The sequence below is a fragment of the Staphylococcus sp. FSL H8-0121 genome, assembly GCF_038008425.1.
Taxonomy (GTDB): domain Bacteria; phylum Bacillota; class Bacilli; order Staphylococcales; family Staphylococcaceae; genus Staphylococcus; species Staphylococcus pasteuri.
In genome coordinates, this window is the sequence record NZ_JBBOZB010000002.1 from 402,722 (window position 1) to 518,064 (window position 115,343).

Below are 115,343 nucleotides of genomic sequence, written 5' to 3' on the forward strand. Positions count from 1 at the left end.
TATTTTGATATTTTAATTGATAGTGCTATACTTTTAGTGATTTTCAAATATATTATTCAGTCATAAAAATAACAATTTCAAAACACTAATTAGGGAGAGAGTATTATTCAAAAGCTTATTTCAATTATTGTACCTGTATATAATAAAGAAGCATATTTAGAAACATGTATTCAATCTTTGATAGACTTAAAAATAGATAAAACGCTTATTGAAGCAATATTCATAGATGATGTATCCACAGATAAATCATATGAATTACTAAAACAATATAACGAAAAATATGACTTTATTCAGACGTACCAACTAGATGAAAATTCTGGTGGTCCTGCGGTTCCAAGAAATTTAGGTATTAAAAAAGCACAAGGTGATTATGTTACTTTCTTAGATGCTGATGATTGGTTAGATACTGAAGGTTTCCCTAAATTTGTTGAACAAGTGAACAGTCATCAATCAGATATTGGATTTGGTCAATGTTATAAACATACTAATGAAAACATTAAAAAAATTGCTCGTTTTGCGTCATATAAACAGGATGATAATTTAGTTCCAAGTGATATTTTCAAAATATTTCGTGCTGTAGGACCACCAGGTAAAATTTACAAACGTTCTATTTTGTTAGATCATCATATTACCTTTAAACATATGAAATATGGGGAAGATAAATTATTCTTTTTTGAAACTTTACCTTTATGCCATTCAGCATCAATGACCACTGAACCTGTATATCATGTAAACCGTTACGAACTAAATGACTCTCTAGTTAATGACACTAACATGTTAGAGAAATCACAATTAAATTTAAATATACTTGAGCATGTCTTAAAGATGGATATAGAAAATGGAATTATGATTAAAATTTTAAGTAGAATAGTGGAAATTGATTTTATTTCTAGATTTTTATTAACTAAGACATTTAATAAATCAAAAGATAAATCATTCTTTTATAAGCAGTTTGATAAAGTAGAGTCTTTAATTACTAATGCAGGTTACAATATGAATGATTTAATTATTACTGATAAATTCAAACGTATTTATGACGCTTATCAACAAAATAAAAATATTTTAGAATCATTAATCAACTTTTTATTGAATGATGCAAAAGTTAGTAAGTATATTAAAGAAAATACTATGTACTACATGTATCCTGAAGATTTAAAACATTTACCTGAATTAGCACTCGATTGTGTGCCTATATTTAGAGGTACATATTATATTAAAGATGAATTATACGATGAAATTGAGATTTTTAAATTAGCAGAAACAGAAATAAATTCCGTCGAACTAATTAAAATTCACGACGAACGATACATTAAACCCGTCAAATATGAGTGGACAAATCAATCACTTTATATTAAACATAAAGATATCTTCTTTAAAAATACTGACTTTAATATTTCAATCACTTATAATGATTTTGAGAAGTGTTTAGTAAAAGCTACACCACCTCATTATAGCGATTATAATTATTTAAAACGTCAGAACTTATCATTAGCATTTCACTCATACAAAGATGGAGATGAAGACATAAACATGAAACAATATCTAACTGATACACCAAAGCATGTTGTCGCATTGCAAAAGTTTAAGAAGTATGAAGAAGCAAACTTTATAAACGAAATAAGTGATATTAATAAAGGCCAATGTATTCGTATTATCCATATGGATAAAAGTGATAAAGGCACTCCTAGATTGGTTACAGAGGATGGAAGTTATATAACTGCTAATCAAGATTTTGTTACACCAATCAATCTTGATAGTATTGAAGGCTATATTACAAACACTCCGAAATCTGTTGAAGTAATTAAGAAATGTAAGCTATATGAGGATGTAGGTTTTAAGAAAGATCCAGTTAAGACTTTAGAAAAAGGCACAAAAATAGATATTATTGATATCGAATTTACTAGTAAGTTAACACCTAGATTAAAAACAACAGATGGTTATTATTTAACTGCTAATCAAGGTTTTATCAAAGTTTTAAAATAATATTGAAAAAGCATCAATCACTATACATTGTGATTGATGCCTTTTTGCTTTATAAGTCTAATTGTTTAATGAATGCTTTTAAATCATCTTTCATGTCTTTATCTTTTAATGCATATTCAATCGTTGTTTTAACGAATCCTAATTTTTCACCAACGTCGTATCGATCACCTTCGAAGTCATATGCGTACACTTGGCTTTCTGTGTTCATACGTTCGATTGCGTCAGTTAATTGAATTTCATTTCCTGCGCCTTCTTCTTGTGTTTCAAGATAGTCAAAGATTTCTGGTGTTAATACATAACGTCCCATTATAGCTAAGTTTGATGGTGCTGTACCTTGTTTAGGTTTTTCTACGAATTTTTTAACTTCATAACGTAATCCAGATTGTTCTAATGGATCAATGATACCGTAACGGTGTGTATCTTCTGGTGCTACTTCTTGCACACCAATGACAGATTTACCAGTTTCATCATAGACATCCATTAATTGTTTAATCGCAGGTGTTTCAGATTCAACAATGTCATCGCCTAATAACACTGCAAATGGTTCATCGCCAATAAATTGACGTGCTGTGTGGATGGCATGACCTAAACCTTTTTGTTCTTTTTGTCTAACGTAAAAGATATTAGCTAAATCGGTTGAATATTGAACGCGTTCTAATAAATCATTTTTACCTTTTTCTTCTAATACCATTTCTAGTTCTTTTTGGTTATCAAAGTGGTCTTCAATCGCACGTTTATGTTTACCTGTAACGATAATAATGTCTTCGATACCTGCCCTTGATGCTTCTTCAACGATGTATTGAATAGTTGGTTTATCTAGAATTGGAAGCATTTCTTTCGGCATTGCTTTTGTTGCTGGTAAAAATCTAGTACCCAAACCAGCTGCTGGAATAATTGCTTTTTTTATTTGTTTCAAAGTCTCTACTACCCCTTTTTTAAAAGAATAACTGCTAATGTATAACATCATTTTATCATTAATACCACAATGTGCATAGTTTACATCATTTTAATATTTTACATTAAATTAATGTGAGAATTTTTTATATTTAAAACAATATATTGTTCATTAGGATTTTGGGATTTCTATTACTATATCTCCTACTATTTGAAGTCAACTAGTAGTATTTTACACTCAAACTTATTACCTTAATCTTCATATCATAGTATAATTTAAGTATAATATTACACCTAGCAACTTTTAGAGTGTTTACTAGGTGGAAAAACTAAGCAACATATTTTGAGGGTTAACTCAATTCATATGTTCTACACAAACAGCTTTTAGACTCGTCTTATTGCAGTAAGACGGGTTTATTTTTTTGCTCGAATGTGCTTGATAAACCACATAACAATAAATGTAATAGTTACCACAACCGGTAAATATACAATGATATGTATAGTAATATCTATTGTTATCATTATCATCCCTGCACATTAGACCTTCTTAGTAATTGATTACTTAGAAGGTTTTATGCATGAACTTCAGTTCATGTATACCATTAAGTTTTCAAAGCTTTTATATCAATGCTTCACAGTTATTCAAAAATGGTTTAGACAGACAAGAAATATATCAGTTTTTGTTGCGACCTTTTATAAATCCATACAAAAATACCGACTGTCTCCAGCCGGTATAATTATAAATATTTTATACGAATAAACTAATAAATAAGATGAAGATAATGCCTGATACCGAAATAACTGTCTCTAGTAATGACCAAGTTAAGAAAGTTTCTTTAACTGTTAATCCAAAATACTCTCTGAACATCCAGAAACCAGCGTCATTGACATGAGATAAGATAACACTACCTGCACCAATAGCTAGTACGACTAAAGCAACATTGGTATCTGACGCTTGAAGTAATGGCATGACTATACCTGTAGTAGAGATAGCCGCAACAGTAGCGGACCCTAATGCGATTCTAAGTACTGCAGCAACAATCCATGCGAGTAAAATTGGGGACATATGTGTACCTTCAAACATTTTTGCGATTGTGTCACCAACACCGCCATCTATTAGAACTTGTTTGAATGTACCGCCACCACCAATGATTAACAACATCATACCAATTGGATATATAGCTTGTGTGACTGATTCCATAATATCTTCCATTTTTCTTTTTCGAAGTATTCCCATAGTAAATATTGCAAAGATAACTGCTATAAGCATTGCAGTACCCGCATTACCAATTAGATAAATGATCGACTCAACACTATTTTTAGGTGTATCATGTCCAGTAACCAATTGAACAATTGTTGAAATCAGCATCAATATAACTGGTAATATTGCAGTTAAAATACTAATACCAAATCCTGGCATTTCCTCATTAGTAAATTCTTTTTGTGCACCTAATGCTGAAATATCTCCTTCACGTGAGTATGCTGAAGGAATGATTTTTTGTGCAAATTTATTAAATAATGGGCCTGCTATTAAAGTGACTGGAATTGAAATAATAATTCCGTACATTAATACATGACCAAGATTTGCTTTTAATTCTTTCGCAATAACAACTGGTCCAGGATGTGGAGGTAAGAATCCATGTGTCACAGATAAAGCTGTTACCATTGGTAAACCTAGTTTTAAAATAGAAACGTTTGCACGTTTAGCTACTGTGAATACAAGTGGGATTAATAAGACTAGTCCTACTTCAAAGAACAATGCTATACCAACGATGAATGCTGCAATAAGCATCGCCCACTGTACATGTTTCTGTCCAAACTTTGCGATTAATGTATCAGCGATTCTTGTCGCGCCTCCACCATCAGAAAGTAACTTTCCTAAAATAGCACCTAATCCAAAAATTAAAGCTATATGACCTAATGTGCTACCCATTCCGTTTTCAACAGTTTCCATAATTTTATTGAGTGGCATTCCTAGTAGTAATGCCGTGATTATCGATGTAATAATTAGAGCAATAAAGGTATTCAATTTTAAAAATATAATTAAACTTAATAAAATGATAATTCCTAAAACAACGCTAATTAGTGGCCAAATTTCTCCAAACATGGCAGTCCCTTCTTCCTTTTCTGTGTTATTCTCAATAAAGTTGCTCGAATTCAAAAGTGACATGGCTACATTGCAATTAAATACTGTCTATGTGCTAAGATATTTTATGAAATCAATTAATCCATATGTTGACGTTGAAAATCTGCAATTTCACTATAAGATTCTGTTAATGAACGACTAATCTTAATGAATATTTTGACTAACTGTTGATAAATGTCTACTGTATTCGGATCAGGTTGATGTTCATGAGTTGTTCCAACCATTTGTTCAATTATTGAAAAATCATCTATTTCTCCTAGTGCCTTCATACCTAGAACGCAAGCACCAAGACATGAGCTTTCATAGCTTTCAGGTACACTTAATTGTGTATCAAAAATATCTGCCATCATTTGACGCCATATTTCACTTTTCGCAAATCCACCTGTTGCTTTAATTTCATTTGGTGTTTCTTTCATCACTTCAATCAATGCAAGATATACAGTATATAAGTTATATAAAACGCCTTCTAATGCAGCACGAATCATATGTTCTTTTTTATGTGATAATGTAAGTCCAAAGAAAGACCCTCTTGCATCGGCATTCCACAACGGTGCTCGTTCACCTGCTAAATATGGATGGAAGATTAAACCATCTGCTCCAGGTTTAACTCGACTTGCAATTTGTGTTAGTACATCATATGGATCAACACCAAGTCTTTTAGCCGTTTCAACTTCACTAGCTAATATTTCATCTCGAAGCCATCTTAAAATAACGCCACCATTATTTACTGGCCCACCAATAACATAGTGTTCATCAGTTAACACATAACAAAATATACGTCCTTTTTCGTCTGTTCTCGGTTTATCAATAACAGTTCTTATCGCTCCAGACGTTCCGATAGTGACTGCTACTTCACCTTGCTGATAACTATTAACACCGAGATTTGATAAAACGCCATCACTTGCCCCTATGACGACTGGTGTATTTTCATCAATGCCCATTAAAGTTGCATATCGTTTTTTCATTCCAGTTAAAATATGTGTTGTTGGTACCAACTCTGGTAATTGAAATCGTGAAATACCTAATAAATTGAGTACATCATCATCCCAATCTAATTGTTCAAGGTTAAACATACCTGTTGCTGAAGCCATTGAATGATCAATCACATATTGCTCAAATAATTGATATAAAATATATGTCTTAATATCAGCAAACATGGCAGTATTATCGAAAGTAGATTGTTGTTCGTGTTTCATCCAGAAAATTTTTGATAACGGTGACATTGGATGGATTGGCGTGCCTGTTCTTCTATAAATATCTAATCCATTATATTGATTATTGATTAATGTTGCGTATTTGCTTGCTCTATTATCTGCCCAAGTAATGTTTTCAGTTAATCTATGATGATTTTCATCCATAGCTACAAGACTATGCATTTGTGCACTAAAAGAAATCAATTTAATATCTTCTTTTGCTATGTTTGCTTCCCTTACCACATATTTCACTGTCATTAAGACTGCATCAAATAGTTCGTCTGGATTTTCTTCAGAGACATCAACATTAGGTGTATGTAATTCATATCCAATGTTATGCTTCATTATAAATTGTCCATTTTCGTCATATAGCACTGACTTAGTACTCGTTGTCCCTATATCGACTCCAATCATATATTTCATCATTTCCCCTACTTTCTCAAAAAAATTATCGTAACCAAAATCCTTCTATATCTTTTCCAACATCATCAAAGTTTAAATGAAATGCTTCTCTTAATTTGTCTGAATCTTTATTATCAACCGCTTCCACAAAAACGTTATGATTGCGATGAATACGTTCAAAATCTTCCGGATTTTGTAACATTCTACGTCTCATAGACAATAAAATGAGTGATTCCATGACAGGTTTAAGATGGTACCAAAAGGTTTTTAGATATTGATGATTAGAAGCTAAAATCATTGCCTCATGAAACTCGAAATCATGTTTTGTAAATGATTCAGCATCTTCGAATTGTACGGCTACTTTCATCATTTCTAACTGCTTTTTCATTTCCTTTGCGATAGCTTGTGTATCCTGTGTTCTCAACCTTGAAAAGGCAAACGATTCTAACATCAAACGTAAGTCATATAGCTCTCTCTTTTCTTGCTCTCCAAAAGGTAGAACCTGTGCACCCATTCGTTCTAAATGTATCAATTGGTCTGTTTGTAATAGTTTAAAAGCATCTCTAACAGGTGATCGGCTTACATTAAATTGTTTAGCAACTTGATTTTCTGTTAACCAAGTCTCAGATTCAATGTCACCATTAATAATGCCTAATCTTATTTCAGCCGCGATTGATTCACCTGTAGTTAAATGTCTTTTCCAACTTTCTGGATAGCCATATGTCATATCTTACACCTCAATTTCCAGTTGCCTTTATACTTGTATACAAGTATATTAATATATGTATCCTCGTTTTGCAAACGCTTACTAATTATTATAAGTCTCTCAATTTAATCGAAACTTTTAAGTTACCTATGTTATTTTCACTAACCAGTTATTTTGATGTAGTGGTTATTATTTTCGATAATCTTATACAAAAAAGTAGTATATTTTAGTCATTAACTTTGAATAAAATATACTACACTTCATTACTCTGTTTAATTTTCCGAGATTTCTGAGTGAATTTGCTGCATTTTTCTTTCAACATCTGTTATTTCTGTTGCACATTGTTCTAACAGTCCTTTATATTTTTCAGTATCTGTATTATTTTTGTATCGGATTTTATGTTCTAAACTTGCCCACATATCCATACCAATTGTTCTTATCTGGATTTCTACTGGTGTTACTTCTACAGAATCAGCTAAAAATACAGGAATCGTTACAACAATATGTAAACTTCGATAGCCATTTTCTTTAGGATGTTCAATGTAATCTTTACGTTTGATTAATTTGACATCTTCTTGTTTTAATAACATTTTTTCAATTACATAAATATCATCTAAGTAATTACATATAACTCTTATACCAGCAATATCCATAATATTTTCTTTGGCACTTTCAGCACTTACTTCCAAATCTTTGCGTTTTAGCTTTCCAACTAAACTACCCATTTCTTTCACACGACGTTCCATATGATGAATAGGGTTATGTTTATACATATGATTAAAGTTATCATCTAATATACTTAGTTTAGTACTAATTTCTTTAAGTGCTGATGAATAAATATGATCTAACTCAACAAAGCCTACTAAAATATCAAAAGCTTCATCGCTATTTTTAAATGTATTCAAACTATTTTTAAATTCTGTTCTTAAGTCTTCTAGATATAATGAGGGTTTTCTCTCTACATACATATTATTTCCTCCAACTTCTTTATCAATTTTATTATAACTAAGTTCATAAAGAAGAAGAAATAATTGCACTCCCTACTTTAGTCGCATCCAATATAAAAAGACTACCCTCATTTTGAGGATAGCCTTTCTAGACTTTTTCTCTATTCATCTTTTTGATGTTCTATTACTTTCGTATTTTTATTTTCTGCAATTTCTTGTGCTCGCTTAACTGCATCTTTTTTATATTGAAAAGTATCAGAAGCTTGTTTAGCCTTTTCTGTTTTTACTTTCCACTCATTGTCTTCAAAGTAAACGTGTATAGGTTCTTCATTTAATTCTGGGTTTGCAGACTGATCTGTTTGATGTTGTGTAATGTGTTTATTTTTCAATTCATTTAAATCATCTTTAGAAGCATCTTTGTACCATTTTTCAGCCTGTTTCGTAGCAATTGGGATAATATCTGATTCTTTATAACCATCTTTCAACATGGCATTAGCTATATCAATTGCTTTTTTACGTTCTAATTCATCAAGATTTTTTAAACTCTGTGGGTAATCATCCATTGTCCAAGGCATAGTATTCATCTCCAGTTTAATTTGCTTATATATTAGTATTACCACTAATACTAACTATTTAACCACTATGACGTCATACTACGGTTAGACAACCCTCAGACTACTCTACTTTCCTAATATGCCTGCTTCAATGGCATCTTCACGTGCTTTTTGACTGTTTTTCTGTATTTTCATTAAACCAGACTTAATATAATTATACTGTGGTAAATCAGTTAATTCTTTTACTTCGAGATGTGATTGTAATTCGAAATGTTTAGCAATATTTTCAAACGTAGCTAAATATTCCCCCATTAATTGATCATCTATTCTTGAACGATGATTATCACTAAGCGCCCTACTAAGCATAAAACTAATTTCTTCAAGCGCAAATATACTTGGATAATAGTATTGGATTACTTTTTTATTACTGAACAACTCACCATTCGCTGCATTATACATTTGAGTCATATTATTTAATCTAACTGATAATCCTAGATTAAGATTTTTTTCTTCTTCTTTATTATGATACTTGTTTTCTGAGAATAAGTAATGGAAGAACGATGCTTCTTTTCTCACAACTTCTGCAATTGTATTTGGTAACAATATTGATGATGTTCTTTGACCTAATATAAATAGGCCGATAGTAGAAATAGCTACACCAATAATTACGTCTACAATTCTTGGATATGCAATACTAATAGATAGGTTTTGTGAAGCAAGACCATTTAATAAGATAACTTGAATTGTAATAAATATGACCGCAAACGTGTAATTTGCACCAACAAACATTTCTGTAATTCCAGCGCCTAATCCCATTAATATAATTGCTAATGGTGTTGGAATAGAAAATGCTAATATTCCTGTAAGCACTATAACACCTAATATAGTACCAAAACTTCTTGCAGTACCTCTTTCTAATGAATGAATTGTTGATGTTCCTACCAATAAGGTATGAGCAGATAATGGAATCCAGTATACTTTATCAAATCCAAAGAATAAAGCTATGAATATTGCTGCTGACATGATGACTGTATATCTCAATGTGTTTCTAAATACAATAGAATCTAATGTTAGATTTTGTAAAATACGCTTACTATATAAAGGTGTTCTAATTTTCGCTTCATGTTCGATATGATTAGAATCAGCATGTGCAATTTCATCTATTTTTAGTATATGATTTAATAAATTTTCAAATTCAGAACTTACATTGATTTCTTTTTTCCATGTTTGATGATTAGTTTTTGGATGTTTTACTTTATTGATAATGAAATTCAACATTTCAATTAAATCATTAGGTAATGGTCGTATATTTTTTTCATTAAGCTCTAATAATTCTGAATAAATACCTTGAACTGAAGTATGAATTAATAATAATTTTTGAAATCGTGAACTCATTTTATCGTTATTCGCAGATGACGTTATGAGTAGTTTATCTGACGCTTTAAATGCAGATACTGCTGAATTTGCAACTTTTTTAAATGCTTCTGGATCATTGTAATTTTCCATCATATCTTGAATTACTTTGAAATCTGCATTAATTGCACTATCTTCAGCTTTTTCTTTTTTAATATAAATAGTTAATAGCACCATTAATGTCGCTAATATTCCACCTATTAATATAGCCAACCCTCTAATTAGTGCTTGGTCAGGTGCAATAGGTAAGTTCATCGGTAAACAGAACGTTACGATGAAGAACGTAGATGAAGGGCCTGCTATTTTGAGAGAAGTGAATATATAAAATGGTACTACTGTAACAATTAATAGCAAGATACCAAATATAATTGGTTGTGCTGTTGTCAATGTTCCAAGCATCATACATACTACAAACGCTAAAGAACAAAGTATTACAATTCTAATTTGTGATTTTGGTGCTCCTTTAAAGACATATATATGCGCTAATGTACCTGTGGCAATTAATATACCAAAAGAGAAAAAGCCAAAATAATATCCTAAAAGAGCCGGGATAATCATTAATAATCCTTGTCTTAACCCTTATATGGATCAACTTTTGATTTATTAAATGTCATGACTAGCTGTATAAAACTCTTCAATATGTCCTCTCCTTTCCTTTTTATTGATTTTAAACAAAATAAAAGAACGGAATGTTTCTCATTTCATTGATTTGAAATCAGCGTTATTCCGCTCTCAATAGCGTTAACTTATTAGATGTATTGTTCACAATCCATCAATGATACATACTATTATATCACTTTCATTAATATTTGATTACTATTTCCCATTATATTTTATCTACCAAATTTATTTAATTTGTTGGGCAATTTCTATAACTGGTTCTTCTGCAACATACTCTTTAACTTTATTATTAAAGTTTTGGAAATGTGGAGACTCCATATGTGAGTTGATTGCTGCTTCATCAATATAATTTTCAACTACCACAAATGTATTACGTTCTTGTACATCTTCAAAATGGCTATAGTATAAGACTCCATCTTCTTTTCTTGTTTCTTCAACTAAACTTTCCATCAATTTTAAATATTCGTCTCGTTTTTCTTCTAATATTTTAATTTTTGCATTAATGATCATCATTTAAAACACACCTTTCTTATTAAGATATTATGTACTTAACAAAATATAAAAAGCAATAAATGAGATTTGATATAGTACATTACTATATTTATACGATCTCACTTATTGCTCTTTTTAATATCTACTATTCTATTGTTTTATGTTCATCAATAACTAATGGTTTATCAGGTTTAACAAAGAACCACATTATAATTGCTACTACTGCAGGAATTGCTAACAATTCAAATGTTAAAGTCCATCCTAGACTTTCAACAAATATTCCTGCTAACAATGGGCTTGTTAATGCCCCAATATTACCCCATAAGTTCATCCATCCTGATACTGTACCTGAGAAGTTACGGCCTAAGTCAGTAGCTGCCGCCCAGCTCATACCCATAGACATACCAACTCCACCAAGTCCTAATGATAACCAGAAAATAGTAACATAAAGGCTATCTGTATGTACTGCAAGGAACATTGACGCTGAAAATACAATAAATCCTATAATAGCAATAACACCACGAGCGACAAAGCGTGATTTGCCAGTGTTTAAAATTCTATCTGAAATTGCTCCCCCGCTAAGTATTAAGAAGAACATTAATAACCATGGAAGAGAACTAATTGACATATCTTTAAAATCAACATGATATACTTCTGTTAAATATGTAGGTAACCAAATTAAAAACAGAGTGATAACGAATTGAACAACAAAGTATTGAATTGCAATTGCATAGAAACTAAAGTGAGTTAAGAATCGTTTCCAAGGTGGTAACGATTTGTCTGTGTCTACAATATCTCTATGTTGCATAATAAATTGTTTTTCAGCCTCGTTGACCATTTTATGTTGTTCAGGTAAATCTTTTGCAATAATTGCCCAAAGTATTGCCATTACAATTCCTATTGCACCAAAAATATAAAATACCGCTTCCCAGTTAAATGCATTTACGATAGCTATAGTTACAATTGGCGCTAATACAGGGCCAAAGTACGAACCTGCTAATAAAGCACTTGAAGCTCGTCCTTTTTCATTTTTTGCGAACCAAAATGAATTGAATACTGCATTAGAAGGATACATTGGCGCTTCACCTACACCAAATAAAAATCTAACAAAATATAATAAACCATGATGCTTAATCATACCTGTAAATATAGTAAAAGCACTCCACCATACCAATGCAATTGTAATCATTTTACGTGGTCCAAATTTTTCAGCTAACATCCCAGAAGGTACTTGCATTAATGCATAACCTAGTGAAAAAAATGAAGCCAATAAACCAAATTGAGCTTTTGACAAATGCAAATCTTGCATCATTGGAACAGCAATATAAGAAATATTAGACCTGTCCATGTATGCAATAACTCCGATCAAGAAGAATGCAATTGCGAAGCCCCAACGAACGTTACTTCTTTTCTTATTCATTTCTTTTCCTACTTCCCTTATTAAATATGTTGTCTCTAAGTGTTGTCGTTCAGTTTCAGAAATCCTTCAAGATGACTATGATTAAACTACTAAGAAACAACTTAAAAATTTCTTGTAGCGCTACAATTTTTAATAATAATAGCACGAAATGGAAACGGTTACAATATAAATTTAATAAAATAATCACTTTTTATTCAATAAATATTAACAATACATTCAATATACTGTCACAAGTGTAATACTCAATTTAGAGTTAAAACTATAACTACAATAAATAAACAATTTTAGTGTTTTAAAAAACTAAAAATACTAATAAAATTTTAAATTGACTCCCCTTTCACAAGCATTTATGACTATTTTTTATTATAATGACGTTACCGTACTTTTAATTAAGTAGATTGTTTAGATGAATAAAGGAGTCTATTTATATAAATGGAACAAATTATAACGAATTTTATTAGCCAATGGGGCTATACAGCTATTTTTATTTTAATTTTATTAGAAAATGTCTTACCTGTTGTCCCTTCAGAAATTATTTTAACTTTTGCAGGATTATTATCAGTTAAATCTCATTTATCAGTTTGGACATTGTTAATTATTGCAACGATTGCATCATTTATTGGATTATTAATTTTATACTATATTTGTCGTCTTATTTTAGAAGAAAAACTTTACCGTTTTGTCGATCGACATGGTAAATGGATGAAATTGAAAAGTAGTGATTTAAAACGTGCCAATGATTGGTTTAAAAGATATGGCGCATGGGCAGTATTTCTATGTCGATTCATACCAGTATTACGTGTATTAATTACCATCCCTGCAGGTATTAATCGTATGAATATTATTGTTTTCACATCTTTATCATTATTGGGTACAACTATATGGAACTTTGCGCTTATTATACTAGGTCGTTTGCTTAGCGATAGTTTTGGCGCATTAATGAATGGTATTCATACATATTCTAGAATTATGTATGTTATTATCATCATTGCCATTATTTACTTTGTTATTAGATATTTCGTAAAACGTAAACGTGTCAAATAATATATTATTACTTAACGCTAACATAGTGACTACTTTGTTGGCGTTTTTTAGTATGACCCCCTATTTGTTCCATGCCATAATCAATTAGCTCCCTCTAAAAAATTGTCATTTTCAAACTTGAAGCACTCTGAATATAAAAATATATTTTCAAATAAAGCTTTGCTATTGAAAATTAATCACTTTTTCTTGATAATCAAATGTAAGCGCATTAATTATTACAAAGACTGACTATATTGGAACTTATAAACAGGAGTGACAAATCATGACACATATTACTGAAAGTGAATTGAAACAAAAATATTTAGACTTACTATCACAACGTTTTGATAGTGCTGAAAAATTAGCTACAGAAATTATCAATTTAGAATCAATATTAGAACTTCCAAAAGGCACTGAACATTTCGTAAGTGATTTACATGGTGAATATGAATCTTTCCAACATGTTTTAAGAAATGGTTCAGGTAATGTCAGAGCAAAAATAAATGATATATTCGGAAATACGCTTAACGAAAAAGAAATTAATGATTTAGCAGCACTTGTATATTATCCTGAAGACAAATTAAAGTTAGTTAAAAATCAATTCAATGCGAAAGGTCAGCTCAATGTTTGGTATATTACAACTATCGAACGTTTAATAGAATTAACAAAATACTGTTCTTCAAAATATACTCGTTCTAAATTACGCAAAGCGTTACCAAAACAATTTGTATACATTATTGAAGAGTTGCTTTATAAAAATAATGAATATCAAAACAAAAAAACATATTACGAAACATTGATTAACCAAGTTATTGAATTAGAACAATCTGATGATTTAATTATCGGTCTTTCATATACTGTACAACGATTAGTCGTTGACCATTTACATGTAGTTGGAGACATTTATGACCGTGGACCTAAACCAGATAAAATTATGGATACGCTTATTAATTATCATTCTGTAGATATTCAATGGGGAAATCATGACGTATTATGGATTGGTGCTTATGCCGGTTCCAAAGTGTGTCTAGCTAATTTACTTAGAATCTGTGCACGTTATGATAATTTAGATATTATTGAAGATGCATATGGCATTAACTTAAGACCTTTACTTACTTTAGCTGAAAAATATTATAGTGGAGATAATCCAGCTTTCAAACCGAAAAAACGTCCTGACAAGGAAGTAAGTCTTACTCAACGTGAAGAACATCAGATTACGAAGATTCATCAAGCAATTGCAATGATACAGTTTAAGCTTGAAATGCCAATTATCAAACGTCGCCCATCATTTGAAATGGAAGAACGCTTAGTTTTAGAAAAAATTGATTACGACAAGAATGAAATTACTGTTTACGGTAAAACATACCCATTAAAAGATACATGTTTCCAAACTGTTGATCCAGAACATCCTGAAACATTATTGAAAGAAGAGGAAGATGTTATTGAGAAGTTACTCCTTTCTTTCCAACAATCTGAAAAACTTCGTCGCCACATGTCCTTCTTAATGAGAGAAGGAAAATTATATCTGCCTTATAACGGAAATTTACTTATTCATGGATGCATTCCAGTAGATGAAAATGGCGAAATGGAATCATTTGAAATCGATGGTGAATCACATAGTGGACGTGAACTATTAGATGTTTTTGAATATCATGTAAGAAAAGCATTTGACGACAAAGAAATCACAGATGATCTTTCTACTGATTTAGTTTGGTATTTATGGACTGGTAAATACTCTTCATTATTTGGTAAACGTGCCATGACAACATTTGAACGTTATTTTATTGAAGATAAAGCCTCACATAAAGAAGAAAAGAATCCTTATTATTACTTACGAGAAGATGTTGATATGATTCGTAAGATGTTAAAAGACTTTGATTTAAATCCTGATGAAGGCCGTATCATTAACGGGCATACACCAGTAAAAGAAATTGACGGTGAAGATCCAATTAAAGCAGATGGTAAAATGTTAGTTATTGATGGCGGTTTCTCAAAAGCTTATCAATCTACTACAGGAATAGCTGGTTATACGTTACTTTATAATTCATTTGGTATGCAATTGGTTGCTCACCAAGAATTTAATACTAAGGAAAAAGTATTATCAGATGGTGCGGATGAGTTATCAGTTAAACGTGTTGTTGATGAAGAACTAACACGTAAAAAAATTAAAGACACTAATGTAGGACATGAACTACAATCTCAAATAGATATTCTTAAAATTTTAATGCATGATAGATACTTAAAATAATATAAAAACAGAGCGATAATTGAGTAGAATTCCAATTATCGCCCTGTTTTTATATTTTATAATATTTTTTTCTTTTAAATTAATTATCCCTTGCTATAATAATACTATCGTCTATGCTTTAGACGTCCTAATGACGTGTAAAGGAGGTGTTATGATGCGGGATATTCTGATAAATATTCTGGCAACCATAACAAGCGGTTGCATCATTGCTTGGTATACTAATTGGTTACGCTGCCGCAATGATAAAAACAATAGACGTAAGTAACCACACCTATAAGAATCCCCTCACTATCACCAGTAGTGAGGGGATTGGTGTTATATGCGAGATATTTCTGATGTTATATTAACATTATTTTTTTATAAAAGCAATATTTTATACGTTATAAACATTTTTTAATATACCATATGTCCCATGTTCTTCTTTAGGTAGTGAATGATTATTCCTTTTAAAAGTGACATTTTTATTTTCATTAATATAATAAATTAACATATCTTTATCAGTAATTTCATGATATCTTTCGGCAGGCACTTCTATAATATTATGTTGTGTTATATAGTTATCAAACCATCTTGGTGTATGATTTTCATCAAATAAAATATGATTTCGAATAGGACCATTTAAATTATTACGTGCTTGTTCATCATTAAATGATACCGGCATCATATGGACATTATTCAAACCAAATTCAGGTACTAGTTCATTAAATGCTAAACTATTAAAAATAAATGATTTCGTCATCAATATACACTTATTATATCTTAGTAAATCTGAATATATACGGTCATTGCTAGATAATAAATTCCCTTTAAATACTTCAAATCCTTGCTGATGTGCTTTATCTGAAGTGTTTTCAAATAAATTGAACATCATAATGGGTATACCATGATCTTTAAGCATACTTCCTAAATGAAATGAGAATTCACTTTCCCCAACAATAATAACGCCAGGTGGTTCATTACTTGCTACGCCTAACAACTTACTTAACGGCGTAAAGCTAAATCCATAAATAACAACGGTAATAAATACAAGACCAAATGTGACTGGTGTTATGTATTGAGCCATCTTAACGCCGTCATCCATAAACAAACTTGAAAAGAATTGTGCAACGGTAAGTACAACAATACCTCTAGGCGCCATTAAGGCTACACTAACACGTTCTCTTTTAGTTATTTCTGTTCTAAATGTGGAAATAATTACCGATAAAGGTCTTACAAGTAAAATCATTACAATACTAAATACAAGTAATTGCCATGATAGTACGTTTAGTAATACATCTTTAGTAAGTGATGATGTAATTAAAATAAATACTGTTGAAACCATTATTGTTGATGCATTTTCTATAAAATGATCAGACTCCTTAAACATTAAGTCATGACGTTTATTTCGTGCCATTATAAGTCCAAATATGGTTACAGATAATAATCCAGATTCTGCTAAAATTTCGTCACAGATACTAAATATTAAAAGTATAAATACCAGTTGTATTGGCGGCATTAAACTTTGTGGTATCATGTCACGTTTAATTAACCAATTAAATAAGAATGATGCACCAAAACCTATTAAAACAACGCTTAAAATTTTTAAGATAAATAGTAAGATTACTAAAAAACTTATACCTTCATCAACAATTTGGTATACATAGAATGCTGATAGTGCCAACATAGGACCAATAGGATCTAATATGATACTTTCCCAACGTAATATTGAATCGACATTTTTCTTTACCTTTGCTTGTTTTAACAATGGTTGGATTACTGTAGGGCCAGTGATTAAAAATAATCCACCCATAACTAATGATACTGAAATTGGAAAATCTAATACAAAATGTAATGCAATTGCACCTAAAATCCATGCAATCGTTGCACCTACAGTAATAATTCTGATGACCGCTTTCGATATCCCTTTTAACTCTCTGAAATCTAAATTACTACTACCTTCAAATAATATAACGGCTACTGCTAATGAAACTATAGGACTAAATACTTCCGATCCCATTGCTTCTTTAGGATTCGCTATGCCTAATATTGGTCCAATTAACAGACCTACAATGGCCATTACTACTATGGATGGCCATTTTATTTTATTTGCTAACCATTGACTGAATATACCTAATGCTAAAAATACAACAATCATTAGCATTAAAGGTAAATCAAATATCATAACAACACCTTCTTCAACTTTTACACTTTTTCCAATCAATATTTGCTAATACTATCAAAGTATCATCATTAATGCATTAATATTTATTAAAAATTTTTGTCATTACTATTCTACACTAATCATTTTGTATTGCATTACTATTTTTAATTCTTAGAAACCGTACGTCTTATTTACACAATAGTCCATATAGCATGTACTCAAGTATTTATTTTTAGTATTATTTCGTCTAAAATAGAAAGATATGAATTTTTAAGATAATTATAATTAAAATTGAAATCTCATTAATTTTGACATGAAGGGATAAGAACATAAATGAATATAGCTAAAGAGTCCATTATAGTGGCTTTCGCATTTGTAGGCGTTGTCGTAGGTGCAGGATTTGCGACTGGTCAAGAAATATTCCAATTTTTCACTAGCCATGGTGTTTATAGTTTAGCTGGCATTATTGTAACAGGAACTATTATTACTCTAGGCGGAATCTTTGTTTTAAAGACAGGTTATCGACTAAAATCAGGTAACCATTCAGAATCAGTACATTATTATTTACATCCAATGATTGCTAAAGTCTTTGATTTAATATTAACTGTTTTTTTATTTTCATTAGCTATTATAATGACAGCTGGCGGAGCCTCTACTATTCATGAGAGCTTCAACGTTCCATACTGGCTGAGTTCATTATTACTAGTCATTCTTATATTATCAACATTATTTTTAAAATTTGATCGTCTCATTGCAGTACTAGGAGGAGTGACACCGTTTCTAGTAGCAGTTGTAACAATGATAGCTATTTATTATTTTGCATCAGGTCATCTTAACTTTAATGCAGCTAACCAATACTCAAATCATCATAAATCTATTTCACCTGGATGGTGGTTTGATGGTATCAATTATGCTAGTTTACAAATTGCGGCTGCGTTCAGTTTCTTCTCAGTTATGGGTGGCAAATTAAAATATCGTCAGTCAGCAACGTATGGCGGACTAATAGGCGGTGTCATCATCACATTTTTAATATTAATGATTAATTTAGGTCTTGTAACTCAATTTAATCAAATTAAAGATGTTGCGTTACCTTCCCTATTATTAGCTAAAAATATTTCACCATCCATTGGACTAATTATGTCAGTCATTATGATTTTAGTAATTTATAATACAGTAGTAGGACTTATGTATGCTTTTGCTGCTAGATTTAGTAAACCCTTCTCGAAACGTTATTATATATTGATTATCACAATGGCATTCATTACGTTTATATGCACTTTCGTTGGATTTATATCACTTATTGGAAAAGTATTCCCTATTATGGGGGTATTTGGATTTATACTCCTCATACCTATATTCTATAAAGGGTTCACAAAAAGTTAGAGCATTGTTGCTCTAACTTTTTTATGTCTAAATTTAATTTTAATATTTAATCACTGACTTTTAGGGAATATTTCAAGTGGAGGTATGTTATATGACTAATCAATTATTTATAAACAATGAATTTATAGAAAGTAATTCAAACGAAACAATGGATGTAATTAATCCAGCAACTGGTGAAAAAATAGATACGATTACATTTGCGACTACTGAGGAAGTTAATGAAGCCATCGAGAAATCTAAACATGCACAATTAGAGTGGGAAAAAGTTCCGCAACCAACTCGTGCCGAACATGTTAAATTATTAATCCCATTACTTGAACAAAATAAAGAAGAACTTGCACAACTTTACGTCAAAGAACAAGGTAAAACATTAGCCGAAGCTCAAGGCGAAATTGATAAATCTGTTCAATTTATTGATTATATGACTAGTTTAAGCATGAGTAATAAAGGCGAAGTTTTACAAAATAGTGTAGAAAATGAAACTATTCAACTCACTAAAAAACCTATCGGCGTAACAGCTGGTATTGTACCTTGGAATGCTCCTATTTTAGTATTATTACGTAAAGTCATTCCTGCTATTGTAACAGGTTGTTCTGTTGTCATTAAACCTAGTGAAGAAACAACATTACTTACCCTACGTTTAGCTGAAATTTTTAAAGCTTCAACGATTCCTGCAGGTTTAATCCAAATCGTCCCAGGTACTGGTGAAACTGTTGGTACACAATTAGCACAACATAAAGATATCAAATTAATATCTTTAACTGGTAGCATGCGTGCCGGTAAAGCCGTATTTGAAAATGCAGCAAACACAGTTAAAAAGGTAAACTTAGAATTAGGTGGAAACGCCCCTGTCCTCGTAACGCCAAATGCAAATATTGATAAAGCTGTGGATTATATTGTAACTGCTCGTATTAAAAATGCAGGCCAAGTATGTACATGTCCTGAGAGAATATTTGTACATGAAGACGTTCATGATAAATTTGTTGAAAAAGTAAAATCTAAAATGGAAGCTTTAACTGTAGGAAATCCTCTTGATGAAAAAACAGATTTCGGTGCTATTATTAATGAAACTCAATTAAATAGCATAGACGAAAAAGTACAAGATGCTGTTAATAATGGAGCTAAACTTGTATTAGGTGGTCACAAATTAGACCGCCCTGGTTATTTCTATGCTCCTACTGTTTTAGATAACGTTAAACAAACAGATAGTGCATTTAAAGAAGAAATATTTGGTCCTGTATTAGCAATCACAACATATAATGACTTTAATCAAGTTATTGAAGACGCTAATGATACAAACGCTGGCCTCTCTTCTTATATATTCTCAAATGATTTATCAGAAGTCATGACGGCAACTGAACGTTTAAAATTTGGTGAAGTATATGCCAATTGTGAAGCTGAAGAAGTTGTTAACGGCTACCATGCTGGTTGGAGAGAATCTGGTCTAGGTGGCGCAGATGGTATTCATGGTTTCGAGGAATACTATAATACTACCGTTTCTTATATTAGATATAGTTAAATTGTTTAAATGCTCTGCTGTAATTTTATCTAGCACTTCAATTTAATCTCTATTCTTATATAGCAAATGTTTTAAATTTTTATTTAGTGATAAATATACTATATACACAATAAAGGAGCGATGAATTATGGCTGAAGAAATTAAACAAGGTACAAATAAATTTTATGTTGGCGAAGATGAAAACGATCCTAAAGCAGTAATCACATTTAAAACTGCAGATAATAATGAAATTGATATTGATCATACTGGTGTTTCTGATGAACTTGGTGGACAAGGACTTGGAAAAAAATTAGTATATCAAGTTGTAGACTATGCTCGTAAAAACAATTTAAAAATTATTGCTTCTTGTCCATTCGCAAAAGATGTTCTTGAAAAAGATGATAGCGTACAAGACGTATATTTAGGTTAAATTGATAAAGTAGAAGTAATAAGGGGGATAAATGTTTATTTCAATTTATCCCTCTTTTTTAAATTTTTATCTTGAATATACTTTTTATATCAGTTATAATAAGTATATTCAAAAGAGAGAAAAGCGGGGAATTAACTATGACATTTCATGATAAAACTGCAACACAAATTACAAATATTAATTTAAACGTCAAAGATTTAAACACAATGATTGATTACTATACAAACATTTTAGGATTTAATGTATTATCACAAAGCGACGAACAAGCTATTCTGGCAATTGGTAAAAGTGGACACACTTTAACTTTAAATGTACTTAAAGATGGCAGACAACCTAGTGCATCAGAAGCCGGACTATTCCATATTGCTTACTTACTTCCTACTGATACTGACTTAGCTAACTTCTTATATTACGTAGCTAATAAAGGTATGAGAATTGGTGCTGGAGATCATCTTGTAAGCCAAGCACTTTATTTCGCTGATCCAGAAGGAAATGGCATTGAAATTTATAGTGACCGTCCAAAAGATGGTTGGATTTGGAATGACGGATTCGTCAAAATGGATACTTTAGAAGTTGATGGACCTACATTATTATTAGAAAGAACTGAAGATGGCTGGGATGGTATGCCTGATGGTGCTAAAATCGGACATTTACATTTAAAAACTAATAGTTTAGAAGATGCTAAATCATTCTATATAGATCAAATTGGTTTTGAACATATTTCTAAATTCCCACAAGCACTATTTATGTCTACTAATAAATATCATCATCATTTAGCTGCTAACACTTGGCAATCAAGTAAAAAACGTGAAGATAATGATAATAGCTATGGATTATCTGGATTTGATATTTATAAACCTAATCAATCAAGCGAAATTTTAACTTCACCTGAAGGACTTACTGTACAATTACATTCAGATGAATCAAAAGTACCACAACAATAACTTCAATATAAACATAAAGCCAGTCCAAGACATTGTTTAAGTCTTGGACTGGCTCTTATTATATATTCACAAACCTCAGAAAGTATTAATATATATTAATATAATCCATTAGTTTCATTTGAAGTATCGATATAAATATTTTTTACTTGTTGATAGTTTTTAATTGCGTCTTTGTAAACTTCACGACCGATACCTGATTTTTTATATCCGCCGAATGGTGCGCCAGCTGGAATTTGGTTATACGTATTGATCCAGATACGACCTGTACGCATTGCTTTAGCTACATTTAATGCACGGTTTAAATTAGTTGTAAAGATACCACCAGCTAGTCCATATTCTGAATCATTAGCAATATCAATTGCTTCTTGTTCATCGTCAAATTTTTCTACTACTAGTACAGGACCAAAAATTTCTTCTTGTGCTAATCGATGACTATTATCTTTTAGTTCTATAATTGTTGGTTCAAAGAAGAAACCTTTATCTCGTCCATTATCAGTAAGGCGATGACCACCTGTTACAATGTTAGCACTTGAATCTTCTTCAGCTAGTTTGACATAGTTTTGGATTTTTTCTAGTTGTTCTTCACCAGTTTGACTTCCCATTTTAACATCATCTGCAAATGGGTCACCTACTTTAATATTTTCAAATGCTTCTTTTAATTTTGGTAATAATTTATCATAAACTGATGATTGGACAAGTAATCTAGATCCAGCACTACATACCTCACCTTGGTTGAATAGAATACCTAATTGAACACCTTCAATAACTTGATCAATATTAGCGTCATCAAAGATGATATTAGCACTTTTACCACCAAGTTCTAATGTAGTTGGTACAATACGTTCAGCACCTGCTTTAGCTACGCCATAACCAACGTCTGTAGAACCAGTGAATGATAATTTATCAACACCTTCATGATTGAATATAGCATCACCAGATTCAGAACCTTTACCAGTTAATACGTTAACAACACCTTTAGGTAATACTTCTTGGAATATTTTAGCTAATTCAATTAATGTTAAAGGTGTAGATGATGAAGGTTGAATAACAACAGTATTACCTGCAGCAAGTGCTGGTCCTAGTTTCCATGATGCAAGTAAAATTGGGAAGTTCCATGCCACAACTGCACCTACAACACCAACTGGTTCATTTACTACTAAACTCATAGTATTATGATCAATTTCATTAACTGAACCTTCATCAGTAGTTAAAACACTTGCGAAATATTTAAATTGGTTAGCCGCCATTGGTACATCTATAGTAGATGTTTCACGATAAGGTTTACCATTTTGTAATGATTCGATAGTTGCTAATCGTTCAGCATTGTCATGAATTTTACGGCTAATTTCTAATAAATAATCAGCACGTTCTTCTTTAGAAATTTTACTCCAAGCATCAAAAGCTTCAGTAGCCGCTGTTACTGCTTTATCAACGTCACCTTTACCTGCTTTAGCTACTTGAGCTAATTCTTCTCCATTTGCTGGATTAGAAACTGTTAATGTTTCTCCACTTTCACTTTTATGAAACTCGTTATTTATAAATAAGCCATAGCTTTCATCTATATAATCTCTTACGTTAATATTTGCCATCGTATCCCGTCCTTTTATAATTTTTGAAATACTGTAGGAAATGTATTAAACAATATATAAAGTTATATCGAAAATGTAAACGTTTACTTTTCCTTAGTTATCATTCTACATCCATACGCTATGATTAAAAAATAATGTGCTCACAAGGATGTACACTTTAAGTTTACCCTGCAACATATGATTCTATTCATCAACCCAAAATAAGAGCGATGATTGAAATAATAATTAAATCGAATTATTTCTCACCGCTCTTTCTTCACTTAAAAATATTTATTTACTCAAACCACTCAATGACATCGTTATAATTTTGACGAACTTTACCGTGTGGTGGTTCATCAGCACGATAACCAAATGCTGCCATTACAGAAATACCAAAATGATCTGTATCTAAAATACCTTCATCTTTTAAAAGGGATGTCACTTCATCTAAATCAAAGCCTTCCATTGGACAAGAATCAATGCCTAAAAGCGCTGCACTTGTCATCATATTTGCTAAAGCAATGTATGTTTGTTTACTTGCCCAATCAAACAATGTTCTTTCGCTATCATTAATATGGAAATTAGTTTGGAAATTATCAAATTTTTCATAAACTGCTGGTAATGTACTTTCCTTATAACCTTTAACACCTTTTACTAAATCTTGAACGAATTGAGATTGAGACGTTACATTTTTACGCGCAAGTACGATTACAAAATGGCTTGCTGAATCAAGTTGTTTTTGAGCGCCCCAACTGTAAGGTTTCAATTTGTCTCTCAATACTTTATTTTGCACAACTACAAACTTCCATGGTTCTAAACCTAATGAACTTGGTGACAATCTTCCCGCTTCCAAAATTGTTTCAAAATCTTCTTTTGGAATGATTTTTTCAGGATCAAATTGTTTTGTTGCATGTCTAAAATTAAACGCATCTATAATTGTTTGATTCATATTACTCATAAAGGTACCTCCATATTATTATTATGGATATTATATCTTAAAAGATGCTCTCTCTAAAATAATTGAACTAATTCATATTTTAATGCTTGTTAACATACATTTGTAATTAAACATATAAAACTATTTCTATTCAGATTTCAAAAAAACTAATTTTTAACTTGATTTGTGAAAAGATTCACAATATAATGTGGATGTAGGTTATAGTTTTACTTATTTTTTATATCATACTATTTGTTAAACAACTTTTTATAATTTTTGAAATGGGGTAATTTCATTATGACAAGAATAATGTTTTTCGGTACTAGAGAATATGAGAAAGAAATGGCGTTAAACTGGGGTAAAAAGAATAATATAGAAGTCACTACTTCACCTGAATTACTTAGCAAAGACACTGTTGATCAACTTAAAGATTATGATGGTGTTACGACAATGCAATTCGGTAAACTTGAAGACGAAGTTTATCCTAAATTAGAATCTTATGGCATTAAACAAATTGCACAGCGAACTGCTGGATTCGATATGTACGATTTAGAATTAGCTAAAAAGCACGGTATCATTATTTCAAATGTACCTAGTTATTCACCTGAAACTATTGCTGAATACTCTGTATCAATAGCATTACAATTAGTACGTAAATTCCCTGCTATTGAAAAACGTGTACAAAATCACGATTTCACTTGGGCAGCACCTATTATGTCACGTCCTGTTAAAAACATGACTGTAGCTATTATCGGTACTGGACGTATTGGTGCAGCAACTGCGAAAATCTATGCTGGTTTCGGTGCAACAATCATTGGTTATGATGCTTATCCAAATGAGTCACTCGATTTCTTAGAGTACAAAGATTCAGTAGAAGAAGCTATTAAAGATGCTGATATTATTTCATTACATGTACCAGCAAATAAAGATAGCTATCACTTATTTGATAAAGATATGTTTGCCAAAGTAAAAGAAGGTGCCGTGCTAGTTAATGCTGCTCGTGGTGCCGTATTAGATACAAAAGCTTTAATTGACGCTGTTAATAATGGTCCTTTATATGGAGCAGCTGTTGATACTTATGAATTTGAATCACCTTACTTCACATTTGATTGGACTAATAAAAAAGTTGAAGATGAAACGTTATTAGAACTCATTGAAAATGAAAATATTTTATTAACACCTCACATCGCTTTCTTCTCTGATGAAGCCGTTCAAAATCTTGTAGAAGGTGGATTAAATGCTTCATTATCAGTTATCAATACAGGTACTTGTGATACACGTTTAAATTAAGTATATAAATAAAATGCGACGAAGTGATTCATTTAGAGTCACTTCGTCGCATTTTTATTATTTATGATTATCAAGTACCATTGTTTCAATTGTTGTTAACACGCCTTGCTCATCATTACTTGGTGCAACGTCATACGCTATATCAAACAATGAGGCGTCTTGACTATTTTTCATTACATAACTATATTGCGCTAGTTCTAGCATGTCCTTATCATTATTTGCATCACCAAAAGCCATCAATTCAGAAGGTTCTAATCCCCATAATTCAAGCAATCTATGTAAAGCTTGTCCCTTTGTCATATTTGGCATAATAATATCAATACTATCATGACCACTTGATACTAATTTGATAGTTTCTGGGAAACGTTCTTGTAAATCTTTATCTAATTGTGGATGTGTTTCTCTATTAATGTTTAAAGCTATTTTGACATATTCATCTTCAGGTAAATTTTGTAATTGGGATATTTCGCTTAATTGATGGTAATAAAATTTTGTATCCTCTTTAAAATCTTCTGGTGTGTCTTCTAAAATATAGGCACTTTCTAAACCACATACAACTAATTGATTAATTTGTCTTTCTAAATTTAAATAATCAATGACGTCTTGATAATCTTGATGATTAAAACTTCGATATTGATATAATTCGTTACCTTTATATATCACTGCCCCATTTTCTGCAATAAAAAACATGTCTCTCTCACCAAAAATAGACTTTAACTTTGCATATTGATTTCCACTAGCAACTATAAATTCTATGCCTTTACTTTTTAATTCTTTAAAAATTCGTTCGAAACGTTCTTTATCGAATTGTTTTTTTGAATCTAAAAATGTCCCATCCATATCAACGGCAATTGCTTTAATCACATGTAGTCCCCCTATCTCATCTTTATCCTAATTATAGACAACATTTCAAAGACAATGAAGATGACCTATTCAGACTGAAACTATATTCACAATTTGAAATTACTTTCATTATTGAAAAATAAAAATGATGAACACCTTCACCATTGATTCATAAGAAGTTGTTCATCATCTAAATATCTTTTCTATTTAATTTCTTTCGCGACAAATATTTTACGTTTTTCCCAAACTCCAGTTTCTTTATTATAATTATCACAAGTAATCAATGTTAATTGATTTTTTTCACCTTTGTGTTCATCTAATACTTTCACATCAGATGGATCAACATCTCTTATACTTGTCATTTTATATTTTCGTGTCTCATTACCAACTTTAAAGTAAACTTTACTTCCCTTTTTGGCAGCTTTCAAATTAGTAAATTGATAATGTGGTCTGTCAGTAAATGTATGACCTGCAATAGAAATATTTTGATCGCTTAGAGATTCGTTACCTTCCGCAAAGCTAACACCACGATTTAATTGTTCTGGTGTAGCTGGGCCAGGGTAAACTGGCTCTTCAATTTCAGCATCTGGTACTTTAATATATCCAGCCATTTTAGATTTATCCTTAGGAATTTCTGGTGTTTTATCTTTGGAATGTTCACTTTGTTTACTTTCTGTTTTATCATATTTTTCGATTTTATCGCTATTATCTTTTTCATGGAAATAATTATCAATATGAGGTTTAGCAAATAAATATATTGCTACTAATATTAAAATGACACCGACTATAGTCATTAATCGATTTGTCCATTTTTTCATAAATGTTTCTCCTTTAACTAAAAACGATATCATTGAGACCAAATTTAGCTATACTTTTATTTTGCTTTTAGTATATCATTAAACATTGTTCACTACATCATCTTTGAATAAAATTTTGTTTTCATTTAATGATACAAAATTCAAAATATATAAATCTTGCAATCTTTATTTAAATAGTTTCTAATTGATTGAGAGGTGATTAAGATGATTAGAGAAGCGCAAAAATCAGATTTAGAGGCTATATTAACTATATATAATGATGCGATTATTAATACTACTGCAGTATATACGTATGAACCCACAACTATAGAAGAACGTATTCAATGGCTTGAAAATAAAAAACAGAAAAATGAACCTGTTTTTGTTTTTGAAGAAGATAATATCGTTCAAGGATTTGCAACTTATGGTTCTTTCAGAGATTGGCCTGCATACCTATATAGTATTGAACATTCAATTTATGTTCACCCTGACTATAGAAATAGTGGTATTGCGTCACAATTATTATCAAAATTAATTGAGGAAGCACAACAAAGTGGCTATCGTACAATTGTTGCAGGTATAGATGCTTCAAATATAGGTAGCATAAAATTACATGAGAAATTTAATTTCAATCATGCTGGCACTATTAAGCAAGTAGGTTATAAATTTGAACAATGGCTTGACCTTGCTTTTTATCAACTTGATTTATATAACATAAAATGAGATTAAGTCAGATTGAATATCCATTACTTAACCTCACTAGCTTTCCCTATTTTCAATAACAAAACAAATGTAATAAAACATGAACACAATGATCATACTTAGCGATAATGATTTGAATAATAAATTCACCCAAGTTCCCTCTGATGTCCACAAATACGTTATCGTTGTGTTAATGATGAATGCTATAAAAATTAACGTTAAACGTAGCATTGCACCAGCCCCTTTAAAATTATTTTATTTATTGGGATGTGCAATTGCAATAAGTTTTTTTAATCTTCAGAAAAATAAATGATTATATTTCCATATATTAATAAAAACATATGAAAAAAGCACTTAAGTACCAGAGTTATCCGGCACTTAAGTGCTAAATTATGATTAATGAATTAGTTGTTTTTTACCATATCTTCAGCTTCACCAAAGATTTTACGTTTAATTTCTTCACCAGTTGGTGTTCCTGCTAAACCACCTAAACCAGTTTCACGTAATGATGCTGGTAAATTTCTACCAATTTTATCCATAGCGCTAATCACTTCGTCAACAGGTATTCTACTTTCAACACCTGCTAATGCAAGGTCAGCTGAAATTAACCCATTACCTGAACCAATTGCATTTCTCATAACACAAGGAATTTCTACTAGTCCAGCAACTGGGTCACAAACTAGACCTAACAAGTTACTGATAGCTAATGCCATTGCATGACCTGATGCTTCTGGAGAACCACCAAAAATTGCTACTGCTGCTGCAGCTGCCATTGCTGATGCAGAACCTACTTCTGCTTGGCAACCACCTGTTGCACCTGCAACACTAGCATTATTAGCAACTACTCTTCCGAATAATGCTGCTGTAAATAAGAAATCTACCATTTGATCTTCAGTAATATTATGCGTTTTTTCTAATTTAAATAGTACGCCTGGGATTGTACCCGACGATCCAGCTGTAGGTGTTGCACAAATGATACCCATTGCTGCATTGACTTCATTAGTTGCTACCGCACCTTTAACTGCTTCAATCATTTCATGACCTGATAGCGCATGATTATTTTCGTTATAATCACGTAGTTTTGCTGCGTCATGTCCAGTATAGCCTGTAACACTTTCTACACCTTCGCCCGTAGTACCTTTAACTACAGCATCTCTCATTACTTCTAAGTTTTGTCTCATGTTTTCACGTACTTCATCACGTGAAAGTCCTTTAAGTTCCATTTCTTCTTGGATCATGATTTCTGCAAAGGACATATCTTTTTCAACTGCATAATCTATAGTTTCTCTAATTGAATCAAACATTTTGAATCCCCCTTAATTAATATAGGAAACGGTAAAATCACTGTATTTGTCTCTTAATGTGTCTAATGCTGATTCTTTGATTGCTTTATTTAATGGTAACACTACTAAGCTTTTATCATCATTAATTTGAGTTAATTCATCTTTGTATTCAATTGACATATCGTTTAAATCGTTAATTAAATGATTGATTTGCGCTTTATCTGCCGGTCCATCTACAGTTAAAATCGGTAAACCATGATTCATTTTCGTTTCTAAACCATTAACATGGATACCTTTTATCTTGATAGTTCCGCCACCAATTGAAATACCGATAACTTCTATATAGCGTCCGTTTGCATCTTTAGCTTTGATGAAAGCACAGTTTGGATGTTCTCCAATACTTTCTCCTTCATCTTCAATAATTTCTACTTCAATGCCTTCTTCTTCTGCGATGTCTAATGCTTTTTTAATTCTATTATCAAATGTACTATAACCCATTGCACCACCGACAACTGCAACATCTGTGCCATGCCCTTGATGTGTTTTGGCAAATGATTCATAATAACGAATTTCTAAACTTTTAGGTACATCGCCTAAAACTGCTCTTGCTGAGTTTCCGATTTTTACTGCTCCGGCTGTGTGAGAGCTTGATGGACCCATCATAACTGGTCCAATAATGTCAAACGCACTTTGATAATCATAGCTTTTAGCCATCACTAAACACTCTCCTTAAGTTTGTTCTTTTTGCTCGGTACATTTAAACTTAAATTCATTAAATTGAATTTTTTAATAATCATACTCATGATAAACGCTAGTATTATACTTACAATAGCTACAATTACAATTGTAATAATCGCTCTAACTGGTTGGTTGAAACCGAATAATACGATCGCACCAGCAATTGGTGTTGCCATACCTTTAACGCCGATGACTACGCCCATAAATGTCACGATACAAGCGTTAACCATACCTATTATTGCATTTGAACCGTAAAGCTGTACTGGATATTGTGCGATTAAATCAATTTGAGTTAATGGTTCAATACCAACTGCAAATGCTTTAGATTTACCACCAATTTGTAATCTACTGAATAATACGTAGTTTACAAATGAACTTCCCATACATGTCATTGCACCAATTGCCATCGGTACTCCTGTTAGTCCTAATAAGCTTGTTAATACCATTGAACTTAATGGTGTCATACCTGTTACTGGTATTACGAGTCCTAAGATAATTGCTAGTGCATATGGGTTATTGTCGCCAACTGAAGTTACCGCACTACCAATTTGTTTAAGTGTAGCCATTACTCCTGGTGTAATAACGCTTGCTAAACCAAATGTAATTGCTGGAGCCAATAAAATAACAACAATTAAATCTAGTCCTTCTGGAACTTTTTTCTCTATTAATTTAATTCCAAAAGCCACAATATACGCTGCAATAAATGCTGGTAATAATTTGAAATCATGTAATACTAAACCAACAATAACTGCAAACACTGGAGATACGCCTAAATTTAAACAAGTTAGTATACCTACTGCTATACCACTTAAGCTTCCTGCTAAATCACCAATTTCTTGCAAAAATTTAATGTGGAATACGCCACCAATTGCATAACTTAAAAACGCTTGAGGTAAAAACGTTGCACAAGCAGCTCCTGATAAAGCTTGCAACCCCTGTTTACCATATGGCGCGAATTTTAAGAATAGCGTCATAATTACAAGTACTAATACTAAAGTACCCACTCCTAAGATAATATTCATTTCCCCAAAACCTCACTTTTATATTTTTAAGCCATAGTTATCGTACACCCTTAAGAAAGCGATTTCAACAACTAAAAAGGTTTAATTAAGACTAAAATGTGAAATCATTCACGAATTAATTGTAAAATGCACATTATATAAACTTAATACGTTTATATAGTAATTCTATTAGTGGTTTGTATTTTACATGAAAATAACTCTAATTGTAAAATCACTCTATTTCGTGTAACATTTTTACAACCATAATGGCGACTTAACTATTCTAACGCTTATACACTAAATTTGTAACAAATTGCTCGCAATTTTTTAGAGATTTTTATCACAAATTTGTGTAATAAATATTTATAAAGTGAATTCTTACATTATACTGAGGTTTTACACTTAATCAAAACGTTTCATACCTTCTCATTCCATTAATAATTACCATAATTAAATAAAACGGCGTGGTTACAAATTTCATTTTGCACCACACCACTTCATAATTTATATTATCGAATTAACTTTGCTGTTATGTCTTTAGTTTGTTTATAGATATCTTTATATATATTGAAATAATATTGATATTGATGATGTCTGTCTTTATTAGGTTCGAACGTTGTATCTGTTTGAATAAATTGCTCAACACATTCTTCAATAGAGTTATACCAACCTAATCCATATGCTGCAAGTATAGCAGCTCCCATGCTTGGTCCTTCTTCGTGTTTTAATTTTTTAACTGATGCATTGAAAACATCAGCTTGTAATTGTAACCAAAAATCACTTTTTGATCCGCCACCGATAGAAACTACGGCATTTATGTCTTTACCTTCTTGTCGAATCAATTGTATAGATTCATACAGTGAATACGTAATGCCTTCAATCGTTGCTCTAACAAAATCTGAATGTTGATGTTGATCACTGATACCAATAAAACTTCCTCTAATTAGTGCATCACCATGTGGTGTACGTTCTCCAGCTATATATGGGGTAAATAGCAATCCATTGGCACCTATCCTAGATTGTGATGCTAGTTTTATAAGGTTGTCGAAGCTTTCATTTTCAAAGAACGTATCTTTTAACCAATTTAAACTATGACCTGCTGCTAAAGTTACGCCCATCGCATAATAAGTGTTAGGAATCGCATGATTAAAGAAATGAAGATTATTTCCATATTCTGTTACACTTTGATGTTCTACATTTAATATTACACCTGACGTACCAATACTACACAACGTTTCTCTATCATGAATAATACCTGCCCCTAAGGCACCACATGCATTGTCTGCACCACCAGCAAAAACAGCTACGTCTTCATTTAAACCTAACTCACTAGCAATTGAAGGTAATAAATAGCCTACACTCTCATGTGAATTAATAAGTGGCGGATATATATCACCAATTTCAAACTTATCGCCAATATCTTTATTCCATTGATTAGTCTTAGGATCTAATAACAATGTTCCAGCAGCGTCACTATATTCCATATGTATTTGACCAGTAAGTCGATAACGCAAATAATCCTTAGGTAACATAAAACGATCAACCTGTTTCCAAATATCTGGCTCATGTTGTTGCACCCATAACATCTTTGGTAATGTGAACCCTTCTAAAACAGGGTTACCATTTACTCTATTACCTAATTTGTTGATACTTTGCTTACATTGCTCTGAATTTCTTGTATCATTCCATAATATTGCGTTTCGTAATACGTTACTTTGTTGGTCAATCATGACTAAACCATGCATTTGTCCTGAAAATGACATACCTTTGACTACGGTATCTTTCATTTTAGAAGATGCTAGTAAACTAGAGATGGCATCTTTTGTTGATTGAAACCATTCTTCAGGATCTTGTTCGCTGTAACCATTATGTTCTTGTATTAATGATAACGATGAATTGGTCACATCAAGAACATTACCTTGTCGATTTACTGCTATCACTTTAACAGAACTTGTGCCTAAATCTACTCCGAGAACTATTTCATCCATTTATCTCACACCTTTTATTTTATAACATTAAACAATCTAGTTACTGGTGTTGCCTTAGATAATCAATACAACTCTATCTAATTAATATTTCATACTGTTTCATCTTAATATACACACTAAAAACTGTCTATTTAATGTTAATGAGACTTGTTATTCATTAATAAGAATCTTTCAAAATAAAAAGGGTAAATATAATAAATCAAATTAAATCTACTCACAAAGGATGAATGTATATGAATCATAATCAATTTGAACATTTAAAATATATTGATGTGGGACTTTATGCAACACCAACAACTGAATTACCTTTCGACTCTAGATTTGAATTTAAATCATTAGTTTTACAACGAGATTCTGAAAATGTCATCATTTATCACTCTTCTCATTTGAAAGAATCAGAAAAGGATATTAACGCTTTAGGCGGTGCAGATAAAGTGTTAATGAATCACGATCATGAATCTTTAGGTGGTAGCAAAAGCATTGATGTACCTTATTTTATAAATGAAAATGATGCTTCAGCTTTAAAACCTAGTATTCCTGTCGAAGGTTATCTAAATCAACGCGAAATGTTATATGATGATTTAGAAGTGATTCCAGCCCCTGGCCATACACCTGGAACAACATTATATTTATGGGATAATGGTAAACATCGCTATTTATTCACTGGTGATTTCCTATGCTTTGAAGGTGATCAATGGCGTACAGTTATTCTAGGTTCAAGTGACAGAGAACAATCAATACAGAGCCTTGAAATGATTAAAGAATTAGACTTCGATGTACTTGTTCCTTGGGTCACAATCAAAGAAGGACCACTTGCCTACTATGTAAAAAATGATGAAGAAAAGCGCCAACAAGTCCAAAATATTATTGATCGAGTACGTAATGGTGAAAATGTTTAATAAAGTATAAAAGAAAAATAGGGTGATATGACGTAGCATCACGATAATGTTTGAATTCATCGAATTCATTAAGTTGAATTGTTTCAACGATTTCATTAACATGTCGCGACATATCATTTGTGGGAATATGGACTGAAGTTTCCATAGGTAGCGTATGTTGAATCATGTTATAATCTTTATACATAAGTCACTTCGTTTATTTAGTTTAGTGATGTTTATTAAATTATACGAAAGTGCCTTATTTTCCCAAAGTGTTTTAATGTAAAATTACATATAAATACGTAGTATTTATGGCAAGACTCCTGAGGGAACAGTACTAGTTGAAGACCTTAGAAATTCTCACAGATTTATCTGTGTAGTATTTCTGGCTGAAACTGTACCCTCGGAAAGTGTAGACATACAATACGAAGTATTGGGTATAAAGTAAGCACTAAGATGATTAAAATAAATCATCTTAGTGCTATTATTTTAGTATTTATTTCACAGCCTGTTGTAGATATATCTTATCTGTTACCAACGTCTGAACCGACGTCTACTTTCTTACTTTTCTTGTCGTATACTGCTCCTTGTACACTACCAAAGTTTGGATCATTTCGTTTTTCCTTCACACCATATCCAAGATTTTTGAAAATCTCTAAGTCTTCGTCACTCGTAGCATTTTCATAATAAATGGTACCACCATCATTGTAGAATCTTGGTTTGTCGACCGCTTCTTGTAAGGTACCGTCACCTCTTAAATAATCGACAATGACTTCATTTAACATTGTTGGAATTTTGTTACCACCAGGAGTACCAATACCCATATAGAAGTCTGTACCTACTATAATTGATGGCGAAATAAATGAACGTGGTGCTTTATGTTTTTCACCATAGTTAGGACTTGCTTGAGATTTAGAGAAGTCTCCTAATGAGTTGTTCATATAGAAACCTTCCTTCATAAAGTCACCTGAACCAAAGTAACTTGATAATGTATTGGTAGTACTCGCAACTTTACCTTGCTTATCAATAACAACAAAGTGTGTTGTACTAGTATTATCTGTTTGAATTGGATTAAAATCACTTCCACCTTCAGCTGTTGTACCTACATTTACTTTGTTCAATTCACCTAGTAAATAATCATCTGATAAATGTTCTTCGCTACTAGGTTCCGCACCATTTACAATGTCACGATTGCTATACATAACATCACGAGATTCTAATATACCTTTAATGTAGCTATTACGATCAGCAGTACCTTGATTTTCTTGTTCATCTATTTTTAATCCTTGTAGTGTCAATGTTCCTCCTAGAGGATTTGAAGCTGAATAAACTTTGTTTCCTAAGTACTCTGTACTTACTGGTTCTTTCTTTTCAGTTTTAAATGTATTGAAATCTTTCTCTGTTAATTGATTATCCAATTGTTTAGAGATACTTTTACCTACATCTTTATAGAAATAATCTGGACCTTTATCACGAATTTTCTTCAATGTATCCGCTAGTTTATCTTGTTTAACAACATCGCCTTCACGGACCGTTTTCTTACCTTTAAAGAATGGTGAATTACGATCAATTTTAGAACCATATATTTTCAAACTACGTTCTAATTCTGAATCTACTTCAAATCCATCTTCAGCAAGTGGAATAATATAACCAAAGAGTTTCTTCTCATCCATCTTACCTTCTTTTTCATGCATATCATGCATACCTCTTACGAAACCAGGCGTACCAATTTTATCTCCTTGTTTATAGTTATAAGAAGAATATGTTTTATATTCATATAAATTTGGTACTTGGCCTTCTGTACCATCATAAGTTAATGTGGCGCCACCACCACCTAGACCAGATGAATGAGGTTCAGTAACCGCTAATGCATATGATACTGCGAAAGCAGCGTCTGTTGCATTTCCACCATCTTCAATAACCTTGTTACCTATTTTAGTAGCAATCGCATTGTTAGTTGCCACACCATAGTTTTTATTTCCAGCCTTTTTATGATTTGTTATTTTGTTCTCGTATAGTTTATCTTTATCAATCTTTTCATCTTTCGTAAAATAGTAAAATACAAACGAAATAATGATGGTCAAGATTAATATGACAGTCAAGGTTGCTTTATTATATATGTTCATTCCTAACTTGCCCCTTTTGAAAGATATTGCTGTTCTCCATTTTTCAATTCTTGCTGTTCATAACTATCTAAACCTTCATTTGCTCTTGCGAATATGACGAGTAGGAAAATAATTACTGCAATAACGATTACAGTGATCGGCAGCCAATGTTTTTTAATATTCAAATGTATAACCTCCATCGTCAGCTTTTTTTAAATCAATTGATTGGTCTTTAATATTATTGTAAAAGCGTCTTTGGTCCATTTTGTTCATATCATCTTCAGAAATTTTACCGTCTTTCGATTGAATTGGTGTGAGATGGAACTTATGTTTTTTATCTTTCCAATCATCTTGTACAACCATACCTTTTTGATTTTTCGATAAGAAATCATCTGATGTTGTATTTCCCAGGCTATAAAAAATAGGAGTGTTCTTGTATTTTTCGACTTTTTGAATAACTGAATTATGTCCAATAATCACATCTGCTCCTGCTTTGGATAAAGCATGCGCATATTCTTTTTGACGATCTGTAACATTTCTTTCGTTTGGAATTCCCCAGTCAACATTAACTACTACATAATCATTATTTTGTTTTAATTTTTTAATTAATGGATAAAAAATGTCTGGATCCAAACTGATAGATGTCGTATTTTTAAGTGGTTCTGCATAATTTGATTCTACATCTGTAAATGATACATTAGCTATTTTCTTACCTTTAACATCTTGTTGCACGGTTTTACTATTAATAGGGTTAGAACCATTCCCCGTTAGGAAATTATACCCAGCTTGCGATTCTACCTTTTCCATCAAGTCTCTTGCAGTAACATTATCCGCAGTCTGATTAATTAAATTTACACTTTTAATGTTCTGCTTTTTCAAGAACATGATGTTTTCTAAATTTTTCTCAATCTCTTTCTTAGAATCTTTAGCAAAGTCATTCACTAACAATGAGGCCGTTGAAAAGTCACTATTCTTCAGTGGCTCTTGTAACCCTGAAAATACACTATTGAGATTATTTTGACGTATATGTTTATTTAATGTGATATTACCCAAATAGGTCATGCGAACGCTGTTTGGATCTTTTGCATCACTTTTCACAGGTACCACTTTAACTGCGCGAATAGCGAAGACTATTAATACTAAAGCGATAAGAAGAACTATGGCTGTGTATAAAGTGTTTCTACGTTTATGACGTTTAGATTGTTTGAGCAACCATTCGCTTGGTGTTAATCGTTTTTTCTTTTTCATTGTAATTACGCGCTCCTTGTTCTTGATTAATTAATAAAACTGTATAAGAACAAGATGACATATGTAATACATGTTAATAACATAGTAGATGATAATGTTATTACAACACCTTGTTTTTGAATTGTGTTCGCGATAATACCAGGAATAACTACCCCAATACCAGACACTTCGACCATTTCAAATGGGGTTAATGGATATATCAAATCAAATATAAATTTTAATACCATACCTGTTAAAATCATGGCAGCGAATTTTCTTCTACCATATAAAATAACCCATTTACTAATACCGTTGTTTACAATAAAGAATGTTAAACAACTGATAATTAATACTGATAAAAGCATGATGGGTTGATCAAAAATTAATGCTAAATAACCAGGTACTACCAGTCCTGCTGGATTAATACCAAATTTCTCAGCGAATATAAGACTGAGAACAACACCTACAAATAAGGAGAAATATAATTCTGAACCTATCATTTTATTCTATCCCTTCTATGAATTCCGCTATTCTTCCACCTGGTCCGTGTATGTTACCTACACAAAAGACAAGTGCATTGTCCGCTTCTTTCATAATAGCTTTTTCTATTTCTGTAAAATCTTGTCCTTCAAAATTTAAATATTTCTTATCAGGTAATCGATGCATCAAATCTGATACCATTTGTGTACTTTTTCCGGTACAGATAAGCGTATCGTATTCCACATCTTCTAAGAAATCTTCAACAAACAATTTAGTTCTATCAATTCTATCTGAACGACAATTTAATATGACGATTTTCTTACTATAAGGATAATTGTATGATTCTACTTTATTTAATATCGCTTTCGTAGATTTTGGCTCATTAGCAGCAAATGCATTAACAAAAACATTTTTCGTGTTATTTGCATGGAAATATTTAATTCTAACTGCACCTGGATCTGCAGGCGCATTTAACATTCCTTCTAACGCTGTTTCACTATCAACGCCTACTGCTTGGGCAATGCCTAATACAATAGCCACATTATCTGGAAAGACTAAATAATCAAATTTTCTTAAGTATGATTCAGGTATTTTATCTTTATCAACAACAATTAATTCTGTTTTACGTTTTTTAGCTTCTTTAGCAAAAAAGTCTGTAAACTCATCTTTCATAACAACCAATTTCCCTTTATAAGGAATGGTTGCGGTAAACGCTTGTGCTACATCTTTTAGTGTCGGTCCTAATACATCCATATGGTCTTCCATTACATTAACGATAACGCCCACGTTAGCTTTTACTAAGTCCTTCTGGAATGTAATTTGATAGTCAGGATTGACAGCCATACATTCATTTACAAGTGCATTGGCTTTTTGTTTAACAACTTTACGAATGATATCTCTTTGTTCACCTATATTGGCACCTTGAGGTTTTCTTATTACTGGATACTCTTTTTGAGTAAACCAATACATCATTCGTGCGTCTGTTCCTGTTGTTTTCCCTATGACTCTATAGTGATCTTCTCTCAATACACTATATGCCATTCGAGTAATAGTTGATTTACCTCGAATACCATTAATATTAATTCGTATAGGGATTTTCTTAAGTCGATTCGCATGGCGCCTTTTTTCTTTAATACCTAGCCATAGAATCAACACAACACATATTGTTATGAGAATCACGCTACAATCCCTCTCTTTTCTATGTATATTGAATTGTTAATGGAATGGAAATTTATTTTTCTCTATAAAGTATGAAAAAAATCTATCCAATTATTAAAACGCTTCCATTAATATAAATCTTATAAAAACAATTAATCAAAAGTCAATATATATTAAATATTCACTTAAAACTTAAAATAAAAAATTACTTATCTATAACTTATAGTAGTAGACTATCATTTGGTTATTGATTCAGTTTTAACTCTTTTAATTAACCATTAAAATAATGTAAATAAATGTAAAGGCTTACTTGAAGAATAGGACATATTGTTAATCATTTAGACTGTATTTGGTTACTAGCCTTGACATACCTTGTATTGAGAAAGACATATATTTTTTACTAGGAATTTACATTAAATTAAAAAACAAATGTTAAATTAAGAGTGTAGTTACTCAGACCTTAGGAGGAGAAGAATGGAAAAGTCAGTTAAATTTGCTATTGGAATTTATTTAGCAGCTATTTTAATAGTGACAACACTTTACTTATCATTCATTCTAGTTGGAAGTTTACAAGGAAAAGACATGAGCAATTCTGTATTAGATACAGATCACACTAAAATAAATAATAAAACACGTAATAGCGATGAAGCCGTAGACTCTAGTTTAAAAAATGAAGATGCTTCATCAAAAGAACATTCATATACATCTACAAATTATAAAAATGTTGATTCTAAAGACTCAAATCAGCATCAATCAAAACAAATAGATAACAAAACAGCGAATTCAAATTATCAAACATATTGATAAATGAATTCGCTGTTATACTCAATGTAAACCCACTCATTTTATAAGGAGTAGGGTTATTTTTTTATAATAATTTGTTTAAGTTGATTCAAGACGTCTTCTCTTTCCGGAAGAGGAAATATAGGATAAATATGAAACAAATTGTCACCTTGTATAAATTCATGTTCAATCCCTTTTTGATCAAGCATTTGGGATAATTTAAGCGCGTCAGGATATAATGTTTCTTTAGTACCTATGACAATAGTCAAGTGACCGAGATGGTTTATATCACCATTAATAGGTGAAATTCTATAGTCATCTAAAGGCGTATCCCCTGCCCATAAACCTGCTAAGTATTTACTTCCATCAATACCTAACATTGGGTCTATTTGTTCATATTTTTTCGTTTCTGGATTACTAAATGTAGCATCTAACACAGGTGATAATAATACAATATGTCCTGGTTGTGGTAATGATCTATCATTTAATGATTGTGCAAATGATAAGGCAATTTGACCACCTGCTGAATCACCCATAACAATAAGTTGATCCGGATTATCTACTTTATTAAGTAAATTTTGATAAATTTTATGGAGGAGTACCTCTGTCGTTATATAATCTCTATGTGGCACTTTAGGATATATAGGCATTACTATTTTAGCGTCTAACGTTTCTGCAAGTAAGTCTATAAATTCAAAGTGATAATCTAAAGGATCTTGAAACCAAGCGCCACCATGAATATATAATACTGTCCTTTGTTGTCGGTCACCTTGATTGTTAACAACATAAACTAATGAACCAAAGTAATCTTGGATACTAACGTTATGGTTAAATTCATATTCAGTACCTGCATACTTACCCGCAGTTTCATCTTTGGTCTTTTCAAGTGCTTTTTTAGCGCCTTCAACACTATCGAACGTGCTTTTCATTCCATTTAATCGCATCATTTTTTCTTGAACGAAACTACGATAACTTCTCTGTTCTTTGACTTTAGCGAATAATATACTACCTACTAAAGTAGAACTTATCACAGCTAGAACTTTCTTGAACATTGAAATCCACCTCCTTTATCCTTTACTTCTATAATATAATAATTTCGAATTTTTCGCGTTATAAAAGTCTTTTTAAGTTTATTTAATATTCATAAATCCGTTACCTAAAACGTCTCTTACATCATGAATAACAAGAAATGCATTGTCATCATAACGGTTAACAATTTTCTTTACTGTAGCAATCTGACTTTGAGATACTACTGCATATAATATATCTGTATTATCTAATTGATAAGCACCTTTACCATCTAACAATGTTGATCCTCTTCCAGTAGCTTGGTATATTTCAGAACTAATATCTTTATTATGATCTGAAATAACTGTTACTGCTTTTTTAGGATTAAATCCTTCTACTACAAATGCCATCGTTTTTTCGACAATAAATAGCATAACGATTGTATATAGTACATTAGTGATAGGCAACACTAGTAAAAATGATAGTACTACCAATGCGTCTAATATAAATAACGCTTGGGATGTTTTAACTTCTGAATATTTACTTATAATACGTGCAATGACCGATGTACCACCTAATGTACTTCGTGATGCAATAACTAGGCCTGAACCTATACCGATTAATACACCAGCAAAGACTGCATTAATAAAGTTTTCATTAATTCCTAAACTAAAACTTTTAGTTAAATCTAAGAAAATGGAGCTGGCTGTAATCGTAATCACTGTATAAATTGCCGTCGTTTTACTCAAATATTTCCAACCAATGATAATTAAAATAGCATTAATGAGGAAAGATGTAAGCGCCGGTGATAAACCTAGGGTATATTTTAATACAAGGGACATACCAATAGCGCCGCCCTCACCAAGGTTACCAGGTATCACAAAACTATTTACACCGAGCGCAATTAATAGTGTTCCTACAAGACAGAAAACTGTATTTTTAATATGATAAGTACGAGAATGTTTTGCCATTTTAGCCTCCTTCTGTAACACTGCTTAAATCGTTACTATCGTATTTTTATATAAAAATTTCACACGTTTTCTATCATAACACTTAATTATTACACGTCCCACCAACTCGGGTTAAATCGTATAATGAGAATTTAGTATATAAAAAAACACTCGAACATTAATTTCATTCGAGTGTCTGTAAACCTATTTATTATTTTGAACTTTCGTATATTTGTTCATACATCGGTGTTAACTGGCGTTCAAATTTTTGTAAATCAATAAACCTACCTTGTCTATGCATTTCTTTACCATTCATAAATATTAAATCTACAGGTACGGTAAAAATAGATAATTCTCCTGCAATATCTGTTACTTCATTTTGATTAATAATAGCTAATTTCACTTGAGGAAACGTTTCTTGTAATAAATCTTTCACTTGAGGTAACACGGCATGACAAACACTACAGTGATCTTTCATCACATGAACTACAACTAATGGATGTTGATTAATGAAAGTTTTAAATTGTGCTACATCTCGAATTGTCTCAGTCATACCATACACCCTCTCGAGTTAAAATTAGTACAGATCATCTTTAATATAAGTACGAATTTTCACTTTATTTCATTATATCTTGAAAAACTTGAGGTAACTTCGTTATTTTTTGCTTTTCTAAATCATAAAAACCACCTGTTTGGTAACCTATACAATGTACTTTATCTTCAGATGAGATTTCAAATTTGAATATCCATTTCATTTTACTTGCTTTAATCATCCAACAACGTGCTCTCGGTCTATCGTGTATCGTTACTGGTACTTTATAATCCGCTTCCGTTTTCATTAAAATTGGTGAAATGCCTTTAGATATCATTTCTGAATAATTCATATATTGATTAATAAAAATGGTACGTAAATCTTCAAACCATCTTATAAACACGATATTACTTACAATCCCCATTGCATCAATATCATATCCATTTACTTCTATCTCTGTATCAACAATTAATTTGCCTTCTTCAGTATCCATTATTAATTTCTCCCTTATATCTATATTCATGTCTATTTTAAGCTATTTAAACATTATTTTCATCTTTGTGGACTTTACCATGTTTACCGGGTCTCTTTTTTATAACTATATTATTCTATTATTTATAATCATTATTTTAATAGAAAACAATTCAAAAATTTTTAATTATGGTATAATATATGTGAAATCATTCACATTAAAATGGAGGGATTCCTATGAAAGCCTATAATTACTCAAAACCTGGTGTAGCAAAGTTAATTGATAAGGAAAAGCCAGTCATTACAGAAAGTACTGACGCTATTATTAGAATGGTCAAAACGACTATTTGTGGTACAGATTTACACATTATCAAAGGTGATACTCCAGAAGTACCTGAAAATACAACACTTGGTCACGAAGGTATCGGTATTGTTGAATCAGTTGGATCTAATGTGAACAACTTTAAAGTTGGAGATAAAGTCATTGTCTCTGCAGTATCTTCTTGTGGTAAATGCTATTACTGTAAAAAAGGCATTTATGCACACTGTGAAAATGACGGTGGATGGATTTTAGGACATTTAATTAATGGTACACAGGCAGAATATGTTAAAGTTCCTTTTGCAGATAACTCGTTATATCATGCACCTGACTCATTACCAGATGAAGCTTTAGTTATGCTTTCAGATATTTTACCAACTGGTTATGAGATTGGTGTATTAAAAGGAAAGGTTAAACCCGGTAGTACTGTAGCTATTGTTGGTGCTGGACCAGTCGGTTTAGCTACATTATTAACTGCACAATTCTATTCTCCGTCAAAAATTATTATGATTGATTTAGATGATAACCGTTTGGAAACTGCTAAATCACTTGGCGCGACACATACTATCAATTCTAGTAATGTTGAACAAGCTATTAAAGAAGTCTATGAGCTCAATCATCGAGGCGTCGATGTCGCTATTGAAGCTGTAGGTATTCCTCAAACGTTTGATTTATGTCAAAAATTAATTGGTGTCGACGGTACAATTGCTAATGTCGGTGTTCACGGTTTACCAGTTCAATTTGATATCGACAAATTATGGATCAAAAATATCAATGTCTCTACTGGTTTAGTTTCAGGTAATACTACAGAAGAACTATTAGAAGCATTAAAAAGTAAAATCATTCAACCTGAACAACTAGTTACTCACTATAGTAAGTTAAGCGAGATTGAAAACGCATATGATTTATTTAGAAATGCTACTGACCATAAAGCGATTAAATTATTAATTGAAAATGATATTACAGAAGCATAATCCTTTAGATATAAAATAGACTGTGACATGAATCCTAAAATAATAGCACTAAGATGATTGTACTGAACCCCAAAAGTTGTACTCTGGTTTAGTATACTATTTTAAAGGTTTGTTTCCTATATTGCTTAGGAGACAAGCCTTTTAATTTTGCTTTAATTCTTGTATTGTTATAAAAATTGATATATTTATGAATAGATTGTTCTAATTCTTGGAATGTTTCAAATGATTGTCCATAATACATTTCTTGTTTTAATAACCCAAAGAAGTTTTCCATTGAGGCATTATCTAGGCAATTTCCTTTTCTAGACATACTTTGAAATACATCATGTTCTTTTAATGACTCAATATAGTTTCTATTTTGATAATGCCATCCTTGATCTGAATGAATTGTCATTCGATAAAAAAGTTGAGGTCTCATAGTTAGTAATTCATTTAAAGGTTCAATCACAATATCTATAGTAGGACGCTTTGATATACGATAACTTAAGATTTCCAAGCTATATAAATCCATAAAAGGTGACAAATATGCCTTTGTTCCATCAAGTAATTTAAATTCTGTAATGTCTGTAACCACTTTTTGATAAGGTCGATCTGTATTAAAACGACGTTTTAATATATTTCTAGCTACTTTACCTATTGTGCCTCTATAAGAATTGTATTTTCTTGTTTTATGATTAAATTTCTTACATGTTAATTGATGTTCTTTCATAATTCGTCTTACTTTCTTATGATTGACTGTCATTCCTTTATTAACTAATGCTTGAGTAACTCGACGATAACCATAAGTATAATCGCTTTCTTTACATATTTGCTTAATAGATTTAACTATATCTATATCTTTTTTGGGTTTTTTGAAACGTTTAATCCAGTAGTAATACACGGATTTAGCTATTTCCGTAACTTTAAACAGAAGACTTAACCCAAATTGATTCATTTCATGTAATTCTTTAATGACCTTTACTTTTTCGGATGTTTGGTTCCGTAATGTTGGGTCAATCTTTGTAACTTTTTTTGATAAGCAATACCTGCTTTCAACATTTCATTTTCATTCCTAAGTCTTTCTAATTCTTCGCGTTCATCTTCTTTTAAAGGCAACTGATTTTCATGTTCAACTTTTGTATGTTTTCTTTTCATTTTAGAAGGATGTCCTTTCTGTTTATTGTCTAAACCGAGAATACCTTCTTCATCAAATTTACGCTGCCATTGAGCTAATGTAGCAGGATTGGTAATTTTAAAATGATTCGCTGTTTCTCGATAAGACAATTGATTTTCTTGTCTAAATCTTAAAACAGATACTTTAAAATCTCTAGTATATGAGCTATTTTTCATTTTTTTATCTAATCCTTCTGGGCCCGATTCCAAATACTGGTTAACCCATCTTTGAAGTAAAGAATGATGAGAAAGATTATATTTTTTAGTTAATCTCTTATATCCTAAACTACTATTTAAATATTCGTGAACTATTTTTAATTTGATTTCAAATTTATAATGTTTACCCATAAAAAATGCACCCCCTAAAGTTAGATTTTCAGTCCAACTTTTGGGGTGCACATCAGATTTATTTTAATCATCTTAGTGCTTTCTTTATACCCAATACTTCGTATTGTATGGCTTCGCTTTCCAAGGGTACAGTTTCAGCCAGAAATACTACACAGATAAATCTGTGAGAATTTCTAAGGTCTTCAACTAGTACTGTTCCCTCAGGAGTCTTGCCATAAATACTATGTATTTATATGCAATTTCATACTAAATTACTTAAAAAAATAATAAAATAGACAATTTCTATATTATTCCAATAGAAATTGTCTATTTTCACTTGTCCAAGAACTTTATATCCCTGATACTTTATCTCTATTAATTATTTAACTTTCATAATACGTTTACTTGGCTCAACATCTTTAATATCGTCCACTGTTAACGTTTTGTTATCCAAGTTTGTGATAACTAATGGTGTCACAATGCTTGGTGCATTTTCTTTAAGATATGCTAAGTTTACTTTCATTAAAGGTTGACCTTGAGTCACTGGTTCATCCGCATTGACTAAACTTTCAAAACCTTCTCCATTTAACTTAACTGTATCTATACCAATATGAATTAATAATTCAATTCCTGTATCAGATTCTAATCCAATTGCATGTTTTGTTGGGAATATTGTCTTCACTGTACCGTCAAATGGCGCAACGATTTCACCTTTTTCAGGGATAAATCCAATACCGTCTCCCATCATTTTTTCAGAGAATACTTTATCAGGTACTTCAGATAATGGAATAATTTGTCCAACACCTGGCGCATAGATTTCAGTTTCAGCAATATTTTCTACGTGTACTGGTTCTTCTGAATCTTCTTCAGTGACAGTTGTTTCACTTGGTTTAGTAATTTCACCACTCATGATTTTTGCCATATCATGTTTAATTTGATCTGATTTTGGACCAAAAATAGCTTGCATGTTATTACCAACTTCAAGTACACCAGAAGCACCTAATGCTTTTAGTCCTGGTACGTCTACTTTTGCTTTATCATTAACTTCAACACGTAAACGAGTGATACAAGCATCTAAATGTTTAATATTCTCTTTACCACCCATTGCATCTAATACATCAAATGGTAATTTAGCCACACTTGAATTTCTGACTTCTTGTTCTTTATCTTCTCTACCAGGCGTTTTTAAATTGAACTTTCTGATAGCAAAATCGAATAAGAAATAATAAACCAGTGCATATACGATACCTACTGGAATAACTAATAACGCATTTGTTCTATGCCAGTTTAATAATCCGAATAATACATAGTCTATGAATCCACCAGAGAATGTCATACCAATTTTTACACCTAATAAATGCATAATTAAGAATGAAGAACCTGCTAATACAACGTGGATTGCATATAACAATGGCGCTACAAATAAGAATGAGAACTCAAGTGGTTCTGTAATACCTGTTAAGAATGATGTTAATCCTGCTGATAGCATCAAACCACCAACAATTTTTTTACGTTCTGGACGAGCATTTTTATAAATAGCAAATGCTGCAGCTGGTAAACCAAACATCATAAATGGATATTTACCAGTAGTAAATGTACCAGCAGTAAATGGTACACCGTCTTTTAATTGAGCCATCCAAATACGTTGGTCACCACGAACCAATTCACCAGCGTGGTTTGTATAATGTCCGAACTCGAACCAGAATGGTGCATAGAAAATATGATGCAAACCAAATGGAATTAGTGAACGTTCAATAACACCAAAAATAAATGTTGTTAATACTAAGTTTTTCGTTAATAAGAAGTTTGATAAATCATTTAAACCTGTTTGAATAGGTGGCCATACCCAACTTAATACAATACCAACAATAATTGCGGCCACAGATGTTGCTATAGGGACGAAACGTTTACCTGCAAAGAATCCTAAAAATGCTGGTAACGTAATATTATAGTATTTGTTATAACACCATGCGGCTACGGCTCCCATGATAATACCGCCAAATACACCAGTTTGTAGTGTAGGGATACCTAACACTAACGCAAATTCAGGTTGTTTAGCAGCTTGACTTAATTCTTTAGCACCTTTTGCATAAGAGAAGATATCATCAATTGTAATATTTAAATATTTACCCATAGTGGCATTCATAATTAAATAACCAACGAGTGCTGCTAATGCTGCTACACCATCTCCTCCTGCTAATCCAAGTGCTGTACCGACTGCGAATAATAGTGGTAAGTTGTCAAAAATGACTTGTCCTGCTGCTTCCATAATAGAAGAAATCATAACAAAGACATTATTTGTTAACCAAGGCGCAATTTTGACTAACTGTTCATTGTGCATTGCATTCCCAAATGCAAGTAAAATCCCAGCTGCTGGTAAAATTGCCACAGGTAACATTAACGCTTTACCTATACGTTGCAATTGCCCAAAGAGCTTTTTAAACATATAAAAACATTCCTCTCATATTGTAGTCATTTACATGTACATAAAAAAAGACATGAGCAAACAAGACCATAATAAATGGCCAAATGTTTGCTCATGCCTGCATCACCAGTAACACGCAAATGTTATTTTTAATTTAAATATAGTATACACATTAGCTGAAGCGTTTACAATAGTTTATTTTAAAAAAATCTCAACCAAAACGAGTTGGTTGAGATTTATAGAATCTATATTATAAGAAACGTTTTGTTGCTACTGAGATTGGTGGGATTTGATCAAAGTCTAAATGTTTATCTTCAGTAATTGATCTGTATGCCCATTTACCATAACCAAGTGCTTCTGAGTTAACAATTTTACCTGGTAATGGTGCAGCATTAGGGTCAACATGTACATCAACGATAGTTGGAACGTTTTGTGACATTGCTTCTTCAACAATATCATCTAAACGACTAGCGTCTTTAACTGTATAACCTTTACCGCCAGCAGCTTCAGCGAATTTAGCATGATCCATATCAGAGAAATCAATGGCATATTCTAATTCACCAGCAGCTTGTTGTTCATATTTAATGAACGCTAATTGTTTGTTGTTTAATACGAAAATTGTTAATGGTAAGTCGTATTGAACTGCAGTTGCAAAGTCTTGCATTACCATTTGGAATGCGCCATCCCCTGCAATTGCTACTGATTGACGGTCTGGGTAAGCAACTTTAGCTGCCATAGCACCTGGAAGTGCACAACCCATAGTACCTAACCAACTTGAGATCATAAATTTGTTATTTACACCTAAGTTTAAATAACGAGTTGACCATACTGTTGAAGTACCAACGTCTGCTGAAACAATAGCATCGTCTTTTAAGTTGTCATTGATAGCTTTCATTAAACGTTCTGGACGTAATGGTGAATTATTATTATTTAAATCTTGTTCCATCCATTTATCCCATACTGCTTTACGTTCTAAAGTTTTGTCTAAGAATGGACGTTTAGCAACGTGTTTAATGTTTTCGCTTAATTGTTCTAATGCAATTTTAGCGTCTCCTAAGATACCAACGTTGATATCGAAACGGTGACTAATATGTGCTTCATTAGTATCAATTTGGATTGCTTTAATATTTTTCTTAGGTAAATATTTAACGAATGGGAAGTTAGTACCAATCATAATTAAAAGATCTGCATCTTGGATTGTTTGATATGATACTTTAGTACCGATTTGTCCTAAGTTACCTAAGTTGTATGGATGATCATCAGCAAGGATTGCTTTTGCTGGTAATGAATGAATAGCTGGGATTTTAGCCATTTCTATAAATTCACGTAATTCATCTTTAGCATGTTGTGCACCAACACCGAAAAGAACAACTGGTTTTTTACTTTTATTGATTAATTTAGCAGCTTTTTTGATGTTTTTGAATTTAGGTGCAATTGCTTTAGGTTTAGTTGTATTTACTGGTTTGTTAGTAGTGTCTTTAATTTGTTGAGTTAATAAGTCATTTGGACAGATGATTACTGCTACACCTTTTTGCTCATAAGCTGTACGAATCGCTTCATTAACGATTTCAAATACGTTGTCGCCTTTTTGAATTTGGTGGTTATAAACAGCTACATCTTCACATAATTTAGATAAATTAGTTTCTTGGAAAGCACCAGTACCTAATTTATCACTATTTGTTTGACCAGAAATAACTAATTGAGGAACGCTATCCATTTTAGCGTCATACATACCATTTAATAAGTGGATTAAACCAGGTCCACCAATACTTAATGCTACTCCGATTTTACCTGTAATTCTTGTATAACTACCAGCAGCTAAACTTGCTACTTCTTCGTGACGTACGTGGTAGAATTTAAATGAGTCTCTTACTGTACGTAATGAGTCAACTACTGCGTCGATTGAGTCTCCTGGTATACCATATAAGTGATCGATGTCCCATGCTTCTAATGCTTTAACTAATGCTTCATTTGCTTTGATTTTTGCCATTTTTCCAAATAGCCTCCCTTTCTATTTATATGAGTTTCTTCCCTTTAATAGAACAATAAAATAAGTATTGGTATTAAAATCGAACTGATTACTGCAGTTAATATCATACCAATCGAACTAAATGCGCCTGATTCTATATCTAATTCTAGTGCTTTTGCTGTACCGAAAGCGTGAGAAGCGTTACCATATGTTAAGCCTCTCGCGATTGAAGATTTAAAGCCTCCCATACGCAATAGCATTGAACCTAGAATACTGCCTATTAACCCTGTAGCTATTATAAAAAGTACAGTCATTGTATCTGTGCCACCAAGTTCGTTAGAAACTTCTATCCCAACAGCTGCTGTGATAGACCTTGGCAGCATAGTAACAATCGTTTCTTTTGAATAGCCGAAGATTTTCAACGTTACGTATACTAACATAAAATTAAGTATTACACCAGTTAACACGCTCGTGAAAATCACAAAAAGGTATTTCTTTATCTTATGTCTGTTTTGATAGAGTGGATAAGCCAAACAAACGACCGTTGCGTTTAATATATGATTTATCCATTCTCCACCTTTCATGTATCCTTTATAACTAATATCAAACATAAGAAGTATCGCTATAATGATAATTGATGCAATTAATGCTGGATTAAGAAATGGATTTTTATATTTGTCTTGCAGTTTTTTAGAAATAACATATACCACAATCGTTATAATTATCATAACTGCTGCTTGTAATATGTTATTCATAACTCATCCATCCCTTTTCCTATATCTTTTCTGTTCACCAATTTTTCAGCGATATAGCCTGAGGATAATGCTACTAAACATGTTCCTAAAATAATAATTAAAAAGAACAATAGATAGTTAAGCGTAATGTCTGATACTACATCCATAACGCCGACAACAGATGGAATAAAGAAAAACACCATCGTTTTTAATAGGAAGTCTGCACCTTCATTCACCCACGATACAGGAATTATTTTGAACTGTAATAATAGGTAAAAAATGATGAGACCTACAATACTACCTGCTAAAGGGATGTGTAATAAGCGCTGCACTTCGGTACCGATGAATGAAATAATTAAAATAAGTACGAGTTGTACAATAAGATGTATGAAATCTCTCACCTTATGCATGCTATCTTTCCCTTCTAAAAAAATTGTCTAAATTGTTACAACAATTTTTTAGTGATATTTATAATTATAGTCTTTCTTTTTCTATTATTAAAATACATTTTTCGAATACTAAACATTCCTTAAATTTATGAAAGCGGTTTCTTTCGTTAAGATTAATTCTATTATTATAAATGTGAAAATTTAAGTCATATGAATATTTTAAGGAAATTTATGTTAGGTTAATCTATCTCTTAAATATTCTATCCATTTATTAGTCGCATAACTAAGACGTTTATCCTTTTTCCATACTAGTCCTAGTTCCCACTCTACATTTGCATCTTCAATATTAATGGCACATACATTTTTGTTCATCAATTGAGTAATAGAAAGTGGCAAAATACTTATCCCTAATCTATTACTGATAAGATTTTCAATCACATTCCATTGAGATATTTGAGAAACCATATTGGGTATAAAACCGGCATTTTTAGTTATTTCTATAATTTTATCATTTAAGTAAAAGTCATCATTAAATAAGATAAAGTCTTCGTTAGCTAAATCTTTAATTTTAATAGTTTGATACTTGGCTAATGGATGATTTTGATTTAATACGACACATAACGATTCCTTATTAAATGACAAAGCTTCAAAATATTGATGATCGACAGGAAGTGTCGTTATTCCTAAATCTAATTCATCATTTAAAATTTGTTGTTCAATTGATTTTCCACCGTGTTCAACAAAGTTAAATGTCACATTAGGGAATTGATGATGAAAGTCTCCTATCATACCTATTATAGTCTCCATATTCATCACTGCTGATAGACCAATGTTAATATGACCGGTTTCTAAACCATATAAACTACTGATTTCTGATGGTAAATTTTCATATAAGGCGATAATCTCTTTGCATTTATTGAAAAAGATTTTGCCAGCATCCGTTAAAACAAGTTGCCTCTTTCCTCTATCGAACAATGGTACTGCCATTTCGTCTTCAATATCTTTAATAGCTTTACTAATCGTAGGTTGAGCAATATATAAAAACTTAGAAGCATTTGTCATACCACCTTGTTTCACAACCTCTACAAAATATTTCATATGTTTAATATCCACTAATGTCACCTACTCAAAAAATTTGTTCCTATTATTATACATTAACGCTTTTGTTTTAACGTGGTTTAAGTATTTCAGCTCTTATATTGGCTTTATATTGGCTTTTATATTGGTTTTTATATTGGTTTTTATATTGGTTTTTATATTGGTTTTTATATTGGTTTTTTCACATTAATATTAATAGATAATTGTGTTATAATATGCTTTGGCTCAAAATGATTATTCGAGGTGAGGAATTGAGCTTTTACGAATTTATGCAAAATTTTCTTGGTGATGACACACCATTAGGCGAATTGGTTGATTGGATTAATCAAGATAACAATTTTCCTAGACAAGTGAAGAGCCAAAGTGAAATATTGTCATATTTTCGAACTAATCCGTGTCCTGAAGACTTATCAATGACTATTGTTAAAAGAGCATTGTCAGTCTTCAACCAATTCACTAATGTATGATCTATGTTAATTGTTATTTAGCATTTATCTAACATAAGAATACATGGAAGTCTATCATCTCGAGGGGAGCGGGACAGAAATTTTTTCGTAGTTCCACCCCAGCAAAGATGACTAGAATTGAAAAAACTTTAAATAAGTACATTTCAATTCAGTCATCTACTGCCAATATATGCTTTTATTTAGAAATGTTAAATTTATTTATATACTTTTAATGCTGTCGACAAAGTTTCGTGCTTTGTTGATGGCTTTTTTATTTGTACTTATATACTTTCTATTCATAAGAGTAAAACATGAAACTTACATTAAAGTATAAAATATTATTACAAATACCCTATTTATATTTCAGTAACATTACAGTTCCTTGTATAATTCATTTCTAATATTGTATTCTACCTTTTTTACATCTATTATGAATACGGTTACTAAATAAAAAACGATTTTTGGGAGAAAAAATGAAACTTAAAAAATTATTATCTCGTATCATAATCGCTACTGGAATCTTGTTAACAGGGACTATAACTTATCAAACAGCTGAACAGACACATGTGTCAGAAGCAGCTTCATATAAAAATTATTATAATAAAGGTCAATGCACTTGGTGGGCTTATCAAAGACGCGCACAATTAGGTAAACCTATATCTAATCGTTGGGGCAATGCGAAGAACTGGTATTCAAATGCAAGACGTTCAGGCTATGCTACTGGTCATACTCCTAGACGTTATGCGGTAATGCAATCTACTGCAGGTTACTACGGTCATGTTGCTGTTGTTGAGAAAATTTATAGCAATGGAAATATAAAAATATCAGAATATAACTATAATCGCCCATATAAATATGGAACTAGGATTATAGGAAAATCATCTGCACGTCATTTTAATTACATCTATTAAATAAAAAAACGACATGGCATATGCAACTTTAAATGCATAGCATGTCGTTTTTTTAGTTTAAGAATTTTGACGTAATTGTTCTAAAATCTCTTTTGCTTTTGCTGAATTGGCTTGTTCTTCTTGTTTAAGTGCATCAGCAACTTGTGCAATTTCATCGCCTTTAGCACCTACGATAATTGCTAATGATTTATATTGTAAGCTCATATGACCTTGTTGAATTCCTTCAGACACTAATGCGCGACACGCAGAAAAGTTTTGTGCTAATCCAACCGCTGCAACAACATGACCTAGCTCTTGTGCAGTTTTGACATTTAGTAAATCAAGTGAAGCTTTAGCAATTGGTAATACTTTTGTACCACCACCAACAATAGCTAAGGTCATTGGCACTTCTATCGTTCCTATTAATCGTTGGCGATCTGAATCATACTCCCACGTTGCTATACCACGATATTGACCATCACGGCTAGCGTATGCATGCGCACTCGCTTCTGCACCACGCGTATCGTTACCAGTTGCTAAAACAACTGCATGAATACCATTCATAACACCTTTATTGTGTGTAGCAGCTCTGTGTATATCTACTTGTGCTAATACAGACGCACGTTCCATTCTTTGTGCTACTTCTGCACCTTCTCTACCACCTTTAGTTAAATCGTTAACGTCTATTTCTCCTTGTACTTTGACAACAGATGCAGTGGCATGATTAGATAATATGCTCATTAGTACGTCTTTATCTGGAAATTCATTTTTTAAATGTGCTGTAATGGCCTCTAATATTGTATTTAACATGTTAGCACCCATTGCATCTTTTGTATCTACAAATACTTTCAATGATAACAGTTGCTGTTCTGGAAACGTATCTATGTCAATCTTTTGATAACCTCCACCTCTTGCTTTAATAGATGGATAGGCTTCATCTGCAATTTGGTGTATTTGTTCTTCGTTATTTTGAATCACCTGTGCCAAAGCTTCAGTATCTTCAACACCATCAAATACAATTTGTCCGATCATTAAACGTTGGCTTGACACTGTTTTAAATCCACCAGTTTGATTTACTAACTTTGCACCATAACTTGCAGCAGCAACTACTGATGGTTCTTCCACCATCATTGGCACAACGTAAGGTTGTTCATCAACGATAATTTCAGGTAATAATCCAACGGGCAATGTACCTTGGCCAATCACATTTTCAATTAAACTATTAGCAATATCTTCATCTATTAGTGGATGATTTAACAAAATGTCATGATTTTCGCTAGATAACCAACCATATTCTTCTAATTGTTTTAATTTATCTTCTCTCGATAAATGACGAAATCCTTTGTCCAAATTTTGCATATTTTTTCTCCTTTTTTCACTATGAATTATCTCTTTTAATTCTATATATTCAAATAAAACAAAACTTATTACCATTATAAAACAATTAAAGTTTTCTTTGTAAAAGTTACTTGTTTTATATTCTAAAAATCTCTGTATTTATAACAATATCATTTGCTATTTTTTAAATTTATATATTAATAACAGGCGATTTAACGCAATTATTAAAACGCTTACATAACTGTTATACATTCATATCAAAATCTGTTATATTCATTGTATATCATTAAATTATTTTGGTATGATACTAATGCTACTTTTAAAACTGAAAGGATGTAACCCTTATGAACATAGGTATAGATAAAATAAACTTTTATGTACCAAAATTTTATGTAGACATGGCTAAGCTTGCTGAAGCACGCCAAGTTGACCCAAATAAATTTTTAATTGGAATTGGCCAAACTAAAATGGCCGTAAGTCCTGTAAACCAAGATATCGTATCTATGGCCGCTAATGCCGCTAAAGATATTATAACAGACGAAGATAAAAAGAAAATCGGTATGGTTATTGTAGCGACTGAATCTGCAATTGACTCTGCAAAGGCTGCAGCTGTTCATGTCCACAATTTACTAGGCATTCAACCTTTTGCACGTTGTTTTGAAATGAAAGAAGCGTGTTATGCTGCTACACCTGCAATTCAATTAGCTAAAGATTATCTAGCAAATCGTCCAGAAGAAAAAGTATTAGTTATCGCAAGTGATACTGCACGTTACGGTTTACAATCTGGTGGTGAGCCTACTCAAGGTGCCGGTGCCGTAGCAATGATGATTTCTCATAATCCTAGCCTCTTACAATTAAATGATGATGCTGTAGCATATACTGAAGATGTCTATGATTTTTGGAGACCGTCTGGCCATGCATATCCACTTGTTGATGGTGCATTATCAAAAGATGCATATATCCGTTCATTCCAACATAGCTGGGATGAATATTCAAAACGTGAAAATAAATCGTTAGCTGATTTCGAATCACTATGTTTCCATGTTCCATTTACCAAAATGGGTAAAAAAGCTTTAGAATCAATTATCGATGAAGCAGATGAAACAACACAAGAACGTTTAAGAACAGGTTATGAAGATGCCGTTTATTATAACCGTTATGTAGGTAATATTTACACAGGTTCTTTATATTTAAGTCTTATATCATTATTAGAAAATCATGACCTTTCTAGCGGACAAACAATCGGATTATTTAGTTATGGTTCAGGTTCTGTTGGTGAGTTCTTTAGTGCTACTGTCGTTGATGGTTTCCAAAATCAATTAGATACTAAAGGTCATCAATCTGCTCTAGAAAAACGACAAGAAGTTTCAGTAGAAGAATATGAAAACTTCTTCAATCGCTTTGATAATTTAGAATTTGACGCACAACAAGATGCAGTAGACAATGATCAATCTATCTTCTATTTAGAAGCTATTAATGACAATATTCGTGAATACCACGTTCCAAAATAATAAACTATAAACCATACTGGAATACAAATTCCAAAATAATAGCACTAAGATGATTAGGAAGAAAATCATCTTAGTGCTATCTTTATATTCAATGCTCAAAAATTACGTATTTTTATGGTTTAGTACTATGTTTTGGTACAAATAAAGGACTCATGTCTACTTTTTCAGTTTCTAATAATTTTACTTTGTTTTTGATTGTTCCACCATATCCTGTAAGACTTCCATTTTTAGCGACAACTCTATGACATGGAATAATAATAGATATTGGATTACTCCCAACTGCGCCACCAACTGCCTGAGCTGACATTTTGTCTTTATTCATTCGTGTTGCTACTTTTTGAGCTATATCTCCGTAAGTTGTTAATTCCCCGTATTCAATTTTTTCGAGTTCTTGCCATACAAATTGTTGAAACTCAGTACCCTGAGGTTTAGTAGGAATATTTAAGTTTGGAACATCCCCTTTAAAATAAGCATCAAGCCATTCTTTAGTTAATTGAAATACTTTTATATCATCTTTTTCAACTCGACCATCTTCTAATTGTTGGTTTTGATAGAGTACATGTGTAAGATATTCGCCATCGCTAACAAGTTCTAATAACCCGACTGGTGAATCATAATAAGTTTTATATTCCATTAGACTCATTCCTTTCTTTATAGTAACTCATGCGTTTTATTAATTATTATAAGGGTATTTGATGTTATGAATTTAAAGGAGGTTTACCTATGTTTACCCACCACAACAATAAAAACAGCGTCGACTTACATTTAAACACTAATAATCAAAAATATGATCTAGCTACACAAGATCATGCTAATCAAATCACCAATTTTTATAAAGCAATATATCAAATTAATGATATTATTTTGGGATTAGTATTTTTGGTAGGAAGCTTTTTCTTTTTTAGTGATGCAACTATGACTTTGGGTACGATATTATTTGTAATTGGTAGTATTCAAATGACAGCAAGACCTGTTATTTCATTTATACATGATATAAAATTATCTAGATATTATCATAAACGATATATTGAAGAAAAAAATAATTCACATACTTAAAGTAATTTAAAAGTAAAATGACAGCGCCTAAATTCATAAGACGCTGTCATTGTTTAATTAAGCAAAGTTATAAAGTTTAATTTCCTTTTCTTTAGCATATTCTAAAGCAAGAATTTCTAAAATATTAATAAAAGCGGGTTCCCCTTTAACTTTAATATATTGGAATGTTAAACCATAATTTTCAGCAGTCATTTCTTTTAGTTCAGAAGTATCTGCATTTTTATTTTTAGCAAGTTCTTTTCTGAATTTAGTTGTACCACTATCAGATTTAGAATTATATTGAGCTAATTTTGTATTTAAATCTTTTTGAATTGGTTTATAACCTGTCGCATAACCACCTGTTTGACCAACAAATATAGGTTTCTTACCATCGAAAATGACATAAACTCCATATTGATCTTCAACTTTTTCTCTATCTTCTTTTGTAAATGACAAAGATTCTTTCTTATCGTATTTAAAAAGCTTTTTTAATTTCTTTTCATTATCTTCTAATAATTGATTTAGTTTCTTACTACCCTTCATGATTAAATCCTCCCAATAGCCTTATATTTAAAAGTTCTTATTGAGTATATATCACTATTTAAATGTTTTAATCATTTTTCTGTAAAATTAATATTTCATCAATCTTTTCTTAATATTTATAAAATTAATTTTGCACTTGAATTCATAAAAAAACGTTGCATAAATCTGAGATAGACTTACACAACGTCTTTGACTATTACTTTATTTTGTATTAGAACATTTCAGATACAACTTTTTGTTCTAAGAAGTTTAATAAGTAGTCTGGGCTACCTGTTTTAGCGTCAGTACCTGACATTTTGAATCCACCAAATGGATGATATCCAACAACTGCTGCTGTACATCCACGATTTAAGTATAAGTTACCTACATCGTATTCATTTACAGCTTTAATCCAGTGTTCACGATTATTAGTAATTACTGCACCAGTTAAACCATAATCAGTATCATTAGCAACATCAATCGCTTCATCAAAATCTTTTACTTTAACAAATCCAACAACTGGGCCGAAGATTTCTTCTTGCATAATTCGGTCTGAAGATTTCAAGCCAGAGAAAATAGTTGGCTCAATGAAATATCCAGTAGAATCATCAGTGCCTCCACCTTGTTCTAATTTACCTTCTTCTTTACCAATTTCGATATAATTTTTGATTTTATCAAATTGTTTTTGATTAATTACTGGTCCTACAAATGTATTGCCTGTTGTGTCTCCTAAAGATAATTCTTTAGTTAATTTAACAGCTTTTTCTAATACCTCATCATAAACATTTTGATGCACAATTGCTCTTGAACATGCAGAACATTTTTGACCTGCAAATCCAAATGCTGATGTTACAATTGATTCTGCTGCTAAATCTGTATCAACATTTTCATCGACAACGATAGCGTCTTTACCGCCCATCTCAGCGATAACGCGTTTTAAGAATGTTTGTCCTTCTTGAACGACTGCACTTCTTTCATAAATACGTGTACCTGTTGCTCTTGAACCAGTAAATGTTACAAAGTGAGTATCTTTGTGGTCTACTAAGTAGTCACCAATTTCTTTAGGATCTCCTGGTACAAAGTTAACTACACCTTTTGGTAAACCTGCTTCTTCTAAAATTTCTATTAATTTATAAGCAGTTAACGGCGTATCTTCTGCTGGTTTTAATAAAACTGTATTACCTGCTACAACTGGTGCTAATGTTGTTCCAGCCATAATCGCAAATGGGAAGTTCCAAGGTGGAATTGTAACACCTATTCCTATAGATTTATAGAAATATTTGTTATGTTCTCCTTCTCTATCTAAAACAGGTTTACCATCAGCTAAATCCATCATTGAACGTGCATAGTATTCAATAAAATCAATACCCTCAGCCGCATCGCCTACTGCTTCATCCCATGGTTTACCCGCTTCATAAACCATAACAGCAGAAATTTCTTCTTTGCGACGACGAATAATTGCAGCAACACGTAACATTAATTCAGCACGATCTTTATGAGACCATTTTTTCCATGTCTGGTATGCTTCGTTAGCAGATTGAAATGCTTTTTCAACATCTTCTTTTGTTGCTTTTGAAACTTTAGCAATAGTTTGAGAAGTATTAGCTGGATTTATAGATTCAAATTGATCTTTTTTATCTATCTTTTCTCCATTAATGACTAATGGAATACTTTGACCTAATTGACCTTCTACTGCTTTTAAAGTCTCTTTAAATTTATCTACATTCGCTTGAACAGAAAAATCAATTCCTGGTTCATTTTTAAAATCTACTACCATTATTGCGTACCCCCTATGAAATATTAAAATGAGTTGTTGAACCCTTTGTTTAATTACATATAGGTCTAGATAAGTGCGCTATTTTAATCATGTTACTGTTACGCTAATGCAACTTTATCTCAACCTTTCTTACATTCTACTATGTATCATTGTAATTTTGCAATCGCTTTCATTTAAAAATCTTAATATTTCAAAAATTAACTAAAATATTAGAGAAACGAAAATTAGTCTCAACTTATAAAGACTTATATTTTACTTTTTATAAAAAAACAAGCCCATAAGAAATCATATTCAGGAATAACCTAAATTGATCTTATGGACTATATCTCATTTATTTATTCATTGTCTATTTGACGTATCACTTTACAAGGGTTACCTACTGCTAAACTATTTGGCGGTATATCTTTAGACACTAAACTACCCGCACCTATAACACTGCCTTCACCTATAGTAACCCCGGGTAAAACTGCTACATTACCCCCAAACCATGTATTACTTCCTACTATAATTTCTTCAGCTAATTCTAAACCTTTATTTCTGTCTTTAAACTTTAATGGATGTGTTGCTGTATAGAAGCCACAATTGGGACCAACAAATACATTATCTCCAAAAGTGATACCTCCGCCATCCATTAGATAGCAATTGGTATTTAAAAATACATTTTTTCCAAAGGTAATATTCCAACCATAATCTGTATCAAAAGGAATCGCTATACTTATATTTTCAAGTTTTGCATTAAATAAAGTCGATAATATCTCATGTCTTTTTGTTTCATTACTAGGTCTCGTATGATTATATTCAAAACATAAGTCTTTAGCTTTCTTTCTATCTTCAATTAATTCATTATCAAAATTAGCATCATACCACTGATGAGCTAACATTTTTTCCTTTTCAGTCATTAATCTTTTCACCCTAACAATTACTCTTTTCTATATTAACTCCTATGTTGTCATGTAGTCTCCACCGTTAACATGAATTACTTGTCCAGTAATATAAGAACTATCAGCAGATGTAGCTAAAAATACATAGGAAGGTGCTAGCTCTGCTGGTTGACCTCTACGTCCCATAGGAGTGCCACCGCCTTGATTTTCAACTTTATCTTCATCAAATGTAGAAGGAATTAAAGGTGTATAAATCGGTCCAGGTGCAACTGCATTTACACGAATATTTTTCTCCATAAGTGTTGTAGCTAATGAACGCGTAAATGATACAATGGCGCCTTTTGTTGCTGAATAATCAATCAAGTGTCCTGAACCTCTATAAGCTGTCACACTTGTTGTATTAATAATCGTATCTCCATCATTTAAATATGGTACGGCAGCTTGTGATAAAAACATCATGCCGAAAATATTAGTTTGGAATGTTTCTTTAACTTGTTCTGGCGTAATTTCTTCAAAATGGTCTCTTGGAAATTGTACGCCACCATTATTAACTAATATATTAAGTCCTCCGAAATCCTCTACAACATCTTTGATAAGTTGTTGTGATTGCTTTTCGTCTTTTAAATCATGCGCATATGCTTTAGCCTCGACACCTAGTTCTTTTAATCGATTAACGGTATCTTCTGCATCTTGATGTTCATTATAATATCCGATAGCTACATTAGCACCTTCTTTAGCAAATAGAATTGCTACAGAGCGTCCAATACCAGAATCTCCGCCAGTAATAAGTGCTACTTTTCCTTTTAATTTTCCAGCTGCTTTATATTCGTCTAATTCAGCAATTGGTTTAGGATTCATGTCAGCTTCAATACCTGGTTGTTGTGGTTGCGTATATCCTTTAATTTGTTGATGAAATTCTAATAAGTTCATAGTTTTGCCCCTTTCCTAATCTTTATTCACCTTCCCTATAAACTTACATATAAAACTACCTATACACCTTTATAGGGCTATTCTTTAAGAATCATACTGAAGTACGAGTTCACATCAATACTATAGCCTCATGTTTTTTATCAACATATTTTTTATAATAGACTCTACCAATACATTAAAGGAGCCAATATCATGAAACGTATTTTAAAATCAGCAATCGCAGTTCTTATACTTTTAGGCGTGGTCAAAACTTTCCAAACTCATGACGTTATTAATGAAGCCGATCGTTATTATCAACAAGCAAAAGATGGTCAAATCTTAGAAAATATTTCTAATTATGACATCAATCAAGTTAAAGATATTGATCTTAAACAATTTTCCCCTTCAGACTTTTTCTAACTCGTTAACCAAAAATCCATTCTATTTATAAGAGCTACAATTCCAGCATATTAGCTGTTAATATAGATGATAAAATCCCACACAAATGTTTCTTAAAATATTTGTGTGGGATTTTTTTATTATCTAGTCTTACTTTCTTCTTTTGGCAAACAATGTGTTTGACTTATATACCTATAGGGGGTACATTAATGATGAGAAGAAACGGAGGCTTTCACATGGATAATAACAAAAAAACAACTATAGATATCACAGGAATGACATGTGCTGCGTGTTCAAATAGAATAGAAAAGAAACTCAATAAACTTGATAATGTTACTGCTCAAGTTAACATTACAACTGAGCAAGCAACAATTGATGATCATCAAGGACAATATCATACTGAGGATTACGTTAACGAAATTCAACATTTAGGCTATGATGTCGTTAAAGAAAGTGTAGAATTAACGATTTCTGGCATGACATGTGCAGCATGTTCTAATCGTATTGAAAAAGTACTTAATAAAATTGATGGTGTTATCAATGCCAACGTCAATTTAACTACCGAACAAGCTACTGTTGAATATTATCGTGGAGTAGTTAATAGCGATGATTTCATTTCTAAAATACAAAATTTAGGCTATGATGCAAAAGTAAAAGAAGGACAAAATCAATATTCTAATAAAGATAAACGACTCAAAAAGCAACTTACTAAATTAGTCATAGCTGCTATATTATCAATACCATTACTAGCAACGATGTTAGTTCATTTGTTTCATATGCCATTACCTTCAATATTTATGAATCCATGGTTCCAATTCATATTAGCCACACCGGTACAATTCATTATAGGTTGGCAATTCTATAAAGGCGCCTATAAAAATCTTAAAAATGGTTCCGCAAATATGGATGTATTAGTGGCATTAGGCACGAGTGCTGCCTATTTCTATAGTATCTATGAAATGTTTAAATGGCTCAATCACACAACTCAAATGCCTCATCTTTATTTTGAAACGAGTGCAGTGTTAATTACTTTAATTTTATTTGGTAAATATTTAGAAACGAAAGCTAAAACACAAACTACTAATGCATTAGGTGAACTATTAAGCCTTCAAGCTAAAGAAGCACGTGTTATTAAAGACAATAAAGAAATGATGATACCTGTAAAAGATGTTCAAGTAAATGATAATATTTTAATTAAACCAGGTGAAAAGATTCCAGTTGATGGCATTATTCTAAAAGGTACAACGTCAATAGATGAATCTATGCTTACAGGTGAATCTATACCTGTAGATAAACAAATCAACGATAAAGTTATTGGTGCGACAATTAATCAAAATGGCGCCATTGTTATTCAAGCTACTCAAGTAGGTAATGATACCGTACTAGCTAATATCATTAAAGTCGTTGAACAAGCTCAAGGATCTAAAGCACCTATCCAACGTTTAGCAGATCAAATTTCTGGATATTTTGTACCTACTGTTATAGGTATTGCTTTACTCACATTTATTATTTGGATTACGTTAGTACATTTCGGACAATTTGAACCAGCACTTGTAGCCGCTATTTCAGTGCTAGTGATCGCTTGTCCATGTTCATTAGGATTGGCAACTCCAACATCTATTATGGTAGGTACTGGTCGTGCTGCTGAAAAAGGCATCTTATTTAAAGGTGGTCAATACGTTGAACAAGCACAAAATATTGATACTATCGTATTAGATAAAACAGGTACTATTACAAATGGTAAGCCTGTTGTAACTGATTTTGAGGGTGATAACGAAACGTTACAATTACTTGCAAGTGCAGAATATGCTTCTGAACACCCTCTTGCAAAAGCAATTGTTGATTATGCTCAAACAAATAATATCAACTTAATAAATACAGATACATTTAATGCACTGCCTGGTCATGGAATAGAAGCATCTGTTAGTCAAAAACAAGTTCTAGTAGGTAATCGCCAGTTAATGACATCAAATAATGTTGAACTCTCAAATCATATTGAATCTAAAATGACAGATTGGGAGAGCAATGGTAAAACTGCCATGCTTATCGCTATTAACGGCATTTATCAAGGTCTGATAGCAGTAGCAGATACTATTAAAGACAATGCAATTGAATCAATTCGTCGATTACACGATATGAATATTAATGTTGTTATGCTAACAGGTGACAATGATAATACTGCTCAAGCTATTGCAAAACAAGTGGGTATTGATCGTGTTATAGCAAATGTACTTCCTGACGAAAAATCTGCACATATAACACAATTACAAAAGGAAGGTAAACAAGTTGCCATGATTGGAGATGGCGTTAACGATGCGCCTGCGCTTGTAACAGCAAATATTGGTATAGCGATGGGTACTGGAACTGAAGTTGCTATTGAAGCTGCCGACATTACAATTTTAGGTGGTGATTTATCCTTACTGCCTAAAACATTAAACATTAGCCAATTAACAATGCGTAACATACGACAAAATTTAATTTGGGCATTTGGTTATAATATAGCCGGCATCCCTATTGCAGCATTAGGCCTACTCGCCCCTTGGATTGCAGGGGCTGCTATGGCACTTAGTTCTGTCAGTGTAGTCACAAATGCACTAAGATTAAAACGTATTATAAAATAATTTCAACACTAATTGGTATGCATTTACTTTCAAGTCATGCAACTTAGTTATAAAATGAAATTAAGTCATTAAATTATAGAGGTGAAAAAAAAATGGGACAAAAAGTTATAAATGTAGAAGGTATGAGTTGCGATCATTGCAAAAATGCAGTTGAATCTGCTTTAGCAAGAATCAATGGTGTTTCTGCAGCAGAAGTTAATTTAGACAAAGGTCAAGTACGTGTCGATTATGATGAAGATAAAGTACAATTATCAGACATGAAAGATGCTATTGAAGATCAAGGCTACGACGTTAAATAATTCAAATAAAGCATTGAGTATAGATAAAGCACTAAGATGATTTATTTTTAATCACCTTAGTGCTTTTATTTTGGGGTTTATGTCTCAATCCCCCCATTTTTAATTTACTCGTAAGTGTGTTGTTCCAGTTTGTAGTACTTCTAATGTTGCATCTAATGCATCAACGATTAAATTTTTTACTGCAGCATCTGTATAAAATGCAATATGCGGCGTAATAATGATATCTTCTCTATCAATTAATTGTTGCAATAATTGATCATTAAACTGTTGTTCACGTTGATCACTAGGGAATAATCCACGTTCAAATTCATACGTATCTAAAGCAGCTCCTTTGATTTGTCCACTATCTATACTAGATAATAATGCATTGGTATCTACTAATGAGCCTCTAGCACAGTTTACAAATACAGCTCCTTTTTTAAAATGAGAAAATGTATGTTTATCAAACAAATGATGATTATATTTTGTAGCAGGTACGTGCAATGTCACTATATCTGCACCTTCAATTGCTTCTTGTAATGTAGGTTGATAAGTTACATATTCTTCACTACCTTCATTTGGAAACGGATCATACGCTACAACTTCACAATCATATCCTTGTGCAAAAATCTTGGCAACAATACTTCCAATTCTACCTGTTCCAATTACTGCTACTTTTAATTCACTTATTGATTTTGATAATATCGAAGGTTCCCATCTAAAATCATGAACGTTCATTTTATTTTGGATTGCGTTAAAGTTTCTTACTACATTAATTGCTTGCGTCACTGCAAATTCAGCAATTGAACTAGGTGAATATGACGGTACATCGGAAACAATGATGTCATATTTTGATGCCAATTCTAAATCATACGTATCGAATCCCGCACTTCTTTGAGCGATTTGCTTAATACCAAATGATTTTAACTTCACAAATACTTCTTCAGAGATAGGTATTTGTTGTGAAAGTGATAGTCCATCAAATCCTTCTACTTCATCTATATTATCGTCTGTTAAAGGATGACGTGATAGTTCATATTCAACGTTATTCTTCTTAGCCCAATCTTCAATATAGACAATATCCTCATCACGTACACTCATTATTTTTATTTTAGTCATACTAACATCCCCTACACATTATTTTTCATATAAATTGGTTAATGTTGATAATCGTTTTGCTGCTGTTTCAAGTTGTTCTTCAGATAATGCTAATGAAAGTCTGACATAATACTTTCCATTGTCACCAAATGGTATACCAGGTGCGACTAAAATTGATTGTTCTTTTAATAACATCTGTTCAAACGCTTCACTATCGTATTGAGGTGGGGTCTTCAACCAGCAATAAATGCCTCCTGTTGAATGAACAAATGGTATTCCCGCTTCCTCTAATTTACTCTCAAAGATATCTCGTCTTCGTTTAAATGTGGCATTTTGTTCTTCTAAAAAGTCATCATAATGATTTAATGCATAAGTAGCTGCGTCTTGTAACGCTCCAAACATACCAGCATTTGTATGTGTTTGATATTTTTTCAAAGCTTGAATCATGTCACGATTACCTACTGCGAAACCAACTCTAAATCCTGACATATTGTATCCTTTAGATAATGAAAAGATTTCTACTGCTACATCCTTTCCATTTTCTGAAGATAAAATACTTGGATTTTTAGCATCAAAACCAAATGCGCTGTATGCAAAATCATGAATGATTTTGGTATCAGTATGTTTAAATTTTTGTATTGCTTCATCAAACACTGATTTCGTAGCAGTTGAACCTGTAGGATTATTAGGATAGGTTAAATAAACTAACTTTGCTTTTTCTAATATTTCCGCATCCACTGCATCCCAATTTGGTAAATAATACGGCGGTTCTAAATTTAATGGAACTGGGTTAGCGTCAGCTAGCATCACACCTGCCAAATAATCCGTATATCCTGGATCTGGTAATAAGACGTTGTCACCTGGATTTGCTAGACATGTTGGTAATGCAACTAACCCATTTTTTGTACCATATAGTATACATACTTCTTCATCTTTATCTAATTCGACCCCGTAGTGTCTTAGATAAAAATCTACAATAGCTTGTTTAAAAGTATCTTTACCGTGAAAGGCACCATATTTTTGATTTTCAGGTATTTTTAATGCTTCAGCAAAGTGGTTAATAATACCTTGTGGTGTTTCTCCATCTGGAATACCAACAGCCATGTTGATTAATGGTAATGGTCCATGTTCAATTTTACGTCCCATCGTTTTTCCAAAATAACTCTCAGGGATAGCCGCTAATCGATTCGACATTTTCAACTTAAAACGCCCCCTTTATACATTATTCAACTATTTTTATAATCATCTATTAGTACATTCATTTTATCAACCGTTAAAATATTGTCAATATTCTAAATTTTTAGATGATTTAATCAAAAAAAGCTAACAGAGTTATTACACTCCGCTAACTTTTAATTTAAATCTGATTATCTATATCTTTAAGTATTTCATCAACTGTAATTTTAGCACTAGTTAATACGATAGGTACGCCTGCTCCCGGATGGGTACTTGCACCTGCAAAGTATAAATCTTGATAGTCTTTAGAAACATTAGGTGGTCTAAAGTAATTACTCTGTGATAATGTCGGCATTAAACCGAATGCAGTACCGAATTTAGCATTAAATTTACTTTCAAAATCTTCTGGAGTAAAAATCGTTTCTGATATGACGTGTTCCTTAATACTTTCTAATGTAGGAATCGTTTCCAGTTTACGATAAATAATATCTTTAACTTCATTTATAAAATTTTCGTTATCCCACTCTAATTGTCCTGTTTTAAGTTCTGGCGTTGGCATAAGAACGTATAGCCCTGTTTGACCTTCTGGTGCTAATGATTGATCTCCTATTTTTGGTACATATAAATATAATGAAGGATCTTTTGATATATCACCGCCAAAAATCTCTTCAATATTTTGTCTGAAATGATTTGAAAATATGACATTATGCAATAACACATCTTCTGTAATATCTTTATCTATTCCAATATACATTAGAAAAGCAGAGCAAGAGTAATCTAATTTGTCTATCTTTTGAGGTGGATATTTTTTAACAGGTGCATGTTTAGGCATTAATTCTTGTGCTGCATAAGGAAAGTCAGCTGTACATAATACTTTGTCAAAACGCTGGACCAAACCGTTTACTTTGACACCATCTGCTGTCTTATATTTAGGATCTATAATAATTTCTTCAATATCTGCATTACATTGAATATCGACACCTAAGTCTTCGTTTAACTTTTGTAATCCTTTAACCATACCGTACATTCCACCTTTTATGAAATGAACGCCAAACATCATTTCAATCATCGGTATAATAGAGTATAACGATGGACCTCGTTTAGGATCTATTCCAATATACAGCATTTGAAACGCAAGTAATTTTTGAATTTTTTCATTATCTACATATTGTCCAATTAAATTGTCAGCATGATTTAATGTTTTTAATTTATATCCTTGAATCAATGATGTCATATTATAAAAGTCAGATGGTTTTCTGTATGTACGTTCTAAAAAGTATTTTCTCGCAACCTCATATCGTTTATAAATATCAGTTAAGAATTTCATAAATCCGTGTGTTGTTCCTGGTTCAATCTGTTCTAACGTATCATGTAATTCAGCTAAATCAGTAGGTACACGTACTTTGTCATCTTTATCAAAGTAGACGTCATAAATGTATCGTAATTGTTCCATTTCAACGTAATCTTCAAAACGCTGTCCGCAATCCTCAAACACTGCTTTGTATACTTCAGGCACCATTACAATAGTGGGACCCATATCAAAGGTAAAACCATCTTTCGTAAATTGATTCATTCGTCCACCAATTTTATTATTCTTTTCAAATAGTGTGACTTGATGTCCTTTTGCGGCTAGTCGAGCTGCCGAGGCTAATCCAGTTACACCTGCACCTATTACAGCAATATTCAATTCGCATTCATCCTATTCTTGATATTTATTTTTAATCTGTCTATATATTTTTAATTTTTTAATTCTAGAAACATAAACTCGACGATGTAATGAATAATCGTGCTGTCGTGCCTCATCAATAATCCCTTTATAAATGAGTGCTGCTAATTCTATAATTGGTCTTGCTTCAGGTTTATATACTTCCAAATGATCTAAAGTATATTGATAATCTTTTTCTGCAATTTGAGCGTAATGTTCCCATAATTGAATATAATTTTGTGTAGGTTGATTATGGAAGACATGTTTTATATCTACATCAAATTGATGAATCATTGATTGACTAAAGTAAATTCTACCTTTTTCAAAATCTTCACCAACGTCACGTAAAATATTAGTTAATTGTAAGGCTTCTCCTAATTGTCTCGATACTTCATAAGTTTCTTCAACAGGATGTTCAGTCAAAATGGGTGTCAATATTTCACCTACTGTGCCAGCTACACCATAACAATATCCCATCAAATCTTTATCTTCTTTAAACATTTCAAAATCTTCATCTTCTGATACAGCATGAATAAGATTATATAATGATTGATATTCCATTTTGTATTGCTTTGACGCATCTAAAAAAGCTAACATAATAAGCTCATCACTTTTGAATTGATCAATTGACTGAACTTCTTGTGCCTCAATTAATTGAATATCTTCTTTAATAGCTTGTAACTTTTCAGGGTCTTGTTCTTCATCAATACTATCATCTATAATTCGGCATACTGCATATACTGCCCATATCGCACGCCTCTCACGTTCAGGTAATAAATCAAACGCATAAGAAAAACTTTTAGAATACTTTTTCATAATTTGATGGCAATATTTATAACTTTCATTAATCGTTGTCATTATTTGACCTCCTGTTGCTTTAATACTATTCACTTTAATGAATGTCAAAGTGTCTACCTTTCCATTCAACCTTTTTCAAAATATATGTATGCCACAATGATTTCCCAAAAATACTACAGAAAAATAAAAATAGTAATGGATGTAAACATAACAATATCCTAGAAAAATTACCAACACGTCGATGCAATTGAATAAACTGAATTGTATAGATAAAGTATAGCGTTAACATTTTAAATTTTGAAATAGGTTTATAAATACAACTAAATATTATTCCTAAACTAGTCATTATAGAACCAAATAGCCAAATTATTATAGCAAACATTATGCGTGACTCTGTCTGATTAGCACCTACAGATAAATGCTTGGTCCAACCTTTAACTAATGCATTCAACCCCTCTTCGTACATTCTAAAATGAATGTTGACTTTTCCTTCATAAAGTGTGACAGGTAAATTGAGTTGTTGATAAGCTTGGCCAAGTGCAAAGCCTTCAATAATACTGTGTTCTGCATTCAGATGCCCATTAGTAGCTAAATAGTCATCTATGTTAGTTAACAATATTGGCCCAAATGCTATATTATTGTCCTTCTGTTTCTTTAAAGATGAGAAGTGATTCATACCTACTACAGTCATTAAATTAAAAATTGCTGATAAATTTTCATAGATGTTACGTGTTTTATGATAAGGTTGAACACTTAGTAATCCTTTATCGTCTTGATGATGATAAGTATGAATAAGTTTCTCAATGACTTCGTTATTTTCAAATACTACATCTGCATCCACAAACATTACTAATTTACTATTACAATACTTCATTCCTTCATAACATACACGTGATTTACCACGCCATTTATCTTCAATGGAATATTGAACTTGATGAACCTCAACTTGATATGCTTTTGCAACGTTGACTGTGTCATCTGTAGAACCATCATCCATGACAATCACTTTAAAATTTCCAGTTTGCGTTAATAAGGATTCCAGTAATTGTGGTAATCTATGAGCTTCGTTTCTAGCAGGAATAATAATAGTTATGATTGGATTACTCCCATTTATTTCTTTCAAATCATGGCTATTATTTGTTTTCTGATGGTTCAATCTATATCTATGATTATATATAAAATGACCACACACTATTGATACCGTTGTAAAAACAGTAATAATATATTGAATAATTCTCACTATTTTTCTCCTTTAGTTCCTTCGCGCAGATTAATCATATCTGCTACTTGTTGTCCGCTTAAAGTAACCATAGGCATACCGCCTCCTGGGTTGACGGAACCACCAACAAAGTACAAATTATTAAAATATTGGCTACATTTAGGGAATTTGAAACCTTTATTTTTCTTTTTATCTGCTACAACACCATATATTGCTCCTCTATTAGAACGGTAATGTTGCTCAATATATTCAGGTAACCAATAATCTTCATATATAATATGCTGTCTTAAATCAGTTAGTCCCATACGTTCTAATTTATCTAATACGATGTTTCTAAATATTTGATACTCTTCTTTTTTAAAAGGTTTATCTTGAATATATGGGATATGTGGTAAAACTTTTATATTTTCATAACCATTAGGTGCTTGAGTTGAGTCAGTTTTATTCGTATTTACTAAATAAATCGTTGGGTCTTGAGGTAATATTTTTTGATCAAATACTTCTTCATAATTTCTTTTTGAATTACTGGAAAAGAAAAAATTATGATGTCGTAGCTGAGGATAAGATTTACTGACACCCAAATGCATTACAAATCCAGAACTAGCCGGTTCGTATACGCCTTCTAATTTATCAATACGTTTTTGATTAAAATGTAATAATTCTCTATATGTAGGAATAACTTCCATATTAGAGATAATATAGTCAGCTTCAAAAAATCTACCATCTGCTAATCTAACTCCTACTACGTCGTCATGATAGGTTTTTATATTTTTAACAGATACACTAGTGTGAATTTGAACCCCTTCTTCTATAGCAAGTTGTTCCAATGCTTGAGCGAGTCGATGTATACCGCCCTGAACATACCATAGACCTTGTTCTTGTTGCATATTAAATAGCATTGATAATACTGCTGGTGCATGATAAGAAGATGAACCTACATATTTGATAAAGTAACCTAACATATCTCTTAATTTAGGATTACTAACACGTTGATTTATTGCTTGTTGCATAGTAGAAAAATAATCAAACTCTTTTAAAGAACGTAAAGGCCCATGATATTTTATAATATCTTTTAATTTGTCTAACCCTTTATTAAAATAGCCTTTTTCTGTAATTCGCTGTATACGTCGTGTATACTCTAAATAATTTTGTAACTCTTCTTTATCAGTCAAAGATAGTTGGTCATTATTTGAAAATGTTTGTTCTATTCCTTCATATAAATCTATATATGTACCATCTGTAAAGAAGCTTCGCCATTGTAATGGTAATCTTTCAATTGTTACATAATCTTCCATATGTTTATTACTATATTCGAATAAACGTTCAAAAATTTGAGGCATAGTTAATATAGAAGGTCCTAAATCAAAACCAAACCCTTTCGTTTCAAGGCGATTGACTTTACCTCCTATATGTTCATTTTGTTCGAATAATGATACTTCATAACCACTTTGTGCCATTCTAATTGCAGCAGATATACCACCTAATCCACCACCAATAACAACCACTTTAGTATTTTCAGTCATGTATTTAACCTCTTTTATAAATTAAACGAATTAACTTTTCTAATCTTGGACGATTATATCTTTGTACTAAGATCACAGGAATATGACTAAATAATACATAGATTAAATTGATTATTTGTATGTATCTAGAAGATTTCACAAATATAATAACTGGTATTATAGACAACCAATGAATCAATTCTGCTCTTTTCATTTCAATATCAAGTTGTTTTAATGTTTCAATATTTAAATCTTCTATTGAATTCTTATTATATATATGAGAATTTAATTTACTTCCTTCAGGTATCAAGTACTTCCATTGGTTTACTTTTAAAATTCTATTCCAAAATTTACCATTATTTTCCCAAGAGTATATACGAAATATATGCCCATTTTTTTCAAAAAATGAATTAGGTATTTTAGTTCCAAAGTGTGCTAATGTCATTTGAATCGAAAACCAATACAAACTATGTAAAACAGTTAATTTCAAGGTCTTTTTAATAATTTTCAAACACATAACAACACCTTCACTATTTTATCACCTATTAACATACGTTTTAGAACATGTTCCCTCATTATCATTATTTAAACTCTAAACACCAAATGAATTAAAATTTTTAATTAAACTTTGTAAAAAATTAATAAGCTAAATAAAAAAAGACATAAAAAAAGAGGATGACATAGTCATCCTCTCAATCATTTATAACTCGAAGTTCTTTCCAGTTATAAACTGAATCCTACCACCATCCGTGGCTTTGACGGAAAGCAATTGCACTGCTTAATGAACCGTAACGGCTATTAGCATAGTTAAGCATACCTTTAGTTTGGCTAGCTACTGATCCTGAACCCCAAGATTCTTTAGTTTGACCTAAACCTCTGTATCCAGCTGGGTTAACTGCGTTAGGGTTACCACCTGATTCAGGCATAACGATAGCGTTCCATGCAGCTTCAGTACCACCATTAGCTAAGAATTGAGCTTTAGTTGATCCACCAGTTGAAGCACTTGAAGTTGAAGCACTTGAAGTTGATGGTGCTGAGTATGAAGTTGTTTTAGTACTGTAGTTATGGCTTGAACTACTGTTTGAAGAAGTAGTTGGAGCTGAAACAGCTTCTACGTTAGTGTTGCTTGATTGTTGGTTAGAGCTTACTGATTGAGTACTAGCTTCTTGGTTATAAGAAGTTGTGTAGTCAGCTGATTGAGCTGCAGTATTTGATGTTTGAGCTGATGCTTGAGTTGTTGAAGCGTTTGAACCAACTTCTTGGTAGTTCCAAGAGAAGTTTGTACCGTCTGAAGTGAAGTTATATTCGAATCCACCACTTACAAAGTGAATGTCGTAAGCGCCAGCTTGAACTGGTTGAGCGTTTAATTGTTCTGGGTGGTTATGAGCTAAGTCGATTAAATGTGCTTGATCTACGTTAGTAGTTTCTGAAGCGTGTGCTTCGTGACCTGATACTGCGTAACCTGCTGCTCCTAAAGTTAATGCTAATGTTGATGCGATAAATGTCTTCTTCATAATTGAAAAATCCTCCAAAAAGTTTTTTGTTTTTATATGTTTTCTTGTATTAAATTCGTTGTGCAATATTGAAAATGTTTTTGTTTAACTTTCGACGGTATTCACTATACCATAAAAATCGGCTTTGTATATTACACGTTCCTTACAAAAAATTACAAACTAAACCTCGTTTTGTAACTTTGAAATATAAATGTCGTCCTTGTAATATAAAGACTTAAACTTTTTAGTTTAAAATTTCATCACAAACCCTTATATTACATTAGATTTTTAAGAGTTTTGCTCAACTTTTACATTTATCGTAATATTACAGATTGCATTTTAGTTACATAACTGTAATAGTTCTAAAAATTTAAAATGGTTAGTTTTAACATAAAAATAGATGAAATATCCAAACTTTTTCATTAATTTGAATCATTTCATCTAAACACAAACTATATTTATTTTGTAATCCGAATTAGTTTAATAGTCTTTAACGCCCCATAATACTTTTTCACATTGTCTAATAATATATTTCAACACTTCAACTCTTGCAGTCTTCTTATGATCAGCAGGCACAATGAACCAAGGTGCGTAATTAGTATCAGTATATTTAATCATGTCATGACTTGCTTCTAAATATAAATCCCATTTATCACGATTACGCCAATCTTCATCCGTTATTTTCCATTGTTTATTTGGATCTTGCTCTCTATCCTTAAATCGCTTAAGTTGTTCATCTTTATCTAAACACAAGAAAAATTTTAAAAGAATCGCACCTTCATCTGTCCACATTTTTTCAAATTCATTAATTTCATGATAAGCTCGTTTCCATTCTTCTTTATCGGCAAACCCCTCTACTCTTTCTACCAACACTCTGCCGTACCAACTGCGATCGAACATTTCAAGGTGACCTGTTTTAGGCATTTCTTTAGCAAAGCGCCATAAGTAATGATGAGCTAATTCAACATCGGTTGGTGCACTGATACCATTTACTTCATAACCTGTAGGATCTAACTTTTCTCGAATTCGCTTAATATTACCACCTTTACCAGCTGCATCCATTCCTTCGAAAGTTAAAATAAGTGGAATCTTTCTTTCATATAATGCAAATTGAATTTCTCTCATACGTTTTTGTAAAGGTTCAATCATCTCTTTATATTCTTTTTTAGAAATTTTCTCGAATTTAACATCAAACATATTAGTCGAAAAATCTTTGCTAAATGCACCGTCTTTATTAGCTTGCTGTCTATTTGATTTCTTAATCGCGTTTTCTAATCTTTCTATTATATGTTTGTACATTTTTTCAAATGCGACTTCACGTTGTGTATAATCAATGACTTCCCATTGGTTATCTTTATGTGTGAACTTTCTCATTTCTGCTAAATACGTTTCATTAGGGATGACCTGTTCATATTCTTGAACTTTCCATTTCATTAATGGATTGTCTTTAGTTTGTTGAATATGTTCTTGTCGTTTTTCTTCGCTCACTTCAATATAAAACTTAATTAATTCATAATTGTCATTTTGTAGCATTGTTTCAAAACTTTTGATTTGATTAACTAGTTTCTCACTTTTTTTATAATATGCTTGTTTAATACCGTTTTCTTTATAATCTAAGAAATGAGAATACCAACTTCTAAAATATATGTTAATGTGTCCTTTTTGAGGTAATGTGTTCCAATATTTTTGTAAAAATTGATATCTTAAATCTTCATATTGTGGTGACTTAGTAGAGATGAATTGTGTGTATTTTGCATCAAAAGTCAGTAATAGTTCATTGGATAAGCGTGTCTTCCCTGACGCCGGCATACCTTCAAATAAAATCATAATTGGAATGCCTAATTCATGAGTTTGGCGAGTCAGACTTGCTGCTTTTAACTTTAATTCTTCTATTTTTTTATTCATAATACCCACCCTTTGATTAAAAATGAAATTTTATAAAGTATAGCATAATAAAAACAGGTCCTTTACTATTAAATGAAAGAAACCTGTTTTTACTTATTATGCTAAAAATTTAAATATGTCATTACTATAAATTTTAAATACCTTTCTAAATAGAATATCTAAAATCCATGCTACAAGGAAAGGAACGATAAAGTATGCAATCATTATAAGCAATAAACTCAACCAAGCAGAATCAAGTCCCATAAATTTAAATGCATTAATTGGACCTACCATACCTATAAAACCAAATCCTGCTGATTCTTTTGTACCTGCTATACCTACAATTCCTGAAGTAATCACTGAAACTGCGGCTGTAATTAATATTGGTAGCATAATAATCGGATAACGCACCATGTTAGGCATCATCATTTTCACACCGCCAAAGAAAATAGACATTGGCACACCCGCTCGATTGACTTGGCTAGTTCCAATTAGTAATACCGCTTCTGTAGCTGCTATACCAATAGATGCGGAACCAGCCGCTATACCCGAAATACCAATCGCTATGGCAATCGCTACTGTTGATAGCGGCGATATGATAATGAAACTAAATACCATTGAAATTAACATACTCATTAATACAGGCTGTAATTCTGTAAAACTGTTTACCATATTTCCTATACCAGTTGTAATCATATGTACATAAGGTAGGATTAATACACCGATTGTTGCTGCAATGCCCCCTATAAATGTTGGATATACAATTAAAGCCATACTACCTACACTGTGTTCTATTAACAAAATCAACAATACCGCAATAGATGCAGTAATCATTGTATTAATTAAATCTCCTATTCCAGCAATCACCCATGTACCATTCTTAAATTGGGCAGCACCACTTCCAACATAAGAAGCACTTGCTACTACTGCCATAGCTAATGGTGTCAAATTAAATTTTAAAGCGATTAACGCTCCTACTAGTGCTGGTACAGTAAATTGAATTGCTTGAACAACACCTAGTAATGTTTTAAAAATAGGATGATATTGGGAGAAATATTTAAATATTTCTCCCAATATCGCATTAGGTACTAAACCTGCTACAATACCTACTGCTACCCCAGATAACACTCTGAATATAAAATCTTTTGGTCTTATTTTACTCAATGTTGTCATTTCTAGCGCCTCCAATAATCTATTACAATAAAAAAAGACAAATAGCCTTAATTGAACTAACTATACACATGATGAAATCTAAGGTGTGTTGGTATTCGTTGATGCAATCATTTGTTGTGTAAAGTTGGGCCAATTAAGACTATAGCTAGTATTATACCATATTATTTAGAATTTTCAGATAATTATTTTAAATTTTCATCATTTTTTAACATCTTTATGCCATTATGATTGTTATGCTAAAGTTACAAATAAAAGAGGAGATGTATACGATGACTGTTAAATGTCAACGCATCTATGATAAGCAAATTGCTAAAGGTAAGCGTGTGTTAGTTGATCGTGTTTGGCCAAGAGGTATTTCTAAAGAAGATGCACAATTAGACGAATGGTTAAAAAAAGTGGCCCCTACTACTGAATTAAGAAAATGGTTTAATCATGAACCTAAATTATACGCTGCGTTTTCAGAAAAGTATGCTAAAGAATTACGTGAAAATAGCGAACAACAAGAAGCTTTTGAATATCTTAAAGACTTTGTGTCATCAAGTAAGGAAGATGTTATTTTATTATATGCCGCAAAGGATACTCAATATAATCACGCTAATGTATTAATGAAACTTCTAAAAAATAACTAAATCAATAAAAAGCATTTAATGAGTTTACCTTTCATTAACTCATTAAATGCTTTTGTTTTAATTATTCATCTACAATTTCTGCTTTTCTAGATTCTTTCTTATATCTCAAATACATTAAACCTAATATTCCCATCCAAAATGGCGCAATAATAACTGCTATTCTTGTACTATTGTTAATTAATAAAATAATAAATATAAATGCAAAGAATGTAACAATACCATAAGCCATCCACTTACCGCCTGGTAATTTGTATTGACTTTGTTTATGTAACTCTGGATTTTGTTTTAAATAACCGATATAAGCAATCATAATAATAGACCAAATTACGATATTTAATACTGTAGAAACTGTTGTAATATATACAAATACTTTCGTTGCATCTTTAAAGATGGCATTAAGTACAACAGAAATACTTAACAATCCGCATGTTACTAAAATCGCATAATAAGGCACACCATTTCTATTTGTTTTTCCTAATATAGGAGGTGCTTGTTTACGTTGAGATAATCCAAACATTGTTCTACTATTGGCAAACACGCCACTATTACAAGCTGAAGCTGCTGCAGTTAATACTACAAAGTTGATAAGTCCTGCCGCAAAAGGAATACCAACTAACCCAAATAATTTAACATACGGACTATCTGACGGACTAAGTTGATTCCAAGGTACCGCAGCCATAATAACTGCTAAAGAACCAATATAAAAAATCAAAATTCGATAAGGTACATTATTGATTGCTTGAGGAATTGTTTTATGAGGATTCTTAGTTTCACCTGCTGTGATTCCTATTAATTCAATACCTATAAATGAAAAGATTGCCATTTGAAATGACATGAAAAAGCCAGATGCACCATGAGGGAATATACCACCATGACTCCAAATATTAGATACACTAGCTGTTCCGTATGGCGTCTTCATTGCAAAAATGACCATAACAATTCCTACTATTATTAATGCTAAAATTGTTAAAACTTTAATAATAGCAAACCAAAATTCCAATTCTCCAAATAATTTAGCGCTGAATAAATTTAAAGACATGAGAACTAGTAATGTAAATAACGCCGTTAACCAGTTCGGCATAGCCGGGTACCAGTAATCTACGTATTTAGCTACAGCTGTAATTTCGGCCATACCAGAAATAATCCATGTTAACCAATATGTCCAACCTACAATAAATCCTGCCAATGGACCTATATGTTTATGAGCGATATCCGCAAATGATTTAAAACCAAGATTAGATAATAACATTTCTCCCATTGCACGCATAAACATAAATAATACAAAACCTACTATAATATATGTAAGTAAAATTGAAGGACCAGCCAAATGAATAGATTCACCTGCTCCTAAAAATAAACCTGTTCCAATTGCACCACCAATAGCAATCAATTGAATATGTCTATTACTTAACTCACGTTGCAATTTATCCGCCATTATTGTCTCCCCATTCCGGTCATTGCTTAACTATAATTTTTTGTTTAATATAATCTTTCATTTCTACTATAAAGTTACACATACCCTCATTTTCAAATTACAATCAAATATTAAAAATGATTTAGCTTAATACTTTGACATCACGATAGTTTAGCAAGATAATTTAATAAAGATATACAACACATGTTAGGTAGGTAAAAAGATGAATACGACTAAAATAGATCCACGAGTTTTACGTACTAAAAAACTATTAGTTGAAGCATTTCAAACCGTATCCCGAGAAAAACAATTCTCACAATTAACCGTGAAAAATATTACTGACGAAGCAACAGTGAATAGAGCTACTTTCTATGCCCATTTCACTGATAAATATGATATTTTGGATTATTCACTATCAGTAACCATTCTTAAAGATTTAAACGATACATTGAAGGTTTCAGATTTTATAAATGAACAAGTGCTTTCACAATTATTTATGACTATCTGTGATTATATGGTAGATGTTCAAAATTTTTGCAAGTTAAATCAAGACGTATTTTGTAACCAAGCACATCAACGTATTAATGAAGAATTAGAAGATATATTCACGATTATGTTAGAAAATAGTTACCCTAATCATGAACGAGACATCCTCGTCAACAGTGCTAGTTTCTTATCGGCTGGTCTATGTGGCTTATGTAAACACTGGCTTAATACAAGTCAACAAACTGCTAAAGTATTTATAGAGAAAAATCTTCCATTCCTTATTCACCATGTTGCGCATTTATAATTTTCTTATTCAAAGTTCACCTATATATCTATTCATAAAAATCGTTCTAAAACGTTAATTTATGAATAGATTTTTTACTATAAGGCAACATATTTTAAAATGTGTTAGTTAAACAACAAACTTATAAACATGTTGTTTGCACTTTTTCAAATTAAGGTATATATTATATTTAAACAACAGATGTTGCATAGATAATATGTGTTGTTAAATAAAAAAAGATTGGAGGGAATGATATGACAACAATAGAGGATCACGAGGGATTTAAGCGGACATTCAAAGATAAGCATTTAACTTTAGGTTTATCTATTCCGTTCGATCAGCCAAACCAGAAAAAAATTAATATCGATGAACAAGTTGAATTAGCTCAATTAGCTGAAGAGTTGGATTACTCAAGCCTATTTGTAAGGGACAATCCGTTATATAGCAAATATTTAGGTAACATAACCGAGAATTACGACCCATTTGTATTTTTAACTTACTTAGCTGCCCATACTTCCAAAATATCTCTTGGCACAGCAAGTATTGTTGCTACATTACGTCATCCCCTCCATTTAGCTAAGGCAGCTACATCTCTCGATATTTTATCCCACGAAAGACTATTATTAGGTATGGCTACAGGTGATCGATCGTTTGAATTTCCAGCTTTTAAAGTGAATGAAGATGAATTATCAGAACGATATCGTACAACTATTAAGTCGCTACGACAATTATGGCAGTCAAATGCGCCTGACATTTCAAATGCTATATTTGAATTAAGTGAAGAATCAGGACTACAGGTTTTACCTAAAAATAAAGCCATTCCGATGTTAGGTACTGGATACTCTAAACAATCTATAGAATGGCTCAAACAAAATATGGACGGTTGGATATTTTATGCTCAACATTTTCAAGATCAAAAGCAACTGGTAGAACAATGGCATAAAGATAATGAAATTTTTAAACCTTTCATAAATATATTGTTCGTCGATTTATCTAGTAATCCTAATGAGACAGTCAAACCTATTAAAGGCGGCTATCGAACAGGTAGAAAAATGTTAATTGAAATTTTAAAAGCATACGAAACAATAGGTACAAACCATATAATATTACGATTTATCAATAAAGACAGACAACTAAAAGATATCATCAATGAAGTTGGAACGTATATAGTATCCTACTTTCCAACTCACCAAATTTAGGAGGAATTAATAATGGAAATTTTAAACAGAATAAATGAATTAGCAAATAAAGAAAAAGTACAAACATTGAGTGTAGAAGAAAAACAAGAACAACAAGCGCTTAGACAAGATTATTTAAAAATGATCAGAGGACAAGTGTTAAATACATTTTCAACTATGAAAGTCGTTGATCCACTTGGTCAAGATGTAACACCAGACAAAGTTTATGATTTGCGAAAAGAATATGGCAACATTCAAGAAAATGAATAACTAAATTTAAAAAGGCACTCAGTCTCCAAATGGAAACTAAGTGCCTTTGTTATTTAACAAACTAAAAAATTGAATTTATGGCCATCTGGATCAGCAAACATTGCACCATAATAACCTTGCTTAACACAAGGTTTTTCTAAAATAGTACCTCCTGCTGATTCGACGCTTTCGATAAGTTGGTCTACTTCTTCATTCGTATTAACACCTAACGAAATAATTGTTTCATTCGCATTAGAAGTTACCGTATCTTTAGTAACCGCTTCAAAGTGATTATTTTCAATTAAAATAACAATCGTATTGCCTATTTTAATCCCTACCATTTTATCTAACATCTCTGGGTTATGATTAATTTCAAAACCTAAAGCTCGGTAAAATGCTTCACTTCTATTCAAATCTTTCACATGCAAATTAAACCACATTGATTTAATCATAAATTCGGCTCCTTTAATTGGTTAATTTAAATCGCAACAATATTTCTACTTAAAATTGTACATGTTCAATCCACTGTGCTAGAGATAGTTTATCAGGGTTAATTTGATTCATTAATTCAAAATCAACCACATATCCTTTATCTTCTAACCAACTTCTTTCAGCTGTACCACTCACAAATTCACCTTTAATTTCTGTATGTAGACCAGTGACAGTTGCAAATGTTTTAACCACTTCATTTAAAGTTAATTCATCTGACGCAATTTCGATGGCTTGATGATTATATTGTTCTGTTTTTTTAAATAAATTAGCAGCAACTTTCGCAATATCAATTGAAGAAATCATTGCGAATTTAACTTCAGGATTGATAAACTCAGGTATTGTTATTTGTTGGTCTTCTTTCTTAGCAATTCTAAGGAAGTTATCCATAAAGAATGATGGTTTAATAATTGAGAAGTTTAATGATGATGCTTTCAGTTCATTTTCCATTTCAGCTAACGCTTCAAAATGGGGTCCTGTTCTATCTCTATTTACACCGCCTGCTGTACTATACACAACATACTCAATATGTTGTTTTTCAGCTAATTTAATAATCATTTTTCCTTGTCTTAATTCTTCCTCAATATCATCTTTTATGATTGGTTGAACACTATATAATCCATATTGTCCTTCCATTGCTTCTTCTAAGCTTTGTTGATTACTCAAATCACCTTCAAAAATTTCAAGTTGATCACTTTCAATAGAAGTTAATTTATCATTATGTTTATTACGAGTTAAAGCACGTACATGCCAACCATCAGTTAATAATTGTCTTACAACTGCATTACCTTGTTTACCTGTAGCTCCAATAACTAGAATACTTTTCATTTATTTTCTCTCCTTTATTACTGTTGTAAAAACCAATAATCTTCCTTCTCACCTTTTAAATAAGTGTATTCTTTAGGTGATTTACCCATATGCCATATATTTTCATTCATTAAATCTCTTATATCCCATACTAAATGAATAAATTGATGTAAATGATTTCCAAACAATTTGTTTGGTGCTTTCATCTGTAATACATGAGATACCTCATTAATTGAAATATTCATTTCATCTGCTATATTTTTCAAACTCAAAGTCGTTTCATCAAAATGCTCTTGTAATTCTTTAGCTGTAATTTGTCTTTGTTCTTTATTTAATGACATCTACATCACTCTTCCCTTTTATTAAAACATCTACATCTCTTTTATTTGTCTTTTTATATGATAGGCTTTATAATAAACGGATAGTTGTCCGTTTGTCAACAAACTTATTTTAAGAAGGTGATGTATTTGCGTAAAGACGCCCTAGAAAATCGACAGCGTATTGAGAAAAAAGCAATTGAACTCTTTAACCAACATGGCGTTCAAGAAGTAAGTATGAATCGTATCGCAAAAGACTTAAATATTGGAATGGGAACATTGTATCGTCATTTCAAAGATAAAAGTGCATTATGTGCAACTATCATTGCACATGACTTTACTGACATTATCAACGAAATGTATGAAGTTAAAAACAAGAACAGTGATAAACAACTGATTTTTAGTGATTCACTAGACATCTTTTTAACATTTAAATCTAATAATAGTGAGTTATTACATTGTATTGAAGACACAACAGATAAAAATGACTTTTACAATAGCGACATTTATTTACAATTATTTAAGTTTTATTATGAAGTTCTTGGCAATAATACAAGTACACCATGGACAACATTTAAAGTAGATATGTTACTTAAATCTTTATCTACCAATTCTTTTGAATTACAAAAAGAAAAGCGCGGTCTTTCAAACGAATCAATTAGAGACTATTTAATCAAACTATATATTACAGACGAGGTGTCAACAAATGACTAAAATTACATTAATTACAGGTGGAAATAAAGGACTAGGCTTTGAAACAGCTAAATCACTTATCGACCAAGGTCATAAAGTATATATCGGTTCGCGTGATGAATCCCGTGGACAAGAAGCAGCACAACAAATTGGTGCTCAACTTGTTCAATTAGATGTCACTGATGATACATCAGTTAAAAAAGCATTTGATTATATCAAAGAACAGGAAGGCCGTTTAGATGTATTAGTAAATAATGCAGGTATCTCTGGTCAATTTGCTAAACCTGCTGATATTACAGTTGAAGATATGAACAAAGTTTATCAAACGAATGTTTTTGGCATTGTAAGAATGATGAACACATTTGTTCCATTATTAGAACAATCTGAACAACCAGTTGTCGTTAATGTCACAAGTGGTCTGGGTTCATTTGGTATGGTCACTGACCCAAATACTCAAGAATATCATGTTAATTCATTAGCATATTGTTCATCTAAATCTGCAGTAACTATGTTAACTGTTCAATATGCTAAAGGTTTACCAAATATGCAAATCAATGTTGCAGATCCTGGTTCTACTAATACTGACTTAGTTGGCGATTTTAGTAACAATGCTAAACCAGCAACAGAAGGTATTAAACCAATTGTAGAGTTAGCAACAATTGATGCGGATGGACCAACTGGCACATTTATTAATGCTGATGGCAAAATGCCTTGGTAAACTTTTGAAAGTTAGAACTAAAAACTTTATAACAAATGATGTAAATAACATACATTCTATTGGAGGATTTTATAATGAAAAGTATTACTTTTGAAGAACACTATGTCATCGATGAGATTCAAAAAGAAACAATGAAAGCAGCATCTGCTGATCCTAATGGCGTACCAATGAAAACAATGCTTGAAGGTTTAGAACAAAAGTCTGGTTTCACTGATGCTGATGAAATTAAATACCATGATAAACGTATCAAATTTATGGATGAACAAAATGTTCAAATGCAAGTTTTATCATATGGTAACGGCGCACCTTCTAACTTAGAAGGACAACAAGCAATTGACCTTTGTAAAAAAGCTAATGACACTTTAGCTGAATATGTTAAAGAATATCCAGACCGTTTTGTCGGTTTTGCTACATTACCTATTAACGAACCTGAAGCAGCTGTTGAAGAATTTAAACGTTGTATCAATGAATTAGGTTTCAAAGGTGCGCTTATTATGGGACGCCCTAAAGACGGCTTCTTAGATCAAGACAAATATGATGGCATTTTTGCAACAGCTGAAGCTTTAAATGTACCAATTTACTTACATCCAGCTCCTGTTAATAGCGATGTATATCAAGCATATTATAAAGGTAATTATCCAGAAGTAACTGCTGCAACATTTGCTTGTTTCGGTTATGGTTGGCATGTTGATGTAGGTATCCATGCTATTCATCTTGTACTATCTGGTGTTTTCGATCGTTATCCTAACTTAAATATGATTATTGGACACTGGGGAGAATTCGTTCCATTCTTCTTAGAACGTATGGATGACACATTATTTGCAGATCATTTACAACAACCAGTTAGTCATTATTTCAAAAATAATTTCTATGTAACACCAAGTGGTATGTTAACTAAACCTCAATTTGATTTAGTTAAAAAAGAAATGGGCATCGACCGTATCCTTTATGCTGCTGACTACCCATATATCGAACCTGAACGTTTAGGCGTATTTTTAGATGAATTAGGTTTAACTGACGAAGAAAAAGAGAAAGTAAGTTATACAAATGGTGCTAAATTATTAGGATTAGAATAATATTCCAATAATCATTGTTAATAATAAATGGAGGTATTTTATATGAATACTATAGAACTAAAAGGTGCTAAATTACGCTATCATCAAATCGGACAAGGACCTGTATTAATTTTCATTCCAGGAGCTAATGGTACTGGTGATATCTTTATGCCACTTGCTCAACAACTTAAAGATCATTTTACAGTTGTAGCAGTCGATCGTCGTGACTATGGTGAAAGTGAATTAACAGAGCCACTACCTGAATCAGCTGCTAACCCAGATGATGATTATCGTGTAAAACGTGATGCTAAAGATATTGCAGAACTTGCACAATCATTAAGTGATGAGCCAGTATATGTATTAGGTTCAAGCTCTGGTTCAATCGTTGCTATGCACGTATTAAAAGATTATCCAGAAATCGTTAAACAAATTGCTTTCCATGAACCACCTATCAACACATTCTTACCTGATAGTAAATATTGGAAAGACAAAAATGATGATATCGTAAACAAAGTATTAACTGAAGGTTTAGAAGTTGGTATGAAAGACTTTGCTGAATCATTAAAAATTGCACCTATTGATGCTAAAATGATGACTGCTCAACCTGAATCAGAAGAAGCTAAAAAAGAGCAATATCAACGTTCAATGTTCTGGGTAGAATATGAAATCCGTCAATATACACATTCTGATATTACTTTAGACGATTTCAAAAAACATGAAGATAAAATTACTTTATTAAATGGTACTGACTCTAAAGGTTCATTCCCACAAGATGTGAACTTCTATATCAATGAACAAATTGGTTTACCAATTGTTGATATTCCAGGCGGTCACTTAGGTTACGTTCAAAAACCTGAAGGCTTTGCAGAAGTATTATTAAAAATGTGGAATAACTAAAATTATTCTTAAACTAAAGACAATATCTAGTTATAAAATGTTATGTATTTATACGTAGCGTCGAATATATAGAGAAACACGCGTTGAGATTTACCTTCTCAACGCGTGTTTTTTCTTTATCCTAATATTGTTTCCATGGAGCGATTAACACTACCTTCATACATACCGCCAAATTTTAATAAATGAATCATAAGTAAATATAATCTATAAAACTCTAAACGCTCATATGCGCCTTTAGCTAATGGATAATGCTTTTCATATTCATCATAAAATTCTTGTGTAAACCCACCAAATACTGTCGTAATACCTAAATCAAATTCACGATCGCCATAAAATGGTGCTGGGTCAAATAAAGCTGGTTGACCATCCGTTAAGAACATATAATTGCCACCCCATAAATCACCGTGCAATAATGATGGCTTGCTTTGGTGATTGTCTAAGGCGTTGACCATTACTTCTCTGACCTGTTCATATACTTTATTATCTTCTTTATTCCATAATCCTTTGCGCAATAATTCATCTCTAATGTGATCCATACGTTGTTCTATAAATAATTCTTTCCATGAATTTGTCCATGTATTTTCAAATGAAATATCGCTACCTTCATGAGGTAATCGAAAACCAAATTGACCGTCTTCTTGTTGTTGGCTATGCATTTTAGCAACTAATTGACCTAATTCTCTTTGGCTTCCACTAGTACCTTCTTCTAAATAGCTTAATAATAAATAAGCATCGTCATTAATTTCCCCACTTGCGATAACTTTTGGTGCAGTAATGCCAGCATTTTCAAATTCATTAAGACCTGCAATCTCCGCAGCATAAAAAGATTCATTTCTATTTCGTTGGACTAATAAGAAAAAAGTGTCGTCTTGCTGTGTAGTAACTTTAAATGCTTCGTTAACATCCCCACCACTTACAGGTGTTATATCTTTAATATAATCTAGAGGTAATTGTTCTTTCCAATCTATTGTCATTATCTCACCTTCCATTTATCTGTAATACTTATTATATTTCCTAAATATATCACTTTTAATCTTTAAGTATGTCACCTATGTGAATGAATCATTATTTAGAAGTTCGACTATTTTTTAAATTTTTATAATTTAACTAGGAAATTTAATATGAAAGTGCTAGTCTATTAAAAGGAAAAGTTTCAAATATATTAAATTGAGGATAGTAAGCCTCAAATATAATGAACTAGGAGCGTTAATATGTATAAACTAATCAAACCATTATTATTCAAAATCGAACCTGAAAAAGCACATGGATTAACAATTGATGCACTAAAAATCACACAAAAACAGTCATATGTATTACCTATTATGAAAAAATTATTCGATTATCAAAACCCAATTCTTTCACAAAATATCCATGGTATCACATTTGAAAATCCTATTGGACTTGCCGCTGGTTATGATAAATCTTGTGAAGTACCTAAAGCTTTAGAAAACCTTGGATTTGGTGCATTAGAATTAGGTGGTATCACGCCAAAACCACAACCTGGTAATCCTCAACCTCGTATGTATAGATTATTAGAAGACGATGCTTTAATTAACCGTATGGGCTTTAATAATATTGGAATGAATAAAGCACTTAGTAACTTACGACGTCATGCTTATCATACGCCAATCGGTCTTAACGTTGGTGTAAATAAAATGACTTCTTATGATAACCGTTACCAAGATTACATTAAAGTTATAGATACATTTAAAAATGACGTGGATTTCTTCACTGTGAATATCAGTTCTCCAAATACTGAGAACTTACAAAATTTTCATGACAAAGATGAATTTTCAATGTTATGTAGTGCTTTAGAAACATTCAAAGCACAAAATGAAATTAATGTACCTATATTCTTAAAACTTACTTCTGACATGGATGAAAATGGATTAAAATCACTCTTACCAACTATTAAAGAACATTTTGACGGTGTTATTCTTGCGAATACGACACGTCAACGTGATGGTTTAACATCAGCCAATCGTGTTGAAGATGGTGGGTTAAGTGGTCGTCCATTATTTGAACGTAATTTAAAATTAGTTAAATTAGCATACCAAGAAACTAATGGAGAATTACTAATTATTGGTACTGGTGGCATCTTTAGTTCTGAAGACGCAATTAAAATGATACGTAATGGAGCTTCATTACTACAAATTTATTCATCTCTTGTAATAGAAGGTCCAGGTCTAACTAAGAAAATAAATAAAGAAATCGCTCAGTATTTAAAACAAAATGATTATCAAAATATTAGTGATATTATTGGATTAGATGCAAAGTAGCGTACTAATAATTCAGTTAATAGTATAATATCTTTACTTTGTATAGGTCTTTTATATAGGATATAAATTAAAGTAATCATAGATAGTTATAAATTAAAACTTACTCAATGTTATGTGTCATGAATATGGGAGGCATTCTTAAAGTGCGAGAAGAAACAAAAGAAAAAGATATGAATCATTCAACGCAACAAGATAATATCGATAACAATAGCAAGGCTGAAAGTAACGAAGAAGATGAACGTAAAGGGCTACATGGTTATCGCAAAACAGATCTTGATTTAGAAATTGAACGCGAATTACAAGAAATGATGGAAAATGATGACAAAGAAGTAAAGAAAGAAAATAAACGCTTTAAACTATTCTCTTTCCTTGCTATGTTAGTTATCGCCATTATGGCAATTATACGTTTCATTCATAAAATGATTTAACTTTATTAGAATACCCAGAGTTAAGGCTCTCGCCTTTTAACTCTGGGTATTTTTAAAATTGTTGTAAAAATGCACTTGCATCTTTATTGATTTGTTTAAAGTCAATACCTTGTTTCATTGCTGCAAAGACACATCCACAATAACATTGTCTAAATATATTATAGTCATTACACATTTCTATAGAACGTTCATAACCTTTGTTTTTCTTGAAATCACTAGGTAGGTATTTAACGTTATATACATTTTGCACATCCATCCCTAATTGATTAATTAATTGTGCATTCTTTTTAGGAGATAATGTAATCGCACTACCAAAATAATCATAACCATATTTAATAGCTGCTTCTGCTACTAATTCAAGTCTCATTTCAAAACAAGCAGTACATCTTAGACCACCTTCAGACTCCTCAGTTAACCCTTTAGCCTTAGCCATTTTCATAAATTCATGTGGTTTATATTCAGCTTCAATATACTTCACATTTGAACCTGTCTTTTTATTGAAATCTTGAACAAACATTTCTTGTACTTTGGCACGTCTTAAGTATTCATTTTTAGGGTGAATATTGGGATTAGCAAAATAAATAGCGATATCAGCATATTGTGTTAAAAATTCTAAAGTATATATGCTACATGGCGCACAACAGCTATGTAATAAAATTTTAGGGCGCTCGTTTTCCCTTTCCCATTGTTGAATCATTTTCCTTAACACTTTGTCATAGTTTACCTTTTGATTTTTCATTTTTCTCAAAATGTCGCCCGCTTCAATCAAAAGAAAACACTCCTTTCATTATTTATTATATAATTTATGAATATTATACAATAAATCGATAATGAAAGAGTGTTCTCAGAGAAATTACTTTTATTTTATTTAATTCAATATTAAGTTTAATATTCTTTCATGATTTTATTTACTTGATAAACATACATAAATCCACCAAATACAATACCCGCAATAATAGCAGTAATAATTTCCATACCCCATTGAATACTTGTATGCTGTAAATATTTTATGATTAAACCTAAGAGAAACATAGCACTTCCGAAGTAAAGCATCAAAATCACACTTTTAATTCGATATTTATTCACTAATTTTTTATATTCTTCTGGTGAATAAACTTTATCTTTATTTAGTTCATCAGATTTTGTTTTATATAACAATACGCCATTAATTATAAAAAAGAAAATGAATAGTGATATTGTATTTAATGAAATTGTTTGGTGATACGCATCAATGATTAGGTTAGACAGTAACAAAATAGGCATACCAATATAAGTAATTATAAATGTAGTAGCCAATTTTTGATTTAAAAGCGTTCTCTCCCTTTCATCTTTTTCAGTTGATGTATTAGTAATCCAATTTAATAACTTTTCATTCAACTGACTCATATGAATACCCCTTTCAACTAGTAATTTTAGTATATGTCTAATATATATATGACACATGTATTAATGTCAAATATAAATGACATTAATACTTAATTGTATTCATTTAACATAGAACATTGTATGATGTTGTTAGCAATATAATATAAAAGACTAAGGAGCAGTTTTATGACTCAATTATCACCTTATTTAGCATTTCCAAACACTAAAGAAGCTTTAAAATATTACGAAGAAGTATTTGGTGCGATGAATATTAAACGTTTAGAAGTCGGAGAAGATCAAGCGGAACATTTTGGAATGACAAAAGAACAAGCTAAAGAAGCAACTATGCATGCAGAATTTGAAATTGTTGGTGTGAAAATTTTAGGTGCAGATTCATTCGAACGTATTCAACCAATCAATAACGGCATTTCATTATTAATTGATTTTGATGTTAATGATAAAGAAGAAACTGAAAAAGTAGAAGCTTTCTACGATAAAATTAAAGACCATGAGTCTATCAATATTGAACTACCATTATCAGAACAATTTTGGGGCGGTAAAATGGGCGTCTTCAACGATAAATATGGCGTAAGATGGATGTTACATGGTCAAGATTATAATGCAACGAATCAGTAAATAGGTAATAATAAACAGGCTGGAACATAAATCCCAAAATAATAGCACTAAGGTGATTTATTTTAATCATCTTAGTGCTTTCTTTATACCCAATACTTCGTATTGTATGGCTCTCTTTCCCAGGGTACAGTTTCAGCCAGAAATACAGCACAGATAAATCTGTGAGTATTTCTAAGGTCTTCAACTAGCACTGTTCCCTCGGGAGTCTCGCCATAAATACTACGTATTTATATGTAATTTTACTTAAAATATTTAAAAAATAAGGCACTTTCGTATAATTTAATAAGCATCACTAAACTAAATTAATGGAATCCTTATGTATAAAGATTAATCGATTTAGAGTAAACTCCAAAGTAGATGCTTTATCAAAATCTTTATTTGTACAATTTCATAATCAGTGTTTAAAACAAAATCTCATAGATAAAAAGGTAATTTCTATATTATTTCAATAGAAGTTACCTTTTTTCTCTTGTTCAAGAACTTTATGTCTCTGCCTCATTTATTATTTCTCTCGTTGTATTATTGTAGCTGGGCCGTTATTGACAATATCATAAAAATATTGAATCAATTCTTCTTTCGATATACGGTTAGGATCCTCTACCCAATGACGTATAAATGAAAGCCCCGCTCCAGATACATAACTCATAAAATAAGAAAATGGTATGTTACCAATTTTATTATTGTCGTTTTTAAAATGATTTAAATGTCCTGTGATAAGTTCATATAGCTTCTCATGCAAATTGGAATCCTTACCAATATTAAACATAAGTTGATAAAACGACATATTCTCTTCTATATTACCAATTAAAAACTCCATAATCGTACGTATATTATCAGCTGATATTGCTTTATTACTATATACATCATTTTCTTCAATAAATACTTTAATTTCTTTAACCTGCTCATCTTCCATTTGTTCTAATAAATCATATTTATCTATGTAATGCGTATAAAATGTACTACGATTGACGTCTGCTAAATCTGAAATTTGTTGAACTGTAATTTGTTCTAATTCCTGTTTATGCAATAAATCGATAAATGCTTGTCTGATTGCTTGCTGTGATTTTCTAATGCGTCGATCTTGCGGCATAATGTCACATCCTTTATCTCTATACAACAAGTATACGTTGTTTGTTGGTTATTACACAAATTAAGGACATTGATGATTGGAATTCTGATTATTACCTCTTATCATGAAGGTGTAAAGAAAAAGAAATCATGTAAAGGATGATTCATATGACAAGCAATTTATTAGGAAATCCAAAATTAACTGTTACAGATGTTAGCGATGTTAAAGAAGGTTTAAATCATATTGTTGTAGATAGTGTACAATTTGGTAATCAAGAAATGATTATGGAAAAAGATGTTACTGTTGAAATGAAAGATGGCGAAAATTTATATGTGAATATTTTCCGTCCTAACAAAGAAGGTCAATTCCCAGTAGTGATGTCTGCAGATACGTATGGTAAAGATAACAAACCAAAAATAACTAATATGGGTGCTAATTGGCCAACATTAGGCGCTATACCTACTTCAAGCTTCACGCCTGAAGAATCACCAGATCCAGGTTTCTGGGTCCCTCAAGATTATGTTGTTATCAAAGTTGCATTGCGAGGTAGTTCAAAATCAAATGGTGTCTTATCTCCATGGTCAAAACGTGAAGCAGAAGATTACTATGAAGTGATTGAATGGGCTGCACAACAAGAATGGAGTAATGGTAATATCGGAACTAATGGTGTTTCATATCTTGCAGTTACACAATGGTGGGTTGCGTCATTAAATCCTCCTCATTTAAAAGCTATGATTCCATGGGAAGGTTTAAACGATATGTATCGTGAAGTTGCTTTCCACGGTGGTATTCCAGATACAGGATTCTATCGTTTCTGGATTCAAGGAATCTTTGCGAGATGGACAGATAATCCAAATATTGAAGATTTAATTCAAGCTCAAAAAGACCATCCATTATTTGATGATTTCTGGAAACAACGCCAAGCACCACTTCATCAAATCAAAACACCTATCTTAGCTTGTGCAAGTTGGTCAACTCAAGGTTTACACAATCGTGGTTCATTTGAAGGATTTAAACAAGCAAGCTCAGAAGACAAATGGCTATATATCCATGGTCGTAAAGAGTGGGAAAGTTATTATGCTAGAGAAAATCTTGAACGTCAAAAAGCGTTCTTCGATTATTACCTAAAAGAAGAAGATAATGATTGGTAAGACACACCAACTGTCACTTATGAAGTAAGAGACCAATTCTATAGAGGTGAATTCAAAATAGCAACATCATTCCCATTACCAAATACTGAATATACTCCTCTATATTTAAATGGTAAAGAATTAACATTAAATCAAAATGCTGTCTCTGAAGAAAATACAACTAGTTATGATTCTGAAAATGAACAAGACGAAGTACGCTTCAGTTATACATTTGATAAAGATACAGAATTAGTAGGTAATATGAACTTAAAATTATGGGTAAGTACAGATGATACAGACGATATGGATTTATTTGCAGGTATTAAAAAATTAGATCGTCGTGGTAATGAAGTGCACTTCCCTGACTTTAACCATATTGAAGATGGTCAAGTTGCAACTGGTTGGTTACGTGCTTCACATCGCGAATTAGATCAAGAAAAATCAACCATTGCTCAACCTTGGCATACACATGAACAAGAATTAAAACTTAATAATGGTGAAGTCGTTCCTGTAGAAATTGAATTACTACCTTCAGGCACATTATTTAAACAAGGTGAAACTCTAGAAGTTGTTGTAAAAGGAAGCGAAGTAGTAAAAGGTAATAGTACACCTGGTATGAGTACACGTTATGAACATAACGAAACAGTAAATAAAGGACATCATCATATTCACACTGGCGGACAATACGATTCTCAACTAATCATTCCCGTAACAAAATAAATATATTAAAATGACCACTCAAAAGGATTTCTCCTTTTGGGTGGTCATTTATTATTAATTATTTTCTGGAACTTTTAGTATCCAGAACCTACTTTTTCTCCGTCTTCATCATATTCAGTTACATAACCGTCATCTGAATCTACAGTATATGAACCTGCTAAATTACCATCTTTATCTTCAAATGAGAATCCCCATTTGCCATCATCTGTTTTTTCAGGTTCTTTGTACGTATATTCATCTGTATCTAATGTATGTCCTTCATATGACTCAACTTTGTCGATAACGTTATCACGAGTTACTTCTTCTGAATCACTGTCACTATCATCGTCATCATCATCGTCGTCTGATTCCATTTTCTTATCGTAATAATCATCTATAGCGTCTTCATCAAATTTGACTGTTACATCTGATACGCCATTATCTTCTTCACTAGCACTTGAAACATTTACAGAACTTGATTTAAATGTTTCACCTTCTAAAGTACCTTGTGCATATACGATGACATCTTCGTCAGGATCATAAGGACCAAATGTATCAGATTCATCGCCTTCATTTTTATCGTTCACATAGATGTTAATATCATCTAACATTGAACCACCTTCAGTAGTTACGTTGAATCGCTTTTGTCTAAATGATTCTTTCGCAATACCGTCTTCCTCACTCATAGTAATGTTAATCGCACCATCGAATGTTTTACCTTCCATTTTCTTAGAGGCCTTTAAATTATAATCTCCAATTGGGAACGTGCCCATTGGTTTACTTTCAGCTTCATCAACAGAAAGATGATGTTTTTCCCCATTAAATTTATAAGTAATATCACCGGTATCAGTAGGTTCAATATATACTTTTTTTTGTGGAATATTGAATTTATAGTTATTAAAGAATAAATATTTTTTGCCGTCTTTTTCAATATTTAATACATTATCATCGTCTGTATTAACAGATAAACTATGATATTTACCGTGCTCAACTTCTTTCGTATTACTTTCAATTTGGTTTGCTACGTTAGTTAAGTCGCCTTCAGCCTTGAGGTAATTTAAATAAGCACGTGCTTCTTGTTCACTCAATTTATTATCTGCTGAAGTCACTTGTTTAGCTAGACCTTTTGCATCATCTTTCTTAACTGCATGTGCGATTTGGTCTGCTTGTTTTTCAGGTGAAAATTGATGTTTTAAAATTGCAAAGATAGCAATTAACATTGCTAAAACAACTGCAACTATAACAATGATTAATATTGTTTTTTTCTTACTTTTCTTCGGTTGTGGTTCATATTGTTGATACATAGATGCATTATTATAACCTTGGTTAGGTTGTTGTGAATGAGTATGATTGTGAGAATTTTGTTGTGAATCCTGAGATGTGTTAACTGGTGCCCCACAATTAGTACAAATTTTAACGTCTTGGCGTAAAGGTTTACCGCAATTACTACAATATTTCATTAATAACCACTACCTCCACCGAATAAGTTATTAAAGAATGAATCTCTTGTTTCATCAAATGATTCTAAAATACTTGAAAGTGTTACTTCTCCGAAAATTCTCATCAAGATAAAAATAACAATTAAGTAAATAACAATACCATAAAAACTTGAAAATCTAGTGAAGTTAATACCACTATATTTCGCAATTAAATATACACCAGAAGCTACAAGTATAACGAAAGATAACATTAAGACAACCATGCCAAATGTGTATGCTTCCATAACTAATAGAATGATAGATACAAGTAACATTGCAACTGTGACACTATTAATTAATATGAAATCAGAAAATACCTTTTTAAATGGTATCGCTTGAACTACAACTAATCTTGTCATTCCGAATATTGTACCTACAATTGCAGCTAAAAGAATAATTAAGCTAATAATAATAGAGAACACGATTTTGGATTCTGAAGTAAATAAAGATACTTCTTCTGGAATAACTAAGAAAAGAATGATTGCAAGTACGATTAATCCAATTGCTAATAGTGAACCTAATAATTTAAAACTGAATGTATGAGTACTTTTAATCTCTCTATCAGGATCTACAAAAGCACTTTTGAAGAAACCTTTACTTTCTTGAGTCACTTCTTTAGCTTGTTCACTAAACTGATTTGTTTGTTGTTGATACTGATGTGGTTGTTGTTGGTACTGTTGATTTTGATTATAGTTTTGATATTGATTCTGGTATTGGTTCTGATTTGGATTTTGATTTTGATTTTGATTCTGGTTTGGGTTTTGATTTTGGTATTGCTGTTGTGTGTTGTTAGGTTGTGAGTGTTGGTATTGATTGTGATTTGCGTGAGTTTCTGCAGATGCATTACTTTGATTCATTGATTGTGATTGTTCATGTGAGGCATTGCTAGTAGAATTCATTGTGCTATTATGAGTTGATTGAGTGGCCTGTTGTTTATTTGAGTGAGAATCAGCTTGTTTAATATCGTCCTCTGCTGATGTAACTGCATTAGATTGACGATTAACTTTTGTGCCGCATTCTCCACAAAATACATCATCTTGTTCGATTTGATGACCACAATTAGGGCATTTCATAATGGTACCTCCAGTATTTTATTATTTATCTTTGCAAATTATAACATTTTATTTATGTTGTTTTCTATGAAATTTCAAATATTTTTAAAAACCTTTAATAAAGTTTGTTATATTTTTAGATATATCAAATACCTTAATAGATATTTTTACTAAAAAAATATTTTTTAATAGATAGTAAGTAGTTGGTAACACAATTAGTCCTAATATAAAAAGCGTTTTATTTTTTAATTTAAAGTCACACAAAAATACGATATATTGTAAATAAAAAAGCTAGTAAACGAGTTTTGATAAACTCATTTACTAGCCATTTTTCTAAAAGATATGTCCCAGGTTCTTAATTGTTATTATTTATTTTTATGTATTTTCTTATTTAGTTGATGATCAGATTGACTAAATACTTCTGCTTCATTAAATGTAAGAACAACATTAACAGGACTTTCATCACTATTAATAGATGGTACATTCACTTCATTTGATTTAAATGCTTGGTTCCCTACATAACCTACACCATAAACAAGCAAGTCATCTTCTCCACTAAAAGGTCCATAATTAATATAGTCTTTTAATCTACCAACATTTTTATCATTAATAACTAAATCCATTTTATTAAACATATAACTATTTTTAGTTGTTACTTTAAATCTTTTTTCACTAAAATCTTCTTTAGCTAAAGTACCATATTTTTTCAAACTAAAAATAATATTGCCGTCATATGTACGATTTCCGATTTTTTTAGTTGCGTCTAATTTATATTCACCTAAAGGTACAGCATTTAAACTAACGATATGACCTTTTACTAAACGAACATTATACTTTTTGTTATTTAAACGATATGTCAATTTACCATTATCTTTAGCATCTAATGTAAAGTTAAATCGTGGTATTTCAAATTGAAAGTTTTTAAACAAACCGAATAAATGAATCTGTTGATGTATCGTTAAGATTGTCACTCCTTCTAATTCAACATCTTGTGTTTTACATTTATTTTGTTTTAAATGATATGCTGCCGATGTTAATTGATGTAAGAATTTTTTATTACCACCAAATGAATTGATCAAAGATACATATGCCTTAGCTTCTTCATTTGTTAATTGTTGATTATTGGATATTACTAATTCAATCAATTGGTCCGTATTTTTATGATCGATTGCATCTGAAAATAATTGAACCTTTTTATCTAGTGCGTTTTCTAATCTATAGAAAGATAAAATACTAATTAATATGATCGTCATCAAACAAAGTACCAGTATTATAAGTGACAATGGTTTTTTAGGTTTGCGAAATCGATACCTTTTAGACGCATGAGAAGCATGAATTTGATGCGAATATCTTTCTGTATATTTTTTTGTAGCTAACATAGAATGATAACATCTTGTGCAGTAATCATTATTAATATACATAGGTTTCTTGCATTGTTTACAGTAAGCCATTAAAACCACTATCCCATAATTTCATAAGATAATCGTTGATTAATTGTTCTATAATCATATGACCTAATAAATAAACTAAAATTGTCATTACCAATTGATAGATAATGATACTATATATGCTTGCGATTTTTGTACTATACATAACACTATATTTAGCCAAAATATATGACGGTGAAATGATATATAACAAAACACTAGCAACAACTAAGATAATGATAGCTAATTTTGTTACGCCTAGTATAGCTAATATCAATCCTATTAATAATGTTATGACTGAAAACGTATTAACGACAATGAAATCAGACACGACCTTGTGAAGTTGGACTTTCGTATTTAAACTTATTTTCAAAACACTATACAACACGCCAATTGATAAAGTTGTACTACCTAACATTATCATCAATATATAGAAAGTTATCTTTAAAGGTGAGCTGCTTGCCATAAATAAAAATAAATCTGAAGATAAAATGATTATTAGTAAAGTACTCAACAACGTTCCTATACATACTAATGATAATAAAAAACGATAATTAAATGTGACTTGATTCTCAAAAATATCATCCACAGATTTAAATACATGGGTGAAGAATTTTTTACCTTCAATTTGTAAATCTTTAAAGAAATTTTCCATCGATGACATATTATCATCTGTTATTTCTTCAACAAATGAGTCATTTTCTTCAAGTGTAGATCGCTTTCTCGTTGTTTGATGAACCGATGTCGTCTTTTTATATAATTGACGTTCATTATTAACATCATCTTTTTTCTGAGATTGCTTTGAAGTACTTTGAAGTTGTTGGTCCTCTGTCATTGTAGATGCTGTTGGAACGTTTTGTGTCGCTTCATCTGGTTTAATTATTTCTGCACCACATTGAACACAAAATCGATCTTCTGGTTGATGATTCTGACCACAATTAAGACATTTCATGAATTTTTAATTCCTCCACTATAACTATTTAGATAGATTATATTACATTTCAACACCCTATTCTATATTATTTTTATTTTATTTATTAATATTTAAAAAGTCCTAACAATAAATTATACTAATTTGTTAGGACTTGCATTTATATATTTAATTATCACTGTTATTAAACAATTGTGTTTTCTTTTTCATGTATCATTTCAATGATGTCATTATGTTCATTCAATACAGCTACTTTTGGTGCATGATGCTTAATTTCTTCTTCATTTAATTGAGCATAAGTCATAATTATAACTACATCATCTATTTCAACTAAACGAGCTGCAGCACCATTCAAGCAAATCTTACCAGTACCTCTTTCACCAGCAATGACATAAGTTTCAAAGCGCGCACCGTTATTATTATTTACGATTGCAACCTTTTCATTTGGTAATATATCAACCGCTTCTAAAATATCTGAGTCAATAGTGATACTGCCAACATAGTTTAAGTTAGCTTCTGTCACCCTTGCTCTATGAATTTTAGAATTCATCATTGTTCTTATCAACTTATTCAGCTCCAATTATTATATTATCTATCAAACGTGCTTTTGAAAATTTAACAGCTAATGAAATAAAGATTTGACCTTCAATTTTAGTTTGTTCTTCTAACTCTGGATAACTATAGATAGCCACTTCATCTACTTGACCACTTGTGTAATCAAGTAAATATTGAGTAATTTCATCTATAATAACTGAACTATTGCGTTCTCCATTATTATATAATTCACGTGCTAATTTCAAACTCTTACTTAAATGAACCGCTTCTTGTCTTTCCTCAACTGTTAAGTAAACATTTCTTGAACTTTTTGCTAATCCATCTTTTTCTCGAACAATATCCACACCTATAATTTCAATTGGCTGATTAAAATCTTTGACCATTTTTTCTACGATTGCCAGTTGTTGCGCATCCTTTTTACCAAAGTAAGCATAATCTGGACTTACAATATTAAATAATTTATTAACTACAGTTACAACACCTTCGAAATGTCCCGGACGTTGTGCACCTTCAAGTACATGTGCTAATTTACCAATTTTAAGTGTTACACCTAGTTCATCAGGATACATTTCTTCTACACTTGGATAAAACACATAATCGACATCAATTTGTTCTATCATTTCAACATCTTTATCAATTTGGCGAGGATATGCATCAAAATCTTCATTAGGTCCGAATTGTAGTGGATTAACAAAAATACTCACTACAGTTACATCATTAAATTCTGATGATAATTCCATCATTTTCAAATGACCTTCGTGTAAAGCACCCATAGTAGGTACAAAACCTATCGTTTGTCCGTGTGTCTTATATTCTTTAGCAATATTTTGCATTTCACTTACCGTTGTTATCACTTTAGTCATTGTTATTTACCTCACTCATAATTTTTTTCTTATACGTGTGTGTTTCAGAGGGAAATGCGCCTGATTTAACTTCTTCATTGTACTGTTTTAAACCATTAATACCAATTGAAAAGTCACTATATTGCTTAACAAATTTTGCATGACGTTCAACACCATAGTTGAGCATGTCATGATAAACCAATACTTGCCCATCAGTGTCTTTTCCTGCACCGATACCTATGACTGGAATCGACAATTTTTCACTAATTACTTGGGCAAGATCACTAGGTATTGCTTCAAGAACTAGCGCAATTGCACCCGATTCTTCCATAAGGCAAGCATCTTCAATTAATTGTAATGCTGCTTCTTTAGTACTACCTTGTAATTTGTATCCTGTTACGCCTACACTTTGTGGTGTTAAACCTAAATGTGCTACAACCGGAATACCCATTCTAGTCGCTTTTTTTATAAATGTTGCTAAATGAGCACCTTCCGCTTTAATCGCATTTGCGTTCGTTTGTTGGTATAAATCTAAAGCATGTTGTAAATCCAGCTCATCACTGATACCAACCGTACCAATTGGCATATCTACGACTACAAACGTGTCTGGCGCTCCACGACGTACGGCTTTTGCGTGGTGTATCATATCATCTATTGTAACTTGAACTGTACTTTCGTAACCTAACACAGTCATCCCTAAGGAATCTCCCACTAGTATCATATCTATATTTGCTTCTTGTGCTTGTTTTGCACTAGGAAAATCATAAGCAGTAACCATTGAAATTTTGTTACCTATTTGTTTCATTTCAATTAACTGAGCTAAAGTTTTCAATTCAATTCATCCTCAATTTCCTATATTATTAGCAATAGTATAATGAATCTAATCAAGAAAGGAAAGCATAAATATTATGACAATTGGTGTTATTGGTCCTGGAGCTGTTGGAACGACTATAGCTATTGAATTACAAAAGAAATATCCTGACACTTTATTAATTGGTAAAAAAAGACAAGAATTACATTATTTCCCAGAAAATGAAAAAGAAGCAATCACAATGTCTGTTACACCTTATCAAAATATAATTCAACCTCTTGATGTACTATTCATTGCCGTTAAAACATACCAACTAGATTCTGTACTTTCAAAATTATCTTCAATCATACATGAAAATACATTAATTATCCTTGCTCAAAATGGATATGGATATCTAGAGAAAATTCCTTATGAACATGCATATCAAGCTGTAGTCTATATCAGTGGTCAGAAAAACAATAATAATATCGTGCATTATAGAGACTATTGTCTTCATTTGAAAGATACAACAAGAACACGACAATTACAAAAGTTAACTAACAAAACTAAAATTAAAATAATACTTGAAGATAATATTGAACAAAAAATATGGTATAAACTATTAGTCAATTTAGGAATTAATTCAATAACAGCAGTAGGTCGAGATACAGCTAAAATTTTGCATTCAGCTCATATTAAACATATTTGTAGAGAAATTATTTCAGAGGGTATTACAGTAGCAAATGCTGAGGGAATCACTTTTGATGAAAGCACGCTAAACTCTATTATGACAATATATGAAGGTTATCCTGATCAAATGGGAACAAGTATGTATTACGATATCATGTCTAATCGGCCTTTAGAAATGGAAGCAATACAGGGCTATATATACAATAAGGCACGACAACATCAATTACATACGCCTTATTTAGATACTATTTATTCATTTTTATCTAGCTATCAACAACGTATTATTCAAAATTCAAGTTCACAATAATTTATTTTTATAGACAAACAAAAAAACTGAGACGTTATTGATCACGCCTCAGTTTTACTATAATTATTCAGCTTCTCTTATTTCATCTGCAATATCTTTATAATCAATATCAGCATTTGTAAATGTTTCATCATATGATGGGAAATGTTGTTCAAATGTTTCGAAGTTTTGTATTTCAACTTTAACGTCTTCGACTTCAAAGTCTAATACGTGACCACCAAAGTTACGATCATCGTTAGCAAAATGAACATGGAAACCTGCTGAACCTACACCATGGAATAATTCTGGTGTAAAGAAACCAACTACAGAACCTTTGATATTCGTTTCAGTTTGTTCAGGTTGTCTACGTGCTGAATCAATTAAACGAGTATACGGTGGTTCTTGACCTGGCATCATACGTACATGCATTTTTTTGAAAACTCCAGAAATTTTTACTGCTGAGAATAAATTTTCACTAAGCATTTTTTCTTTCACTTCATTAAAGACCGCTTCAGATGATTTATCTTTAGTTTGATAAGTCGTATCTGCTGTGAATTTTGCTACTGTAGCATAAGGTGTTAATTCATCGCCTTTTAATTCAACAAATTCTTTATGTTCATTAGCATGATAAGCTTTACCATCAATAAATATTACTTCCCCATTAGAACCAGTAAGTGTTGCTATTCCTAAATCACCATGTTCTAATAGTTCATTAATTGATGCAGTCCCTTTTAGTAATCCTGCCATCAATGTTCCTAATGTACCGTGTTGGTATAAGACATTAGTCATAAACAATTTCACTCCTAATTCGTGTTCATCTTTATTAGTTAAATGCGTCAGGTAACATGTTTGTAGAAAGCTTCATGTTATCTTTATAGTTAACTGGAATATCAATCAATACTGGACCATCAGTGTCATATCCTTCTTTGATAGCTGCTTCTAGTTCTTCTTGGTTAGTGACACGTATTCCTTTAGCACCAAATGCTTCGGCATATTTTACATAGTCAACTGAACCAAAATCTACACCTGATGAACGTTCATATTTCATTTCTTCTTGGAATTCGACCATATTATATTTACCATCATTCCAAATTAATTGAATGATATTTAAATTTTTACGCACGGCTGTTTCTAAATCTTGTGCTGAGAATAAGAAACCACCATCTCCAGCAACTGAAACAACTTGTGTATTTGGTCTTACAAGTGCAGCTGAAATAGCCCAAGGTAAAGCAACACCTAATGTTTGCATACCATTACTGAATAGTAAATGTCTTGGATTATAGCTTCTGAACTTACGAGCCATCCATATATAGTGACTACCTACGTCTACTGTCACAGTTGTATCATCAGTCAACATTTTTTGCATTGATTCGATAATTTCGATTGGATGTAACACACCGTCTTCATGTGTTGCTTTAATACCAGTTTCTTCAATAATATGCGCTCTTAATTTTTCTAATTCATCTAAATGTTGTTGATTAATAAATGGTTCATCAACTTTGTTAGAAATGATTTCAATTGTTCCTGCAATATTACCAATTAATTCTTTCATTGGTTGCATATAATTAGTAATTTCTGCTGGAATTTCATCAATATTGATAATTTTAGTATCTAATTCTTTATTCCAGTTACTTGCTTCATATTCAATTGGATCATAACCTATTGTAACTACTAAATCACTTTTACGAAGTAATTCATCACCAACTTGGTTACGGAACAATCCTACACGACCAAAGAAATGATTTTCTAATTCACGGCTAATCACGCCAGCACCTTGGAACGTTTCTACAACTGGTAAATTGGTTTTTTCAACTAATTTACGAATTGCGTTCGTTTCGTTAGCACTTGAACTTCTCATACCAGCAAGTAAAACAGGGAATTCAGCATTTTTAATCTTTTCAATCACATCATTAATATCTTGTTCACTTGGAATACCAAGACTAGGTTTTTCACAATGTGCGATTGCTTTAGATTGAACTGGTGCTGAAATGACATCTTGCGGAATACTAATAAAGCTTGCACCATTTTTACCTGATGTCGCTGTTCTCATTGCGTTTGTCATAACTTCTGATAAAGATTCAGGATCTTGAACTTCTTCACTATATTTTGTTGAATATTTTAATAAAGCAGCATTGTCGATACTTTGATGTGTTAAACGAAGTAAGTCATTACGTTTAACTTGTCCTCCTAATGCTAATACGGGATCTCCTTCAGATGTTGCTGTTAATAATCCAGTAGTCAAGTTACTCACTCCTGGACCACTTGTAACAAGTGCGACACCTGGTTTACCAGTTAATCGTCCTATACCTTGTGCCATCATTGCCGCGTTTTGCTCGTGACGCGTTACAATAAGTTCTGGTCCGTCGTCTTCCAATGCATTGAATAAATAATCAATTTTTGCACCTGGAATACCAAATACGTACTCAATACCATTATTTTTAAAAGTATCAATTACCATATCGGCTGCGGTATATTGTTTGTCTGCCATGCTATTCATTTCCTTCCATTTTTCACATATTTATTTTATCGTGACGATAACATCAGTGTGAAAATGATTCCCCATTACTTGATAAAATATTTAAAGTATATTCTGATAGATTAATCTAAAAGATGTTTCACTGAATCATAAGTTGTTTCTAATGCTTCAACAGATTGTTTGAATAATTCTTTTTCATGATCGCTTAAAGGTGTTTCATAAACCTTGCTTGCACCATTTTCATTGATTAAAGTTGGTACACCAACATATACACCATTAAATCCATATTCACCATTCAATTGTGAAGATACAGTTAATACATTGTTTTCATTATTTAATAATGCTTTTGAAATTCTTAATAATGCTAGTGCAATACCATAATAAGTTGAACCTTTAGCTTGAATGATTTCATAAGCAGCATCTCTTGTTTGTTCATAAATTTCTTGTGCTTTAGCTTCGCTACCAGTTTGTTCTTTAAGTGTGTCATAAACTGAAATACCAGCAATGTTGGCTTTTGACCATACAGCTAATTCAGAATCACCGTGTTCACCAATAATTGAAGCGTGGACACTTGCAGGTGCTACATTCAATTCTTTACTAATTAAATATCTAAGTCTTGAAGAGTCTAATACTGTACCTGAACCGATAACGCGTTCAGCTGGTAATCCAGTTAACTCTTTAACATAACGAGTTAAGATATCTACTGGATTTGCAGCGATTAAGAAGTAACCATCAAAACCACTATCCATAATACTAGTTACAATATCTTTCATGATTTTTGTGTTTTTCTCTACTAATTGTAAACGTGTTTCACCTGGTTTTTGTGGTGCTCCAGCTGTAATTACAACTAAATCTGCATCATTACAATCACTATATTCTCCAGCTTTAACGACAACTGGTGAATCACTATGAAGTGCGCCGTGGTTTAAGTCTTGAACGTCAGCATTAACTTTATCTTTAGCAATATCGATAATTACGAATTCATCTGCAACACCTTGAGTTACCATTGCAAATGCATAACTAGATCCTACTGAGCCATCTCCAACTAAAACAACTTTTTTACCAAATTTTTTCATATCGAAAAACTCCTTCATTTTTGATGAGACTGAATACAAAGCATATGTTATCGCCTCATACATATATTTAATTACATATAATCCACTTTCATTTTAAATATACTTTATTAATATTTGTGTGTAAACATACAAGGGTTCAAATGATGTTAACGTCACTAATTTGTTGGTTTTAAGTTCCCTACGCACTTAATTATAGTAGTTTGTGAAGTATTAATAAAATACATAATTTCGATTAATAACATTCCAAAAAGGAATAGGTTTGATATAGAAAAAAGTAATAGAAAAAATACTTCAATGTACATGTCCATTAAAGTATTTTTTACTGTTCTGATATTAAATTAAATGTCTATTTCGTTCTTAAGTCTTTTATAAATTGAATCCATTCACGTGTTACAAAATTAAGATATGCATCTCTTCTCCAAATTAAACCTAGATGCCATGATAAATCTGCATTTTCTAATTGTAGTGCTTTTACATTATCTCCCATTAAACGAACTAAACTCTCTGGTACCACGCTAATTCCGATACCTTGACTAATCATATTCGCTATAAAACTAATTTGAGATATATTAGCTACAGTCTTAGGATAAAATCCTAATCGCTTACAGTTTTCAATAATTTGATCTTTAAGATAATAATCATCATGGAACAATACAAATTCTTCCTCTTTAAGTTCAGCTAAATCGACTTTTTCTTGTTGTGCTAGTGAATGATTTTTACTAACCACTAACAATAACTCTTCATTATATAGTGGAACTGAATGAAATAATGATGCATCGACAGGTAACGTCGTAATTCCAATATCTACTTCATCTGTTTCTGTGAGGTTCTCAACTATTTTACCTCCACCTTCCATGACTTCATAAGTCACTTTCGGATATAACTGGTGAAATTGATTCAAACTATCAGTAAATAATTGAACATTCATCATTGGTGACAAGGCTATTCTAATATGTCCTTTTTGCACATTCATGACATCATTCATCTCTAATGATAGTTTTTCAAATAACGCTAAAAATTCTAAACTGTTATCATAAAATGTCTGACCAATATCTGTCAGTTTGATTTGCTTTTGAGAACGATCGAATAATGTTATATCGTATTCATTTTCTATACTTTTGATTGCTTTACTTATCGTTGACTGTGCGATATATAGATGTTCTGATGCTTGTGTCATACCACCACGTCTGACTGTTTCAACAAAGTATTTGATTTGTTTTATTTCCATAGCTTTTACCTCTTAAATTAAAGTTTAGTAGTTATTCAGCTGTATGTTCTCTTCTATAAATTAATGAACTGTAAAATATAAAAATGACTATCAATATTGTTGCCGCAACTAATATGGCATAAGTTCCTAAAAATAGTTGAACTTCTGCTGAGACAATGGCACCAATAATAAAGCTTAATACTATTCTAATGTAAAGTTGAGCCTTTCTCAATTGAGCCTTATCCCTATTTAACATATACTCACTCAATGCAATGACACCATTCTTAATGTTTCCTGTAGAGAAGGTATTATTATATCCTTCACCCTCAATTTTACTAAAAGATGTTGTAAACATTGCCATACCAAATGCTAGTGGAGGGAGAATATATAAATTTGAAACAGAAGTAGGTAAAAACCCGACAATAATACAACTTAATGTGATAGGCACTAAAGATACTAATCTCCAATATCGTGTTGCCATTTGATGATGGATTAAAGAGACGAACATGACACCAACCATAAATGAAATGACTGACGAAATTTTTAACATTCCTCCATTTAAATCACTATGTGATAACTCTGAAGCAAGAAATATAATGTTTCCTGTTTGTCCGGCTGCAAGTGTGCCTCCTCTAGTTAAGAAGGTATATGCATCAATATATCCGCCTACAAAGGTAAGAAGTACGGCAATTTCTTTACTTTGATATATGTTCTCTCTAATAAATTTTTCTAAAGCCACATTTATCGCCTCTATTTTTTACTTTTAAAATATTAAAACGTGATAATCTTTATTTTATTGAAAGTTCAATATAACTCTATTGTAAAGAATAAATTGTAAAAAGCTAAAATATAGTTCACATTTATTAAAAAAATACTTTTTATAGGGTTATTTTCTGTTATAATCAAGTTTATCCTTTTATATTTGAATATTTTGTCAACAATATCCTCCAATTAAAACGGAAAGTTTTAATTTTTCAGAATTTTTAGACAAAATACAAACGATTTATGCTATTATATAAATTATTAAAATGACAGTTAAATATAACTCATTTATTTACGGAGGTTTAGTATGTCTAGTTTTTTTAAACGTTTAACACAAAAAGAAGATCCTTCCATCTATCAAAGTAAAGATGGTCATTTAAAAAGAACTTTACGTGTTCGTGATTTTCTTGCATTAGGTGTGGGTACTATCGTTTCCACATCAATATTTACATTACCTGGGGTAGTAGCTGCGGAACATGCAGGTCCAGCAGTAGCTCTATCATTTTTATTAGCAGCTATTGTAGCCGGATTAGTTGCATTTACATATGCAGAAATGGCCTCTACAATGCCCTTTGCTGGTTCTGCTTATTCATGGATCAATGTCTTATTTGGTGAATTCTTTGGTTGGGTTGCAGGATGGGCCTTATTAGCAGAATACTTCATTGCCGTTGCATTCGTTGCATCTGGTTTCTCGGCCAATTTAAGGGGTCTAATTAAGCCTCTTGGTATAGAATTACCTAAAGCATTATCGAATCCATTAGGTAGTAATGGCGGTGTCATTGATATTGTCTCTGCCATTGTTATTATTTTAACTGCATTACTTTTATCAAGAGGTATGAGTGAAGCTGCTCGTATGGAAAATATTTTAGTAAATTTAAAAGTATTAGCTATCATATTATTTGTAATTGTAGGTTTAACTGCCCTTAACTTTAGCAATTATGTTCCATTTATTCCTGAACATAAAGTAACTGATGCAGGTGACTTCGGTGGTTGGCAAGGTATTTATGCTGGCGTATCTATGATTTTCTTAGCATATATTGGATTTGATTCAATCGCTGCTAACTCTGCAGAAGCGGTTAACCCTTCTAAAACAATGCCTAGAGGTATTTTAGGTTCTTTAGTCATTGCTGTCGTATTATTTGTAGCGGTAGCATTAGTATTAGTAGGTATGTTCCATTACAGTCAGTACGCTGATAATGCTGAGCCTGTAGGTTGGGCATTACGTGAAAGTGGTCATGGTATTATTGCAGCTATAGTACAAGCTATCTCAGTTATTGGTATGTTTACTGCTTTAATTGGAATGATGTTAGCAGGTTCAAGATTGCTATATTCATTTGGACGTGATGGTTTGTTACCTGCTTGGTTAGGAAAACTTAACAACAAACATTTACCAAATAGATCCTTAGTTATTTTAACAATCGTCGCCGTTATTATTGGATCAATGTTCCCATTTGCTTTCTTAGCACAATTAATTTCAGCTGGAACATTAATAGCATTTATGTTTGTTTCGTTAGCAATGTATCAACTTAGAAAACGTGAAGGTAAAGACTTACCTGTTCCATCGTTTAAGTTACCATTGTATCCAGTATTACCAGCAGTAACTTTTATCCTTGTTCTATTAGTATTCTGGGGATTAAGTTTTGAAGCTAAATTATATACATTAATTTGGTTTATTGTTGGTATAATCATTTATCTATTTTATGGAATGAGACATTCTAAAAAAGACCGTGACGATGCATATCACTCACCTAAAAAATCTTAAAAACAAAAAAAGAGTTCCACGAAGTTTAATTCACTTTGTGGAACTCTCTTTTTTTAGATATTTTCACTATAGATTACCAACCTTGGCCCTCTATTTCATATTGATTTAATTCTCCATTATTTAATGCTTTTATCGCATTTTCAATTGTAGTTAAAGCATAATCTAACTGTTCATATGTGATAACCAATGGAGGTTGGAACCTTAATACGTTACCTGCAACTGCGATAATAACTATGCCTTTATCAAAGCAATAGTTACAAATCTTTAATGCAGCTTCTGGATCACGTGTCTTTTCTATAGAATTAGATACGACATCAATACCTATTGATAATCCTATACCTCTTACATCTCCGATACAGTCGTAATCTTTTACCCATCGATCCATTGTTTGACGCACATATTTACCCTTTTCAGTGCTTGCTTCAAGTAAATGTTCTTCCTCTATCATTTCAAGGGTCGCCAATGCCGCTTCGCAACTAACAGGATTAGCACCCGTAGTAAATAAATGAGCCGGAGCTTCTAGTGTCTCCATAATTTCCTTACGGCCAACAATAGCTGACATAGGTAATCCACCAGCTAATGATTTGCCAAATGTAATTAAATCAGGTGTAAAATCAAAGTGTTCAACTGAACTCCATGTACCTGTGCGACCTAATCCCTGTTGAATATCATCTACAGCAATGAGTATGTCATGTTCTCTACAAATACTTTCTAAAGCTTTGAAATAACCTGGCACTGGCTCTAATAAACCTCCATCGCCTTGAATCGTTTCTAAAACAATACAAGCGACTTCTTCAGCTGGGACATACTTATCAAACATTTCTCGAAGTGGTGCTAAATATTCATCTACAGTATTTGAAGCGGGTTGTTCAAATAAACCTCTATAATTATCAGGAAATGGAATATGGTAAAAACCATTCAATAACGGTCCATAATTTTTTCTCATATTCAAACTAATCGCTGACATGGATAAAGCCCCAAACGTTGAGCCATGATAGGCATTAGTAAAACTAATAATATATGGTCGACCAGTATATGCTCGGGCAAATTTGATAATGCCATCATTAGCATCTGATCCTGTTAAACCGAATGTCACCCTTTTTTCGTAGTCACCTGGTGTAATATCACATAATTTTTTAGACAAACGAATCAATGGTTCATGATACATATAAGCAGGTGTGTAATGTACGAATTTGTCGACTTGTTTTTTAATTGCATCTGTTACTTTTTTTGGTGCATGCCCTACATTTTGTGAACTTGCACTAGCTAATAAATCAATGTATTCTTTGCCATCAACATCAACTAATGTTGCACCATAGCCATGATCAATGGCTAAAGGATAATATTTGATTCTTCCAGATTTAGCAAAATATTGCTCATCTTCTTTTATTAAGTCGTGCGCTTTACTCATAATCAAATCATCCTTCCATGATTGAACTTCACTTCATTACTGTTAATTAATTAGATAAAATAATATTCATTATTCCTCAGTTATAAAATGATTTCGATTTGATGATAGTACTCAATATACTAATATTTTTCAGATTTGTAAATATTTTCCGAAAATTCTAACTAAAAATAATCATAACTACTATTTATACTGAAATATTTGTGTATAAATAGTAGTAAATAGGGAAATCATTACTATCAAATAACTGTTAGGATGTGTTATTTATTTTAAAAATTTTATACCATTTTTTAAGTGCTATAATCATTTCCTTTATCTTATTAATAAGTAATGTCGTTATAGACTTATTTTTACAACATACGCACTTAACTCAATTGTTACTTAATATAGATTTTTTAACTAATCCTCAAAATGTACCAACTTGGATGGAGATAATTATTCACCTATTTATTGGTATTAGCATTTATATTGTTTTTGTGATTTTGTATTATATTTCTAAACATTTTTATCATTTAGCTTATCTACCATTAATGATTATATTTGTAATTATGTACCCTTTACTTATTAGTATTGCTCAAAGATCATTTTTCACATTTAGTTGGTTAGAATACATGTGGTGGATGATTGCACATATTATTTTCACTTTATCAATGTATATCAGTATCAGTTTCATTAGTAGGAACAATAAATATAGATAAAGCAAAAAGGTCGACGCAAATTCATGCATCGACCTTTTTTAGCTTATTTAACTTTTTCTATTCTTCGTCACCATTTTCATCATATTTAGTAACATTACCATCTTCGTCAACAATATATGATCCTGCTAGGTCACCGTCTTTATCAGTGAATGAGAAGCCCCACTCTCCATCACTATTCTTTTCTGGTTCTTTATATGTGTATGTGTCAGTATCTAATTTGTGACCTTCATAATCTTCAACTTTATCTATCACGTTATCACGCGTTACAGTTGTGTCTTCAGAATCTGAAGAACTATCACTATCATCAGAATCGTCTGATTCACTAAAATCTTGATTTTCATCAATAGGTTCTCCGAAACCTTTAACTTCTTCAGATGACATGTATTTTAACATTTTATCAATTTCGGATTGACTCGCATCATATAATTTAACTGTTTTCGCTTCATCTATAATTCTTTGTGTTTCTCTATCGGAATAACTAGGTGTAACCCATTCTTTTCCTTGGAAATGTGATGGAACATTATAAAGTGTGATTGTGCCATCATTGTTATTTTTATATACAACCTGACCTGCTGCATTAACACTCGGTAATAATACTTGAGTACCTTCTGGTAAACGAGCAGAATTTTTAGGCATGTATGGATTAACGAGCCCATTTGACGCATCTCCATGTTGGATTTCTAAATCTTCAAATTGGCTTTCTTTAGAACCTCTATAACTATCTAGCGCAGTTAACCAAACTTTAGCATAATATTCTTCAGAGTTTGTATCTTCTTGTTGTGATTTTGAATGATTTGAAGATGAATTATTTGAACTACTAGATTGTGAAGATTGATTGTTATTCGATTTATTATCACTGTTACTATTACTCTCACTAGTTGAGTCATCAGATACTTTAGAACTTCCTTTGTCATTGTCATTATTTCCAAAACTACACCCTGCTAAAAGTAAAGATGCTGTTAATAAAGCCCCTGCTACCTTTTTCATTAAACAATCCCCTTTGTTATTTTTGTATATACATTACATTATAATTTTATTATAAACTACATTATTTCAAAAACATATATCCATTTACACAATAGTTGTAATTTACATAACTTTAACAATAGTATTGTTTTCAATATCAATTTAAATCGTTATAGTCCCATCTGTATGAATTATTAAGTTCTTTAACATAACTTAAAGTTTAAGTGTTGATTACTTTAAATTAGCCTATTTATAAAAAATGGGTGGTACACTATTGATGTAAGAAATATTAAATCATTCACTAATTGGAAATGGGGTTTTCATTATGAAGAAACGCTCTATACTAGTAACAACTGTTTTAGCAACTGCTGTTCTCTTTTCAACATCATTTGCTAGTGAAGCTAAAGCTGAGGAAGTCACAACAAACAATGCCGTCCAAGTGGCAAAACAGGCTATGACAAATAGTGGTGGTAATCCCGACTTGCAAAACTTTAATCAAGTTAAAGATAAAGGACAATATTTCATCATTGGTATAAACAATAAATCTGGTGTTGGCGTTGGAACATATAAAGTATATAAAAATGGTGAAGTTGAATATAAAAGTGGTAACTTTGGAGAATATAGTACTTTAAATTCAAAAGATAATTATACTGCACAAGGTATTAGTTCAAAATCCTATAACGAAAAAGAAGATGCTAAACAAGAAAATACATCTGTAGACAGTACAAAAGAGTTAAATGCTTACTATGTTGGTCATGTAAAATCAGATGAACTACCTGAATCTGGCCAAAAAGATATACTACCTAATGAAGCATTAGCTGGTCTGTCACTTGTTGCAGGTACAATACTTATTAGCCAAAGACAATTAAGAAAAACCTCATAAATTCAATATATATATATGTAGAGAGTTATCGTTTTTAAAATGATAGCTCTCTATTTTTTATATAATTTCTCATTTAAATAGTGACGAATTTTTGAAAAATGCCTACTATTTTAGAACAACCTGAATAAAAAAACTATGTCGTGGTATATATTATCTGTAGACAAATTCAATATATAAACGCTTATATATATAAATACATTAGGAGGTAATGTAATAATGAAATATGTAATTGTAGGTACATCCCATGCAGGTTACGAAGTTATTCAAACTATTTTAAAAGAAGATAAAAATGCAGAAATAGAAGTATTCGAAAGTGGTGACAAACCTTCATTCCTTTCTTGTGGTATTCAAAGCTATTTAGAAGATGTATCACCTTCTTTAGATTCTTTACACTATGCAAACGAACAATCATACAAAGACCAAGGTGTTAATATTCATGTTAATAGTACTGTAACGGATTTAGATACAGATAATAAAACAGTTACAGTTGAAAAAGATGGCAATAGTTCAGAAGTATCTTATGATAAATTATTCTTAAGTCCCGGTGGTAAAGCCGTTGCACCACCTTTTGATGGTATAGATAAATATAACAACGTACTATTTATGCGTGGTCGCGAATGGGCAGATCAAATTAAAAAACGCATGCCTAATGCTAAAAAAGCTGTTGTAGTTGGTGGCGGCTATATCGGTATTGAAGCAGCAGAGGCATTTGCTAAAGCAGGTATTGAAACAAAAGTTATCGATGTTGCTGAACGTATTTTAAATACCTATTTAGATTCTGAGTTCACTGATATTTTAGAACAAAATAGTAAAGAACATAACTTAGAATTTATTGGCGGCGAATCAGTAAAAGCTTTAGAAGGCGACAATGAAGGTAATGTAAATAAAGTAGTAACTGATAAAAATGAATATGAAGCGGATACAGTATTAATAGCTGTAGGTGTTGCACCTGCTACTGAATGGTTAGACGGCAAAATTAAACTAGGTAATAAAGGTATTATCGAAATTAATCATAAACAAGAAACTTCAGCTAAAGATGTTTATGCTGGTGGCGACGCTACGTTAGTTCCATTCGCACCTATTGAAGAAGACCGTTATATTGCATTAGCTACTAATTCAAGACGTCAAGGTGTGACTGCTGCTAAAAATATGTTAGGTCATGACGTAGAAATGCCACGTGTCTCTGGTACTTCAGGATTACAATTATTTGATTATAAATTTGGTCAAACTGGTGTTCACGGAACTGAAAAAGATAGCTATGATGGTAATTTAGGTGAAAAATATGTCAAAGAACTTATTAGACCTAAATTCATGCAAGATGAAACAGACATTCATATGAAAGTGATATTTGATGAAGATAGTCATAGAATTCTAGGTGCTCAATTAATGTCTAAAGAAGACGTTACAGAAGCAATTAATACTATTTCTATTGCAATCTCTGCTGGTTATACTTTAGAACAATTAGCAGTACAAGACTTCTTCTTCCAACCAGATTATGACCGTCCTTGGAACTATTTAAACGTATTAGCTCAACAAGCATTAAATGATACGTTCGGTAGCGATCAAATGTTATTCTAATTCAATATTATTGATTGTAAAATACCTCTTGTGGTTAATTAGCCACAAGAGGTGTTTTTAATTTCTATTTATTTTGTTTATCCTTTTGATAATCTTTATCTTGGTTTTCACCTTTTTTAGGATTAAAGTTAGCTCCTTCAGTATAGTCATTACCTGCATTCCATAATAAGAATTCATTCACACCATTATCTTTTAAAGCTTGGACTTGATCAGATAATGCTTGTGCATCATATTCTTTATAATTTCCCTCTCCTAAATAAGAAGCAGTAAAGTCTTGAATCCAAGGTCTTGAAATTGGCTTTTTCTTACCTAATTCATCTAAAATACTATTTTCCTTTTGAATATATCTATTTACTGTTTTATATGGTTCTGTATCTGGCGCTTCTAATCCGAAATCACCCGGACTCCAATGAGACGGATAAATCATTGAAGAAATA

109 protein-coding genes and 3 pseudogenes (1 of these 112 cut by a window edge) are annotated in these 115,343 nt (G+C 31.6%); 37 read left to right on the forward strand and 75 right to left on the reverse strand.

Features of this window, described 5'->3' with window-relative positions; genetic code table 11:
* The first annotated feature begins 126 nt into the window (after positions 1-126).
* Positions 127-1,983: a glycosyltransferase family 2 protein gene (locus tag LFT63_RS07445; RefSeq protein WP_154835346.1), complete on the forward strand. Its 1,857-nt coding sequence runs from the start codon at positions 127-129 to the stop codon at positions 1,981-1,983.
* A gap of 49 nt (positions 1,984-2,032) precedes the next feature.
* Here LFT63_RS07445 and galU read toward each other — a convergent pair whose 3' ends face one another.
* The 9 genes and pseudogenes from galU to LFT63_RS07490 all read right to left on the reverse strand — a co-directional run bounded on the left by galU (position 2,033) and on the right by LFT63_RS07490 (position 12,771).
* A complete protein-coding gene (gene galU, locus LFT63_RS07450; protein ID WP_029056107.1) occupies positions 2,033-2,899 on the reverse strand; it encodes a UTP--glucose-1-phosphate uridylyltransferase GalU in 867 nt (288 codons plus the stop codon).
* Between the two features lie 726 nt (positions 2,900-3,625).
* A complete protein-coding gene (locus LFT63_RS07455) occupies positions 3,626-4,984 on the reverse strand; it encodes a gluconate:H+ symporter (protein WP_208970299.1) in 1,359 nt (452 codons plus the stop codon).
* A gap of 116 nt (positions 4,985-5,100) precedes the next feature.
* A complete protein-coding gene (gene gntK / locus LFT63_RS07460) occupies positions 5,101-6,639 on the reverse strand; it encodes a gluconokinase (RefSeq protein ID WP_340768535.1) in 1,539 nt (512 codons plus the stop codon).
* A gap of 25 nt (positions 6,640-6,664) precedes the next feature.
* The gene (locus LFT63_RS07465) at positions 6,665-7,345 is read right to left on the reverse strand and encodes a GntR family transcriptional regulator (RefSeq protein ID WP_029056103.1); all 681 of its coding nucleotides are present in this window, start codon (positions 7,343-7,345) and stop codon (positions 6,665-6,667) included.
* A gap of 251 nt (positions 7,346-7,596) precedes the next feature.
* The gene (locus LFT63_RS07470; protein ID WP_017636535.1) at positions 7,597-8,292 is read right to left on the reverse strand and encodes a GTP pyrophosphokinase; all 696 of its coding nucleotides are present in this window, start codon (positions 8,290-8,292) and stop codon (positions 7,597-7,599) included.
* A 140-nt stretch (positions 8,293-8,432) separates the two neighbouring features.
* Positions 8,433-8,846, reverse strand: coding sequence for a DUF2188 domain-containing protein (locus tag LFT63_RS07475; protein ID WP_029056102.1), 414 nt, complete (start codon positions 8,844-8,846; stop codon positions 8,433-8,435).
* Positions 8,847-8,951: 105 nt separating this feature from the next.
* A pseudogene (locus LFT63_RS07480) lies at positions 8,952-10,852 on the reverse strand (FUSC family protein).
* A gap of 232 nt (positions 10,853-11,084) precedes the next feature.
* Positions 11,085-11,372: a putative quinol monooxygenase gene (locus tag LFT63_RS07485; RefSeq protein WP_017636538.1), complete on the reverse strand. Its 288-nt coding sequence runs from the start codon at positions 11,370-11,372 to the stop codon at positions 11,085-11,087.
* Between the two features lie 124 nt (positions 11,373-11,496).
* Positions 11,497-12,771 (reverse strand): MFS transporter, encoded by a 1,275-nt coding sequence (locus LFT63_RS07490; protein WP_340768543.1) that lies wholly within the window; start codon positions 12,769-12,771, stop codon positions 11,497-11,499.
* A gap of 432 nt (positions 12,772-13,203) precedes the next feature.
* On the opposite strand from LFT63_RS07490, the gene LFT63_RS07495 reads away from it, so the two are divergent.
* From LFT63_RS07495 to LFT63_RS07505, 3 genes are all read left to right on the forward strand, one after another.
* The gene (locus LFT63_RS07495; protein ID WP_340768546.1) at positions 13,204-13,815 is read left to right on the forward strand and encodes a DedA family protein; all 612 of its coding nucleotides are present in this window, start codon (positions 13,204-13,206) and stop codon (positions 13,813-13,815) included.
* Between the two features lie 262 nt (positions 13,816-14,077).
* A complete protein-coding gene (locus tag LFT63_RS07500; protein WP_017636541.1) occupies positions 14,078-16,042 on the forward strand; it encodes a fructose-bisphosphatase class III in 1,965 nt (654 codons plus the stop codon).
* 154 nt (positions 16,043-16,196) lie between these two features.
* Entirely contained in the window at positions 16,197-16,307 is a 111-nt protein-coding gene (locus tag LFT63_RS07505; RefSeq protein ID WP_108016997.1) for a type I toxin-antitoxin system Fst family toxin, read from the forward strand.
* 108 nt (positions 16,308-16,415) lie between these two features.
* On the opposite strand, the gene LFT63_RS07510 is transcribed toward LFT63_RS07505, so the two are convergent.
* Positions 16,416-18,203: a cation:proton antiporter gene (locus LFT63_RS07510; RefSeq protein ID WP_119622586.1), complete on the reverse strand. Its 1,788-nt coding sequence runs from the start codon at positions 18,201-18,203 to the stop codon at positions 16,416-16,418.
* A gap of 312 nt (positions 18,204-18,515) precedes the next feature.
* On the opposite strand from LFT63_RS07510, the gene LFT63_RS07515 reads away from it, so the two are divergent.
* The 4 genes from LFT63_RS07515 (at position 18,516) to LFT63_RS07530 (ending at position 22,437) form a co-directional block, all read left to right on the forward strand.
* The gene (locus tag LFT63_RS07515) at positions 18,516-19,565 is read left to right on the forward strand and encodes a YkvI family membrane protein (RefSeq protein WP_029056100.1); all 1,050 of its coding nucleotides are present in this window, start codon (positions 18,516-18,518) and stop codon (positions 19,563-19,565) included.
* A gap of 91 nt (positions 19,566-19,656) precedes the next feature.
* Positions 19,657-21,084 (forward strand): aldehyde dehydrogenase, encoded by a 1,428-nt coding sequence (gene aldA / locus LFT63_RS07520; RefSeq protein ID WP_029056099.1) that lies wholly within the window; start codon positions 19,657-19,659, stop codon positions 21,082-21,084.
* Positions 21,085-21,211: 127 nt separating this feature from the next.
* Entirely contained in the window at positions 21,212-21,493 is a 282-nt protein-coding gene (locus LFT63_RS07525; protein ID WP_017636545.1) for a GNAT family N-acetyltransferase, read from the forward strand.
* A 137-nt stretch (positions 21,494-21,630) separates the two neighbouring features.
* Positions 21,631-22,437, forward strand: coding sequence for a VOC family protein (locus LFT63_RS07530; RefSeq protein ID WP_017636546.1), 807 nt, complete (start codon positions 21,631-21,633; stop codon positions 22,435-22,437).
* A gap of 95 nt (positions 22,438-22,532) precedes the next feature.
* On the opposite strand, the gene LFT63_RS07535 is transcribed toward LFT63_RS07530, so the two are convergent.
* Positions 22,533-24,026, reverse strand: a complete 1,494-nt coding sequence (locus LFT63_RS07535) for an aldehyde dehydrogenase family protein (RefSeq protein ID WP_119623111.1) — start codon at positions 24,024-24,026, stop codon at positions 22,533-22,535.
* Positions 24,027-24,300: 274 nt separating this feature from the next.
* Entirely contained in the window at positions 24,301-24,963 is a 663-nt protein-coding gene (locus LFT63_RS07540) for an NAD(P)H-dependent oxidoreductase (protein ID WP_017636548.1), read from the reverse strand.
* A 276-nt stretch (positions 24,964-25,239) separates the two neighbouring features.
* Here LFT63_RS07540 and LFT63_RS07545 point away from each other — a divergent pair, with 276 nt between their 5' ends.
* A complete protein-coding gene (locus LFT63_RS07545; RefSeq protein ID WP_340768557.1) occupies positions 25,240-26,232 on the forward strand; it encodes a D-lactate dehydrogenase in 993 nt (330 codons plus the stop codon).
* A 57-nt stretch (positions 26,233-26,289) separates the two neighbouring features.
* Here LFT63_RS07545 and LFT63_RS07550 read toward each other — a convergent pair whose 3' ends face one another.
* A complete protein-coding gene (locus LFT63_RS07550; protein ID WP_340768559.1) occupies positions 26,290-27,096 on the reverse strand; it encodes a Cof-type HAD-IIB family hydrolase in 807 nt (268 codons plus the stop codon).
* Between the two features lie 182 nt (positions 27,097-27,278).
* Positions 27,279-27,893: a class A sortase SrtA gene (gene srtA / locus LFT63_RS07555; RefSeq protein WP_029056096.1), complete on the reverse strand. Its 615-nt coding sequence runs from the start codon at positions 27,891-27,893 to the stop codon at positions 27,279-27,281.
* Positions 27,894-28,097: 204 nt separating this feature from the next.
* Between srtA and LFT63_RS07560 the strand changes: the two genes are divergently transcribed.
* Positions 28,098-28,595, forward strand: a complete 498-nt coding sequence (locus LFT63_RS07560) for a GNAT family N-acetyltransferase (protein ID WP_029056095.1) — start codon at positions 28,098-28,100, stop codon at positions 28,593-28,595.
* Between the two features lie 36 nt (positions 28,596-28,631).
* Here LFT63_RS07560 and LFT63_RS07565 read toward each other — a convergent pair whose 3' ends face one another.
* The 5 genes from LFT63_RS07565 to xylB all read right to left on the reverse strand — a co-directional run bounded on the left by LFT63_RS07565 (position 28,632) and on the right by xylB (position 33,584).
* Positions 28,632-28,805, reverse strand: a complete 174-nt coding sequence (locus tag LFT63_RS07565; protein WP_340768562.1) for a hypothetical protein — start codon at positions 28,803-28,805, stop codon at positions 28,632-28,634.
* 173 nt (positions 28,806-28,978) lie between these two features.
* A complete protein-coding gene (gene sdaAA / locus LFT63_RS07570; protein ID WP_017636553.1) occupies positions 28,979-29,878 on the reverse strand; it encodes an L-serine ammonia-lyase, iron-sulfur-dependent, subunit alpha in 900 nt (299 codons plus the stop codon).
* A 12-nt stretch (positions 29,879-29,890) separates the two neighbouring features.
* Positions 29,891-30,571: an L-serine ammonia-lyase, iron-sulfur-dependent subunit beta gene (sdaAB, locus tag LFT63_RS07575; RefSeq protein ID WP_017636554.1), complete on the reverse strand. Its 681-nt coding sequence runs from the start codon at positions 30,569-30,571 to the stop codon at positions 29,891-29,893.
* A gap of 2 nt (positions 30,572-30,573) precedes the next feature.
* On the reverse strand, positions 30,574-31,617 hold the full coding sequence (locus LFT63_RS07580; RefSeq protein ID WP_029056094.1) for a PTS sugar transporter subunit IIC: 1,044 nt from the start codon (positions 31,615-31,617) through the stop codon (positions 30,574-30,576).
* Positions 31,618-32,105: 488 nt separating this feature from the next.
* A complete protein-coding gene (gene xylB / locus LFT63_RS07585; RefSeq protein WP_340768564.1) occupies positions 32,106-33,584 on the reverse strand; it encodes a xylulokinase in 1,479 nt (492 codons plus the stop codon).
* Positions 33,585-33,817: 233 nt separating this feature from the next.
* Here xylB and LFT63_RS07590 point away from each other — a divergent pair, with 233 nt between their 5' ends.
* On the forward strand, positions 33,818-34,483 hold the full coding sequence (locus LFT63_RS07590; protein WP_340768565.1) for an MBL fold metallo-hydrolase: 666 nt from the start codon (positions 33,818-33,820) through the stop codon (positions 34,481-34,483).
* 7 nt (positions 34,484-34,490) lie between these two features.
* On the opposite strand, the pseudogene LFT63_RS07595 reads toward LFT63_RS07590, so the two are convergent.
* The 6 genes and pseudogenes from LFT63_RS07595 to pgsB all read right to left on the reverse strand — a co-directional run.
* Positions 34,491-34,667 (reverse strand): annotated as a pseudogene (locus LFT63_RS07595) (IS5/IS1182 family transposase); the annotation flags it as partial.
* Positions 34,668-34,986: 319 nt separating this feature from the next.
* Positions 34,987-36,588 (reverse strand): gamma-glutamyltransferase, encoded by a 1,602-nt coding sequence (locus LFT63_RS07600; protein WP_340768567.1) that lies wholly within the window; start codon positions 36,586-36,588, stop codon positions 34,987-34,989.
* A gap of 2 nt (positions 36,589-36,590) precedes the next feature.
* Positions 36,591-36,752 carry a hypothetical protein gene (locus LFT63_RS07605; RefSeq protein ID WP_340768569.1) on the reverse strand — a complete coding sequence of 54 codons (162 nt, stop codon included), beginning with the start codon at positions 36,750-36,752 and terminating at the stop codon, positions 36,591-36,593.
* Positions 36,742-37,815, reverse strand: coding sequence for a CapA family protein (locus tag LFT63_RS07610; protein WP_017636561.1), 1,074 nt, complete (start codon positions 37,813-37,815; stop codon positions 36,742-36,744). The genes LFT63_RS07605 and LFT63_RS07610 overlap by 11 nt, the downstream gene beginning before the upstream one ends.
* Before the next feature lie 26 nt (positions 37,816-37,841).
* Positions 37,842-38,294, reverse strand: coding sequence for a poly-gamma-glutamate biosynthesis protein PgsC (gene pgsC / locus LFT63_RS07615; protein WP_002450119.1), 453 nt, complete (start codon positions 38,292-38,294; stop codon positions 37,842-37,844).
* A gap of 1 nt (position 38,295) precedes the next feature.
* Positions 38,296-39,453, reverse strand: a complete 1,158-nt coding sequence (gene pgsB / locus LFT63_RS07620) for a poly-gamma-glutamate synthase PgsB (protein WP_026083444.1) — start codon at positions 39,451-39,453, stop codon at positions 38,296-38,298.
* A gap of 453 nt (positions 39,454-39,906) precedes the next feature.
* Between pgsB and LFT63_RS07625 the strand changes: the two genes are divergently transcribed.
* Complete coding sequence (locus LFT63_RS07625) at positions 39,907-40,236, forward strand: hypothetical protein (protein WP_029056088.1); 330 nt, start codon at positions 39,907-39,909, stop codon at positions 40,234-40,236.
* Between the two features lie 56 nt (positions 40,237-40,292).
* Here the strand turns inward: LFT63_RS07625 and LFT63_RS07630 are convergent, their stop codons facing one another.
* The 4 genes from LFT63_RS07630 to LFT63_RS07645 form a co-directional block, all read right to left on the reverse strand.
* Complete coding sequence (locus tag LFT63_RS07630) at positions 40,293-41,267, reverse strand: alpha/beta hydrolase fold domain-containing protein (protein WP_029056087.1); 975 nt, start codon at positions 41,265-41,267, stop codon at positions 40,293-40,295.
* Between the two features lie 78 nt (positions 41,268-41,345).
* Complete coding sequence (locus LFT63_RS07635; protein ID WP_046467001.1) at positions 41,346-42,194, reverse strand: YitT family protein; 849 nt, start codon at positions 42,192-42,194, stop codon at positions 41,346-41,348.
* A gap of 190 nt (positions 42,195-42,384) precedes the next feature.
* Positions 42,385-42,726, reverse strand: coding sequence for a thioredoxin family protein (locus LFT63_RS07640; RefSeq protein ID WP_340768572.1), 342 nt, complete (start codon positions 42,724-42,726; stop codon positions 42,385-42,387).
* Positions 42,727-42,790: 64 nt separating this feature from the next.
* Positions 42,791-43,198 carry an acyl-CoA thioesterase gene (locus LFT63_RS07645; RefSeq protein WP_017636567.1) on the reverse strand — a complete coding sequence of 136 codons (408 nt, stop codon included), beginning with the start codon at positions 43,196-43,198 and terminating at the stop codon, positions 42,791-42,793.
* 215 nt (positions 43,199-43,413) lie between these two features.
* Here LFT63_RS07645 and LFT63_RS07650 point away from each other — a divergent pair, with 215 nt between their 5' ends.
* Positions 43,414-44,469 carry a zinc-dependent alcohol dehydrogenase family protein gene (locus LFT63_RS07650; RefSeq protein WP_029056084.1) on the forward strand — a complete coding sequence of 352 codons (1,056 nt, stop codon included), beginning with the start codon at positions 43,414-43,416 and terminating at the stop codon, positions 44,467-44,469.
* An 88-nt stretch (positions 44,470-44,557) separates the two neighbouring features.
* On the opposite strand, the gene LFT63_RS07655 is transcribed toward LFT63_RS07650, so the two are convergent.
* From LFT63_RS07655 to cidR (LFT63_RS07685), 7 genes are all read right to left on the reverse strand, one after another.
* Positions 44,558-45,403: an IS3 family transposase gene (locus tag LFT63_RS07655; protein ID WP_244971544.1), complete on the reverse strand. Its 846-nt coding sequence runs from the start codon at positions 45,401-45,403 to the stop codon at positions 44,558-44,560.
* A gap of 23 nt (positions 45,404-45,426) precedes the next feature.
* Positions 45,427-45,969, reverse strand: coding sequence for a helix-turn-helix domain-containing protein (locus LFT63_RS07660; protein ID WP_225880630.1), 543 nt, complete (start codon positions 45,967-45,969; stop codon positions 45,427-45,429).
* A gap of 358 nt (positions 45,970-46,327) precedes the next feature.
* Positions 46,328-48,394 (reverse strand): glucose-specific PTS transporter subunit IIBC, encoded by a 2,067-nt coding sequence (gene ptsG / locus LFT63_RS07665; RefSeq protein WP_029055995.1) that lies wholly within the window; start codon positions 48,392-48,394, stop codon positions 46,328-46,330.
* Positions 48,395-48,623: 229 nt separating this feature from the next.
* Complete coding sequence (locus LFT63_RS07670; RefSeq protein ID WP_029055994.1) at positions 48,624-50,363, reverse strand: pyruvate oxidase; 1,740 nt, start codon at positions 50,361-50,363, stop codon at positions 48,624-48,626.
* Positions 50,364-50,407: 44 nt separating this feature from the next.
* On the reverse strand, positions 50,408-51,097 hold the full coding sequence (locus LFT63_RS07675) for an LrgB family protein (protein WP_017636570.1): 690 nt from the start codon (positions 51,095-51,097) through the stop codon (positions 50,408-50,410).
* Positions 51,094-51,486 (reverse strand): CidA/LrgA family protein, encoded by a 393-nt coding sequence (locus tag LFT63_RS07680; RefSeq protein WP_017636571.1) that lies wholly within the window; start codon positions 51,484-51,486, stop codon positions 51,094-51,096. Before LFT63_RS07680 ends, LFT63_RS07675 begins: the two co-directional genes overlap by 4 nt.
* 213 nt (positions 51,487-51,699) lie before the next feature.
* Positions 51,700-52,578, reverse strand: a complete 879-nt coding sequence (gene cidR / locus LFT63_RS07685; RefSeq protein WP_029055993.1) for a cidABC operon transcriptional activator CidR — start codon at positions 52,576-52,578, stop codon at positions 51,700-51,702.
* A 236-nt stretch (positions 52,579-52,814) separates the two neighbouring features.
* Here cidR (LFT63_RS07685) and LFT63_RS07690 point away from each other — a divergent pair, with 236 nt between their 5' ends.
* Positions 52,815-53,030 carry a sterile alpha motif-like domain-containing protein gene (locus tag LFT63_RS07690; protein WP_002450133.1) on the forward strand — a complete coding sequence of 72 codons (216 nt, stop codon included), beginning with the start codon at positions 52,815-52,817 and terminating at the stop codon, positions 53,028-53,030.
* A gap of 452 nt (positions 53,031-53,482) precedes the next feature.
* Entirely contained in the window at positions 53,483-53,920 is a 438-nt protein-coding gene (locus tag LFT63_RS07695) for a CHAP domain-containing protein (RefSeq protein WP_340768574.1), read from the forward strand.
* Between the two features lie 57 nt (positions 53,921-53,977).
* Here the strand turns inward: LFT63_RS07695 and LFT63_RS07700 are convergent, their stop codons facing one another.
* The gene (locus tag LFT63_RS07700) at positions 53,978-55,333 is read right to left on the reverse strand and encodes a hydroxymethylglutaryl-CoA reductase, degradative (protein ID WP_340768576.1); all 1,356 of its coding nucleotides are present in this window, start codon (positions 55,331-55,333) and stop codon (positions 53,978-53,980) included.
* A 248-nt stretch (positions 55,334-55,581) separates the two neighbouring features.
* Between LFT63_RS07700 and LFT63_RS07705 the strand changes: the two genes are divergently transcribed.
* Complete coding sequence (locus LFT63_RS07705) at positions 55,582-56,748, forward strand: hydroxymethylglutaryl-CoA synthase (protein WP_340768577.1); 1,167 nt, start codon at positions 55,582-55,584, stop codon at positions 56,746-56,748.
* 112 nt (positions 56,749-56,860) lie between these two features.
* On the opposite strand, the gene LFT63_RS07710 is transcribed toward LFT63_RS07705, so the two are convergent.
* On the reverse strand, positions 56,861-57,382 hold the full coding sequence (locus LFT63_RS07710; protein ID WP_017636577.1) for a methylated-DNA--[protein]-cysteine S-methyltransferase: 522 nt from the start codon (positions 57,380-57,382) through the stop codon (positions 56,861-56,863).
* 89 nt (positions 57,383-57,471) lie between these two features.
* On the opposite strand from LFT63_RS07710, the gene LFT63_RS07715 reads away from it, so the two are divergent.
* A complete protein-coding gene (locus LFT63_RS07715) occupies positions 57,472-57,804 on the forward strand; it encodes a YrhK family protein (protein ID WP_029055989.1) in 333 nt (110 codons plus the stop codon).
* Positions 57,805-57,861: 57 nt separating this feature from the next.
* On the opposite strand, the gene LFT63_RS07720 is transcribed toward LFT63_RS07715, so the two are convergent.
* The 4 genes from LFT63_RS07720 to LFT63_RS07735 all read right to left on the reverse strand — a co-directional run bounded on the left by LFT63_RS07720 (position 57,862) and on the right by LFT63_RS07735 (position 61,893).
* Entirely contained in the window at positions 57,862-58,326 is a 465-nt protein-coding gene (locus tag LFT63_RS07720; protein WP_017636579.1) for a hypothetical protein, read from the reverse strand.
* Positions 58,327-58,537: 211 nt separating this feature from the next.
* Complete coding sequence (gene pruA, locus LFT63_RS07725) at positions 58,538-60,082, reverse strand: L-glutamate gamma-semialdehyde dehydrogenase (RefSeq protein WP_340768581.1); 1,545 nt, start codon at positions 60,080-60,082, stop codon at positions 58,538-58,540.
* A gap of 335 nt (positions 60,083-60,417) precedes the next feature.
* On the reverse strand, positions 60,418-60,981 hold the full coding sequence (locus LFT63_RS07730; protein ID WP_340768583.1) for a sugar O-acetyltransferase: 564 nt from the start codon (positions 60,979-60,981) through the stop codon (positions 60,418-60,420).
* A gap of 42 nt (positions 60,982-61,023) precedes the next feature.
* Positions 61,024-61,893, reverse strand: a complete 870-nt coding sequence (locus tag LFT63_RS07735; protein ID WP_017636582.1) for an SDR family oxidoreductase — start codon at positions 61,891-61,893, stop codon at positions 61,024-61,026.
* A gap of 192 nt (positions 61,894-62,085) precedes the next feature.
* Here LFT63_RS07735 and LFT63_RS07740 point away from each other — a divergent pair, with 192 nt between their 5' ends.
* The 3 genes from LFT63_RS07740 (at position 62,086) to copZ (ending at position 65,191) form a co-directional block, all read left to right on the forward strand.
* Complete coding sequence (locus LFT63_RS07740) at positions 62,086-62,292, forward strand: hypothetical protein (protein WP_029055986.1); 207 nt, start codon at positions 62,086-62,088, stop codon at positions 62,290-62,292.
* Positions 62,293-62,507: 215 nt separating this feature from the next.
* Positions 62,508-64,892 carry a heavy metal translocating P-type ATPase gene (locus LFT63_RS07745; protein ID WP_340768585.1) on the forward strand — a complete coding sequence of 795 codons (2,385 nt, stop codon included), beginning with the start codon at positions 62,508-62,510 and terminating at the stop codon, positions 64,890-64,892.
* 92 nt (positions 64,893-64,984) lie between these two features.
* Entirely contained in the window at positions 64,985-65,191 is a 207-nt protein-coding gene (gene copZ / locus LFT63_RS07750) for a copper chaperone CopZ (protein ID WP_029055984.1), read from the forward strand.
* A 99-nt stretch (positions 65,192-65,290) separates the two neighbouring features.
* On the opposite strand, the gene LFT63_RS07755 is transcribed toward copZ, so the two are convergent.
* The 10 genes from LFT63_RS07755 to LFT63_RS07800 all read right to left on the reverse strand — a co-directional run bounded on the left by LFT63_RS07755 (position 65,291) and on the right by LFT63_RS07800 (position 77,218).
* A complete protein-coding gene (locus LFT63_RS07755) occupies positions 65,291-66,289 on the reverse strand; it encodes a D-lactate dehydrogenase (protein ID WP_340768587.1) in 999 nt (332 codons plus the stop codon).
* 18 nt (positions 66,290-66,307) lie between these two features.
* On the reverse strand, positions 66,308-67,462 hold the full coding sequence (locus LFT63_RS07760; protein WP_232159615.1) for an aminotransferase class I/II-fold pyridoxal phosphate-dependent enzyme: 1,155 nt from the start codon (positions 67,460-67,462) through the stop codon (positions 66,308-66,310).
* Positions 67,463-67,625: 163 nt separating this feature from the next.
* Positions 67,626-69,131 (reverse strand): phytoene desaturase family protein, encoded by a 1,506-nt coding sequence (locus tag LFT63_RS07765; RefSeq protein WP_029055981.1) that lies wholly within the window; start codon positions 69,129-69,131, stop codon positions 67,626-67,628.
* Between the two features lie 12 nt (positions 69,132-69,143).
* Positions 69,144-70,007: a phytoene/squalene synthase family protein gene (locus LFT63_RS07770; protein ID WP_029055980.1), complete on the reverse strand. Its 864-nt coding sequence runs from the start codon at positions 70,005-70,007 to the stop codon at positions 69,144-69,146.
* Positions 70,008-70,041: 34 nt separating this feature from the next.
* A complete protein-coding gene (locus tag LFT63_RS07775; RefSeq protein WP_340768590.1) occupies positions 70,042-71,187 on the reverse strand; it encodes a glycosyltransferase family 2 protein in 1,146 nt (381 codons plus the stop codon).
* Entirely contained in the window at positions 71,187-72,689 is a 1,503-nt protein-coding gene (locus LFT63_RS07780) for a phytoene desaturase family protein (protein ID WP_029055978.1), read from the reverse strand. The genes LFT63_RS07775 and LFT63_RS07780 overlap by 1 nt, the downstream gene beginning before the upstream one ends.
* 4 nt (positions 72,690-72,693) lie before the next feature.
* On the reverse strand, positions 72,694-73,179 hold the full coding sequence (locus LFT63_RS07785) for a glycosyl-4,4'-diaponeurosporenoate acyltransferase CrtO family protein (RefSeq protein ID WP_017636592.1): 486 nt from the start codon (positions 73,177-73,179) through the stop codon (positions 72,694-72,696).
* A gap of 226 nt (positions 73,180-73,405) precedes the next feature.
* A complete protein-coding gene (locus LFT63_RS07790; RefSeq protein ID WP_017636593.1) occupies positions 73,406-74,182 on the reverse strand; it encodes a transglycosylase in 777 nt (258 codons plus the stop codon).
* A 459-nt stretch (positions 74,183-74,641) separates the two neighbouring features.
* On the reverse strand, positions 74,642-76,066 hold the full coding sequence (locus tag LFT63_RS07795) for a phosphate--AMP phosphotransferase (protein WP_340768593.1): 1,425 nt from the start codon (positions 76,064-76,066) through the stop codon (positions 74,642-74,644).
* 96 nt (positions 76,067-76,162) lie between these two features.
* Positions 76,163-77,218, reverse strand: a complete 1,056-nt coding sequence (locus tag LFT63_RS07800) for a PTS transporter subunit IIC (protein WP_340768595.1) — start codon at positions 77,216-77,218, stop codon at positions 76,163-76,165.
* Between the two features lie 269 nt (positions 77,219-77,487).
* Here LFT63_RS07800 and LFT63_RS07805 point away from each other — a divergent pair, with 269 nt between their 5' ends.
* Positions 77,488-77,847 carry a DUF488 domain-containing protein gene (locus LFT63_RS07805; protein WP_029055975.1) on the forward strand — a complete coding sequence of 120 codons (360 nt, stop codon included), beginning with the start codon at positions 77,488-77,490 and terminating at the stop codon, positions 77,845-77,847.
* 61 nt (positions 77,848-77,908) lie between these two features.
* Here the strand turns inward: LFT63_RS07805 and LFT63_RS07810 are convergent, their stop codons facing one another.
* Positions 77,909-79,282, reverse strand: a complete 1,374-nt coding sequence (locus LFT63_RS07810; RefSeq protein ID WP_017636597.1) for an amino acid permease — start codon at positions 79,280-79,282, stop codon at positions 77,909-77,911.
* Between the two features lie 202 nt (positions 79,283-79,484).
* On the opposite strand from LFT63_RS07810, the gene LFT63_RS07815 reads away from it, so the two are divergent.
* The 3 genes from LFT63_RS07815 to LFT63_RS07825 all read left to right on the forward strand — a co-directional run bounded on the left by LFT63_RS07815 (position 79,485) and on the right by LFT63_RS07825 (position 81,478).
* Positions 79,485-80,051 carry a TetR/AcrR family transcriptional regulator gene (locus tag LFT63_RS07815; RefSeq protein WP_029055974.1) on the forward strand — a complete coding sequence of 189 codons (567 nt, stop codon included), beginning with the start codon at positions 79,485-79,487 and terminating at the stop codon, positions 80,049-80,051.
* Between the two features lie 233 nt (positions 80,052-80,284).
* The gene (locus LFT63_RS07820; RefSeq protein WP_340768598.1) at positions 80,285-81,229 is read left to right on the forward strand and encodes an LLM class oxidoreductase; all 945 of its coding nucleotides are present in this window, start codon (positions 80,285-80,287) and stop codon (positions 81,227-81,229) included.
* A gap of 12 nt (positions 81,230-81,241) precedes the next feature.
* Positions 81,242-81,478: a DUF896 domain-containing protein gene (locus tag LFT63_RS07825; protein ID WP_017636600.1), complete on the forward strand. Its 237-nt coding sequence runs from the start codon at positions 81,242-81,244 to the stop codon at positions 81,476-81,478.
* 53 nt (positions 81,479-81,531) lie between these two features.
* Here the strand turns inward: LFT63_RS07825 and LFT63_RS07830 are convergent, their stop codons facing one another.
* The 3 genes from LFT63_RS07830 to LFT63_RS07840 are packed head-to-tail and all read right to left on the reverse strand — an operon-like array spanning position 81,532 to position 83,094.
* A complete protein-coding gene (locus LFT63_RS07830) occupies positions 81,532-81,909 on the reverse strand; it encodes a VOC family protein (RefSeq protein WP_017636601.1) in 378 nt (125 codons plus the stop codon).
* Positions 81,910-81,958: 49 nt separating this feature from the next.
* The gene (locus LFT63_RS07835) at positions 81,959-82,774 is read right to left on the reverse strand and encodes an NmrA/HSCARG family protein (protein ID WP_340768600.1); all 816 of its coding nucleotides are present in this window, start codon (positions 82,772-82,774) and stop codon (positions 81,959-81,961) included.
* 17 nt (positions 82,775-82,791) lie between these two features.
* Positions 82,792-83,094 carry a DUF2316 family protein gene (locus LFT63_RS07840; RefSeq protein ID WP_029055970.1) on the reverse strand — a complete coding sequence of 101 codons (303 nt, stop codon included), beginning with the start codon at positions 83,092-83,094 and terminating at the stop codon, positions 82,792-82,794.
* A gap of 126 nt (positions 83,095-83,220) precedes the next feature.
* On the opposite strand from LFT63_RS07840, the gene LFT63_RS07845 reads away from it, so the two are divergent.
* The 4 genes from LFT63_RS07845 to LFT63_RS07860 all read left to right on the forward strand — a co-directional run bounded on the left by LFT63_RS07845 (position 83,221) and on the right by LFT63_RS07860 (position 86,433).
* The gene (locus LFT63_RS07845; protein ID WP_029055969.1) at positions 83,221-83,784 is read left to right on the forward strand and encodes a TetR/AcrR family transcriptional regulator; all 564 of its coding nucleotides are present in this window, start codon (positions 83,221-83,223) and stop codon (positions 83,782-83,784) included.
* Complete coding sequence (locus tag LFT63_RS07850) at positions 83,777-84,481, forward strand: SDR family NAD(P)-dependent oxidoreductase (RefSeq protein ID WP_340768605.1); 705 nt, start codon at positions 83,777-83,779, stop codon at positions 84,479-84,481. The genes LFT63_RS07845 and LFT63_RS07850 overlap by 8 nt, the downstream gene beginning before the upstream one ends.
* 74 nt (positions 84,482-84,555) lie before the next feature.
* Positions 84,556-85,557: an amidohydrolase family protein gene (locus tag LFT63_RS07855; RefSeq protein WP_029055967.1), complete on the forward strand. Its 1,002-nt coding sequence runs from the start codon at positions 84,556-84,558 to the stop codon at positions 85,555-85,557.
* A gap of 42 nt (positions 85,558-85,599) precedes the next feature.
* The gene (locus tag LFT63_RS07860) at positions 85,600-86,433 is read left to right on the forward strand and encodes an alpha/beta hydrolase (RefSeq protein ID WP_029055966.1); all 834 of its coding nucleotides are present in this window, start codon (positions 85,600-85,602) and stop codon (positions 86,431-86,433) included.
* A gap of 116 nt (positions 86,434-86,549) precedes the next feature.
* On the opposite strand, the gene LFT63_RS07865 is transcribed toward LFT63_RS07860, so the two are convergent.
* Positions 86,550-87,407 carry a fructosamine kinase family protein gene (locus LFT63_RS07865; RefSeq protein ID WP_029055965.1) on the reverse strand — a complete coding sequence of 286 codons (858 nt, stop codon included), beginning with the start codon at positions 87,405-87,407 and terminating at the stop codon, positions 86,550-86,552.
* 237 nt (positions 87,408-87,644) lie between these two features.
* On the opposite strand from LFT63_RS07865, the gene LFT63_RS07870 reads away from it, so the two are divergent.
* The gene (locus LFT63_RS07870) at positions 87,645-88,712 is read left to right on the forward strand and encodes a quinone-dependent dihydroorotate dehydrogenase (protein WP_017636609.1); all 1,068 of its coding nucleotides are present in this window, start codon (positions 87,645-87,647) and stop codon (positions 88,710-88,712) included.
* 119 nt (positions 88,713-88,831) lie between these two features.
* Entirely contained in the window at positions 88,832-89,140 is a 309-nt protein-coding gene (locus LFT63_RS07875) for a hypothetical protein (RefSeq protein WP_375371830.1), read from the forward strand.
* A gap of 52 nt (positions 89,141-89,192) precedes the next feature.
* On the opposite strand, the gene LFT63_RS07880 is transcribed toward LFT63_RS07875, so the two are convergent.
* On the reverse strand, positions 89,193-89,879 hold the full coding sequence (locus tag LFT63_RS07880) for an epoxyqueuosine reductase QueH (protein WP_445684206.1): 687 nt from the start codon (positions 89,877-89,879) through the stop codon (positions 89,193-89,195).
* A 146-nt stretch (positions 89,880-90,025) separates the two neighbouring features.
* On the reverse strand, positions 90,026-90,526 hold the full coding sequence (locus LFT63_RS07885) for a DUF3278 domain-containing protein (protein WP_029055962.1): 501 nt from the start codon (positions 90,524-90,526) through the stop codon (positions 90,026-90,028).
* 165 nt (positions 90,527-90,691) lie between these two features.
* Between LFT63_RS07885 and LFT63_RS07890 the strand changes: the two genes are divergently transcribed.
* A complete protein-coding gene (locus LFT63_RS07890; RefSeq protein ID WP_029055961.1) occupies positions 90,692-91,141 on the forward strand; it encodes a VOC family protein in 450 nt (149 codons plus the stop codon).
* 502 nt (positions 91,142-91,643) lie between these two features.
* On the opposite strand, the gene LFT63_RS07895 is transcribed toward LFT63_RS07890, so the two are convergent.
* Positions 91,644-92,231 (reverse strand): TetR/AcrR family transcriptional regulator, encoded by a 588-nt coding sequence (locus LFT63_RS07895; RefSeq protein ID WP_029055960.1) that lies wholly within the window; start codon positions 92,229-92,231, stop codon positions 91,644-91,646.
* 146 nt (positions 92,232-92,377) lie between these two features.
* Here LFT63_RS07895 and LFT63_RS07900 point away from each other — a divergent pair.
* Positions 92,378-94,060: pseudogene (locus tag LFT63_RS07900) on the forward strand (CocE/NonD family hydrolase).
* Positions 94,061-94,134: 74 nt separating this feature from the next.
* Here LFT63_RS07900 and LFT63_RS07905 read toward each other — a convergent pair.
* The 7 genes from LFT63_RS07905 to panB form a co-directional block, all read right to left on the reverse strand.
* On the reverse strand, positions 94,135-95,499 hold the full coding sequence (locus LFT63_RS07905) for a zinc ribbon domain-containing protein (protein WP_283940326.1): 1,365 nt from the start codon (positions 95,497-95,499) through the stop codon (positions 94,135-94,137).
* Complete coding sequence (locus tag LFT63_RS07910) at positions 95,499-96,590, reverse strand: zinc ribbon domain-containing protein (protein WP_340768619.1); 1,092 nt, start codon at positions 96,588-96,590, stop codon at positions 95,499-95,501. The genes LFT63_RS07905 and LFT63_RS07910 overlap by 1 nt, the downstream gene beginning before the upstream one ends.
* A 344-nt stretch (positions 96,591-96,934) precedes the next feature.
* A complete protein-coding gene (locus LFT63_RS07915; RefSeq protein WP_340768621.1) occupies positions 96,935-97,822 on the reverse strand; it encodes a TcaA second domain-containing protein in 888 nt (295 codons plus the stop codon).
* A 184-nt stretch (positions 97,823-98,006) separates the two neighbouring features.
* Entirely contained in the window at positions 98,007-98,948 is a 942-nt protein-coding gene (locus LFT63_RS07920) for a zinc ribbon domain-containing protein (RefSeq protein WP_232159547.1), read from the reverse strand.
* Positions 98,949-99,111: 163 nt separating this feature from the next.
* Positions 99,112-99,492, reverse strand: coding sequence for an aspartate 1-decarboxylase (gene panD / locus LFT63_RS07925; RefSeq protein ID WP_029055954.1), 381 nt, complete (start codon positions 99,490-99,492; stop codon positions 99,112-99,114).
* Between the two features lies 1 nt (position 99,493).
* Complete coding sequence (gene panC / locus LFT63_RS07930; RefSeq protein ID WP_017636621.1) at positions 99,494-100,345, reverse strand: pantoate--beta-alanine ligase; 852 nt, start codon at positions 100,343-100,345, stop codon at positions 99,494-99,496.
* The gene (gene panB, locus LFT63_RS07935) at positions 100,338-101,156 is read right to left on the reverse strand and encodes a 3-methyl-2-oxobutanoate hydroxymethyltransferase (protein WP_029055953.1); all 819 of its coding nucleotides are present in this window, start codon (positions 101,154-101,156) and stop codon (positions 100,338-100,340) included. The genes panC and panB overlap by 8 nt, the downstream gene beginning before the upstream one ends.
* A 76-nt stretch (positions 101,157-101,232) precedes the next feature.
* On the opposite strand from panB, the gene LFT63_RS07940 reads away from it, so the two are divergent.
* On the forward strand, positions 101,233-102,111 hold the full coding sequence (locus LFT63_RS07940; RefSeq protein WP_037555593.1) for an oxidoreductase: 879 nt from the start codon (positions 101,233-101,235) through the stop codon (positions 102,109-102,111).
* Positions 102,112-102,174: 63 nt separating this feature from the next.
* Here LFT63_RS07940 and budA read toward each other — a convergent pair whose 3' ends face one another.
* From budA to LFT63_RS07965, 5 genes are all read right to left on the reverse strand, one after another.
* Positions 102,175-102,879, reverse strand: a complete 705-nt coding sequence (budA, locus tag LFT63_RS07945; RefSeq protein WP_017636624.1) for an acetolactate decarboxylase — start codon at positions 102,877-102,879, stop codon at positions 102,175-102,177.
* 34 nt (positions 102,880-102,913) lie between these two features.
* Positions 102,914-104,578: an acetolactate synthase AlsS gene (alsS, locus tag LFT63_RS07950; RefSeq protein ID WP_017636625.1), complete on the reverse strand. Its 1,665-nt coding sequence runs from the start codon at positions 104,576-104,578 to the stop codon at positions 102,914-102,916.
* Positions 104,579-104,688: 110 nt separating this feature from the next.
* On the reverse strand, positions 104,689-105,642 hold the full coding sequence (locus LFT63_RS07955) for an L-lactate dehydrogenase (protein ID WP_017636626.1): 954 nt from the start codon (positions 105,640-105,642) through the stop codon (positions 104,689-104,691).
* Between the two features lie 346 nt (positions 105,643-105,988).
* Entirely contained in the window at positions 105,989-106,870 is an 882-nt protein-coding gene (gene cidR / locus LFT63_RS07960) for a cidABC operon transcriptional activator CidR (protein ID WP_029055949.1), read from the reverse strand.
* Positions 106,871-106,901: 31 nt separating this feature from the next.
* Entirely contained in the window at positions 106,902-107,588 is a 687-nt protein-coding gene (locus LFT63_RS07965) for a YoaK family protein (RefSeq protein ID WP_340768630.1), read from the reverse strand.
* 330 nt (positions 107,589-107,918) lie between these two features.
* On the opposite strand from LFT63_RS07965, the gene LFT63_RS07970 reads away from it, so the two are divergent.
* Entirely contained in the window at positions 107,919-109,373 is a 1,455-nt protein-coding gene (locus LFT63_RS07970) for an APC family permease (protein WP_340768633.1), read from the forward strand.
* Positions 109,374-109,446: 73 nt separating this feature from the next.
* Here the strand turns inward: LFT63_RS07970 and LFT63_RS07975 are convergent, their stop codons facing one another.
* The gene (locus LFT63_RS07975; RefSeq protein ID WP_340768635.1) at positions 109,447-110,784 is read right to left on the reverse strand and encodes an aspartate aminotransferase family protein; all 1,338 of its coding nucleotides are present in this window, start codon (positions 110,782-110,784) and stop codon (positions 109,447-109,449) included.
* Positions 110,785-111,047: 263 nt separating this feature from the next.
* Between LFT63_RS07975 and LFT63_RS07980 the strand changes: the two genes are divergently transcribed.
* Positions 111,048-111,479 (forward strand): hypothetical protein, encoded by a 432-nt coding sequence (locus LFT63_RS07980; RefSeq protein ID WP_445684207.1) that lies wholly within the window; start codon positions 111,048-111,050, stop codon positions 111,477-111,479.
* 57 nt (positions 111,480-111,536) lie between these two features.
* On the opposite strand, the gene LFT63_RS07985 is transcribed toward LFT63_RS07980, so the two are convergent.
* Complete coding sequence (locus LFT63_RS07985) at positions 111,537-112,466, reverse strand: hypothetical protein (protein ID WP_340768639.1); 930 nt, start codon at positions 112,464-112,466, stop codon at positions 111,537-111,539.
* A 304-nt stretch (positions 112,467-112,770) separates the two neighbouring features.
* On the opposite strand from LFT63_RS07985, the gene LFT63_RS07990 reads away from it, so the two are divergent.
* Both LFT63_RS07990 and LFT63_RS07995 read left to right on the forward strand, forming a co-directional pair.
* The gene (locus LFT63_RS07990) at positions 112,771-113,328 is read left to right on the forward strand and encodes a hypothetical protein (RefSeq protein WP_017636632.1); all 558 of its coding nucleotides are present in this window, start codon (positions 112,771-112,773) and stop codon (positions 113,326-113,328) included.
* A gap of 216 nt (positions 113,329-113,544) precedes the next feature.
* Positions 113,545-114,906: an FAD-dependent oxidoreductase gene (locus LFT63_RS07995; protein WP_029055944.1), complete on the forward strand. Its 1,362-nt coding sequence runs from the start codon at positions 113,545-113,547 to the stop codon at positions 114,904-114,906.
* A 64-nt stretch (positions 114,907-114,970) separates the two neighbouring features.
* On the opposite strand, the gene LFT63_RS08000 is transcribed toward LFT63_RS07995, so the two are convergent.
* Positions 114,971-115,343: the 3' portion of a putative glycoside hydrolase gene (locus LFT63_RS08000; protein WP_340768641.1), read on the reverse strand. Its footprint extends 845 nt past the window's final position; the window shows 373 of its 1,218 coding nt (coding positions 846-1,218); the start codon falls outside the window, past its right edge; its stop codon occupies positions 114,971-114,973.

What these genes read in the sequence shown, in the direction of transcription:
- LFT63_RS07525 (WP_017636545.1), top strand. Translation starts at nt 21,212, where the DNA reads ATGGCTGAAGAAATTAAACAAGGTACAAATAAATTTTATGTTGGCGAA.
- LFT63_RS07485 (WP_017636538.1), bottom strand. Translation starts at nt 11,372, where the DNA reads ATGATGATCATTAATGCAAAAATTAAAATATTAGAAGAAAAACGAGAC.
- pgsC (WP_002450119.1), bottom strand. Translation starts at nt 38,294, where the DNA reads ATGATAGGTTCAGAATTATATTTCTCCTTATTTGTAGGTGTTGTTCTC.
- LFT63_RS07880 (WP_445684206.1), bottom strand. Translation starts at nt 89,879, where the DNA reads ATGAAAAATCAAAAGGTAAACTATGACAAAGTGTTAAGGAAAATGATT.
- LFT63_RS07860 (WP_029055966.1), top strand. Translation starts at nt 85,600, where the DNA reads ATGAATACTATAGAACTAAAAGGTGCTAAATTACGCTATCATCAAATC.
- LFT63_RS07870 (WP_017636609.1), top strand. Translation starts at nt 87,645, where the DNA reads ATGTATAAACTAATCAAACCATTATTATTCAAAATCGAACCTGAAAAA.
- LFT63_RS07640 (WP_340768572.1), bottom strand. Translation starts at nt 42,726, where the DNA reads ATGACTGAGACAATTCGAGATGTAGCACAATTTAAAACTTTCATTAAT.
- LFT63_RS07810 (WP_017636597.1), bottom strand. Translation starts at nt 79,282, where the DNA reads ATGGCGGATAAATTGCAACGTGAGTTAAGTAATAGACATATTCAATTG.
- LFT63_RS07735 (WP_017636582.1), bottom strand. Translation starts at nt 61,893, where the DNA reads ATGAACTTATTAGAATTTCATCAACAAATTAAAGGATATACGCAACCA.
- LFT63_RS07820 (WP_340768598.1), top strand. Translation starts at nt 80,285, where the DNA reads ATGACAACAATAGAGGATCACGAGGGATTTAAGCGGACATTCAAAGAT.
- copZ (WP_029055984.1), top strand. Translation starts at nt 64,985, where the DNA reads ATGGGACAAAAAGTTATAAATGTAGAAGGTATGAGTTGCGATCATTGC.
- LFT63_RS07650 (WP_029056084.1), top strand. Translation starts at nt 43,414, where the DNA reads ATGAAAGCCTATAATTACTCAAAACCTGGTGTAGCAAAGTTAATTGAT.
- LFT63_RS07795 (WP_340768593.1), bottom strand. Translation starts at nt 76,066, where the DNA reads ATGAATAAAAAAATAGAAGAATTAAAGTTAAAAGCAGCAAGTCTGACT.
- LFT63_RS07790 (WP_017636593.1), bottom strand. Translation starts at nt 74,182, where the DNA reads ATGAAGAAGACATTTATCGCATCAACATTAGCATTAACTTTAGGAGCA.
- LFT63_RS07465 (WP_029056103.1), bottom strand. Translation starts at nt 7,345, where the DNA reads ATGACATATGGCTATCCAGAAAGTTGGAAAAGACATTTAACTACAGGT.
- LFT63_RS07995 (WP_029055944.1), top strand. Translation starts at nt 113,545, where the DNA reads ATGAAATATGTAATTGTAGGTACATCCCATGCAGGTTACGAAGTTATT.
- LFT63_RS07985 (WP_340768639.1), bottom strand. Translation starts at nt 112,466, where the DNA reads ATGAAAAAGGTAGCAGGGGCTTTATTAACAGCATCTTTACTTTTAGCA.
- LFT63_RS07745 (WP_340768585.1), top strand. Translation starts at nt 62,508, where the DNA reads ATGGATAATAACAAAAAAACAACTATAGATATCACAGGAATGACATGT.
- srtA (WP_029056096.1), bottom strand. Translation starts at nt 27,893, where the DNA reads ATGAAAAAATGGACAAATCGATTAATGACTATAGTCGGTGTCATTTTA.
- LFT63_RS07875 (WP_375371830.1), top strand. Translation starts at nt 88,832, where the DNA reads ATGAATATGGGAGGCATTCTTAAAGTGCGAGAAGAAACAAAAGAAAAA.
- LFT63_RS07715 (WP_029055989.1), top strand. Translation starts at nt 57,472, where the DNA reads ATGTTTACCCACCACAACAATAAAAACAGCGTCGACTTACATTTAAAC.
- LFT63_RS07600 (WP_340768567.1), bottom strand. Translation starts at nt 36,588, where the DNA reads ATGAACATATATAATAAAGCAACCTTGACTGTCATATTAATCTTGACC.
- LFT63_RS07660 (WP_225880630.1), bottom strand. Translation starts at nt 45,969, where the DNA reads ATGGGTAAACATTATAAATTTGAAATCAAATTAAAAATAGTTCACGAA.
- sdaAA (WP_017636553.1), bottom strand. Translation starts at nt 29,878, where the DNA reads ATGTTTGATTCAATTAGAGAAACTATAGATTATGCAGTTGAAAAAGAT.
- LFT63_RS07905 (WP_283940326.1), bottom strand. Translation starts at nt 95,499, where the DNA reads ATGAAATATTGTAGTAATTGCGGTAAACCTTTACGCCAAGACGTTAAA.
- LFT63_RS07720 (WP_017636579.1), bottom strand. Translation starts at nt 58,326, where the DNA reads ATGAAGGGTAGTAAGAAACTAAATCAATTATTAGAAGATAATGAAAAG.
- LFT63_RS07670 (WP_029055994.1), bottom strand. Translation starts at nt 50,363, where the DNA reads ATGGCAAAAATCAAAGCAAATGAAGCATTAGTTAAAGCATTAGAAGCA.
- LFT63_RS07645 (WP_017636567.1), bottom strand. Translation starts at nt 43,198, where the DNA reads ATGGATACTGAAGAAGGCAAATTAATTGTTGATACAGAGATAGAAGTA.
- LFT63_RS07540 (WP_017636548.1), bottom strand. Translation starts at nt 24,963, where the DNA reads ATGAGTAATATGAATCAAACAATTATAGATGCGTTTAATTTTAGACAT.
- LFT63_RS07655 (WP_244971544.1), bottom strand. Translation starts at nt 45,403, where the DNA reads ATGAATCAATTTGGGTTAAGTCTTCTGTTTAAAGTTACGGAAATAGCT.
- LFT63_RS07955 (WP_017636626.1), bottom strand. Translation starts at nt 105,642, where the DNA reads ATGAAAAAATTTGGTAAAAAAGTTGTTTTAGTTGGAGATGGCTCAGTA.
- LFT63_RS07915 (WP_340768621.1), bottom strand. Translation starts at nt 97,822, where the DNA reads ATGACGATCATATTAATTAGTATTTTATCTTTCTATAGATTAGAAAAC.
- xylB (WP_340768564.1), bottom strand. Translation starts at nt 33,584, where the DNA reads ATGGATGAAATAGTTCTCGGAGTAGATTTAGGCACAAGTTCTGTTAAA.
- LFT63_RS07825 (WP_017636600.1), top strand. Translation starts at nt 81,242, where the DNA reads ATGGAAATTTTAAACAGAATAAATGAATTAGCAAATAAAGAAAAAGTA.
- LFT63_RS07730 (WP_340768583.1), bottom strand. Translation starts at nt 60,981, where the DNA reads ATGACTGAAAAGGAAAAAATGTTAGCTCATCAGTGGTATGATGCTAAT.
- LFT63_RS07705 (WP_340768577.1), top strand. Translation starts at nt 55,582, where the DNA reads ATGAACATAGGTATAGATAAAATAAACTTTTATGTACCAAAATTTTAT.
- gntK (WP_340768535.1), bottom strand. Translation starts at nt 6,639, where the DNA reads ATGAAATATATGATTGGAGTCGATATAGGGACAACGAGTACTAAGTCA.
- LFT63_RS07590 (WP_340768565.1), top strand. Translation starts at nt 33,818, where the DNA reads ATGAATCATAATCAATTTGAACATTTAAAATATATTGATGTGGGACTT.
- LFT63_RS07755 (WP_340768587.1), bottom strand. Translation starts at nt 66,289, where the DNA reads ATGACTAAAATAAAAATAATGAGTGTACGTGATGAGGATATTGTCTAT.
- LFT63_RS07835 (WP_340768600.1), bottom strand. Translation starts at nt 82,774, where the DNA reads ATGAAAAGTATTCTAGTTATTGGAGCTACAGGTAAACAAGGTAATGCA.
- LFT63_RS07850 (WP_340768605.1), top strand. Translation starts at nt 83,777, where the DNA reads ATGACTAAAATTACATTAATTACAGGTGGAAATAAAGGACTAGGCTTT.
- LFT63_RS07815 (WP_029055974.1), top strand. Translation starts at nt 79,485, where the DNA reads ATGAATACGACTAAAATAGATCCACGAGTTTTACGTACTAAAAAACTA.
- LFT63_RS07470 (WP_017636535.1), bottom strand. Translation starts at nt 8,292, where the DNA reads ATGTATGTAGAGAGAAAACCCTCATTATATCTAGAAGACTTAAGAACA.
- LFT63_RS07500 (WP_017636541.1), top strand. Translation starts at nt 14,078, where the DNA reads ATGACACATATTACTGAAAGTGAATTGAAACAAAAATATTTAGACTTA.
- LFT63_RS07890 (WP_029055961.1), top strand. Translation starts at nt 90,692, where the DNA reads ATGACTCAATTATCACCTTATTTAGCATTTCCAAACACTAAAGAAGCT.
- cidR (WP_029055949.1), bottom strand. Translation starts at nt 106,870, where the DNA reads ATGGAAATAAAACAAATCAAATACTTTGTTGAAACAGTCAGACGTGGT.
- ptsG (WP_029055995.1), bottom strand. Translation starts at nt 48,394, where the DNA reads ATGTTTAAAAAGCTCTTTGGGCAATTGCAACGTATAGGTAAAGCGTTA.
- LFT63_RS07920 (WP_232159547.1), bottom strand. Translation starts at nt 98,948, where the DNA reads ATGAAATGTCTTAATTGTGGTCAGAATCATCAACCAGAAGATCGATTT.
- LFT63_RS07610 (WP_017636561.1), bottom strand. Translation starts at nt 37,815, where the DNA reads ATGAAAAAGAAAAAACGATTAACACCAAGCGAATGGTTGCTCAAACAA.
- LFT63_RS07680 (WP_017636571.1), bottom strand. Translation starts at nt 51,486, where the DNA reads ATGCATAAGGTGAGAGATTTCATACATCTTATTGTACAACTCGTACTT.
- LFT63_RS07635 (WP_046467001.1), bottom strand. Translation starts at nt 42,194, where the DNA reads ATGGCAAAACATTCTCGTACTTATCATATTAAAAATACAGTTTTCTGT.
- pruA (WP_340768581.1), bottom strand. Translation starts at nt 60,082, where the DNA reads ATGGTAGTAGATTTTAAAAATGAACCAGGAATTGATTTTTCTGTTCAA.
- LFT63_RS07505 (WP_108016997.1), top strand. Translation starts at nt 16,197, where the DNA reads ATGCGGGATATTCTGATAAATATTCTGGCAACCATAACAAGCGGTTGC.
- LFT63_RS07990 (WP_017636632.1), top strand. Translation starts at nt 112,771, where the DNA reads ATGAAGAAACGCTCTATACTAGTAACAACTGTTTTAGCAACTGCTGTT.
- LFT63_RS07455 (WP_208970299.1), bottom strand. Translation starts at nt 4,984, where the DNA reads ATGTTTGGAGAAATTTGGCCACTAATTAGCGTTGTTTTAGGAATTATC.
- LFT63_RS07940 (WP_037555593.1), top strand. Translation starts at nt 101,233, where the DNA reads ATGACAATTGGTGTTATTGGTCCTGGAGCTGTTGGAACGACTATAGCT.
- LFT63_RS07840 (WP_029055970.1), bottom strand. Translation starts at nt 83,094, where the DNA reads ATGTCATTAAATAAAGAACAAAGACAAATTACAGCTAAAGAATTACAA.
- LFT63_RS07855 (WP_029055967.1), top strand. Translation starts at nt 84,556, where the DNA reads ATGAAAAGTATTACTTTTGAAGAACACTATGTCATCGATGAGATTCAA.
- LFT63_RS07770 (WP_029055980.1), bottom strand. Translation starts at nt 70,007, where the DNA reads ATGACAACGATTAATGAAAGTTATAAATATTGCCATCAAATTATGAAA.
- LFT63_RS07535 (WP_119623111.1), bottom strand. Translation starts at nt 24,026, where the DNA reads ATGGCAAATATTAACGTAAGAGATTATATAGATGAAAGCTATGGCTTA.
- LFT63_RS07830 (WP_017636601.1), bottom strand. Translation starts at nt 81,909, where the DNA reads ATGATTAAATCAATGTGGTTTAATTTGCATGTGAAAGATTTGAATAGA.
- LFT63_RS07700 (WP_340768576.1), bottom strand. Translation starts at nt 55,333, where the DNA reads ATGGTAATAAGTTTTGTTTTATTTGAATATATAGAATTAAAAGAGATA.
- LFT63_RS07675 (WP_017636570.1), bottom strand. Translation starts at nt 51,097, where the DNA reads ATGAATAACATATTACAAGCAGCAGTTATGATAATTATAACGATTGTG.
- LFT63_RS07625 (WP_029056088.1), top strand. Translation starts at nt 39,907, where the DNA reads ATGGAAAAGTCAGTTAAATTTGCTATTGGAATTTATTTAGCAGCTATT.
- aldA (WP_029056099.1), top strand. Translation starts at nt 19,657, where the DNA reads ATGACTAATCAATTATTTATAAACAATGAATTTATAGAAAGTAATTCA.
- LFT63_RS07740 (WP_029055986.1), top strand. Translation starts at nt 62,086, where the DNA reads ATGAAACGTATTTTAAAATCAGCAATCGCAGTTCTTATACTTTTAGGC.
- LFT63_RS07975 (WP_340768635.1), bottom strand. Translation starts at nt 110,784, where the DNA reads ATGAGTAAAGCGCACGACTTAATAAAAGAAGATGAGCAATATTTTGCT.
- LFT63_RS07885 (WP_029055962.1), bottom strand. Translation starts at nt 90,526, where the DNA reads ATGAGTCAGTTGAATGAAAAGTTATTAAATTGGATTACTAATACATCA.
- LFT63_RS07805 (WP_029055975.1), top strand. Translation starts at nt 77,488, where the DNA reads ATGACTGTTAAATGTCAACGCATCTATGATAAGCAAATTGCTAAAGGT.
- budA (WP_017636624.1), bottom strand. Translation starts at nt 102,879, where the DNA reads ATGACTAATGTCTTATACCAACACGGTACATTAGGAACATTGATGGCA.
- LFT63_RS07560 (WP_029056095.1), top strand. Translation starts at nt 28,098, where the DNA reads ATGATTAGAGAAGCGCAAAAATCAGATTTAGAGGCTATATTAACTATA.
- LFT63_RS07895 (WP_029055960.1), bottom strand. Translation starts at nt 92,231, where the DNA reads ATGCCGCAAGATCGACGCATTAGAAAATCACAGCAAGCAATCAGACAA.
- LFT63_RS07630 (WP_029056087.1), bottom strand. Translation starts at nt 41,267, where the DNA reads ATGTTCAAGAAAGTTCTAGCTGTGATAAGTTCTACTTTAGTAGGTAGT.
- LFT63_RS07710 (WP_017636577.1), bottom strand. Translation starts at nt 57,382, where the DNA reads ATGGAATATAAAACTTATTATGATTCACCAGTCGGGTTATTAGAACTT.
- LFT63_RS07910 (WP_340768619.1), bottom strand. Translation starts at nt 96,590, where the DNA reads ATGAAATGCCCTAATTGTGGTCATCAAATCGAACAAGATGATGTATTT.
- LFT63_RS07495 (WP_340768546.1), top strand. Translation starts at nt 13,204, where the DNA reads ATGGAACAAATTATAACGAATTTTATTAGCCAATGGGGCTATACAGCT.
- LFT63_RS07865 (WP_029055965.1), bottom strand. Translation starts at nt 87,407, where the DNA reads ATGACAATAGATTGGAAAGAACAATTACCTCTAGATTATATTAAAGAT.
- LFT63_RS07800 (WP_340768595.1), bottom strand. Translation starts at nt 77,218, where the DNA reads ATGACAACATTGAGTAAAATAAGACCAAAAGATTTTATATTCAGAGTG.
- LFT63_RS07545 (WP_340768557.1), top strand. Translation starts at nt 25,240, where the DNA reads ATGACAAGAATAATGTTTTTCGGTACTAGAGAATATGAGAAAGAAATG.
- LFT63_RS07780 (WP_029055978.1), bottom strand. Translation starts at nt 72,689, where the DNA reads ATGACTGAAAATACTAAAGTGGTTGTTATTGGTGGTGGATTAGGTGGT.
- LFT63_RS07695 (WP_340768574.1), top strand. Translation starts at nt 53,483, where the DNA reads ATGAAACTTAAAAAATTATTATCTCGTATCATAATCGCTACTGGAATC.
- sdaAB (WP_017636554.1), bottom strand. Translation starts at nt 30,571, where the DNA reads ATGGCTAAAAGCTATGATTATCAAAGTGCGTTTGACATTATTGGACCA.
- LFT63_RS07565 (WP_340768562.1), bottom strand. Translation starts at nt 28,805, where the DNA reads ATGCTACGTTTAACGTTAATTTTTATAGCATTCATCATTAACACAACG.
- LFT63_RS07760 (WP_232159615.1), bottom strand. Translation starts at nt 67,462, where the DNA reads ATGTCGAATCGATTAGCGGCTATCCCTGAGAGTTATTTTGGAAAAACG.
- LFT63_RS07580 (WP_029056094.1), bottom strand. Translation starts at nt 31,617, where the DNA reads ATGAATATTATCTTAGGAGTGGGTACTTTAGTATTAGTACTTGTAATT.
- panC (WP_017636621.1), bottom strand. Translation starts at nt 100,345, where the DNA reads ATGACTAAAGTGATAACAACGGTAAGTGAAATGCAAAATATTGCTAAA.
- LFT63_RS07970 (WP_340768633.1), top strand. Translation starts at nt 107,919, where the DNA reads ATGTCTAGTTTTTTTAAACGTTTAACACAAAAAGAAGATCCTTCCATC.
- alsS (WP_017636625.1), bottom strand. Translation starts at nt 104,578, where the DNA reads ATGGCAGACAAACAATATACCGCAGCCGATATGGTAATTGATACTTTT.
- LFT63_RS07510 (WP_119622586.1), bottom strand. Translation starts at nt 18,203, where the DNA reads ATGATATTTGATTTACCTTTAATGCTAATGATTGTTGTATTTTTAGCA.
- LFT63_RS07515 (WP_029056100.1), top strand. Translation starts at nt 18,516, where the DNA reads ATGAATATAGCTAAAGAGTCCATTATAGTGGCTTTCGCATTTGTAGGC.
- LFT63_RS07530 (WP_017636546.1), top strand. Translation starts at nt 21,631, where the DNA reads ATGACATTTCATGATAAAACTGCAACACAAATTACAAATATTAATTTA.
- LFT63_RS07475 (WP_029056102.1), bottom strand. Translation starts at nt 8,846, where the DNA reads ATGCCTTGGACAATGGATGATTACCCACAGAGTTTAAAAAATCTTGAT.
- LFT63_RS07490 (WP_340768543.1), bottom strand. Translation starts at nt 12,771, where the DNA reads ATGAATAAGAAAAGAAGTAACGTTCGTTGGGGCTTCGCAATTGCATTC.